The sequence below is a fragment of the Streptomyces sp. NPDC037083 genome (genome assembly GCF_055606485.1).
Genome location: NZ_JBVJSQ010000005.1, coordinates 1 through 115,343, shown reverse-complemented (window position 1 = coordinate 115,343; position 115,343 = coordinate 1). Strand labels below are relative to the sequence as shown.

Here is a 115,343-nt window from a genome sequence, read left to right as displayed (position 1 = left end):
CGCCGAGGCGCACGGGATCCGGGTCCGTGCCCGGCGCGACTTGAAGGACCTGCGCGGCGGCGCACTCGGGGAGCTGCGCGACGTGCGGCGGCGCACCGCCGCCCTGCTCGTCGAACCGAAGAAGGAGCACGCCGAGCGGTTGGCCGCGGCGGAGCGCGAGGCCGCCGAGCGTGCCGCCGCCCTCGACGCGCAGCACGCCCGTGCGATGGCCCGTGCCGAGGAGGCCCTGGCCGAGGCGGAGCGGGAGGTCGCCGAGGCCCAGGAGTCGTCCCGCCGGCGTGAGGAGGAGGCCCAGGCGGTGGCCGCCCAGGTCATCGCCGAGGCCCACCTCCGGGAGGAGCGCGTGGCCCGGGAGACGGAGCGGGTGCTGCGTGAACACGGCGAATGCTGGGACGAGGTGCACGCGCACATGGACCAGGTCCAGGAGAGCCTGAAGGCCCTCACGGGGAGCCCGGCGGAGTGAACGTCCGCCCGGCCCCCCGCCGCGCGGTGGAACGGTGGAGAGGCCGTCAGTTCTCCCTGCGCGCCGCCCCCGCCAGGATCCAGCCCTCCACCGCCTCGTACTCGCGGCGCTGGTCCTGCGCCTTCTGGTGGCCCGAGAGGACCGTGCCCAGCCAGCCGAAGGCGAAGCCGAGGGGAACGGTGACGATGCCGGTGGTGGTGAAGGGGAACCAGTTGAAGTCCGCCTCGGGGAACGCCGCGAGGGCGGAGCCCGAGACGAGGTTCGTGCCCGGCATCAGCACCAGGACGGACACCGTGCCGCCGATGAGCGTGGCGAGGAGACCGGTCCGGGTGTAGCGGCGCCAGAAGAGGCTGTAGACCAGGGCGGGGGCGAGCGCCGAGGCGCCGAGGCAGAAGGAGAGGGTGACCAGGGGCTGGAGGCTGCGGTGCTGGACCTGGGCGGCCAGCAGGATCGTCGGGGCGCCCACGGCCAGGGCGGACAGCCGGGCCAGGAGCATCTCGCGGCGCGGGGTCATCTGCGGGTCGCGGGCGGCGAAGACGTCGTGGGCCAGGGAGTTGGCGCAGGCCAGGATCATGCCGGCCACGGAGGCGAGCACGGTGAGGAAGATCGCCGTCGTGACCGTCGTGAAGAGGAGGGTCTCGGCGGCGGAGACGTCGGCGCCGAAGGCGGCCCGGGAGCCCAGCAGGTAGGCGGTGTTGCCCCGCGGGTCGGCCTGTGCGATCAGCGCGCGTCCCAGGAACGCCGTCGCGCCGAAGCCGACGACCGTGATGATCAGCACGAACAGGGCGACGCCCGACACCGCCCAGGACATCGAGCGGCGCACCTGGCGGGCGCTGGAGGCGGTGTACATGCGCATGGTGATGTGCGGCAGGCAGGCGCCGCCGAGCACGACCGACAGCTGGGTGGTGATCATGTCGAGGCGGGGGTAGGGGCCGTCGGCGAACTCCAGGCCCGAGCGCAGGAAGGCGTCGCCGACCCCGCTGCCCTCGGCCGCCGCGTCGAAGAGGGCGCCGGGATTCCAGTCGAAGCGGTGGAGGACGATCAGGGAGATCGCGGCGCCGGAGCCGAGCAGGGTGACGATCTTCAGCATCTGGATGAGGGCGGTGCCCTTCATGCCGCCGATCGCCGCGTAGCTGATCATCAGCACGCCCATGCAGACGACGCAGCCCGTCTTCACCGAGTCGCCGGAGAACCCGAGGATGAAGGCGATGAGCTGGCCGGTGCCGGCGAGCTGCACGAGCATCATCGGCAGCAGTGCGGCCAGGGTGACCGCGCAGGCCGTGATGCGCACCGCGCGCCCCGGCATCCGGCGGGCCAGCACGTCGCCCATGGTGAACCTGCCCGCGTTGCGCAGGGGTTCGGCCAGCAGGAACATCAGCAGCATCAGGGAGAGCGCGGTGCTGAGGGCGAGGACGACGCCGTCGTAGCCGCACAGGGCGATCACGCCGCCGGTGCCCAGGACGGTGGCCGCGGAGATGTAGTCGCCCGCTATGGCGAGGCCGTTGCGCAGCGGGGAGAGGGAGCGGTAGCCGGTGTAGAACTCGCCGAGGTCGTCGCGGTCGGGGCCGGTCATCACGCACAGCAGCAGCGTGATGGTGGCGACGGCGGTGAACGCCACGAGCGACATGGTCTGCGCGTCGTCGCTGAACTCGGTCATCGTCCGGCTCCCTTGGGGCGGGTCTCCCGGGCGTCCCGCCGGGCGTCGATCTCGGAGAGTCTGCGGATGCGCTCGGCGAGCGGGTCCACGTGGCGGCGGGCGGTGTGCTCGTACAGGACGATCGCCAGCCCCGTGACGGGCAGCTGGATCAGGGCGAGCAGCAGTCCGGCGGGCAGCCCGGGGGCGAGCGTGCCGGTCATCAGGGACGGCGCGAACGCCGACAGGACGAGGAAGACGACGAAGTAGCCGAGCGCGGTGAGCGTGGCCACCCGGCGTTGACGGCGGTAGGCGCCGCGCAGGAGGCGCAGGTCGCTGTGGTGCCCCGCCGGGGCGTGGTGGGAGTTGGGTCGTCGATGCGGCTCGGGCGGTGGGGGCGGCGGCTGCCAGGGGTAGGTGGGGTCGGGGCGTGACGGGTGGTGGTACATCCCGCTCCTTGCATGGCTCGGGTCCGTGGCGGCGGACCGCAGGGAGGTGGGGGGCGAGGGACGCACGCTACTCGGGAGTACGGCGGCTGCGAAGCCTTTTCACCAAACTGGCTGGTCGGTATGCGCTTACTACCCAAAACGTTGCCTGACCTGGGGTGTTACCCGCGTTAACACCACCTTGTGCGGATCCCGTGGACGGTCCGGCGGAGGAACGGGCGGAAGCGGACGGCCTTCGGCGGCGGCCCGGGCCCCCCGGGAGGCGGACCGGTGGCGAGGGCCGCCTGCGTCATCGGTCGCCGGCGTCGCCCGGTCGGTCGCCGGTGTCGCCCAGGACCGGGAACCGTCTCGGCGCCACGCACAGCAGCACCAGGAAGGCGAGCGCCGCCGCGCACGCGGCGCCCAGATAGACGGCGTGCACGGCGCTCGCGATGGCGTGCCGGGTGGCATCCGGCGCGGCGCCGGCGTCGAGAGCGCGGGTGACGGACTCCAGGTCGCCCGCGCCGCCCAGGCGGGCCGCCAGCACCCCGTTGGCCACCGCCCCGAAGACGGCCGCGCCGACCGTCTGGCCCGTCTGCCGGCAGAACAGCACGGACGCCGTCGTCGTCCCCCGTTCCGACCAGCCGACCGTCGACTGCACGCCGACGATGAGCGGAAGCTGGAAGAGGCCCAGCGCGGCGCCGAGCAGCAGCATCAGCGCGGTCGGCTGCCAGGCCCGGCCCGGATACGGCAGCAGCGGGAACGCGAGCAGGATCAGCGTGGCCGCCCCGACGCCCAGCAGCGCGGTGTCGCGGAAGCCGATGCGCCGGTACACGTGCTGGCTGAGGGCGGCGGAGAGGGGCCAGCTCAGGGTCCACACCGACAGGACGAACCCGGCGGTCACCGGCCCGAGGCCCAGCACCGACTGGGCGTACGTCGGCAGGAACACCGTCGGGGCCACCATCAGCAGGCCCAGCGCGCCCAGGGCGAGGTTGACCGCGGCGATCGTCCGGCGCCGCCACACCCAGCCGGGGATGATCGGCTCCGCGGCGCGGCGTTCGACGACCACGACGAGACCGGCCAGCGCCGCCCCTGCGCCGAACAGGGCCAGCGACGGCGCCGACAGCCACGGCCAGGCCACCCCGCCCTGCACCAGCGCGGTCAGCAGCACCCCGCCGCACGCGAACACCGCCAGCGCGCCCGCCCAGTCGACACGCGCGCGTGGCCGCCGTTCCCGCCCGGACTGCCTGTGCGGTTCGTGCAGATGACGGACGATCAGCCACAACGCCACCGCCCCGACGGGCAGGTTGACCAGGAAGATCCAGCGCCAGTCGGCGTAGGCGGCCAGCAGCCCGCCCAGACCGGGCCCCGCGACCGCCGAGAGCGCCCACACCGTGGACAGCTTCGACTGGATCCTCGGACGCTCCTTCAGCGGGTACAGGTCGGCGGCGAGGGTCTGCACGGTGCCCTGCAGCGCCCCGCCGCCCAGGCCCTGCACGACGCGGAACGCGATCAGCGCGCCCATGTTCCAGGCCAGCGCGCACAGCAGCGAGCCGAGCAGGAACAGGGCCGCCCCCACGACCAGCACCGGCTTACGGCCGAAGGTGTCGGAGAGCTTGCCGTAGACCGGCAGGGTGACCGTCACGGCGAGCAGATAGCCGGAGAAGAGCCAGGAGAAGACGGAGAACCCGCCCAGGTCGCCGACGATCTGCGGGACGGCCGTGGAGACGACGGTGGAGTCGAGCGCGGCCAGCGCCATGGAGAGCATGAGCGCGGCGACCACCGCTCCGCGCCGGTGCGCCCGCGCCGGCCGGGCGGCCTCGCGCGCCGCGGGTCTCGTGTCCCCCACCGGATGCCCCCTGCTTCCCCGTGTCCCCGTGCCCCTTGCACCTATCTGCCGGAGGTCAGCTTCCCACTTGACCCTCACGCGACGGGAGGGCACAGCCTGGATGGGCCGCAGGGTGGAGACGACCCCGAGCGCCTCTCCACCCGGCGGTGGACTGCCCCTAGGGGTACCTCCGTACTACGGCTGGGGGAGGGTTCGTACCGGCGGAGGAGGAGACGGGCCCCACCCGCTCCTTAACCTGGCTTTACGCCGTCGACGGGGGTGGACGGGGACCGGCAGGGGGGGCGGTCGACCCCCCTGCCGCGGGGTGGGGTTAACCCCCCGGGAAGACGGGCCCGAGCACCAGCGCGCCGGACCCCCTCCCGCCGACAGACTCTTCGACGCAGCGCTTCACCGCCGGGCAGCACCGAGCACCGTCGCCCGAGGCGCCGCGCAACCGTTCATGACAGACGACATAGGAGATTCACCGTGACTTCGGCTGTGACCATTCCCAGGCACGGGGGCACTGGAGGGCGTACGGCCGTTGCCGCGCGGGCGCGGCAGGTCGTCAAGGCGTACGGGTCCGGGGAGACCCGCGTCGTCGCCCTCGACCACGTCGACGTGGACATCGCCCGCGGTCAGTTCACCGCGATCATGGGCCCCTCGGGGTCCGGCAAGTCCACCCTGATGCACTGCCTCGCCGGTCTCGACACCGTCTCGTCCGGGCAGATCTACCTGGACGAGACCGAGATCACCGGACTGAAGGACAAGAAGCTCACCAAGCTGCGCCGGGACCGGATCGGCTTCATATTCCAGGCGTTCAACCTGCTGCCCACGCTGAACGCGCTCGAGAACATCACGCTGCCGATGGACATCGCCGGCCGCAAGCCCGACAAGGCGTGGCTGAGCCAGGTCGTGGAGACCGTCGGGCTCGCCGACCGCCTCAAGCACCGTCCCACCCAGCTCTCCGGCGGTCAGCAGCAGCGCGTGGCCGTGGCCCGCGCCCTGGCCGCCCGGCCGGAGATCATCTTCGGTGACGAGCCGACCGGAAACCTCGACTCGCGCGCCGGCGCCGAGGTCCTGGGCTTCCTGCGCCGCTCGGTGGACGAGCTGGGCCAGACCATCGTGATGGTCACGCACGACCCGGTGGCCGCCTCCTACGCGGACCGGGTGCTCTACCTCGCCGACGGCCGGATCGTCGACGAGATGTTCAAGCCGACCGCCGAGACCGTCCTGGACCGCATGAAGGACTTCGACGCGCGGGGGCGTACGTCATGACCGTCATGAAGACCTCCCTGCGCAACTTCTTCGCGCACAAGGGACGCATGGCCCTGTCGGCCGTGGCGGTCCTGCTGTCGGTGGCGTTCGTCTGCGGGACGCTCGTGTTCACCGACACGATGAACACCACCTTCGACAAGCTCTTCGCCGCCACCTCCTCCGACGTGACGGTGAGCGCGAAGGGCGCCTCGGACACCGGTGAGACGACCGCCGGCAACGGCAAGCCGCCGGTCATGGCGGCCTCCGTGCTCGACGGCGTACGCAAGGCGCAGGGCGTGAAGTCGGCGGAGGGGGCGGTGTTCTCCAGCGCGGTGACCGTCGTCGACGCCGACAAGGACAGCCTGTCGCCGTCCAGCGGCGCGCCGACCGTCGTCGGCAGCTGGAACGGCAACGAATCCCGCACCATGAAGATCACCGAAGGTGCGGCGCCGAAGGGCTCCGGCCAGGTCATGGTCGACGAGGACACCGCCGACAAGCACCACCTCGAGCTCGGCGACGAGATCGCCGTGATCAGCGCGGTCGGCACGCACGCCGCGAAGATCTCCGGCATCGCCGCCTTCCAGGTCACCAATCCCGGCGCGGCGATCTTCTACCTGGACACCGCGACCGCCCAGAAGGCCCTGGTCGGCGAGTCGAACGTCTACACGAACGTCAACGTCACGGCCGCGGCCGGGGTGAGCGACGCACAGCTGAAGAAGAACGTCACGGCCGCGATCGGCGCCGGCTACAAGGTGCAGACCGCCAAGGAGACCGCCGACGCCAACCGCGAGGACGTGGGCGACTTCCTGAACGTGATGAAGTACGCGATGCTCGGCTTCGCCGGGATCGCCTTCCTCGTCGGCATCTTCCTGATCATCAACACCTTCTCGATGCTGGTCGCGCAGCGCACCCGTGAGATCGGCCTGATGCGGGCGATCGGCTCCAGCCGCAAGCAGGTCAACCGCTCGGTGCTCGTCGAGGCCCTGCTGCTGGGCGTGGTCGGCTCGGTCCTCGGGGTCGGCGCGGGCGTCGGCATCGCCGTCGGCCTGATGAAGCTCATGGGCATGACCGGCATGAACCTGTCCACGGACGACCTGACGGTCGCCTGGACGACCCCGGTGATCGGGATGGTCCTCGGCATCGTCGTCACGGTGCTGGCGGCCTACCTCCCGGCCCGCCGCGCCGGCAAGGTCTCCCCGATGGCCGCGCTGCGCGACGCGGGCGCCCCGGCCGACGCCAAGGCCGGCGCCGTGCGGGCCGTCATCGGTCTGCTGCTCACCGGCACCGGCGGCGCGGGCCTCTACCTCGCCTCCGCCGCCGACAAGGCCGCCGAGGGCTCCCTGTGGCTCGGCCTGGGCGTGGTGTTCAGCCTGATCGGGTTCGTGGTGATCGGCCCGCTCCTCGCGGGAGCGGTCGTCCGGGTGCTCGGCGCGATCCTGCTCAGGGCGTTCGGCCCGGTCGGACGGATGGCGGAGCGCAACGCGCTGCGCAACCCGCGCCGCACGGGCGCCACCGGCGCGGCCCTGATGATCGGCCTCGCGCTGGTCGCCTGTCTGTCGGTGGTCGGCTCCTCCATGGTCGCCTCCGCCACCGAGGAACTCGACAAGAGCGTCGGCACGGACTTCATCATCCAGAGCGACAGCGGTCAGCTCGTGACCCCGCAGGCCGTGCAGGCCATCAAGGCGACGCCGGGCCTGAAGCGGGTCACCGAGTACAGGACCGCCGAGGCGGACTACACCACCCCCGACGGCAAGACGCTCAAGAACACGGACATCACGGCGGCGGACCCGACGTACGCGTCCGACCTGCGCAGGACGACCGTCGCCGGAAAGCTCGCCGACGCCTACCTGCCGGATTCGATGTCCGTGCACGAGAAGTTCGCCGAGGCCCACGGCATCCACGTCGGCTCGAAGATCAAGGTCGCCTTCAAGGACGGCGCCACGGCCCGTCTGACGGTCCGCGCGATCACCAGCAGCGACGACGTCGTCGACCAGGGCGCCAAGTACATCTCCACCGCCACGCTCGCCAAGTACGTGCCGGCCGACAGGATGCCGCTCGACCAGCTGGTCTTCGCCACCGCGAAGGACGGGCAGCAGGACACGGCCTACACGGCCCTGAAGACGGCGCTGCACGGCTACCCGCAGTACACGGTGCGCGACCAGACCGACTACAAGCAGCAGCTGAAGGACCAGATCGGGCAGCTGCTCAACCTGATCTACGGCCTGCTCGCCCTCGCGATCATCGTCGCGGTCCTGGGCGTGGTGAACACCCTGGCCCTGTCGGTGGTGGAGCGCACCAGGGAGATCGGCCTGATGCGGGCGATCGGCCTCTCCCGCCGTCAGCTGCGCCGCATGATCCGCATGGAGTCGGTCGTCATCGCCCTCTTCGGCGCCCTCCTCGGCCTCGGCCTGGGCATGGGCTGGGGCGCCACCGCCCAGCAGCTCCTCGCCCTGCAGGGCCTGAACGTCCTCGAGATCCCCTGGCCGACGATCATCGGGGTGTTCATCGGCTCCGCGTTCGTGGGCCTGTTCGCGGCACTGATCCCGGCGTTCCGCGCGGGCCGCATGAACGTCCTGAACGCCATCGCGACGGACTAGGGCCGCCTGAACCAGCCCGGCGCCGAGAAGAACGGGGGTCTTCTCGGTGCCGGGCTCCTTCGCGTCCCGCGGCCCGCCCCGGCCCACGGGGCGCAGGGGTTTCCACAGCCCCCGGCGAACGTCGGCGCCCCGTCGTACCCTGGACACCCCCCGGCCCGTGACACGCGTCGGGCCCTTCGCGTTGCCCACCCCGGACCCGGTACGCCCGTAACCCGAGAACACGGGACGTACCCGGCCCCTCGGACGGAAAGCCCTCCATGAGCCTGCACGGTCTGCTCGACGCCGTCGTCAAGGACGCCGCCCTCGCGGAAGCCATCCCCGCGGCCGCTGACGGCAACCGCATGCACGTCGACCTGGTCGGCCCCCCGGCGGCCCGCCCCTTCGCGATCGCCGCCCTGGCCCGCGAGACCACCTGCACGGTCCTCGCCGTCACGGCCACCGGCCGCGAGGCCGAGGACCTGGCCGCTGCCCTGCGCTCGCTGCTCCCGCCCGACCGCGTCGTGGAGTACCCCTCCTGGGAGACGCTGCCGCACGAGCGCCTCAGCCCCCGCAGCGACACGGTGGGCCGCCGCCTCGCCGTCCTGCGCCGGCTGGTCCACCCGCGCCCCGACGACCCGGAGACCGGCCCGGTCTCGGTGGTCGTCGCGCCCATCCGGTCGGTGCTCCAGCCGCAGGTCAAGGGCCTCGGCGACCTGGAACCGGTGGCCCTGCGCTCCGGACAGACGGCCGACCTGAACGAGACCGTCGAAGCGCTCGCCGCGGCCGCCTACGCGCGCGTGGAGCTCGTCGAGAAGCGCGGCGAGTTCGCCGTGCGGGGCGGCATCCTCGACGTGTTCCCGCCCACCGAGGAACACCCCCTGCGCGTCGAGTTCTGGGGCGACGACGTCGAGGAGATCCGTTACTTCAAGGTCGCCGACCAGCGCTCCCTCGAAGTCGCCGAGCACGGCCTGTGGGCCCCGCCGTGCCGTGAACTCCTGCTGACGGACGACGTGCGCACACGCGCCCGTGACCTGGCCGAACAGCACCCCGAGCTGGGCGAGCTGCTCGGAAAGATCGCCGAGGGCATCGCCGTCGAGGGCATGGAGTCGCTGGCCCCGGTGCTCGTCGACGACATGGAACTGCTCATCGACGTCCTGCCCAAGGGCGCGATGACCGTCGTCTGCGACCCGGAGCGGGTACGCACGCGTGCCGCCGACCTCGTGGCGACCTCGCAGGAGTTCCTGCAGGCGTCCTGGGCCGCCACGGCCGGCGGCGGGGACGCCCCCATCGACGTCGACGCCGCCTCCCTGTGGTCCATCGCCGACGTCCGCGACCACGCGCGCGAGCTGGACATGATGTGGTGGTCGGTGTCGCCGTTCGCGGCCGACCTGGAGCTGGAGGCGGACACCCTCCAGCTCGGCATGCGCGCCCCCGAGACCTACCGCGGCGACACCGCCAAGGCCCTCGCCGACACCAAGGGCTGGCTGGCCGACGGCTGGCGCGTCGTCTTCGTCACCGAGGCGCACGGCCCCGCCGCCCGCACCGTCGAGGTGCTCGGCGGCGAGGGCGTCGCGGCCCGCCTCGACGCCGACCTGACCGAGCTCGGCCCGTCCGTCGTGCACGTGTCCTGCGGCTCGATCGACTACGGCTTCGTCGACCACGCGCTGCGCCTCGCCGTCCTCACCGAGACCGACCTGTCCGGCCAGAAGGCGGCCGGCAAGGACGGCGCGCGCATGCCCGCGCGCCGCAGGAAGACCATCGACCCGCTCACCCTGGAGGCGGGCGACTACATCGTCCACGAGCAGCACGGCGTGGGCCGCTACATCGAGATGGTGCAGCGCACCGTCCAGGGCGCCACCCGCGAGTACCTCGTCGTGGAGTACGCGCCCGCCAAGCGCGGCCAGCCCGGCGACCGCCTCTACATCCCGACCGACCAGCTCGAGCAGATCACCAAGTACGTCGGCGGCGAGGCCCCCACCCTGCACCGGCTCGGCGGCGCGGACTGGACGAAGACCAAGGCGCGCGCGAAGAAGGCCGTCAAGGAGATCGCCGCCGACCTGATCAAGCTGTACAGCGCGCGGATGGCGGCCCCCGGCCACGCCTTCGGCACGGACACCCCCTGGCAGCGCGAGCTGGAGGACGCCTTCCCCTACGCGGAGACGCCCGACCAGCTCACCACCATCGCCGAGGTCAAGGACGACATGGAGAAGACGGTCCCCATGGACCGTCTGATCTGCGGAGACGTGGGCTACGGCAAGACGGAGATCGCCGTGCGGGCCGCCTTCAAGGCCGTCCAGGACGGCAAGCAGGTCGCCGTCCTCGTGCCGACGACGCTGCTGGTGCAGCAGCACTTCGGCACGTTCGGCGAGCGGTACGCGCAGTTCCCGGTGAACGTCAGAGCCCTCTCCCGCTTCCAGACCGACACGGAGGCCAAGGCCACCCTGGAGGGCCTGCGCGAGGGCTCCGTGGACGTCGTCATCGGCACCCACCGCCTGTTCTCCTCCGAGACGAAGTTCAAGGACCTCGGCCTGGTCATCGTCGACGAGGAGCAGCGCTTCGGCGTGGAGCACAAGGAGCAGCTGAAGAAGCTCCGCGCCAACGTCGACGTCCTGACGATGTCGGCGACCCCGATCCCCAGGACCCTGGAGATGGCGGTGACCGGCATCCGCGAGATGTCGACGATCACCACCCCGCCGGAGGAGCGCCACCCGGTGCTCACCTTCGTCGGCCCCTACGAGCAGAAGCAGATCGGCGCCGCCATCCGCCGCGAACTGCTGCGCGAGGGCCAGGTCTTCTACATCCACAACCGGGTCGAGTCGATCGACCGCGCGGCCGCCCGGCTGCGCGAGATCGTGCCCGAGGCGCGCATCGCCACCGCCCACGGCCAGATGTCGGAGTCGGCGCTGGAACAGGTCGTCGTCGACTTCTGGGAGAAGAAGTTCGACGTGCTCGTCTCGACGACGATCGTCGAGTCCGGCATCGACATCTCCAACGCCAACACGCTGATCGTGGAGCGGGGAGACACCTTCGGCCTGTCCCAGCTGCACCAGCTGCGCGGCCGGGTGGGCCGGGGCAGGGAACGCGGCTACGCGTACTTCCTCTACCCGCCGGAGAAGCCCCTCACCGAGACCGCCCACGAGCGTCTCGCCACGATCGCCCAGCACACGGAGATGGGCGCGGGCATGTACGTGGCGATGAAGGACCTGGAGATCCGCGGCGCGGGCAACCTGCTCGGCGGTGAGCAGTCCGGGCACATCGCGGGCGTCGGCTTCGACCTGTACGTGCGGATGGTCGGCGAGGCCGTCGCGGACTACCGGCGCCAGCTGGAGACCGGCGGGATCGAGGAGGAGCCGCCGCTCGAGGTCAAGATCGAGCTGCCGGTCGACGCGCACGTCCCGCACGACTACGCGCCCGGCGAGCGGCTGCGCCTGCAGGCCTACCGGTCCATCGCCTCCGCCAACTCCGAGGACGACGTCAAGGCCGTCCGCGAGGAACTCGTCGACCGCTACGGCAAGTTGCCCGAGCCGGTGGAGAACCTGCTGCTGGTGGCCGGGCTGCGGATGCTGGCCCGTGCGTGCGGCGTCGGTGAGATCGTGCTGCAGGGCGCCAACATCCGTTTCGCGCCGGTGGAGTTGAGGGAGTCGCAGGAGCTGCGGCTGAAGCGGCTGTACCCGGGGTCGGTCATCAAGCCGGCCGCGCACCAGGTCCTCGTGCCCCGCCCGAAGACGGCGAAGGTCGGCGGCAAGCCGCTGGTCGGCCGCGAACTCCTGGGCTGGGTGGGCGAGTTCCTGGCGTCGGTGCTGGGGTCGTGACGGCGGCGGAGCCGTCCAGGGAGCGTCGGCTCCGCGGACGGCTCCGCACGGGCCGTCCCGGCTGGGTCTCGGCAGGGCCCGGGTTACGGCTGTTCGGGCCGGTCCTCGTCCATGCCGAGCCGCTCGTGCAGCCTGCGCTGCCCGGAGTCGACCTGTGACTCGTGCGTGCCGCCCGTCTTCTCGTTGGCCGCCCCTTCGGCGGTGTCGGACGTGTTCCTGGCCTTGTCCTGGGCCGCCCTGTTGCTCTTGAACCTGTCGAAGATGCCCATCCAGAGCTCCTTCCGGGGGAGGACTCTCCACAGGTGATATTCCCGAGATGCGACGGATGCTCACTTTGGGTGCTGATGGCCTGGACCTCCAGGCCGCCTCCGCGCGCCCCCTCGCTACCGTGTGTGCGAGTGCCCGGCAGGGGAATCCGCCCTGTGCGGGGTGGCAGCGGGCAGGCAAGGGGAGGGGCGCGTGAGGCGTCTGAGGGGCGGGACGGCGGCTGCCGTCGTGCTGATGTGTGCCGTGACGGTGTCCGGGTGCACCGAGCAGATCCCGGGTTCCGGTTCCGGCGCCGCTTCCGGACCGGGTGAGGCCGGCGCGGGGGCGGGCGGTGGAGCGGCGCTCGCGGCGGCACAGGCGCTGCCCGTGAAGGGGCGCGCTCCCAAGACCGGCTACGACCGGGAGAAGTTCGGCTCCGCCTGGGCGGACACGGACTCCAACTCCTGCGACACCCGGGACGACATCCTCAAGCGCGACCTGGAGGAGGTGAAGTTCACCGGCGGCGCCTGCAAGGTCTCCTACGGAGTGCTGGAGTCGGACCCGTACTCCGGTAAGCACGTGACCTACCGGCGGGGCAGCAGCAAGGTCGACATCGACCATGTCGTCGCCCTGTCCGACGCCTGGCAGAAGGGCGCCAAGTACTGGGACGCCGGCAAGCGCATAGCCCTCGCCAACGACCCGCTCAACCTGCTGGCCGTGGACGCGAGCACCAACCGCTCCAAGGGCGACGGCGACACGGCGACCTGGCTGCCGCCCAACAAGGCCTACCGGTGCACCTACGTCGCGGCGCAGGTCGCGGTGAAGAAGAAGTACGAGCTGTGGGTCAGCGCGGCGGAGAAGTCCGCGATGGAGAAGGTCCTGACCGCCTGCCCCGGCCAGAAACTGCCCACCGGCGGCAACCCGACGAAGGCGCCGGAGCGCTTCCACGCGGGGTGAGCGCCGACGGCCCGGCCGGGCCGGGCCGCCCGTGCCGCGCCCGGCCCGGCCGAGCCTTTCGCGCCCGGCCCGGCGGAGCCTTTCGCGCCCGCGTCGGGAAAGTCGTTTTCCGCGCGCCGGGTGGCCCGCCTACGGTGACCTTCATGGAACTGCAGGTGTTCAGCCTCGCCGACCGCCCCGACATGCTGGGCCCCGTCCAGGACATGCCCGACACCTGGCCCGAGTTCGTGACGCAGGACCCGGTCGGCAACGCGCACTACGGCCGGATCCCCGTCGAGTTCCCCGAGTACGTGCTGTTCGCGCAGGACGAGCGGGGCGAGGTCGTCGCCCATGCCTACAGCGTGCCCTTCGCCCTGCACGCGGACGGCCGGGGCGAGTTGCCCGCCCGGGGCTGGGACCAGGTGCTCGTGTGGGCGTTCGCCGACCGGCGGCGCGCGGCGCGGGCCGACACGGTGAGCGCGATCTCGATCGTCGTCGCCCCGCACGCCCAGGGCCTCGGGCTGTCCGGGCGGATGCTCGCGGCGATGCGGGACCGCGCGCGGGCCAACGGCTTCACCGAGGTCGTCGCCCCGGTCCGGCCGAGCGCCAAGCACCTCGAACCGCACACCCCGATCGAGGAGTACGCGCACCGGGTGCGCGAGGACGGGCTGCCCCACGACCCGTGGCTGCGGGTGCACGCCCGAGCGGGCGCGACCGTCGAGCGCGTCGCACCGGCGTCGATGACGGTCGCGGCCTCACTGGCGGAGTGGCGACGCTGGACCGGGCTGCCCTTCGACACACGCGGCGATGTCGAGGTGCCCGGCGCGCTGGTGCCGGTGCGGTGCGAACCGGAGCGGGACCACGCGGTGTACGTCGAGCCCAACGTGTGGATGCGGCACGGCCTCTGAGACACCCCGCGCCCGCGATCCCCGACGCTCACGATCCATCGACGTCCACGATCCCCGACGTCCACGGCGTCGGCGACCGACCACGGCGTCGGCCAAGGCCCACGGCGTCGGCTGCGGCGGCTACCGTCCGTACGGATACCCCTGCTGATAGGGGTTCGCCTGCGCCGTCCCGTACGCCGGAGCCGACTGCTGGGCCTTCTTGTCGAACATCGCGAACAGCAGCAGCACCGTCGCCGTCACCAGCGTCACGAGGACGGTGACGCCGAGGAAGGCGTCCCCGTCGTCGTTGTCCGAGACCGTTGCCCAGGTCACGATCACGCACTCGTACAGCGAGAACGAGGCGAAGGCCGTCCAGTCGGAGGCCAGCCCGCGGCGGATCGCCGCGTAGAGGAAGGGCACCCACACCAGGAAGCCCAGTGAGCCCCACACCAGGACGGTCCAGGCGAGCCGCTGGAACCAGCCGCCCTCCAGCCGTCTCTCCTCGCCCGTCGCCGTCGTCGACATCGTCATATCGCCCCCCAAGTCACCAGGGGGCAAGGGTAGGGCACGGACGGGTGAGGGACTGAAGGTGTCCGGACGTCGCTTCTTTACCGTGACATAGGCGAATCTTGTCGCTCCGCGGAATCCGCGTTTTCCGATCACAGGAACGCCACGGGGTACCGTGCGAACCGTTTTGCGGCGCCGGACGTCGAGACGAAACCGTATCGTCGTGCCGAAGCGCCGATCGCAGGACTTCAGCGAGACACAGCCGCACGTGCCGACGGCGCCGTGCGCACACTTGAACGATGGGGTGGGGGATGGCCGAGCACCGGCAGTCCAGGAAGCGCAGATACATCACGTGGGGCGTGGCCGGCGCGGCCGTCCTCGCGGGGGCGGGGATAGCGGCCCAGACCTCGATGGCGGCCACCGTCTGGCCCGCCCAGAAGACGTACACCGGCCGCGCCTTCGACGCCTGCACCGCGCCCTCGCTGGCCGCGATGAAGGCCTGGAAGACCGACGGCTACTACGGCGGCGCCGCCGTCTACGTGGGCGGGAAGAACCGGGGCTGCGCGCAGCCCAACCTCACCGCGTCCTGGGTGAAGTCGGTCAACTCGCTCGGCTGGAAGCTCATCCCGATCTACGTCGGCGCGCAGCCGCCCTGCCAGACGGGCTCCAGCCCCGAGAAGATCACCGCCGCCACCGCCACCTCCCTCGGGGCGACCGACGCCGCGGACGCCGTCGCCAAGGCGTCCGCGCTCGGCATGAAGGCCGGCAGCCCGGTCTACCTCGACATGGAGGCGTACGACATCACGAACAAGTCGTGCAACGACGCCGTGCTGGCCTACGTCCGCTCCTTCACCAAGACGCTGCGCGCCAAGACCTACCGGGCCGGCTACTACGGTTTCAGCAGCTCCAGCGCCAAGGCGATCGCCACCGCGACGAACAAGACGGACCTGCCGGGCAACCTCTGGTACGCGCTGTGGGACAAGAAGGACACCACGACCACGGACTGGCCGTGGGGCGCCACCCAGTTCACCGACCACAGCCGCGGCCACCAGTACCTGGTCAACAGCAAGGAGACCCGCGGCGGTTACACGATCACCGTGGACCGCGACTCCTGGGACGCCCCGGTCGCCCTGGTCGGCTGAGACCGGCCCGGACGCCCGGGGCTGAGCGCTCGCACCGACGAGCGGGCGGCGGGCGGGCGCGGCGGTGCCCGAAGTCCTGGTGAATCATTGGTCGAATGGGTTGGCCCCAGGCGCACCACTGCCTAACATCGATCACCGCAAGACTTTGTGCACCGTCGCACAATCTCCTCGGGAGGTTTCCTTGCACCGCCGTCGCACCGCGTTTGTGCTGTCCGCCGCGATCGTGGCGGCCCCTCTCCTGACCGCCTGCGGGAACGACGCGCATCCCGGCGCGGCGGCCGTCGTCGGCGGGCAGCGGATCACCGTCGCCCAGTTGGAGAGCCGGGTGAACGAGGTGCGCGCGGCCCAGCGCGCCGCCGTCCCCGACGACGCGCAGTACGCGCAGGCCGTCGCCCAGACCGGCACACTGACCCGCGACACGCTGCACGGCATGGTCCTCGACCGGGTCCTGCACCGGGCCGCCGAGGACGCGGGCATCACCGTCACCCCCCATGAGGTGCAGGAGATGCGGGCCGGACTCGAGCAGCAGGCGGGCGGCGCGCAGGGGCTCCGGACGGCGTGGCTGCAGCAGTACGGCATCCCGCCGCAGCGCCTCGACGAGAACCTCCGCCTCCAGCTCGAAGCCCAGAAGCTCGCCACCGAGCTCGGCACGGACACCAGCCAGCCCGCGTTCTGGAACGCCCTGTCCAAGGCGTCCAAGACCCTCGGCGTCGACCTCAACCCGCGCTACGGCAGCTGGGACGCCAGGAAGGTCGCCCGCGTCGACGCGAAGACCCCCTGGGTGCGCGAGATCACGACGACCCCGCCCCAGCAGACGACGTGACCCCCCGCGCCTGACGGCGAACCACGCGCCCGTAGGGGCCTGTGGACGCCCCGCGGGGCTGTCGGCGGGGTGGGTTACGTTCGGAGGGTGAACGCAACCAGCTCCTCCGCCGCCGACGCCCCGGGCCGCGTCGTCCTGCTCACCACCAGCCACCGCGTCGCCCCCGGCCTGCTGTCCTGGCCCGCCTGGCAGGCCCTGCACGCGGCGGACCGGGTGCTGTGCGCGGACGGCGCCCATCCGCAGCTGCCCTACCTGCGGGACGCGGGGCTCACGGTCGAGGAGACCTCCCCGACCGCCGAGGACCTGGTCGCCGCCTGCGTCGGCGGTCGCACGGTCGTGGTCGTGGCGACCGGCGAGGGCGAACCGGCCCTCACCGACGGACTGGCCCGCCTCGCGGGCTCCGGCCGCGTGGCGATGCCCGAACTGGAGCTCCTGCCTGCCTCCTACGACCTCCCCGGGGCCCGCCTGCTCGACCTCGTCCAGGTGATGGACCGCATCCGCGCCGAGTGCCCGTGGTCCTCCCGCCAGACCCACAAGGGCCTGGCGAAGTACGCCGTGGAGGAGTCGTACGAACTGGTCGAGGCGATCGAGGACGGCGACCGCGACGAGCTCCGCGAGGAACTGGGCGACGTCCTGCTCCAGGTCGTCTTCCACGCCCGCATCGCCGAGGAGGACGAGGAGGCGCCGTTCTCCGTCGACGACGTCGCGGGCACGATCGTCGCCAAGCTCATCCATCGTCACCCCCATGTCTTCGGCGACGCCACGGCCACGACCCCGGAGGAGGTCAAGGCGCACTGGCTGCGCACGAAGGCGGCCGAGAAGCGGCGCGAGTCCGTGACGGACGGCGTCCCCCTCCACCAGCCCGGCCTGGCCCTCGCGGCGAAGCTGGCGGCCAGGGCCCGTACCGCGGGACTGGAGGTGCCGTTGCCGGCGGCCGAGGGCATCGGCTACGAACTGCTGGCCCTCGCCGCCCGCGCCGAATCCGAGGGCGTGGACCCGGAGGCGGCGCTGCGGGCCGCGGCCCGCGTGTACAGGGACGCGATCCGGGCGACCGAAGGGGTGGCGGGTTAGTACGGTTGCTTCCTGAGCTGGCTGCGGGGCGCGGGGGGCTTGCATGGACCGGGAAGACGAGCTGGACGAGCTGGCCGCCAGAGGCGCGGAGACGCTGGAGGCGGGGCTGCGGTCACAACGGCGGCACTATGTCCGGTCGTCCTTCGAGCGCTGGTTCCGCGTGTACGGGGGCACGCCGCTGGACCGGATCCTCACGGCCCCCGTGCACGGCATGTCCTCGCACTACAAGGTCGGCTATTTCGGCGTGTACTTCCGTGCGGTGCTCACCGACGCCGCCGCCGAAGAGGCGACAGCCGAGCTGCGCAGGCTGATCGACCACTACGCGGAGCCCGAAGCGCCCGACGCGCCGACCGGGCCTGCCTCGCCGACCGGGGGCGCCGGGGACGCCGGGGCAGCCGGCACCGGCGACCGCCGGCCGTCCGCTCCCACCTCCGCCGGCGCCCAGCAGTCGTCGGTGGTCCCGTCCTCACCCGTCGGGCAGCCTTCGCCCCCGGTCCCGTCCTCGCCGGGCGGGCAGCAGTCGTCGGTGGTCCCGTCCTCACCCGTCGGGCAGCCTTCGCCCCCGGTCCCGTCCTCGCCGGGCGGGCAGCAGTCGTCGGTGGTCTCGTCCTCGCCGGGCGGGCAGCCCTCGCCCCCGGTCCCGTCCTCCTTCGACGCCCAGCCGGCGCGGGTGGGTCCGTCCTCCGTCGGCGTTCAGCCGTCGCCCGCGGTGTCGTCCCCGTCCTCCGACGCGCGGCCGTCGTCGCCGGTGGTTCCGCCCCCTCCCGGCGACGACGTCCGTTTCAACGGGGGGAGTTACTTCGCCCCGGTCGTGGGGGTCCAGAACAACACCACCTACACCGTCGTGCCGCCGGGCGCCTTCATGCCACCCGACCCCGACAGCTGGCCCACCCTGGAGGAGGCCGACCCGATCGCGCTCGGGGTGCGTCCGCCGCGGCGGCTGCCGAACCTGCCCCGCCTGACGGCCTACGTCCGCCGGGACGTCGACCACGCCCTGACCGGCTGGAGCGACGAGGACGGGCTGCTGGTGATCACCGGCGGCCCGCTGTCGGGCAAGTCGAGGACGGCCTGGGAGACCATGCGCCGCCACACGCCCTCCGGCGCCCGGGTGTACGCGCCCGGCTCCGGCACGGACCTGCGCGGCCTGCCCGGGCTGTTACGCGGCCGGACCGGCTCCTATGTCCTCTGGCTGGACGACCTGAACGCCCACCTCGGCGAACACGGCCTGGAGCCGGGGCTGTTGGCCCAGCTGACCGCGCTGGGCGTGCCGGTGCTGGGCACGATGGGCGACAGCGTGTACGACGGGCACCTGTCCGCCGACGGCCCGGCGCACCGGCTGCTGGTCTCGGCCAGGACCGAGCGGCTGGCCACCGGATGGAGCGAGGCCGAAGAGCGGCGGCTGGCCGAGGAGTCGGACGATCCGCGGCTCGCCGAGGCCCTCCTGTGGCGCGGCGACACCGGCCTCACCCAGTATCTGGCCGTCGCCCCGCTGCTTTTCGCGATGTGGCGGCGGGCCGACACGTCCCTGAGCCCGATCCTCCTCGGCTCCGTCCTCATACGTGCGGCGGTCGACCTGGTGCGGTGCGGCGTCACGGGCGACATTCCGCAGGAGGTGCTGGCCCGGGTCTGCCTGTCCTACGGAAGAGTTCACGGCCGGGGGTTCCAGGACGAGGGGTCCTTCGCCGAGGCGTTGGACTGGGCGGCCACACAGCGGCACGGGGTGACCGGGATGCTGGTGCGCGGCGAGGACCGCCAGGTGGGGGAGAGCGTGCGGACCTGGCGGCCGTACGGCTCCCTCGTGGCGGACGTGCTGCGGGACTCGAAGGCCCCGCGGGTGCCCCACGCCGTCTGGCGCTGCGCGCTGGAGGGCGCCGCGTACGACGCCTCGGTGCGCGAAGCCGTCCGCCGCGCCGCACACGCCGCCTTCGCCCCGGAGGCGGACAAGGGCGACCCGGAGGCCCTGTACATGCTCAGCCTGATCAGTACGGACGAAGCCGCCCGGCTCGTATGGCTGCGCAAGGCCGTGGACGCGGGGAAGACGGAACTGTCGGGACAGGTGGGCGAACGCCTCCTCGGACAGGGCGAGCCCGAGGAGGCGCTGCCCTATCTGCGGGCGGCGGCCGGGCAGGAGCCGGGCGGGCACGGGACGCGGCTGGTCGGCGAGGCGTACCTGGCCCTGGCCGAGCAGTGGCTGCGCAGAGCCGCGGAGGAGAAGGAGGACGCACAGGCGGCGCGGTGGCTCGACGAGATCGCCCGGCTGCGCGAGAACGCCGAGGCCCCCCGGCACGGACAGGGCGTCGGAACGCTGTGACGCGGGTGCGCGCGAGGCGCTCGCCCGGAACCCCGCTACCGTCGAGGCGTGACCAACCAGCCCCACCCCCCGGCCGACGTCCCGCCCGCTCCCGCCCTCTTCACCTGGGAGTTCGCCACCGACCCGTACCCCGCCTACGCGTGGCTGCGCGAGCACGCCCCCGTGCACCGCACCGAGCTGCCCAGCGGTGTGGAGGCCTGGCTGGTCACCCGTTACGCCGACGCGAAACAGGCCCTGGCCGACCAGCGGCTGTCCAAGAACCCCGCGCACCACGACGAGCCCGCCCACGCCAAGGGCAAGACGGGCATTCCCGGTGAGCGCAAGGCCGAGTTGATGACGCATCTGCTCAACATCGACCCGCCGGACCACACCCGGCTGCGACGGCTCGTCAGCAAGGCGTTCACTCCTCGCCGGGTCGCCGAGTTCGCGCCCCGGGTGCAGGAGCTGACCGACCATCTCATCGACCGGTTCGCCGGCCGGGGCGAGGCCGACCTCATCCACGACTTCGCCTTCCCCCTCCCCATCTACGCCATCTGCGACCTCCTGGGCGTCCCCCGCGAGGACCAGGACGACTTCCGGGACTGGGCGGGGATGATGATCCGGCACGGCGGGGGGCCGCGCGGCGGGGTCGCCCGGTCGGTGAAGAAGATGCGCGGCTATCTGCTGGAGCTCATCCACCGCAAACGCGCGGAGCTCCCCGCCGAACCGGCCCCCGGCGAGGACCTCATCTCCGGCCTCATCCGCGCCTCCGACCACGGCGAGCACCTCACCGAGAACGAGGCCGCCGCCATGGCCTTCATCCTCCTGTTCGCCGGCTTCGAGACGACGGTCAACCTCATCGGAAACGGCATGTACGCCCTCCTCACCCACCCCGAGCAGCGCGCCCGCCTCCAGCGGTCCCTCACCGAGGACGACGGCGACCGTTCCCTCCTCGAGACCGGCGTCGAGGAACTCCTGCGCTACGACGGCCCCGTGGAGCTCGCCACCTGGCGGTTCGCCACCGAGCCGCTCAGGATCGGCGGCCAGGACATCGCTCCCGGCGACCCCGTCCTCGTCGTCCTGGCGGCAGCCGACCGCGACCCGGCGCGCTTCACGGACCCCGACGTCCTCGACCTCTCCCGCCGGGACAACCAGCACCTCGGCTACGGCCACGGCATCCACTACTGTCTGGGCGCCCCGCTGGCCCGCCTGGAGGGCCAGACCGCGCTGGCCGCCCTTCTCACCCGACTGCCCGACCTGCGACTGGCCGTGGAGCCGGAGGAGTTGAGGTGGCGCGGCGGACTCATCATGCGCGGACTGCGCACGTTGCCGGTCGAGTTCACTCCGGTGCGTTCCGGCCAATGAACCGTGGGGCATCTGGCCGAATCTGGCCGGATGTCAGCCGTAGTGTGACCATTCGGCGGAGCAAAGGTGACCGGTCCTCAACTCTGTGATCTTCACGTGATCTGCGCGGCATGAACTTGTGACAAGTGATCGTCTGCCGATACGTTCACTCGTCAGCGCGACGCGTCAGTCTCACTCGCCGCGCCGGTACTGCTGTCCAGCGAAAGGCCCCCGCATGCTCTCCGGGAACGGTCGTCACCGTCGCCCCCGCCAGGCCCCGGCTCTCCTCGTCGCGGCCGGAGTGACCGGCTCCGCCATCGCCATCCCGCTGCTCGCCGCCTCCGGCGCGAGCGCCGCCGACGGCACGGTGTGGGACAAGGTGGCGCAGTGCGAGACCGGCGGCTCGTGGAGTGCCGACAACGACGACGGCGAGTACGGCGGCCTCAGCCTCACCCAGAAGGACTGGGAGGCGTACGGGGGACTCGACTACGCGGCCAGTCCCGACCTGGCCAGCCGCAACCAGCAGATCGCGGTGGCGCAGAAGGTGCTCGCCGCCAAGGGCGTCGGCGCGTGGGGCACCTGCGGGCTGACCTCCGGGCTCACCAAGGACAACGGCATGCTGGACGTGGACACGGGCGTGGCCGACGACTCCTCCGACTCGTCCTCCTCCGGATTGTCCGATCTGTCCAGGGGGTTGTCCGGGTCCTCGGGCTCATCGGACGACGACGGTTCGACCGGTTCGGCCGGTTCAGCTGGCTCCGCCGACTCGTCCGACTCGTCCGCGGATTCCTCCAGTTCGCCCACCGAGTCCCCTTCGTCCTCTTCGTCACCTTCCTCCCCTGCCGTGGGTGACTCCACTGGTTCCGGCGGGAAGGGCGGTTCCGGCGCCAAGGGCGACGCGCAGGCGCCGGACAGCTCGCCCACGGGGACCCCGGAAGCGGACGACTCGGACAAGTCGGTCCAGGACGCGGGCTCTTGGAGTCTCGTCGACACCGGTTCGCTCGGCTCGGGCCGGCATCGCGGGGCCACCGCCGACGAGCCCGCGACCAAGAGCGCCGGCACGTCGGCGAACGGCGCCTCCACGGCCTCCGCCGGGCGGCACGCCGCGACCGCCTACGTCGTCCGGGAGGGCGACTCTCTCGTCTCCATCGCCGACTCCCTTGACCTCGACGGCGGATGGCGCGCCCTCTATGCCGAGAACAAGGACCTCATCGGGAGCGACCCGAGCGACATCGTTCCCGGTCAGACCCTCGACACAGGGGTCCAATAGGGCGCAAAGCCCTGTAAATACAGCGGGAGTTCGCGTCACACTTCGCGCCGAATGTCCGGTTTGGTGAAAGTGTGGGATGAGTCTCAGAAGCCCTGATCGTCTTTGAAATTCGCCCGATCACGTGTCTACGGTCGAGGCCGCTCGGCAATCCGAGCCCCGGCCGTCGCAACGCCGAATCCTGCCAGCGGCAGCCCGGGAACAGTCGTCGCGTCAAGCGCCGTAGGCAGGAGCGGGGGACCCAAGGTAAGCGCCGGGACCGGCTGTTCAGGCTGGATCCGGCTTGGGGTGAAGTCACCCCTCCGCGGAGCACTGCTCCCGCGGAGGAGTGGCCGGGCAACTCACACGGCCCGAACCCGACAGCTCACCTCGCAGGCGTCGGTGAGGGGATCCACCATGCTGTTTTCCGGTAAGGGCAAGCACCGCCGTCCGTCCAAGGCCACCCGCGCCGCCGCTCTGGCCGGCGTCACCGGCGTCGCCATCGCCGCCCCGCTGATGGCGGCCGGCAACGCCTCCGCCGCCACCGCCTCCGAGTGGGACGCGGTCGCCCAGTGCGAGTCCGGCGGCAACTGGTCCATCAACACCGGCAACGGCTACTACGGCGGCCTGCAGTTCTCCGCCTCCACCTGGGCCGCGTACGGCGGCACCCAGTACGCCGCGCAGGCCAACCAGGCCTCCAAGGCCCAGCAGATAGCCATCGGCGAGAAGGTCCTCGCGGGTCAGGGCAAGGGCGCCTGGCCGGTCTGCGGCACGGGCCTGTCCGGCGCCGCGTACAACGGCGCCGGCGCCGAGTCCTCCGGCTCGTCGGACAGCGGCAGCACCACCCGCTCGACCGAGGAGCAGAAGTCCTCCCGTTCCGCCGACCGTCCGGCCGCCACCAAGAAGTCCTCCAAGACGGTCACCACGCCGACCGGCAAGAAGGTCAAGAAGGGCGACGGCGAGTACAAGGTCGTCAAGGGCGACACCCTCAGCTCCATCGCCGAGAAGCACAAGGTCAAGGGCGGCTGGGAGAAGCTGTTCGAGCTGAACAAGGACATCGTCGAGGACGCCAACCTCATCTACCCGGGTCAGCAGCTTCACCTGAAGTGACACCCGGTTCCCTCGGCGGACCACAGCGCCCTCACGGCCAGGTCGGCACACTGAAGACCGCGTGAGGGTCACCCCCGTCCCCACGGGCTCCCCGCTCCGGTGCGTGTTCCCCCGTACGCACCGGAGCGGGGTTTCTCTTTGCCCGTTCGCCGCCTCCCGGCAACCTTTGCCGACCACCCCCTTTGTTCCGGGCGTGAACAATAGGTACGGTCTGTCTGTCCACGGGACGGTCGGTCGGCTGCCGACGGCCCGGAGGCGGTTAGGCTCTAGTCGCAAGGCTCACCCAAGGCCGACATGGCCCGCGAGCCCCGCACAACCAGCGTCACATCCCAAGAAGGAGATGCTCGTGCCGTCCATCGACGTCGTCGTAGCCCGGGAAATCCTGGACTCCCGAGGCAACCCCACGGTCGAGGTCGAGGTCGGCCTCGACGACGGCAGCACGGGTCGTGCCGCCGTTCCGTCCGGCGCGTCCACCGGCGCCTTCGAGGCCATCGAGCTCCGCGACGGTGACCCGAACCGCTACCAGGGCAAGGGCGTCGAGAAGGCCGTCCTCGCCGTCATCGAGCAGATCGGCCCGGAGCTGGTCGGCTACGACGCCACCGAGCAGCGGCTGATCGACCAGGCCATGTTCGACCTGGACGCCACCGACAACAAGGGCTCGCTCGGCGCCAACGCCATCCTCGGCGTCTCCCTGGCCGTCGCCCACGCCGCCTCCGAGGCCAGCGACCTCCCGCTGTTCCGCTACCTGGGCGGCCCCAACGCGCACCTGCTGCCGGTGCCGATGATGAACATCCTGAACGGCGGCTCGCACGCCGACTCCAACGTGGACATCCAGGAGTTCATGATCGCCCCGATCGGCGCGGAGTCCTTCTCCGAGGCCCTGCGCTGGGGCACCGAGGTCTACCACACCCTGAAGAAGGTCCTGAAGTCCAAGGGCCTGGCCACCGGCCTCGGCGACGAGGGCGGCTTCGCCCCGAACCTCGGCTCCAACCGCGAGGCCCTCGACCTCATCCTCGAGGCCATCAAGGAAGCCGGTTACACGCCGGGCGAGCAGATCGCGCTCGCGCTCGACGTCGCCGCGTCCGAGTTCTACAAGGACGGCTCGTACGAGTTCGAGGGCAAGTCCCGCTCGGCCGCCGAGATGACCGAGTACTACGAGGAGCTCGTGGCGGCCTACCCGCTCGTCTCCATCGAGGACCCGCTGTTCGAGGACGACTGGGCCGGCTGGAAGATTCTCACCGACAAGCTCGGCGACAAGGTGCAGATCGTCGGCGACGACCTGTTCGTCACCAACCCGGAGCGCCTGGCCCGCGGCATCGAGGAGGGCGCGGCCAACGCCCTGCTCGTCAAGGTGAACCAGATCGGCTCGCTCACCGAGACGCTGGACGCCGTCGAGCTCGCCCAGCGCAGCGGCTTCAAGTGCATGATGTCGCACCGCTCCGGCGAGACCGAGGACGTCACCATCGCCGACCTCGCCGTCGCCACCAACTGCGGCCAGATCAAGACCGGCGCCCCGGCCCGCTCCGAGCGCGTCGCGAAGTACAACCAGCTGCTGCGCATCGAGGAGATCCTCGACGACGCCGCGGTGTACGCCGGCCGCAGCGCGTTCCCGCGGTTCCGTTCCGCGAACCAGTAGGCACGGCAAGGGCTGACCCGAACCGGGTCAAGCCTTAGCCAGTCGCACGTACGTCCTCGTACCCGGTCCCGTACCGTGTGCGGGGACGTACGCACGTGTGATGGGGAGGCGGAGCACATGGCCGTGAAGGACCGGGACCGGTTCTCCACCGCGACCAGGATCAAGCTGCTCGGCGAGCAGACCGCGGCCCGGGTCTACCGCTCCCAGACCAAGCGCCAGGCCCGCCGTTCCCGGCTCACCGGCCGCGCCGCGCTGCTGGCGCTCGTCCTGTGCACGCTGATCGTGGCCCTGGCCTACCCGATGCGCCAGTACGTCTCCCAGCGCGCCGAGATCGCCGATCTGGAGCGTGAGAAGCGGCAGGCCAGCGAGCGCGTCGAGCAGCTGCGCGACCTCAAGGCACGCTGGCAGGACGACGCCTACGCCGAGCAGCAGATCCGGCAGCGGCTGCACTACGTGCTGCCGGGGGAGACCGGGTACGTCGTCGTCGACCCGGACGCGGCCCGGCAGTCCCGCGCCGACCTCGGGGCGGCCGACCGCCCCTGGTACTCGAACGTCTGGGACGGGGTCGACACGTCGGACGCCTCCGACCAGTGAACCGACCGATAGAAAGACAGGCATGGAAACAGCCCCGCCGACCACCCCGCGCACCGAGCCCACCGACGCGGACGTCGAGGCCTTCAAGCAGCAGCTCGGACGCCCGCCGCGCGGACTGCGCGCGATCGCGCACCGCTGCCCGTGCGGACAGCCGGACGTCGTCGAGACGGCCCCGCGCCTGCCCGACGGCACGCCGTTCCCGACCCTGTACTACCTGACGTGCCCGAAGGCCAACTCGGCGATCGGCACGCTGGAGGCGAACGGCGTGATGAAGGAGATGACGGAGCGGCTGCAGGCCGATCCGGAGCTCGCCGCCTCCTACCGCGCCGCGCACGAGGACTACGTCCGGCGCCGGGACGAGATCGAGGAGCTGAAGAACTTCCCCAGCGCGGGCGGCATGCCGGACCGCGTGAAGTGCCTGCACGTCCTCGTGGCGCACTCCCTGGCCGCCGGTCCGGGCGTGAACCCGCTCGGCGACGAGGCGCTGGCGATGCTCCCGGAGTGGTGGCGCAAGGGCACCTGCGTGACGCCCGCCGCCGACCCCACGGCGGAGGACGCCCGATGACCCGCGTCGCCGCCGTGGACTGCGGCACGAACTCCATCCGGCTCCTCGTCGCCGACGCCGACCCCGTGACCGGCGCACTCGTCGACCTGGAGCGCCGGATGACGATCGTCCGGCTCGGGCAGGGCGTCGACCGCACCGGCCGGCTCGCCCCCGAGGCGCTGGAGCGGACCTTCGCCGCCTGCCGCGAGTACGCGGCCGTCATCAAGGAGCACGGTGCGGAGCGGCTGCGCTTCGTCGCCACCTCCGCCTCCCGGGACGCCGAGAACCGGGACGAGTTCGTACGCGGCGTGCTGGACATCCTGGGCGTCGAGCCCGAGGTCATCACCGGCGAGCAGGAGGCCGAGTTCTCCTTCACGGGAGCCACCCGCGAGCTGGCCGGCCGCACGGACCTGACCAAGCCGTACCTGGTGGTCGACATCGGGGGCGGCTCGACCGAGTTCGTCGTCGGCGACGACCGGGTGCGCGCCGCTCGCTCCGTCGACGTGGGCTGCGTGCGGATGACCGAACGGCACCTGGTCGTGGACGGGGCGGTCACCGACCCGCCCTCCGAGCGGCAGATCGCGGCGATGCGCGCCGACATCGAGGCCGCTCTCGACCTCGCCGAGCGGACGGTCCCGCTGCGCGAGGCGCACACCCTGGTCGGCCTGGCCGGCTCGGTCACGACCGTGTCGGCGATCGCGCAGCGCCTCCCCGAGTACGACTCGGCCGCCATCCACCACTCGCGCGTCTCGTACGACCGGGTCCGCGAGATCACCGAGCGGCTGCTGCGCTCCACCCACGCCGAGCGCGCGGCGATCGGCGCGATGCACCCGGGGCGGGTGGACGTGATCGGGGCGGGCGCGCTCGTCCTGCTGGCGATCATGGAGCGGATCGGTGCGCAGGAGGTCGTCGTGAGCGAGCACGACATCCTCGACGGCATCGCGTGGTCGGTCGCGTAGCGGCTGCCCGACCGTTCCGGCGACCCGCTGTTTGCACTCTGCTGAGCAGGCAGGATGCCCGGATGAGCACACCCGAGGGGCCCTTCGTGGCCCCTCGGACGCGTTCTCGGGACACCCCGTCGGAAAAGTTCGTGAAGTTCTTCACAAGGAATTCGGCCCTGTCGGAGGACGAAGGTGGCCCGGTTGACCCTTCCGGGGGCTGAACGGCCGTGTGAACGTGTTCAAAACAGGCGGGCGCGGACGTTTCGAGAGAGGCTCGGGAGGGTGTGCCACGGGGCCCTCACGGAGGCCTCTCCGGCCCGGAGAGGCAGCTCACGCGGCATTGACAACGCCACGCCCTACACGCTGGTTCCCGTCTCGCGCCATGACGTGGATCACGCGGGCCGCGGAGGATAGCACACACCCTCGGCAAGCTTGTGAAGGGGCGCACGAGCGACCCCCCTCGAGCGGGTGGATACTCGATGGCATGAGCACCACGGAGCGTCCCAGGATCCTCGTAGTAGGCGGTGGGTACGTAGGCCTGTACGCAGCTCGGCGCATCCTCAAGAAGATGCGCTACGGCGAGGCGACCGTCACGGTCGTCGACCCCCGGTCGTACATGACCTACCAGCCCTTCCTCCCCGAAACCGCCGCCGGCAACATCTCCCCGCGCCACGTCGTCGTCCCGCTGCGACGCGTGCTGCCCAAGGCGGAGGTTCTCACCGGCCGGGTCACCACCATCGACCAGGACCGCAAGGTCGCCACGATCGCCCCGCTGGTGGGCGAGGCGTACGAGCTGCCCTTCGACTACCTGGTGATCGCGCTCGGCGCGGTCTCCCGTACCTTCCCGATCCCCGGCCTCGCCGAGCAGGGCATCGGCATGAAGGGCGTCGAGGAGGCCATCGGCCTGCGCAACCACGTCCTCGAGCAGCTCGACAAGGCCGACTCCACCACCGACGAGGAGATCCGCCGCAAGGCGCTCACCTTCGTCTTCATCGGCGGCGGCTTCGCCGGCGCGGAGACCATCGGTGAGGTCGAGGACCTGGCCCGCGACGCGGCCAAGTACTACAAGACCGTCTCCCGCGAGGACATGCGCTTCATCCTCGTCGACGCCGCGGACAAGATCCTGCCCGAGGTCGGCCCCAAGCTCGGCCAGTACGGCAAGGAGCACCTGGAGAGCCGGGGCGTGGAGATCTACCTCTCCACCTCCATGGACTCCTGCGTCGACGGTCACGTCGTCCTGAAGAACGGGCTGGAGGTCGACTCCAGCACGATCGTGTGGACGGCCGGCGTCAAGCCCAACCCGGTTCTCGGCCGCTACGGCCTCCCGCTCGGCCCGCGCGGTCACGTCGACACCGCGGCCACGCTCCAGGTCCAGGGCACCGACTACATCTGGGCCGCCGGCGACAACGCCCAGGTCCCCGACGTCGCGGCCCGCAAGGCCGGCGTCGAGAACGCCTGGTGCCCGCCGAACGCGCAGCACGCGCTGCGTCAGGCGAAGGTCCTCGGCGACAACGTGATCTCCGGCATGCGGGGCTTCCCGCAGAAGGAGTACGCGCACTCCAACAAGGGTGCGGTGGCGGGCCTCGGCCTCCACAAGGGCGTCGCGATGATCGTCATGGGCAAGATGAAGATCAAGCTCAAGGGCCGTCTCGCCTGGTACATGCACCGTGGCTACCACGGCATGGCGATGCCGACCTGGAACCGCAAGATCCGCGTCTTCGCCGACTGGACCCTCGGCATGTTCCTCAAGCGCGAGGTCGTGGCGCTGGGCGCGCTGGAGTCCCCGCGCGAGGAGTTCTACGAGGCCGCGAAGCCGGCGCCGGTCGCCCCGAAGCCGGCCGCCGAGAAGACCGAGAACGAGAAGGCCAAGGCCTCCTGACCTCCGGTCACCCGACCTGCGGCCGCACGGCCCGAGGTCACTGAAACACCCCCGAAGGGGCCGTCCGCCATCCGTGGTGCGGACGGCCCCTTCGGCGTCCCCCGCCCGGGCCGCGGCCTCACCGGCCCCGACGGGTGCCGTGGGCAGGTATTTTGCCCAGCCGTGACGGCCCCGCGGGACTGGACTCCGTGCCCCTTCGTGTTTACGTGGTGACAGGGCATTCCGGGATCACCGTCACGGAGGTGTGCATCATGGCTGACGCCGCGCCGCGGCTCCATGAACTCGTCGAACAGTTGCTGGGAGCCCCGCTCCCGGTGCGTGTCCGGACGTGGGACGGTTCGCAGGCGGGCCCGCCCGACGCGCCGGCCCTCGTCGTGCGCAACCGAAGGGCCCTGCGCCGTCTCCTCTTCAAGCCCGGCGAACTGGGCCTGGCCCGCGCCTGGGTGGCCGGCGACCTGGACGTCGAGGGTGACCTGTACATCGCGCTCGACCTGCTCTCCGGGCTGTTCTGGGAGCGGGGCGAGGACGCCCGCACGCTCGCCCAGGCCCTGCGCGACCCCGAGTTCCGCACGGCCGTCCGCGGCCTGCTGAGACTCGCCGGCCCGCCCCTGCCGCCCGCCCCGCCGCGCGAGGAGATCCGCCGGACCGGACACCTGCACACCCGGCGCACCGACAGACGCGCCATCAGCCACCACTACGACGTCGGCAACGACTTCTACGAACTCGTCCTCGGCCCGTCCATGGTGTACTCCTGCGCCTACTGGGAGTCCGCGGACGGCACCCTGGAGCTCGCCCAGCGCGACAAGCTCGAACTCGTCTGCCGCAAACTCGATCTGACGCCCGGTCAGCGGCTGCTGGACGTCGGCTGCGGCTGGGGCTCGCTGGCCGTCCACGCCGCCCGCGAGCACGGCGCGCACGTCGTCGGGATCACCCTCTCCCAGGAGCAGGCGGCCTACGCCCGTAAGCGGGTCGCCGACGCCGGCCTCACCGACAAGGTCGAGATCCGCGTCCAGGACTACCGGGACGTCGCCGACGGCCCGTTCGACGCGATCTCCTCCATCGGCATGGCCGAACACGTCGGCTCCGGGAGGTACCTGGAGTACGCGCACGCCCTGTTCCTGCTTCTGGAGCCGGGGGGCCGGCTGCTCAACCACCAGATCGCGCGCCGCCCGCAGCGCGACGAGTCCACATACGACGTGGACGCGTTCATCGACGCCTATGTCTTCCCGGACGGCGAACTCGCCCCCGTGGGCACCACGGTCGGCCATCTCGAACGCGCCGGCTTCGAGGTCCGCGACGTGGAGTCGATCCGCGAGCACTACGGCCTCACCCTGCGCCGCTGGGTGGCCCGCCTGGAGGACGGCTGGGACCGGGCCGTCCGGCTGACCAGCCCCGGCCGCGCCCGGGTCTGGCGGCTCTACATGGCCGCCTCCGCCGTCGCCTTCGAACGCAACCGCATCGGCGTCAACCAGGTCCTGGCCGTGCGGACGTCCGGGTCGGGCGACTCCGGGATGCCGTTGCGCGCCCGCACCTGGAACTGAAACGGCACGAGCGAGGGGCCCGGCGCCGTCCCCACGGCGCCGGGCCCCTCGCTCGTGCTCTCTCCCCGCCGCTACTCCGACTTGATCGCCGCCAGCATGTTCAGGCGCGAGGCCCGACGGGCCGGCCACAGCGCCGCCAGGATGCCCACCCCGGCGGCCAGCACCAGGAAGACGGCCATCCGGGCCCACGGCAGGACCAGTTCGTACGTCGGCATGCTGGTGCCGAGCAGTTCGCCGGCCGCCCAGCCGAAGAACACGCCCAGGCCGATGCCCAGCACCCCGCCGAAGAGCGAGATCACCAGCGACTCCAGCCGGACCATCCGCTTGACCGAGCGCCGGTCCAGGCCGATGGCCCGCAGCATGCCGATCTCCTGGGACCGCTCGAAGACGGACATCGCGAGGGTGTTGATGACGCCGAGGACGGCGACGATCACGGCCATCGCGAGCAGCCCGTAGAGCATGTTCAGCATCAGCGTGAACATCTTCGCGACCTCGTTGGAGAGGTCCTCCTTGCTCTGGACCTTGATGGCCGGGTTGGAGCCGAGGGCCTTCTCCAGCCGGTCCTTCATGCCGTCCGAGGCCCCGCCCGACGTCTTGACCAGGACCTGCATGTCCGTCGGGTCCGTCAGATGCGGGGTGAGAGCGGCGTTGTCCAGCAGGATGCCCTCGATCAGCTCGTTGCCCTGGTAGACCCCGGCGACCGTCAGCCGCTGCTTCCCGCCGTCCTCGTAGTGCACCGTGAAGACCGAACCGGCCTTCCAGCCGTGGGACTCGGCGGTCGCGTCGTCGACGACGACCTGCCCGCCGGCCACCTTGAACGCGCCGTCCTGGACCGTGAGGTCGGTCAGCTCGCCGAAGGCCGAGCCGGTGACGCCGGTGAGGTACTCGGTCGTGCCGTCGATCCGGCCGGGCGCGTTGCGCATCGGGCTGGTGGCGGTCACGCCGTCGGCGGACTTCAGCTTCTCGTCGATGCCGGCGGCGAGCCCGTTGCCGTTCGCCATCGACACGACGTAGTCGGCCCTGATCGCGGAGGAGGCCATCTTGTCGATGGACTTCTGCAGGCTGCCCGCCATCACCGTCATGCCGGTGACCAGGGTCAGCCCGATCATCAGCGCGGACGCCGTGGCCGCCGTGCGGCGGGGGTTGCGCACCGAGTTCTGGCGGGCCAGCTTGCCGGACACCCCGAAGATCCGCAGGGCCGGAGCGGCGGCCGCGACCAGCGGGCGGGACAGCAGCGGGGTCAGGATGAAGACGCCGATGATGAGCAGGACCGCGCCGATGCCCATGGGGGCCTGGCCGTCGGAGCCGCTCATCGTCGTCGCGGCCAGGACCACGGCGACGCCCGCCGCCGAGAACAGCGCGCCCAGCGTGTTGCGCAGCACCAGCGACTTGGTGGACGCGGTGGCGTGCACGCTGCTCATCGCGGCGACCGGCGGGATCTTCGCGGCCCGGCGCCCGGGCAGCCAGGCCGCCAGCATGGTGATGACGACGCCGACGAGGAGGGCCGCGCCGACCGTGCCGGGCGAGACGACGAGCGGCCCGTCCGGCACGGTCGCGCCGAGCGCCCCCAGCAGCGAGCGCAGGCCGGCCCCGATGCCGATGCCGGCGACCAGGCCCGTCACCCCGGCGACCGTTCCGACCACGAACGCCTCGATCAGCACCGATCGCGTGACCTGCCGGCGCGAGGCGCCCACGGCCCGCAGCAGTGCGAGCTCCTTGGTGCGCTGGGCGACCAGCATGGTGAAGGTGTTGGCGATGATGAAGGTGCCGACGAACAGCGCGATGCCGGCGAAGACCAGCAGGCCCTGCTTCAGCCCGCTCATCGAGGCGGAGATCGCCTCGGCCTGGTCGGCGGCGAGCTGCTCGCCGGTGGTGGTCTCGACCTGGTCCTTCGGCAGGGCGGCGTCCAGCGCGGACTTCAGGGCGCCCTGCGAGGTGCCGGCGGCCGCCTTCACGTCGATCTCGTCGTAGGCGCCGGCCTTGCCGAAGAGCTTCTGCGCGGTGGCCGTGTCGAACAGGGCGAGGCTGCCGCCCGCGGCGACGTTGCCGTCGTCGGTGGTGAAGACGCCGGTGACCTTCGGGGTGAGGACCGGCCCGTCGACGGAGATCCGGACGGTGTCGCCGACCTTGTACCCGGCCCGCTCGGCGGTCCTGGAGTCGATGACGACCTCGTCCTCGCCCTTCGGGGCGTGCCCGCCGACGAGCGGGTACCGGGCGTCCTCGGCACCCCAGTAGTTGCCGCCCTGCGACTGGAAGCCGCCGCCGACGAGCTTGCCGTCCTTGTCGGCGATGGCGGTGAAGCCGGTGACGACGCCGACGGCGGACGCGGCGCCCGGAACCTTCGCGCTGCGCTCCAGCAGGGCCTGGGTCAGCTCGGGCGTCTTGACGATGCGGTCGCCGACGTCCGGCTGGGACTCGGCGGTGACGGCGACGTCGACCTGGTCGAAGCCCTTGGCGGAACTCTTCTGCAGCGCGTCGGAGAGGGTGTTGGTGAAGACCAGGGTCCCCGACACGAAGGCCACGCCGAGCATCACGGCGAGCACGGTCATCAGGAGCCGGGCCTTGTGCGCGAGCACGTTGCGCAAGGCGGTACGGAACATGGGTGTTGTCTTCTCAGTCCTGCTCGTCGGCGAGCGGTCGGTCCCGGTCGGGGATCAGCTGGTGCGGCCCTTGGTGTCGAAGCGCTTCATGCGGTCGAGCACCGATTCGGCCGTCGGCCCGTACACCTCGTCGACGATCCGTCCGTCCGCGAGGAAGATCACCCGGTCCGCGTAGGCGGCGGCCACCGGGTCGTGGGTCACCATCACCACCGTCTGCCCCAGCTCCCGCACCGAGTTGCGCAGGAAGCCCAGCACCTCGGCGCCCGAGCGCGAGTCGAGGTTGCCGGTCGGCTCGTCGCCGAAGATGATGTCCGGCCGCGAGGCCAGGGCGCGGGCGACGGCGACCCGCTGCTGCTGACCGCCGGAGAGCTGCGAGGGCCGGTGGCTGAGCCGGTCGGCGAGCCCCACCATCCGGATGACCTTGTCCAGCCACTCCTTGTCCGGCTTGCGGCCCGCGATGTCCATCGGGAGGGTGATGTTCTCGAGCGCCGTCAGCGTCGGCAGCAGGTTGAACGCCTGGAAGATGAAGCCGATCTTGTCCCGGCGCAACCTGGTGAGCTGCTTGTCCTTCAGCGAGCCGAGCTCGGTGTCGCCGATGCGCACGGAGCCGGACGAGAAGTTGTCCAAGCCCGCCACGCAGTGCATCAGCGTGGACTTGCCGGAGCCGGAGGGCCCCATGATCGCGGTGAACTCGGCCTGCCGGAAGTCGACCGAGACCCGGTCCAGGGCGACCACCTGGGTCTCGCCCTGTCCGTAGATCTTCGACAGGTCCGTGGCACGGGCGGCCGCTGTGGTGGTCCGGTCGGCGAGGGGGCTGGTGGTCACGGAGTGGTGCTCCTGTCGGGACGGCGATGGGTTCCTCGGGGACGTGAACCATCGTCCCGGCCGTCCGCCGCCCTGTAGTCAGCCGCTGTTCCGGTTCTGAAGGCAGACTCGGGACGGACCAGGAGCCGCCGTGTCATACCTGGGGATGACCCGCGCCCCTGAGACACGGTTCGTCAAGAACCGGTGGAGCAACCTCGTTCGGACGGTGAAATTCCGTCATTCCGCATACACAAGCGGTTGCCACGCGCCACGCTACTGGCAAGTGCGGATGGCCTGTTCCAGGTGCTGATGCACCCTCAGACGTCAATAAAATAAGACAACATCGGGTCTGGCCGTCCGCTGATCGGGGGACGGATCCCGATAGGGTCGGAAGCTCAAGCGGAGCCCTAGGCCTGCCCAGATGGTGGAATGCAGACACGGCGAGCTTAAACCTCGCTGCCCCTTCGTGGGCGTGCCGGTTCAAGTCCGGCTCTGGGCACTTCCGACGTCTCGGCGATCGCTGCATCCTCCATTGAGGCAATGGCCGTCGCGCCGTCCGTCCTTCCCCGTCCGTCCCGACCGTTGACACCGGTCGAACGCGGGCGCAGACTCGCGTCAGGCAGTAGTGAAGAAAACTTCACCCTGCGAACACACTGTCTGAAGGGAACGCCCGATGCGCACCACTGTCGGCATCGTCGGCGCCGGCCCCGCCGGCCTCCTCCTCGCCCGCCTGCTCCACGACGCCGGCATCGACTCCGTCGTGCTGGAGAGCCGCGACCGGGCCTACGTCGAGCACCGCCAGCGCGCCGGGATCCTGGAGCAGGGCACGGTGGACGTACTGCGCGCGGCCGGCGCCGGGGAGCGCATGGACCGCGAGGGACTGCGCCACGACGGCATAGAGCTGCGGTACGCGAAGCGGCGGCACCGCGTCGACTTCCCCGCCCTCACCGGCGGCCGGTCGGTGATGGTCTACGCCCAGACCGAGGTGTGCAAGGACCTCATCGCCCTCCAGCTCGAGGAGGGCGGCCCGCTGCTGTTCGAGGCGGAGGCGCTGGCCGTCGAGGGGGTCGCCACCGACCGTCCGCGCGTCCGCTTCCGGCACGGGGGCGTCGAGGACGTCCTGGAGTGCGACTACGTCGTGGGCTGCGACGGCTCCTGGGGGGTCGCCCGCAAGGCCGTCCCCGCGGAGCGGACCCGTGTCTTCGAACGGACGTACCCCTTCGGCTGGCTCGGCATCCTCGCCGACGTGCCGCCCTCGCACGACGAGCTCGTCTACGCCCGCCACGACCGCGGCTTCGCCCTGCTCTCGATGCGCTCGCCGTCCGTCTCCCGGCTCTACCTCCAGGTGCCCGCGGGCACCGACGCCGAGAGCTGGGGCGACGAGGAGATCTGGGACGAGCTGGAGCGCAGGTTCGAGACGGACGACGACTGGGAGCTGCGGCGCGGTCCGATCACCCAGAAGTCGGTCACGCCCATGCGCTCGTTCGTGCAGGAGCCCATGCGGTACGGCCGCCTCTTCCTCGCCGGGGACGCGGCCCACATCGTGCCGCCGACCGGGGCGAAGGGTCTCAACCTCGCGGTCGGGGACGTCGTCACCTTCGCGCGGGCGCTCGCGCACCAGCGGGAGACGGGATCCTCCCGCCTCCTGGACGCCTACTCCGAGACCTGTCTGCGGCGCGTGTGGCAGGCGGAGCGGTTCTCGTACGACATGACGACGCTGCTGCATCCGGCGCCCGACGCCACCCCGTTCGAGGACCGCCTCCAGCTCGCCCGGCTGGAGCGGATCACCTCCTCGCGGGCCGCCGAGACCGACCTCGCCGAGGCGTACACCGGCTTCCTGTTCGATTGATCGAACAGCGGGTTCGTCCGGTCTCCGTGGGGTACCGGCCATGTCGCGGCTTGGTCATGATCAGGCCCCTTCCGTGGCGGGAATCGCTACGCCGCGTAGCGTGTTGCGCAGCAGGAAGAGGGAAAGATCCTCCCCAAGCACTAGGGTCAATCCTTTGCCTACCTATTACCCTTGAGCCAAGGCCGCGCAGTGTGGCCATGGAGGAGTGCAATGAGGAGCAGAAACCCGGTCTTCTCGCGACGGGGGTTCAGCCGCGACAACGGCTACGCGGGCTTCAACGCCGCGCCGCAGGCCGGGGGACCCGCAGTCGGCACGCAGCAGGGCAACCCGTACGCCCAGCAGGCCGGCAACCCGTACGCGCAGAACCCCTACGCGCAGAACCCTTACGCCCAGCAGGACCTGCAGCACGGCGCCCCGCCGCAGGCCCCGGCCGCCACCGGCCGGATGACCATGGACGACGTCGTCGCGCGCACCGCGACCACGCTCGGCGCCGTGGTCGTCACGGCGATCCTGTCGTGGCTGCTGCTGCCGGTCGACGAGGCCAACATCGGCAAGTCGTACGGCATCGCCGTCGGCGCCGGCCTGGTCGCCATGGTGCTGGCCCTGGTCCAGTCGTTCAAGCGCCGCCCCGTTCCCGCGCTGATCCTGTCGTACGCCGCCCTCGAGGGCGTCTTCCTCGGCGTGATCTCCAGCGCGGTGTCCACGTACATCGCGGACGGCGTGGTCGCCCAGGCCGTGCTCGGCACCATGGCGGTCTTCGCCGGCGTGCTCGTGGCCTACAAGGCCGGCTGGATCCGCGTCAACCGCCGCTTCTACGGCTTCGTGATGGCCGCCGCGCTCGGCTTCGTGCTGCTGATGGTCGTGAACCTGCTGTTCACGGTCTTCGGCGGCGGTGACGGCCTCGGCTTCCGCAGCGGCGCCCTCGGCGTCGTCTTCGGTGTCATCGGCGTCATCCTCGGCGCCTGCTTCCTCGCCCTGGACTTCAAGCAGGTCGAGGACGGCGTGGCCTACGGCGCCCCGCGCGAGGAGGCCTGGCTCGCCGCCTTCGGCCTCACGATGACGCTCGTGTGGATCTACATGGAGTTCCTGCGACTCCTGTCGATCCTGAACAGCGACTGAGGCGACTGAGCGACTGCACGGCTGAGCGACTGCGCGACGGGCTTCCGGCACGGCGTGGCAGACAGTGGGAAGGGCCCCGGGATCGTGATCCCGGGGCCCTTCCCATGGCCGTGGTGCGGTGTCGTCGCGTGCGCGCTAGAGCAGTTTGCGCGCGGCCCTCCTCAGGTCGTACTCGTGGATGATCGCCTTGGCGTGGCCGTACGCGAGGTTGTGCTCGGCGCGCAGCCAGCTGACCTTCTCCTCGAAGCGGAGAGCGGGGCCTTCGTCGACGGTGCGCAGCCAGTCGGAGACCTCACGACCGGTGCAATGGGGGATGCGGGCCAGTATGTTGCGGTGGGTCTCCTCGGAGAGGACATGGGACATCGGCGCCTCCGGTAGCAAAGGGGATGTAAGCCGGTCCTTCAGGTCACCGTGCCTGAGTGTTCGCCCGTTGGCAACAGTCCCGGTGCGACGCGTAGTCTCGCGGCGTGGTGGATACGACGTCTCTGACCCGTGCGGTGGATCACTTCGCCGATCGTCTGCGTGCCGCTCCGCAGAGCCGGCTCCAAAGAGGCGCGGCCGCGGAGGCGCTGGCGCTGGCCAGGGAGTTGGCCCGGCGGGCGCAGCTCGTCGAGGACCCCGGCGCACCGCCCCGGGAGATGCCCGACGCCGGCATGTTCGCCGCCGCCGACCAAATCACCGTCGCCGTGCACGACTTGGCCCTCGTACTCACGGACGAGGGCCAAGTCGCGGAAGCGGTGGAACTGGTGGCGCAGGCGCAGAAGCGGGCCGGCGTGTGACCGTCACAGGCTCGCTATGACCCGGTCCGCCAGGATGTAGACGTTGTCCGCGCCGCACTGGAACGTCAGCGTGTACGCGCCCGAGATGCCCGAGCCGCCCAGCAGGAACGGGGTCTCGCCCGCGGTGAGGGCCGTGGCGAGGCGTTCGGCGGTCTCGCGGTGGCCCGGCGTCATGCACAGCGTGGTGCCGTCGGCGAAGACGTAGACGTCGAGGGTGCCGAGCGGCCCCGGGCGCACGTCGGTCAGTTCGGTCTGGGACGCGGCGAGTTCCTCGAGGGTGGCCACCGTGCGCTCGTGGTCGTTCACGACGGGTGACTGGACCGGCACGAAGTCGGGGTGCGAGGGGTGGCGGCGGCGGGCGGCGGCCAGCTCCGGGGACTCCCCGGCGAACTCGTCGGCGTCCGCGGTCGGCTCGGACACCGGCTCCAGGCCCACGAAGTCGGCCTGGCGCGGCAGGAACAGCTCGCTGTCCGGCAGACCGAGCAGGGAGGGGGTGTCGGAGGCGTCACGCGCCTCCTGGGCGGCCCAGAACGCGCGCGCCTCGGCAAGCTCCCGCTCCCGCTCCTCCGCGAGCGCCTCGGCGACCGCGGCGCGTATCTCAGCCGCGTCGGCCGTGGTGCGGGCGGCCGGAACGAAGCCGCGCAGGTGCGCGGCCGCGCTCTCGGAGCTGTCGGCGTTCCTGGCGAGCTCGGTGTGCAGGGCGGCGACCTGCCGGCGCAGCTTCATGAGGGTGCGCAGGACTGCGACGCCCACGGCGCCCGTGGCGGCCGTGGTGACCAACAAGGCGATCGGCATGGCGCTCACTGACGTACTCCCGGTTCAAAGTCGACCCCCGACTTCCTACATCAGCTTGAAGGGTGGACTATCCAGCTGTCAGTGCGTAACGTCACGAAACGGACAGGACTTTGGGCCCGGGGTCCGGTGCCGAATGGCGCTGAGCTGCGTAAATCCCTCCGGGGAGGGAGATAGGTCACATCCTGGGGGAGATTGGATCACAAAACGGCCCGGAGTCCAGGGGCATTCCGGACTCCGGGCCGAACGGTCACGGCAGGTGCCGAAGCGGTTACGCACAGGCCCTGTTCGGGACCCGTGCCCGTTCGGTCAGCTCAGGCGCTCGATGACCATCGCCATGCCCTGGCCGCCGCCGACGCACATGGTCTCCAGACCGAACTGCTTGTCGTGGAACTGCAGGGAGTTGATGAGCGTGCCGGTGATCCGGGCGCCCGTCATGCCGAAGGGGTGGCCGACGGCGATGGCGCCGCCGTTGACGTTCAGCTTGTCCAGGTCGATGCCGAGGTCGCGGTAGGAGGGGATCACCTGGGCGGCGAACGCCTCGTTGATCTCGACCAGGTCGATGTCGCCGATGGTGAGACCGGCCCTGCGCAGCGCCTGCTTGCTCGCCTCGACCGGGCCGAGGCCCATGATCTCGGGGGACAGGCCCGAGACGCCGGTCGACACGATCCGGGCGAGCGGGGTGAGACCGAGCTCGCGGGCCTTGGTGTCGCTCATGACGACGACCGCCGCGGCGCCGTCGTTCAGCGGGCAGCAGTTGGCGGCGGTGACCATGCCGTCGGGGCGGAAGGCCGGCTTCAGCCCCTGGACGCCCTCCAGCGTGACGCCGGCGCGCGGACCGTCGTCCTTGCTGACGACCGTGCCGTCGGGAAGCGTCACCGGGGTGATCTCGCGCTCCCAGAAGCCGTTCTTGATGGCTTCCTCGGCGAGGTTCTGCGAGCGGACGCCGAACTCGTCCATGTCCTGACGGGTCACGCCCTTGATGCGTGCGAGGTTCTCGGCGGTCTGGCCCATCGCGATGTAGGCGTCCGGCACGAGGCCGTCCTCGCGCGGGTCGTGCCAGGTCGTGCCCTCCTGCTCCGCGACGGCCGCGGTGCGGGCCTCGGCCTCGGCGAAGAGCGGGTTGTGCGTGTCCGGCAGGCTGTCGGAGTTGCCCTTGGCGAACCGGGAGACCGTCTCGACGCCGGCCGAGATGAAGACGTCGCCCTCGCCGGCCTTGATGGCGTGCAGGGCCATGCGGCTCGTCTGGAGCGACGAGGAACAGTAACGGGTGATCGTGCAGCCGGGGAGGTGGTCCATCCCCATCTGCACGGCCACGATGCGGCCCAGGTTGTTGCCCTGCTCGCCGCCGGGCAGGCCGCAGCCGAGCATCAGGTCGTCGATGTCCCTCGGGTCCAGCTCGGGGACCTTGGCGAGGGCCGCCTGGATGATCGTGGCGGTGAGGTCGTCCGGGCGCAGGTCCTTCAGGGAGCCCTTGAAAGCGCGGCCGATGGGCGAGCGGGCGGTCGAGACGATGACGGCTTCGGGCATCACGGCTCCATTGGCGAGTTTCGTACGGGGGGACGGCTGCTTGGGAAGTTACCCGTACGTATGGCCTGGGTCACGGGGATGGCGGTGTGACCCTGACCGCAATTTACTAAGCGCTTGCTTGGCCCGGTGCGGCTCAGGGCGAGGGGGCGGCGGGCGCCCGCTCCGGTTCCGTCACCCGGCGGCGCCGACGCCTCTTCAGCAGCGCCCACGGCCCCCGCGGCCCCGTCGGCATCGCCGCGGCCACCTCGGTGCCCGCCTCCGACGCCGCCTCCGCGGCCGCCCGGGCCACCGGCAGGAAGCCCTCGCGGCGGGAGACGTCCGGGCGTTCCTCCTCGGCCGGCCACAGGCCGAGGGCCGCGCAGACCGTGGGCAGGACGGCCATCGCCGCCGTCGCGTAGCCCTCCGCCGAGGGGTGGTAGTGGTCGGGCCCGAACAGCTCGCGCGGGTTGGCCTCGAACTCGGGGCCCAGCAGGTCGCCCAGGGACACCGTGCGCCCGCCCTGCTCGACGGTGCCGATCGTCTGGGCCGCCGCCAGCTGGCGCGAGGCCCGGCGTGCCAGCCAGCGCAGCGGCTGCTGGACCGGCTCGATCGTGCCGAGGTCGGGGCAGGTGCCGACGACGACCTCCGCGCCGGCCGTGCGCAGCCGCCGCACCGCCGAGGACAGATGACGCACCGAGCGGGTGGGCGGCATGCGGTGGGTCACGTCGTTCGCGCCGATCATGATCACGCAGATGTCGGGCACCCGATCGGAGTCCTGCAGCACCAGCGCGACCTGCCGGTCGAGGTCGTCGGACTGGGCGCCGGGAAGCGCCACGTTGCGCAGTTCCACGGGCCGCTCCGCGACCGCGGCCAGACCGGAGGCGAGTAACGCGCCCGGAGTCTGACCGGAGCGGTGGACGCCCTGGCCCGCCGCCGTGGAGTCGCCCAGCATCGTCAGGCGCAACGGTTCCTTGCCGGGCCCGGGGGCGTCGTAGGCGGTGCCGTAGCGGCCGTCCGCCTGGGGGACGTGCGGATGCGTCCCGTTGTTCACCTGGCGCCGGGCCAGATGCACCTCCGCCAGCACCAGTCCGGCCACCGCCGCCCCGGCCAGTCCGATGCCGCCGCCGCCGTAGGCCGCGCCGGCCGCGATGCGCCGGGCCACTCTCGCCCTCGACATGCTCGTCATGCTTCGACGCCACCTCCTCGTGTCCGTACACCCACTCCTTGCCCCGTACGGACCGCCGCCCAATCTCGACGAGGAGTGAACCTCCGGAGCGCTGCCGCGAGCCGCGGGCCTGCCCGTACCCTGGCGGAACCACTACGACCACAGTTTTTGCAAGCAACCGGAGACAACGGTGCAATTCCACGACTCGATGATCAGCCTCGTCGGCAACACCCCGCTGGTGAAGCTCAACAGCGTGACCAAGGGCATCCAGGCGACCGTCCTGGCCAAGGTGGAGTACTTCAACCCGGGCGGCTCCGTGAAGGACCGCATCGCCCTGCGCATGATCGAGGCCGCCGAGCAGAGCGGGGCGCTGAAGCCGGGCGGCACGATCGTCGAGCCGACCAGCGGCAACACGGGCGTCGGGCTGGCCATCGTGGCGCAGCAGAAGGGGTACAAGTGCATCTTCGTGTGCCCCGACAAGGTGAGCACCGACAAGATCAACGTGCTGCGGGCGTACGGCGCCGAGGTGGTCGTCTGCCCGACCGCCGTGGACCCCGAGCACCCGGACTCCTACTACAACGTCTCCGACCGGCTGGTGCGGGAGACACCGGGCGCGTGGAAGCCGGACCAGTACTCCAATCCGAACAACCCGCTCTCGCACTATCACTCCACCGGCCCCGAGCTGTGGGAGCAGACGGAGGGGAGGATCACCCACTTCGTCGCGGGCGTCGGCACCGGCGGCACCATCTCCGGCACCGGCCGGTACCTGAAGGACGCCAGCGACGGCCGGGTGCAGGTCGTCGGCGCCGACCCCGAGGGGTCGGTGTACTCCGGCGGGTCCGGGCGGCCGTACCTCGTCGAGGGCGTCGGTGAGGACTTCTGGCCGACCGCCTACGACCGCACCGTCGCCGACGAGATCGTCGCCGTGTCCGACAAGGACTCCTTCCAAATGACCCGCCGGCTGGCCAAGGAGGAGGGCCTGCTGGTGGGCGGCTCCTGCGGGATGGCCGTGGTGGCCGCGCTGCGGGTCGCCGAGCGGCTCGGCCCGGACGACGTGGTCGTCGTGCTCCTGCCCGACAGCGGCCGCGGTTACCTCTCCAAGATCTTCAACGACGAGTGGATGGCCGACTACGGCTTCCTCGAGGACGAGGGACCCAGCGCCCGCGTCGCCGACGTCCTCAGCGACAAGGCGCACGGCGCCATCCCCTCCCTCGTCCACATGCACCCGGACGAGACCGTCGGCCAGGCCATCGAGGTGCTGCGCGAGTACGGCGTCTCGCAGATGCCGATCGTGAAGCCCGGCGCCGGTCACCCGGACGTCATGGCCGCCGAGGTCGTCGGGTCGGTCGTGGAGCGGGAGCTGCTGGACGCCCTGTTCACCCAGCGGGCCTCCCTCGACGACCCGCTGGAGAAGCACATGTCGGCCCCGCTGCCGCAGGTCGGCTCCGGCGAGCCGGTCGGCGACCTGATGTCCGTGCTCGGCACCGCCGACGCGGCGATCGTCCTCGTCGAGGGCAAGCCCACCGGCGTCGTCAGCCGTCAGGACCTGCTGGCCTTCCTGGCCAAGGGCGGGAAGTGACGTCCTGGGGGCGAGGGCCGCGATCTCCGGGAAACGTCCGGTGAACGGCCCGTTCGGGCGCTGAACTTCCGTTTGCCTGCCGAAGGGTGGACTTCGCGGAAGTGGTACGAGCGCGTCACGTCCGCGCAGCACACGCTTAACACGCGTCCGGCATATTTGTGGATGTCGGAAGGGCGGGAGCGGCTCCCCGCCCCACCGGCACCAAAACGGCGTCACGGACCTCCGGAGCGGCTCCCGGACCTCCACCGACGCCATGGACGCGCAGACCCGGCCTGACCCGGCACGCGTCCCTCGCGGGGACCGCCGTCGTCCCGCCCCCCGGTATCGGGGGTGCGGCGGTCCCCGCGAAAGCTTTTCCACGGCGCCCGCCGCCCCCTGCGCCCACGTGTCCGGACAGGGCGGGCGCGGCCGGTCACTTCTCCCAGTCGCGGTCCTGCGCGGAGCGCCGTCGGCCGACGAAGAGATCGGGGTTGCTGCGGGCGGCCTGGACCACGTTGACGCCGACGATTCCCACCCACGACGCGATCAGGCCCGGCAGGTGCGCGACGCCCGCGCCGATCGCGGACAGCGGGACCGCCAGCACCAGCGAGACGATGCCGAAACCGAAGCGCTCGCCCCAGGAGTCCGTCGCCCTCGGCGAACGGGCGTCCCGGGCGGCCGCCATCTGCTGCTCGGCGAACTGCCGCCGCACCCGGCGCTCCACCGCGCCGTCGATGCGCCGGTCGACCTTCTCCAGGAACGAGTCCACCAGCGCGGACTCGTACTCCTCGCCCAGCTCCCTGCGGGTCTGCAGGGTGGCGTCGAGTTCCTTCTTCAGGTCCGTGTCGCGCGCTTCCATGGTGGACTCCCATCCCGTCATGAACACCCACCGTAGGCAGCCGCCACCGCGCCCGCACTGGGGTTAGCCCCCGTCTCCGGGGTCGGGTCCGTCGGGGAGGGGGCTTCGGTCCGCGTCCGGGCGCGCGGGGCCGCTTCGGGGGCTCGGCCGGGGGCGGTTCGCGGGCTGGGTCGGGGTGCTTCGGGGGTGCGCCGGGCCGCTCCGGGGGTTCCGGCCGGATCACCAGGGGGCGCCGGGGCGCACCTGTGGTCACCAGTGGTCACGAGTCGTCCCTTGCCTGGCTGTATAGGGTCATGCAGAGTTTTTGACGGGTGAATACCACGTCGCTCGACGCGGGACGGGCCGACCGGCCGCTCACGGAGGTCGGGTGCGCGGCGGCCGGCCGCTGGACCTGTTCACGGACATCTGGAGGGGGAGCGGGGCATGAGCGCGGAGACGAAGATCGGTGAGGGTGGGACGGGTCCGGCGGTGGCGGACAGTCCCGCCGCCCGGCTGCAGGCGCTCTTCGAGGGGCACCGGCTGACGCCGACCCAGCGGCGCATCGCGCACAGCATGGTGCGGCGCGCCGCCGACGTGCCGTTCCTGTCCAGCGTGGAGCTGGCCGAGCTCTCGGGCGTCAGCCAGCCGTCGGTGACCCGCTTCGCGGTCGCCCTCGGCTTCGACGGCTATCCCGCCCTGCGCAGGCATCTGCGCGAGGTGGCGCCCGCCGAACAGTCGGCCGGCTCGGCCTCGTACAACGAGTACCAGCAGGCCGTCGAGGCCGAGATCGAGAACCTGAGGCACCTCGCCGAGCTGCTCGCCGATCCCCGGCCGGTGCGGCGGGCGGGCCGGCTGCTGGCGGCCTCGCGTCCGCTGCCCGTCCTCGGACTGCGGGCCGCCGCCTCCCAGGCGTACGGCTTCGCGTACTTCGCCGCCAAGGTCCATCCGGACGTACGGCTGCTGAACGAGGGCGGCACGATGATCCACGACCGCATCGACGCCGCCGTCCGGGCGGGCGCCTCCGCCCTGCTCTGCTTCGCGCTGCCCCGGCACCCGCGCGAGGTCGTCGACACCCTCGCCTATGCCAGGGAGGCCGGGCTGAGCGTGGTGACGGTCGCCGACTCCGCGTTCGCGCCGGTCGCCAAGGTCTCCGACCTGCTGCTGCCGGCCGCCGTCGGCACCGGGCTCGCCTTCGACACGGCGTGCGCGCCGATGCTGCTCGGGCGGGTGCTGCTGGAGGCGATGTGCGACGACCTGCCCGACGCGCAGGCCCGGCTGGAGGAGTTCGACGCGCGGGCGGCGGCCCGGGGGCTGTTCGTGGAGTAGCCCCGGGCGAGCAGATCCGGGCGAGCAGATCCGGTCGAGCAGATCCGGTCGAGCAGATCCGGTCGAGTAGTCCCGACCGAGTACGCCTGTCACCCGTCGCCCGTCACCCGTCGCCCGTCGCCCGTCACCCGTCACCGGTCGGGCGTACCTCGTTCCCGTCATCTCGGCGGTGCGGAAACCGGTCCGGCTTTTTGCGCCGGACTCTCAGACTCGTCTCACGTTCGCTCACTAGTCTGACCGGCCACGAGACTGTGCCTGAGTGACGAGGAGGCGGACGTGGCACGCGGAGGGCAGGGGCTGGCTCGGGTGGCCGTCGTAGTACGGGCCGGGGCCGCGCCGTTGTGGTGGTGCGGGGTGTTCGCGGCGGGGGTCGGCGTCCTGGTGCCGGGCCTGACGGGACGGCGGATCGGGGTCCTGGCCGGGGCCGCGCTGTTCATCGTGGCCGCGGCGGCGGTGGCGCTGCGCGGCCGGCGCCGGTTCACCGAGCTCGGCCGGGGCGCCGCCCGGGCAGGCAAGCACGACGTGCTCCAGGACCGGTCGGTGACCGTGCGCGCCTGGCGGCGCGGCCACCGCTGGTGGCTGCTGCTCGCCTTCCTGGCCGCGCTGGGCGCTTCCTTCGCGGCGCCCGCGGCCGGCGGCATGCTGCTCGCCGGCTGCGGGGCCGGGCTGCGGTGGAAGGCCGCCTGGCTCGGGCGACGCGAGCGGGACGACGACGCGCTGCTGTGGGTGCGCGTCGACTGGCTTGACCGGCGCGGCGGACGCCCGGCCGGCAAGGCCGTCAAGGCGTACCGCAGCACCGGCATCGCAGCGGGCGACGCGGCCCCGGGCGGAGCCCGCCGCCGCACCGCGGCGCTGGTCTAGGGCCGGGCTAGACCTCCAGGTCCTCCTCGATCTTCTTCAGCTGGTGGCGGGCCATCGCCAGGTTGGCCCGCTTGGCGTCCAGGACCAGGTACATGAACAGTCCGTTGCCGCCGCGGCCGCTGATCAGCCGGATCAGGTGGTACTGGTCGTTCAGCGTGATCAGGATGTCCTCGATCTGCCCCTTGAGCCCGAGGTGTTCCATGGTGCGCATCTTGGCGCGCACCACGTCGGTATTGCCGGCGGCGGCGACGTTCAGGTCGAACGTCTTGCTGCCGCCCATCGTGCCCAGCGCCATGCCGCTGGTGTAGTCGACGAGTGCGACGCCGGTCGCGCCCTCGATGGAGGCGAGGCATTCCTTCAGGGTGGTTTCGGTGTTGGCCATGACGTGTGCTCCTCGGTTCCTGTCAGCTTTCCGTGGTGGTGCGCGCGTTGGCAGTGGCTGGGCCGCGCGCCGTTCTGGTCCGTACGGTCGGGGGTTTGGCGGGCGTCCGCACCGGCGGCTTCGCGGGGAGCTTCGGCAGCGCCTCGGCGGGGGCGGCCGGCGTCTGCCGGGCCGCCGCCTCCCACGCGTCCACGAGCTCCCCGACGCGGGCTCCCGCCCGGCGGCCCTCCAGGTGCAGACGGCCGACGTTGACGCGGTCCTGCGCGAGCAGCGTCAGCACGGCGGACTCGCCGGCCGCGTACGTCGCGACGTAGCCGTAGCGGCCGCGCACGAGCAGCTCGCGGAAGTCGCCCTGGCCGGTGGTGTCCGCCATCCGCACCGCGACGCCGAGGGCGGCGGCGGTCAGCGCGGCCACCACCTCCGGCTCCACGCCGGGCGTGTCGTGGGCGAGCACGAGACCGTCCACGCCGGCCGCGAGCGCGCCGGTCAGCTGGGGCACACGGGCCCGCAGCCGCCGGAGTTCGTCGAGTATCTCGGGCGCCGAGGCCATCAGCTCGCTCCTCTCGGCACGCGGTCGCTGCCGTTCAAAGGGCCTCCAGCGCATCCCTGAGCCTCTTCAGCAGGGTGATGTCGGGGTCGTTGACGCGGGGCAGGGAGATGCCCGGCGGGGGATCGGCGGCCGCCGCGGCGCCCTTGGCGAGCGCGTGGCGGGGCGGGAGCGCGGGAGCGGCCGCGGTCTGGGTGCGGGGGGCGCGCGGTGGCGGGAAGAGAGCCGTCAGCAGACCCGCGGCCGCCAGCCGCCGGACGTCGACCAGCGTGTGGAAGGCCTGCCGGCCCAGCTCGCGGGCGATGTCCGGCGCGGTGCGCACGCCGTCGGCCAGGGCCAGCACCGCGTTCTGCCGGGCGGTCGGCGCCGGCCCGGCGACGGTGTCGGACCGGCGCAGCGGCGCGCCGTCGGACAGCGGGTCCGGCCACAGCCGGTGCAGCAGTTCGCGCCGGCGCAGCGTCTCGCGCTCGACGGCGTCGACCGGGACCGGTCTGAGGGAGCCGAGCCAGTGTCCGGCGCCGTAGCGGAAGTGGCCCGGGGTGCTGCTGGGAGCGAGCGCGAAGTACGCGGCGTCGTACACCGCCTCCAGGTGGCACAGCTCCAGCGCGCCGCGCGGGACCCGCCCGGCGTCGAGCAGCAGACGGGCGGCGCCGTACTCCTCGTCGGCCCGGTCCACCGCGTCCTGCCAGACGGCGGGGGCGAGGGTGCCGTGGGCCAGGAGGAGTACGTCGAGGCCCGGGGCGAGAGGACTCTCGGCGTGCACCACGCGGCCCTCGGCGAGGTAGAGCGACCCGCGCTCGCGCTCCAGGACGCCCGTCGCCCGTTCGGCCGCGAGCCGGGTCAGCATCGGCGACAGTCCGCCGCCGCGCTCCCGGGCCCCGGACTTCTCCCGCACGGGCAGCCGGGGCGGCGGGGTCGTCCCCTGCGGGGGCGTTCTCACCGCGGTCACCCCAGCACCAGCCGTCCGGCCATTTCGCCCAGCCGGATCCGGGCCAGCGCCAGGTTGCCGTCCGGCCGGGACAGCCACACGTGCAGGAACACGCTGCTGTCGAAGGACGTCGGCACGAAGCGGAGCACGTGGTAGCTGTCCCGGTTGCTGATGATCAGATCCTCGACCGGGGGATCGGCGGGGGCTCCCGCGCCCGGCACGTCCGTGCCCTCGGGCCCGTCGAAGCCTTCGTAGCCGTCGGGCGTGAACGCCCGCTGTTCGGCCGTGAGCCGGGCGACCTCGGCGGCCTCGGCCGCGGCCGCCTCGTGGTCGCCGCCGGGGAACTCCCCGACCGCGCCCAGGGCGAGCCCGCTCGTCCAGTCGACCAGCGCGGCGCCCCGGGCGCCGGGCAGCCGCATGGCCTCCAGTAGACACTCGTCGATTCCGGGCACCGTTGGCTCCCCTCCCGCCTGCGGTTCGGCTGAGTGATGAAGAAGCTACGCAACGTATGCGCGGGGGGTGAGTCTTCTGGCATTTTCCAGCGGAACATGCGGCCGGTGACTAAGGTGGGTCGACTGACCTCGTTCCGGGGTGTCTTGGCGCCTCGTGCGTCCCATCAACACCGTGGCCACCGGTGCGCGTCAACGGCGCGCGTGTCCTGGCGGGGTGGTGAGCGCGATGGCGCGCGCCCCCGACCGTCTCGCTCGGCCTTCTCCCCCTGCCCTTCTCTCTCCCGCCCTCCTTGCCCCCGCCCTTTTCTCCCGTCTCGGGCGGCGGGTCGTCGCGCCCGCGTATTGACTAGCTCTATTCAGCGAGTCAGGATGTGAATAACAACAGCAAAATCCGCCGGGATCACCCATCCGCAAGGAGGCCGACCATGTCAGGACCCCGCCCCGTACGAGCGCCGCGCGGTACGGAACTGAGCGCCCTGGGATGGCAGCAGGAAGCCGCCCTGCGGATGCTGCAGAACAACCTCGACCCCGAGGTCGCCGAACACCCCGACAAGCTCGTCGTCTACGGCGGCACCGGCAAGGCGGCCCGCGACTGGCGCTCCTTCGACGCGATGGTCCGCACGCTCAGGACGCTGAAGCAGGACGAGACCATGCTCGTCCAGTCCGGCCGCCCGGTCGGCGTCATGCAGACGCACGAGTGGGCCCCGCGCGTCCTCATCGCCAACTCCAACCTCGTCGGCGACTGGGCCAACTGGGAGGAGTTCCGCCGGCTGGAACAGCTGGGCCTGACCATGTACGGCCAGATGACCGCCGGATCCTGGATCTACATCGGCACCCAGGGCATCCTCCAGGGCACCTACGAGACCTTCGCCGCCGTCGCCGCGAAGAAGTTCGGCGGCACCCTCGCCGGGACCATCACCCTCACGGCCGGCCTCGGCGGCATGGGCGGCGCCCAGCCGCTCGCCGTGACGATGAACGACGGCGTCGCGATCTGTGTCGACTGCGACCCGCGCGCCATCGAGCGCCGCATCGAGCACCGCTACCTGGACGTCAGGGCCGACAGCCTCGACCACGCCCTCCAGCTCGCCGTCGAGGCCCGTGACCAGCGCAAGCCGCTCTCCATCGGCGTCCTCGGCAACGCCGCCGAGCTCGTCCCGCAGCTGCTCGCGATGGACGCGCCCATCGACATCGTCACCGACCAGACCTCGGCCCACGACCCGCTGGCCTACCTGCCGACCGGGATCGCCTTCGAGGACATGGCCGACGCCGCCGCGAAGGACCCGGCCGGCTTCACCGCCCGGGCCCGCGAGTCCATGGCGAAGCACGTCGAGGCGATGGTCGGATTCCTGGACGCCGGCGCCGAGGTCTTCGACTACGGCAACTCCATCCGCGGCGAGGCCCAACTCGCCGGATACGACCGGGCGTTCGCCTTCCCCGGCTTCGTGCCCGCCTACATCCGCCCGCTGTTCTGCGAGGGCAAGGGCCCCTTCCGCTGGGCGGCCCTGTCCGGCGACCCGGCCGACATCGCCAAGACCGACAAGGCCATCCTCGACCTCTTCCCGGAGAACGAGTCCCTCGCGCGCTGGATCAAGCTGGCCGGCGAGCGCGTCCACTTCCAGGGCCTGCCCGCCCGCATCTGCTGGCTCGGCTACGGCGAGCGCGACAAGGCCGGCGAGCGCTTCAACGACATGGTCGCGAGCGGCGAGCTGGCGGCCCCGCTGGCCATCGGGCGCGACCACCTCGACTGCGGTTCCGTCGCCTCCCCGTACCGCGAGACCGAGGCCATGCTCGACGGCTCCGACGCGATCGCCGACTGGCCGCTGCTCAACGCCATGGTGAACGTCGCCTCGGGCGCCTCCTGGGTCTCCCTCCACCACGGCGGCGGCGTCGGCATGGGCCGCTCCATCCACGCGGGCCAGGTCTCGGTGGCGGACGGCACGAAACTGGCCGGCGAGAAGATCCGCCGCGTGCTGACCAACGACCCCGGCATGGGCGTCATCCGGCACGTGGACGCGGGGTACGACATCGCGGAGACGGTCGCCGACGAGCGGGGCGTGCGGGTGCCGATGCGCGAGGGTGACGACGCGTGACCCTTCCGGGAGACGAGCGGAGCGGCAACGGGCCGGCGGGAACCGGGGCCTCCCCGGCGGGCGCGGGGCCGGCCGCGTCCGGCGGTTCCGCCCCGCGCAACGACAGCCCCCGGCCCGGGGCGGCCGTACGCCCGGGCGGCGGCTCCTTCCACGAGATGTGGCGGGAGCTGCGGCCCCTCGGGCGGCACCCCGACTCCGGCGGCTACCGCCGCTACGCCTGGACCGCCGCCGACGCCGAATGCCGTGCCTGGTTCCAGGAGCAGGCCCGGGCCCGCGGCTTGGGCTACGAGGTCGACCGGAACGGCAACCAGTGGGCCTGGCTCGGGGATCCCACCGCCGGGGACGCCGTCGTCACGGGGTCGCACCTCGACTCCGTGCCCGACGGGGGCGCCTTCGACGGGCCCCTGGGCGTCGTCTCCTCCTTCGCCGCGCTCGACGAACTCCGCGCGCGCGGCGTGACGTTCGCCAAGCCCCTCGCCCTCGTCAACTTCGGGGACGAGGAGGGCGCCCGGTTCGGGCTCGCCTGCGTCGGCTCGCGGCTCGCCGCCGGGCAGCTCACCGTCGAGCAGGCGCACCGGCTCACCGACGGCGAGGGCATCACCCTCCCGCGGGCCATGGAGGCCGCCGGACACGACCCCGACGCCATCGGGGCCGACCCCGAGCGGCTCGGCCGTATCGGCGCCTTCGTCGAACTGCACGTCGAGCAGGGCCGGGCGCTGGACCTGTCCGGCGACCGCGTCGGCATCGCCAGCGCCATCTGGCCGCACGGACGCTGGCGGTTCGACTTCCGGGGCGAGGCCAACCACGCCGGCACCACCCGGCTCGTGGACCGGCACGACCCGATGCTGTCGTACGCCGAGACGGTCCTCGCCGCCCGCCGCGAGGCCGAACTCGCGGGCGCCGTCGCCACCTTCGGCAAGATCTCCGTCGAGCCGAACGGCGTCAACGCCATCCCCTCCCTGGTGCGCGGCTGGCTCGACTCCCGCGCCGCCGACCAGGCCACCCTCGACCAGGTGGTGGGCGGCGTCGAGAAGGCCGCCCGCGACTACGCCGCCGCCCACGGCGTCGACCTGGACGTCGTCCGGGAGTCGTTCACGCCCGTCGTCGAGTTCGACCACGCCCTGCGCGACGAACTCGCCCGCATCCTGGGCAGGGACACGGCCCAGGACCCCGGCCTCAAGGTGCCCGTCCTGGGCACGGGGGCCGGACACGACGCCGGAATCCTCTCCGGGAGCATCCCGACCGCCATGCTGTTCGTGCGCAACCCCACGGGCGTCTCGCACTCCCCGGCCGAGTTCGCCGCCGAGGACGACTGCGTGGCCGGGGTGCTCGCACTCGCCGACGTACTGGAAGGGCTGGCCTGCAGGTGACGCACACGCGGACGTACTGGCTGGAGCACGCCTGGCTCGACACCCACGTCGAGCCGGGAGTCGCCGTCGACGTCGCGGACGGCCGGATCACCGCCGTCCGCACGGACACGCCGGCCCCGCCCCCCGGCGCCGAGATCCTGCGCGGGCTGACGCTCCCCGGGCTGGCGAACGCCCACTCGCACGCCTTCCACCGGGCCCTGCGCGGCACCGTCCAGGTCGGCTCCGGCACCTTCTGGACCTGGCGCGAGGTCATGTACGCGGTCGCCGACCGGCTGACCCCGGAGACCTATCACCAGCTGGCCCGCGCCGTGTACGCCGAGATGGCGCTGGCCGGCATCACGGCGGTCGGCGAGTTCCACTACCTGCACCACGCCCCCGGCGGCACCCCCTACGCCGACCCCAACGCCATGGGCGAGGCCCTGATCGCGGCCGCCGCCGACGCCGGCATCCGCATCACCCTCCTCGACACCGCGTACCTCTCCTCCGGCTTCGGACAGCCCCCCAACACCCACCAGCTGCGGTTCTCCGACGGCAACGCGCAGGCCTGGGCCGAACGCTGTTCAGTTCTCAAAGAACGGGATCACGCGCGGATCGGAGCGGCCGTCCACTCCGTACGGGCCGTGCCCGCCGACCAGTTGGAAGCCGTGGCGCGATGGGCCGAGGAGCGACGGGCCCCGCTCCATGTGCACCTGTCCGAGCAGAGCGCCGAGAACGACGCCTGCCGGGAGGTCCACGGGTGCACCCCGACGCAGCTCCTCGCCCTGCACGGGGTGCTCGGGCCGCGCACCACCGGCGTCCACAACACCCACCTGACCGCCGAGGACGTCTCCCTCATCGGCGGCAGCGGCACCGGCACCTGCATGTGCCCCACCACCGAACGCGACCTCGCCGACGGCATCGGACCGGCGGTCGCCCTGCAGAACGAGGGCTCCCCGCTCTGTCTCGGCTCCGACAGCCACGCCGTCATCGACCTGCTGGAAGAGGCGCGTGCCATGGAACTCGACGAGCGCCTGCGCACCCGCACCCGCGGCCACTGGACCGCGGCCGCGCTGCTGCGCGCCGCGTCCGCCGACGGTCACGCGGCCCTCGGATGGCAGGAGGCGGGAACGATCGAGGCGGGCGCCCTCGCCGACCTCACCACCATCGCGCTCGACTCGGTCAGGACGGCGGGGCCGCCGCCCCGGCTCGGCGCCGAGACGGCCGTATTCGCCGCGACCGCGGCGGACGTGCGGCACACGATCGTGGGCGGGCGTCATGTCGTACGCGACGGGGCGCACGCGCTCGTACCGGACGTGCCGCAGGCCCTCGCGCGGGCCGTCGAAGCCCTGCACGGCTGACCACCGCCCCCTGCCCGGCCACCCACGAGGACACCATGAGCAGCACCGTCATCACCCACATCGCCACGCTGGTCACCAACGATCCCTCCCTCGGCGACGAGTCCCCCCTCGGCCTGATCCGGGACGCGGCCGTCGTCATCGACGGCGACCGCGTCGCGTGGACCGGTGAGTCAAGCAAAGCACCCGCCACTGACAACCGGGTCGACGCCGGCGGCCGGTCGCTGCTCCCGGGCTTCGTCGACTCCCACTCCCACCTGCTCTTCGCGGGCGACCGCACGGAGGAGTTCAACGCCCGGATGTCGGGCCGCGGTTACACGGCCGGCGGCATCCGCACCACGGTGGCGGCCACCCGGGCGGCGAGCGACGAGGAACTGGAGGCGAACCTCACCCGTTACCTGAGCGAGGCCCTGAGCCAGGGCACCACCACCTTCGAGACCAAGTCCGGCTACGGCCTGACGGTCGCCGACGAGGCACGCGCCGTGCGCCTCGCCGCCGCCCACACCGACGAGGTCACCTACCTCGGCGCCCACATCGTCTCCCCCGACTACGCCGACGACCCCGCCGCGTACGTGGCGCTGGTCACCGGCGAGATGCTCGACGCCTGCGCCCCGCACGCCCGCTGGATCGACGTGTTCTGCGAGAAGGGCGCCTTCGACGGCGACCAAGCCCGCGCGATCCTCACCGCCGGCCGGGCGAAGGGACTGCACCCCCGCATCCACGCCAACCAGCTGTCGTACGGCCCCGGCGTCCAGCTGGCGGTCGAGCTGGACGCGGCCAGCGCCGACCACTGCACCCACCTCACGGACGCGGACGTGGACGCGCTCGCGGGCGGCGCCACGGTCGCCACGCTGCTTCCCGGCGCCGAGTTCTCCACCCGCGCCGAGTGGCCGAACGCCCGACGGCTGCTGGACGCGGGCGTCACCGTCGCCCTCTCCACGGACTGCAACCCCGGCTCCTCCTTCACGTCGTCCGTGCCGTTCTGCATCGCGCTCGCGGTGCGGGACATGGGGATGACCCCGGACGAGGCGGTGTGGTCGGCCACGGCGGGCGGCGCGGCGGCCCTGCGCCGCACGGACGTGGGCCGCGTGACGCCCGGCGCGTACGCCGACCTGACCCTCCTGGACGCTCCGAGCCACGTCCACCTGGCCTACCGGCCGGGCGTGCCGCTGGTGTCGGGGGTGTGGCGCAGGGGCGTACGCGTGGTCTGAGGGCCCGGGTCGGCGGGGCTCTCGGCGGCGGTCCGCCCCCGGTCCGCCGCCGACCTGCCCCACGCGGTGCCGGCGAGCACGAGCACCGCGCCCACGAGGCCCGGCCACCCCGGCCGGTCCCCGGCGAGCGCGATGCCCACCGCCGCCGCCCACACCGGCTCGGTGCCCAGCAGCAGACTGACCCGGGACGGCGACGTACGGCGGACCGCCCACATCTGCACGAAGAACGCGAACAACGTGCAGAACACGGAGAGATGAACCAGACCGGCCCAGTCGCCGGCGCCGAAGTCCGCGGCGGCGGCCCAGGGCGAGGCTCCCGTCCCGGGCACGGCGGCCAGCACAGCGAACACGACGACCGCGCCGCCCAGCTGGACGGTCGTCAGCGACAGCGCGTCCGCCCCGCGCACCGACTCCATCCGCGCCATGGCCAGCACGTGCACGGTACGGGCGACGGCCGCTCCCAGCATCAGCACATCGCCCCCGGACGGAGCGGTGAACCCGGCGCCCTGTGTCAGCAGCGCCACGCCGAGCACGGACAGACCCGCCGCCGCCATGAACGAGCCCGGCAGCCGCACGCCCCGCACCCGGCTCTCCGCGAGCGGCGTGAACACCATGGTCAGGCTGATGATCAGCCCGGCGTTGGTCGCGGAGGTGTGGACAACGCCGTAGGTCTCCAGCAGGAAGATCCCGGCGAGGACCAGCCCCAGCATCCCCGCCCCGCGCCACTGGACCCCGCTGAGCGCGCGCAGTCGTCGCCGTCCCACGACCGCCAGCACGGGCAGCACCACGGCGAACCGCAGCACCAGCACGGCCGGCACGGTGTCCGCCGTGGTGACGCCCTTCGCCGCGAGATAGCTCGACCCCCACACGACGGCGACCAGCAGAACGGGAAGATCGGCGAGTCCGCCGAGGCGGGCGGGGACGGCGGGGGAGGCGGGCATGGGGCTCCTCATGCGCAGATGACGGGGCCGTCCCAGCGGCTCTGCTGGTCAGAGGGCTGGGTCAGCGTAGTCGTCGGGCGGGATCCCGCCGGCGGGTTTCCACGATGAGGACAGCGGGCGCTTCGGGGCCCTTCGGGGGTGCGGCGTCGGCGTTCAGCACAGTGGGCGGGCAGACGTCCGCGCCCGGACGATCGAGGGGGTCGATCGTCCGGGCGCGGACGGCGGCGGTCGCCGGCGGGAGGGCACGCGAGCGGGCGGGACCGGGCCCCGCCCCTGTGCCCCGGGCTGCTACTCCTCGACCGTCAGTGCCTTGCGCAGTCGCACCAGCGTGCGCGACAGCAGCCGCGACACGTGCATCTGCGAGATGCCGAGTTCCTCGCCGATCTCCGACTGCGTCAGACCGGCGACGAAGCGCAGGGAGAGGATCTGCCGGTCGCGGGGCGCGAGCTCGGCGATCAGCGGCTTCAGCGACTCGATGTACTCGATGCCCTCGAGGCCGTGGTCCTCGTAGCCGATGCGGTCGGCGAGGGCGCCTTCCGCGTCGTCGTCCTCCGGCTGCGCGTCCAGCGACGACGCCGTGTAGGCGTTCGAGGCGGCCATGCCCTCGACGACCTCGTCCTTGGAGAGGCCGAGACGCTCGGCCAGCTCCGCGACGGTGGGCGCCCGGTCGAGCTTCTGGGCCAGCTCGTCGCCGGCCTTGGCCAGGTCGAGCCGGAGCTCCTGCAGCCGGCGCGGGACCCGCACCGACCAGGACGTGTCGCGGAAGAAGCGCTTGATCTCGCCGATGATGGTTGGCATCGCGAAGGTCGGGAACTCGACTCCGCGCGAGAGCTCGAAGCGGTCGATCGCCTTGATCAGGCCGATGGTGCCGACCTGGATGATGTCCTCCATCGGCTCGCTGCGGGAGCGGAACCGGGAGGCTGCGAACTTGACCAGCGCGAGGTTCAGTTCGACGAGGGTGTTGCGGACGTACGAGTATTCGTGCGTGCCCTCCTCGAGCGACTCCAGTCGCGCGAACAGGGTCTTGGACAGGGCCCGTGCGTCGACGGCCGCGACCTCGTCGTACGGGGGGATCTCCGGGAGTCCGGCGAGGACGTCGGTGGGGTCGACGTTCTGCACCGCGTCCCGCGCGATGGGTTCCAGACTTTTCAGTTCCGGAGGGGGTGTCGACGTGGCTCCGCGGGTATGCGGTGCGTCGAGCCGGGGTGACATGAGTCCTCCATCGTTCTCGGCGTAGGCCGCCGAAGCCAGTGAGCGCACTTCGGTGTGCGGCGCCTCCAAAGCCGGCCGTGTCGGTTGCGTGCTTCTACTAGCCCTACCCGCTTTACTTGAACGATCGCAAGTGCATTTTGTACGTCTATGTCCGTTTGTGTGCGATTGTTCGGGTGTTGAGGTGCGGGTCGAAGGCGTAGGGTTCGAGGGCGTCAGAAAGCAGTTCGCGACCCCAGGAGAAGAGACGGCATGGACCGCGGGACGGTCGGCAGCGCACAGTCGGGCCGGCTTCTGGTCGAGGTGCGGGAAGAGGGCTCCAGTGCCGTCGTGACCCCGGCGGGTGAGTTGGATCACCACACCGCCGATTTGTTGCGTGAGCCACTCGAAGCCTGCCTTGACGGAGGCCGCAATCGTTTGGTGGTGGATTGCACCCGCCTGGAGTTCTGCGACTCCACGGGACTCAACGTGCTGCTCGGCGCCCGCCTGAAGGCGGAGGCGGCCGGTGGCGGAGTCCATCTGGCGGGGATGCTTCCCGTGGTGGCGCGGGTCTTCGAGATCACCGGGGCGGACGCCGTGTTCACCGTGCACGACACGGTCGAGGCGGCCCTGGCCGACGAGCGCGACGGACGCGAAGGGCGCGACGAGGACGGCTGAGTTCCGCCGTCCGCTCGGAGTCGACGCGACACGGGCGAGAACGGGGGGTGTCCCGCCGGTTCCGCCGGGCAGGAGACATCCTGAACCCGAACATGTCGGCGGCGACGTCGAAGCAAACGCCGTCCGGCTACGTACAGACTCCAGAGATCCGACTGTTGAAATTGTGAACCGGTGAATCGGGGAATCGGTGAGGTGAAGCGCTGATGAGCACCACCCGGCCTTACTCGCCGGGCGACCGCGGCCCGGAGCCCAGTGGAGCTTCCGGGGCGTCCGACGGGGGCGCTCAGGGCGCTGGGACGTCCGACGGAGGCGCGCCTGCCGTGGCGTCCGGGTCGCCGGGCGGCCCTCAGGTACGTCGGCTGAGCTTCGAGGGCGCCAGCGGCGTCGTCCCGCTCGCCCGCGACTTCGCCCGCCAGGCGCTGTACGCGTGGGGCTGGCTGCCCGCCGCCACCGCCGACCAGCGGGCCGCCGCGGAGGACGTGCTGCTCGTCGTCTCCGAGTTGGTCACCAACGCGTGCCTGCACGCCGAGGGGCCGGACCGGATGGTCCTCGGCTGCGACAACAAGGTGATCCGCGTCGAGGTCTCCGACCGCGGCACGGGCCAGCCGGCACCCCGCACCCCGCACCGCGCGGGCCGCCCCGGCGGACACGGCATGTTCATCGTCCAGCGTCTCTGCCTCGACTGGGGCGTCGTACGCACCCAGGGCGTCGCCGGCAAGACGGTCTGGGCGGAACTGGGCGCCCCGGCCTGACCCCCGGGCATCGGCCTGGGCCCCCGGGCATCGGCCCGCCCCGGGCTTCGGCTCCCCGGGTATCGGCCTGACCCCTCGGGGCTTCGGCCGGCCCTCGGGTGTCGGCCTGCCCCCCGGGCGTCGGCTGCTCCCGGGGCTTCGGCCGGGCTCTGATCGGGTTCGGGCCCGATCCCGCGCCCGGGCGCTCGCCCTGCCCTCGACGACGCGCCGACGGGGCGGCCGGCCCCGGTGCGGCGCGCCGGACCCGGCCCCTGCTGCAGACCCGACGCGACGACGTCCGGCATCGCCTGGCCGACGGCGTGAGGCCGCTGTGCGCGGCGCGTCCGCAGGCGCGTGGGGGAGTTCCGGTGGCGGTCGCGGTCGCCGGTCGCCGGGGGAGTCGCCGGTCGTTCGTTGCCCGTGACGCCGAGCGGTGGTGTCGTTGCGTGGCGGCAATGGTCGTCGGTGGCGTGAAGTCGCTGTGCCGATGGGTCCGGGGGCGGCCGGCGGCTGTCCGCCGTCGGTTGGCGGGGCGTGGCGCCGGTGGTCCGTCGGGGCGGGCGGCGGAGTCGGCGTGGCACGCGTCCCGGGCGGCTTTCGACGTCCTCGGAGCCCTCCTACGCCGTGCGCCGGATCGCCACAACTCCGGCCCGTACCTTCTCTTCCCTCCTCATCGCCCCGGGCGTACCTTGACGGCTCAATCTGATGCCTCGTCAGTAAGGCGGGGCGGTGGGAGTGAGGGGACGGGACCGTGTCGAACCGGAAGCGAACCGCCGTGCTCGCGACTGCCGCGGCCCTGGCCGGCTCGGCGGTGCTGACGGCCGCCCCGGCGGCCGTGGCCGAGGTCGTGAACGTCAACTACGGCTGCAAGACGCCCATCGGCGACAAGAGCGCCGTCTCGCCGATCGACATCAAGGGCGTCAAGAGCGGCAGCGGCTACAAGATCACGATGTCCTGGCAGAAGGGCGTCTCCTCCAGCCCCGTCGAACTCGGGGCGGGCTCCATGAAGCCGAGCGCCACCATCGAGCTGGGCGGCGCCGACAGCGGCGCCCTGACGGTCACCGGGCCGGCCAACCAGGCCGCGATCCCCGAGAACACGCCCATCAAGATCAACGACCTGAGCGGCACCTACACCCCGAAGAAGACCGGAAAGGTCACCTTCACGGCCGGCGTGCTGACCATCAAGGCGCTCGGCACGACCACCACGTGCACGCCCGCCGGCAACCCCGGGCCCTCCCTCACCCTCGACGTGACCGCGGCGGGCGGCGGCACGTCCGGCGGCGGCACGACGGGCGGTTCGACCGGCGGCACCGCCGGCGACGGCGGCTCCGGCGGCGGACTCCCGCAGACCGGCCCCCAGGACTCCGCGATCGCCCTCGGCACCCTCGGCGGCACCGTCCTGCTCGCGGGCGCGGCGGGCGCCCTGTGGCTGACCAGGCGCAACCAGCCGGCCCGCGCCCGCCGCTGACCGCACCGCACCCGTACGAGCGCTGGAGCCGCCGATGCCGTACGCCACCGCCCGCGTCCTGCTGCTGTCCCTGCCGCTGCTGCTCGCCGCCGTGCCGGCCGCCGGCCCGGGCGGCTGGTCGGCGTCCCCCGCCGGCCCGGGACGGCCGTCGTTCTACGCCGAGGGCACGCCCGGGGCGGCGCTGCGGGACACGGTCGCCGTGACCAACCCTGGCGCCCGGCCGCTCTCCGTACGGCTGCGCGCCACCGCTCCCGGTCTGCGCGCCACCGCTCCCGGCCTGCGCGTCGCCTTCGCCGAGGCCGCCCTCGACATCCCCGCCCGCACCCGCGCCGAGGTGCCGTTCACGGTGACGGTCCCGGCGGACGCGAGCCCCGGCGACCGCGCCGGCGAGATCGTCGTACGGGACACCGCCGGGCGGGAGAGTCACGTCCGGCTGCTGATCCGGGTCGGCGGTCCCGAACTGGCCGCGCTGACCGTCGAGCACGTGGCCGTGCGCGGCGACCGCATCACCTACGAGCTGGTCAACCGCGGCACCACGGAACTCGTCCCACGGCTCGCCGTGCACGCCGACGGCGTCCTGGGCGCCGTCCTGGACCGCGCCCCGCGCACCCTGCCCGTGCGGCTGCCACCGGGCCGCCGCCTCACGCTCCACGAACCCTGGTCCGACCGCCCCGCCCTGGACGCCGTCACCGTGCGCCTGACGGTCACCGCCCCCGGCGCGGCGCAGGCCACCGGGCGGGCGTCGGCGCGGTTCGTGCCCCGGGGCGCGGCGGCGGCCACGGCGGCCGGTGCGCTCTCGCTGACGGCGACCGCCGTCCTCGTACGACGACGCCGGCGCCGCCCGGCCGCCGCGGAAGCCGAGCCGAGGGGAGCGCTGACGTGAGAGGCACGCTGCGGATCACGGCGACGGCGACGGCGCCGGTCCTGCTCCTGCTGCTGCTCCTGGTCCCGTCGGCGGGCCGGGCCGCCGCAGCCGACAAGCCGGTGGTCGAACTCTCCACGGCGCAGGCGGGCGCGGGCGGCTCGATCACCGTCACCGGCAGCGGCTGGCGGCCGCGCACGCTGCTGATGCTGCTGGTCTGCGGCCGGGCCACGCCGGCCCGGGGCGTGATCGGCGGCACCAACTCCTGTGCCAACGCCGACGGACGGGCCGTCACCACCGACGCCGACGGCCGCTTCAGCCGGGGGCTGCCGGTGGCCGAGCCGCCGGCGCCCTGCCCCTGCGTGGTCCACGTGGCCACCGCGACCGGCGCGAAGGCGCAGGCCGACGCGGTGTTGCAGGTGGCCGGGCATCCGGTCGAACCGCTTCCCGCGCGGACGGGGGGCGGACGTCTGTCCGTGCTCACCGACACCAGGCTCGACGGCTCCGGCGGCCTGCTGACCTGGTTCGGGGCGCCGCCCGCCCGGACCCTGGTGTTCACCGTCGGCAACGTCGGCACCGCGGCCGTCGAGAACCCGGTGTTCCAGGTCGGCACCGCCCACGGGGTGTTCGCCCCGCAGTGGGACGAGCGGCAGTGGCGCGGCACGATCCGCCCCGGTGGGAAGGCCCGTGTCGAACTGCCCGTCGAACTCGCGGCCGGCGCCCACGGCGACTACACCGTCTCCCTGAAGTACGGCGGGAAGGTGCTCGCCGAGCAGCCCTGGGGGGTGGGCCGCCCCTGGGGCGTGACCCTGTTCTGGGTCCTGCTCTGTCTGGTGGCGCCGGCGGCGGTGTTCCGCATCGGGCTGGCGGTGGTGGACCGGGTGCGCCCGCGCCACCCGGGCCGCGGGCCCGGCCGTGCCCCACGACGCGGGCGTGGCACGGCCGTCCGGGCTCCGGAGCCCGCCCCCACCGCGAACACGACCCTGCCGTGGTTCACCCCGGACACCGGTCTTCCGGGCCCGGCGGGCCGGCTCGTGACACCGCACGAAGCCGGCCCCACGAGCCCTCCGAGTCCCCCACCCCCCTCAAGCCCCCCACCCTCCTCAAGTCCCCCACCCTCCTCAAGCCCCCAGGCCCGCCAGGCCCGCCAGGCCTCCCAAGGCGCCCCGAGTCCGACGACTCCCTCCACCACCACCCCCACCACTCCCACGACTCCGGCAGGAAGGGATCCACGTGAGTGAGAGAGCCATGCCACCCGACCGTCCCCCCGCGCGCAGGCGCGCCACGGCCGCGGCCGCCGCCGTCATGCTCACCGGCGCGGCCGTCCTGCTCGGCGTGACCGCAGGGCAGGCGCAGGCCGCCGAGGTCTCCTACGCCACCAAGTGCGTCCCGCCCTCGGGCATCGGCCTGCCCGACGTCAACGGCACCACCAAGGTCGAGATCACCGCCCCGGCCACGGCGAAGGTCGGCGACACCGTCGACGTCGTCTGGAAGTTCACGCAGGCCGCGTCGAAGAACCCCGACATCATCGACCTGCCCGCGAACTCGGTGCAGCCGTCCGGCACCCTGAAGGCGGCCGGCGCGCAGACCGCCGACATCGCGATGCAGGGGCCGCGCGAGAACCCGGCCATCCCCAAGGGCGGCGCGATGACGCTGTCCGACATGAAGGGCACGCTGAAGCTGACGGCGGCGGGGCAGGTGACGCTGACGCCGGACGCGTACGTGGTCAACGCGCTGTCGACGGACACCAAGTGCGCGCCGACCGAGGCCGTCCAGCCCGCGGCGACCATCATGGTGACGGCCGGGGGAGAGAGTTCGGGCTCGGGTTCGTCGAGCGGCAGCCCCTCCCAGAGCGGGTCGTCGACTCCCACCGCGTCGGGCACGCCCAGCGGTTCCGGGTCGCCGTCGTCGTCCGCCACGCCCACCCCGACCTCGTCCGCGACCGGCGGCGGTCGGACCGACTTCACCGGCAAGGTCGTCGACATCCCCTACACCTGCGCCTCGCCCATCGGGCAGAAGAAGGCGACCTCACCGATCCAGATCAACGCCAGGAAGAACGGCGGGAGTTACGACCTCACCGTGCAGTTCAAGAAGTCGGTGATGGACAGCCCGATCGACATCCCGGCCGGCAAGGTGAAGCCGACCATGCAGGTCGTTCTCGGCGGCTCGGACTCGGGCTCGGTGAAGGTGGAGGGCCCGCTGAACTCCGCGGCGATCCCGCAGAACTCCCCGATCGAGATCCCCGACCTGAAGGGCACGTACAAGCCCGGCGCGACCGGCGAGTCCACGCTCTCTCCCGGCGTCCTGGTGATCGAGGCCATGGGTACGACCACCACGTGCACCCCGGACAGCACGGCGGTCTCGCTGACCCTGGACACCGAGGAACAGGCCGGCGGCGCGTCGGGCGCCGGCGGTTCGTCGTCGTCCTCCGGTGGCAGCGCGTCCAGCGGCGGTCTCGCGGAGACGGGTTCCGGCGACCACGGCGCCCTGAAGGCGCTGGGCCTGGTGGCGGGCACCGCGGTCCTGCTGGGCGCGGCGGTGTTCACGTTCCTGCCGGGACGGCGACGGATGCGGTGAGGCGCGGCGACCTCAGATCTTGCTCAGAACCGCGCAGATCGTTTGCTTTCAAGATCACTTCTGGAATAACTTCCCCGAAGTTCGCGCAAGCAAGCGAGCAATTGCACTGCCCGCGAGGCAAAGATGCAGTTGAAAGATTGACCATTGCGTTCGATGTCTCGCGAAGGAAAGAGGAGCAAATGATCTGGGGGAAGAAGGTGGCGGGCGGGGCGCTCGCCGCCGTCCTCATCGCGACGGGAACCGGTCTGGCGACGGCGGCGCCGGCCGAAGCGGCGGGGGCCAAGTACAAGTGCAAGGCCGAGGTGCACCTCGACCTCGGCCGGCCGAAGGCGACGTCCTCGTGCAAGAAGTCCGCCTCCGGCAAGAAGGTGACCAAGCACCGCGTCAAGCTGGTGTGCGACGTGGTCCGCGGCCGCGGCACCCCGCACGAGATCCCGTGGATCCTGTTCGGGCCGTGGGTGAAGCCGGGGCAGAAGTCGACCGTGATGTGCGGGTTCAGCAGCTTCACCCGGTCCTGGTCGGTCGAGACCAAGTCCTGAGGCCGGGCCTCACGGTTCCCTGAGGCCGTACGCGAAGGGCCGCCACACCGTGCAGGTGTGGCGGCCCTTCGCACAAGGCGGCGACGGGGACGTCAGTGGACGTCGCCCATCAGCGACTTCACCTTCCGGCGGTACATCCACACCGCGACGCCCGCGAGGGCGGCGAGGGCGGCCTCGCCCAGGACGGCGGGCGTGCCGCCGAGGTCGACGCCCGCGATGGCCGGGTTGGACAGCAGGCTGGTGACGGAGTCGCCCGCGGTGACCGCGAGGAACCACACGCCCATCATCTGGCTGGCGTACTTGGCCGGCGCCATCTTCGTGGTCACCGACAGTCCGACCGGCGACAGGCACAGCTCGCCCACGGTCTGGATGAAGTAGATGCCCACCAGCCACATCGGGCTCACCGCGGTGCCGTTCGCCGACATCGCCAGCGGAATCAGGAAGAAGAAGAACGACACACCGATGAGGACCAGCGCCATCGCGAACTTCACGATGGTGCTCGGCTCCTTGCCGCTCCGGTTCAGCCACAGCCACACCCACGCGAAGACCGGGGCCAGCGCCATGATGAACAGCGGGTTCAGCGACTGGTACCAGGACGACGGGAAGTCGAAGCCGAGCAGCGAGCCCGCGGCCTTGCCCTCGCCGAAGGCCTGGACCGTGGACGCGCCCTGGTCGTAGATCATCCAGAACACGGCGGCGGCGACGAAGAACCAGATGTAGCCGGTCATCTTCGACTGCTCGGTGGCCGAGAGCTCCTTGTCGCGCTTGATGCGCAGCAGCACGCCCGCCGGGATCACCAGACCGATGACCGTGAGCGGGATCATCGCCCAGTTCAGCGTGAAGTGACCGGTGGCGCCGACGACGCCGTAGAAGACGGTCGCGGCGATCAGCCAGAGCAGGCCCTTGCGCAGCCAGGCCGCGCGCTCCTCGGCCGCCAGCGGCTTGGGGACGACGCTGCTGCGCGGGCTCAGGTTGCGCGTGCCGAGCAGGAACGAGACGAGCCCGATCGCCATGCCGACGGCGGCCATGCCGAAGCCGAGGTGCCAGTTGACCTCCTGGCCGACGGTGCCGATGACCAGCGGGGCGAAGAAGGCGCCCGCGTTGATGCCCATGTAGAAGATGGTGAAGCCGCCGTCGCGGCGCGGGTCCTCCGGGCCGTCGTAGAGGTGGCCCACCATGGTGGAGATGTTGGCCTTGAGCAGACCGGAGCCGGCCGCGACCAGCGCCAGACCCGCGAAGAACGGCGCCTGGCCGCCGGGCAGCGCCAGCACGAGGTGACCGGCCATGATCGTCACGGCTGCGATGGTCACGGTCTTGCGCGGGCCCCAGACGCGGTCGCCGAGCCAGCCGCCCGGCATCGCGAGCAGGTACACCATCGCCGAGTAGACGGAGACGATCACCGTGGTGGTGGCCACGTCCATCGCCAGACCGCCGCCCATGCTCCCCTTGCCGGCGCCGGGGCCGCCGGAGAGCAGGTAGACGGTGAGCAGGGCCTTCATGCCGTAGTAGGAGAATCGCTCCCACATCTCGGTCATGAAGAGAGTGGCCAGTCCGCGGGGGTGGCCGAAGAAGGTCTTCTCGGGGCCGGGGGTGCCCGGGCGGACCGAATCCTTCGTCAGGCTGGACGCCATGTCGTTCCTTGCTGCTCGGGACGCGCTGCACTTCGGCGGTGCGCGCCCGGTGGGGGGCGGCCGGCACCGGCGGACCGCGTCGTCCACCCCTACGCCCGGAGGGAGTCCGCTCCGGGTCTCGAAGCGGTGGACGGCGATCACCGGGATCCACGCCCCCTCGCTTCGGGGGCCCGGCCACAGGTCGTTCCTTTCGAGGGCCGGCGCGAACCGGCCCGCACACAAAAGAGACCCCCGGCGTCAAGTCGACCGCCAAAGGTCCCTGTGTACTACAGGCGTTCTTTCACCATACGGCAGCACAATGCCGGATATGGAAGGACTTGAGACGCGGATCACAGGTGATCATGGAACCGTGGCGGCATTCCGAAGGTCTGCACCATCCTGTCATCCACCGACCGCAGGTCCGTACCAAGATCGACGACGTGCGGGCCCGTCCGGCACACCCCCTGTCCGGCATGTCCCTGGGTAAGAAACAGCGTGGGCGATCACACTTCGGCCCCTGCCCGGCGCGGACTACCATCAGCTCATGACCCGTGTACTGCTCGCCGAGGACGACGCGTCCATCTCGGAGCCGCTGGCCCGCGCCCTGCGCCGGGAAGGCTACGAGGTCGAGGTGCGCGAGGACGGCCCCACCGCGCTCGACGCCGGCATACAGGGCGGCGTCGACCTGGTCGTGCTGGACCTCGGTCTGCCCGGCATGGACGGCCTGGAGGTGGCCCGCCGGCTGCGCTCCGAGGGTCACGCCATTCCGATCCTCATCCTCACCGCGCGCGCCGACGAGGTGGACACCGTCGTCGGTCTGGACGCGGGCGCCGACGACTACGTCACCAAGCCGTTCCGGCTGGCCGAGCTGCTCGCCCGGGTCCGGGCCCTGCTGCGGCGCGGCGCCACGGAACCGCAGCAGCCGCCCGCCACCCACGGCGTGCGCATCGACGTCGAGTCGCACCGCGCCTGGATGGGCGACGAGGAACTCCAGCTCACCGCCAAGGAGTTCGACCTGCTGCGGGTCCTCGTGCGCGACGCGGGCCGGGTCGTCACCCGCGACCAGCTGATGCGCGAGGTCTGGGACACCACCTGGTGGTCGTCGACCAAGACCCTCGACATGCACATCTCCTGGCTGCGAAAGAAACTCGGCGACGACGCGGCCAACCCCCGCTACATCGCCACGGTGCGGGGTGTGGGCTTCCGCTTCGAGAAGAGTTGACCCCCTCCACTTCCGGCACATCCGGCCGGCTCTAGCAGGTTGCCGAGGACATGCGTCGCCGTCTGATCCAGTCCACCCTCGCCGTCGTGCTCGTCGTCATCGCCGTGTTCGGGGTGTCCCTCGTCATCGTCGAGACCCGCACGATCAGCAACAGCGCCCAGGAACGGGTGGACTCCGAGGCGCTGCGACTGGCCAGCATCGTCGACAGCCGGCTGGTGGGCTCGGAGGACATCACCGCCGACATACTGCGCGACCAGGTCACGCAGGACCGGTACGCCGAAATCAGGATCCCCGGCCGGACGGTCATCCAGGTCGGCGCCAAGCCCGAGGGCGACGTCATCAAAGCGACGGCCCAGGGCGAGGAGGGCGAGACCGTCCTCGTCCAGGAGCCGCGCTCCACGGTGACCCGGGAGGTCGGCCGTACCCTGCTGATCATCGCGCTGGTGGCGCTGCTCGCGGTGATCGCCGCGGTGCTGCTCGCCATCCGCCAGGCCAATCGCCTCGCCTCGCCCCTCACCGACCTCGCGGAGACCGCGGAACGCCTCGGTTCGGGCGATCCGAGGCCCCGTCACAAGCGGTACGCCGTCCCCGAACTGGACCGGGTGGCCGACGTCCTCGACTCCTCCGCGGAACGCATCGCCCGCATGCTCACCGCCGAACGCCGACTGGCCGCGGACGCCTCCCACCAGCTGCGCACCCCCCTGACCGCCCTGTCGATGCGCCTGGAGGAGATCACCCTCACCGACGACCCGGACACGGTGAAGGAGGAGGCGACGATCGCGCTGACGCAGGTGGAGCGGCTGACGGACGTCGTGGAACGCCTGCTGACCAATGCCAGGGACCCGCGCACCGGCTCGGCGGTCACCTTCGACCTCGACGAGGTCATCCAGCAGCAGCTCGCCGAGTGGCGGCCCGCCTACCGGGGCGTGGGCCGCGCCATCGTCAGCTCCGGCAAGCGTCATCTGCGCGCGGTGGGCACACCCGGCGCGGTCGCCCAGGTGCTGGCCGCCCTGATCGAGAACTCGCTCATGCACGGCGGCGGCACGGTCGCGCTGCGCACCCGTGTCACCGGCAACCAGGCCGTGGTCGAGGTCACGGACGAGGGCCCCGGCGTCCCCGCCGACCTGGGAGCCCGCATCTTCGAGCGGACGATCAGCGGCCGCAACTCCACGGGCATCGGTCTGGCCGTGGCCCGCGACCTGGCGGAGGCCGACGGCGGCCGTCTGGAGATGCTCCAGGCCCAGCCCCCGGTCTTCGGCCTGTTCCTGTCCCGCACGGCGCCGCAGAAGCGCGTGACGGAGGACGACGAGCCGACGGTCCGGTAGGGCCGCGCGGGCCCTGGCAGGCCCCGGCCGTTCCCCGGGGAGGGTCAGCCGACCCGTTCCCTGCTCTTCGGCTCCGGCCGACGGGCCTGCTCGGCCACCGTCAGGAACGACTCCGGACCGGCCACGGCCTGCTGCGCCGGCAGGGCCTTGAAGACCCACGTGCGGTACGACCAGAACCGGAACAGCGTCGCGATCCCGATGCCGACGAACTTGAACACGTTGTTCTGCAGCGGGCTGTCCCAGCCGAAGCCGTACGTCGCCACGAACAGCAGCCCGTTCTCGATCACCAGGCCCACCGCGCTGAACAGCAGGAACAGCGTCAGTTCCTTCGTTCGGCCGCTCTTGTCGCGGTCACGGTAGGTGAAATAGCGGAACCCGACGTAGTTGAAGACGATCGACACGACGGTCGCGAGCACGCTGGCCCGCACCACCTGCAGATCGGTGAGATGACGGACGAGGTTGAACACGCCGAGGTTGACCAGCAGCCCCGCGCCGCCCACGGCTCCGAACTTGGCCAGCTCGCGGACGAGCCTCTTCAGCCCCGAGGAACCATGCGCCATGGTCGTACAGGCCCCCGTCCGGGTTCGGTTTCGTCAACCCAGCCATGCTAACCACCACTCTTGTCGGTTTCCTGTGGTCCGGCTCACGGGTCGCCGACCAGCGGGGAAGATGCGCGGAAACAGCGGGTATGAGGCAGTCAAGGAGCCGGTAAGAGGCGCGGGATCCGGCCGCGCCCGCGTGGCCGATACTCTGGGGTGGTGACGTTCCCGGTAGTCGGCATGGTCGGCGGGGGCCAGCTCGCTCGTATGACACACGAGGCGGGCATCCCGCTCGGCATCAGGTTCAAGCTCCTCAGTGACACCCCACAGGATTCCGCGGCGCAGGTCGTGAGCGATGTCGTCATCGGCGACTATCGCGACCTCGACACGCTGCGCGAGTTCGCGCGCGGGTGCGATGTGATCACCTTCGATCACGAACACGTACCCACCGAGCACCTCCGGGCGCTGGAAGCGGACGGCATCCCCGTCCGCCCCGGCCCGGACGCGCTGGTGCACGCCCAGGACAAGGGGGTGATGCGCGCCAGGCTCGACGCGATCGGCGTTCCGTGCCCACGGCACCGGATCGTGTCGGATCCGGCCGACGTGGCCGCGTTCGCCGAAGAGGGCGACGGCTTCCCCGTCGTCCTGAAGACCGTCCGCGGCGGCTACGACGGCAAGGGCGTGTGGGTCGTCGACTCCGCCGAGGAGGCCGAGGACCCCTTCCGGGCCGGCGTCCCCGTCCTGGCGGAGGAGAAGGTCGACTACGTCCGCGAACTCGCCGCCAACGTCGTGCGCTCCCCGCACGGCCAGGCGGTCGCCTACCCGGTCGTGGAGTCGCAGCAGGTCGGCGGCGTCTGCGACACGGTGATAGCGCCGGCCCCCGGACTGGACGAGTCCCTCGCGCTGCAGGCCGAGGAGATGGCCCTCAACATCGCCAAGGAACTGGACGTCGTCGGCCACCTCGCCGTCGAGCTGTTCCAGACCCGCGACGGCCGCATCCTCGTCAACGAACTGGCGATGCGCCCGCACAACTCGGGCCACTGGTCGATGGACGGCGCGATCACCTCGCAGTTCGCCAACCACGTCCGCGCCGTCCTGGACCTCCCGCTCGGCGACCCGCGCCCGCGCGCCCGCTGGACGGTCATGGTCAACGTCCTCGGCGGGGACTACCCGGACATGTACTCCGCGTACCTGCACTGCATGGCCCGCGACCCCCAGCTGAAGATCCACATGTACGGCAAGGACGTGAAGCCCGGCCGCAAGGTCGGCCATGTCAACACCTACGGCGAGGACCTGGACGACGTCCTCGAGCGCGCACGTCACGCAGCCGGTTACCTGAGAGGCACGATCACAGAATGAGCCCTGTCGTAGGCATCGTCATGGGGTCGGACTCCGACTGGCCCGTCATGGAGGCCGCCGCCCAGGCCCTCGACGAGTTCGAGATCGACTACGAGGTCGACGTCGTCTCCGCGCACCGCATGCCGCGCGAGATGATCGCGTACGGCGAGCAGGCGGCCGAGCGCGGGCTCAAGGCGATCATCGCGGGCGCCGGCGGCGCGGCCCACCTGCCCGGCATGCTCGCCTCCGTGACCCCGCTGCCGGTGATCGGCGTGCCCGTGCCGCTGAAGTACCTGGACGGCATGGACAGCCTGCTGTCCATCGTGCAGATGCCGGCCGGCGTCCCCGTCGCGACGGTCTCCGTCGGCGGTGCGCGCAACGCCGGTCTGCTCGCCGCCCGCATCCTCGCCGCCCACGACGAGGACCTGATGGCCCGGATGCGCGAGTTCCAGCAGGAGCTGAACGACCAGGCCACCGAGAAGGGCAAGCGGCTGCGCGCCAAGGTCGAGGGCTCGAACGGCTTCGGCTTCGGGAAGTGACGGCGAAGTGACGGAGCCGACCTCACTGGACGCGGCCCGCGAACTCCTGCGCGAGTTCCCGGTCGCCGACGGTCACAACGACCTGCCCTGGGCGCTGCGCGAGCAGGTCCGCTACGACCTCGACGCCCGCGACATCGCCGGGGACCAGCACGCCCACCTGCACACCGACATCCCCCGGCTGCGCGCGGGCGGCGTCGGCGCGCAGTACTGGTCCGTGTTCGTGCGCGCCGACCTGCCCGACGCGGTCCCGGCGACGCTGGAGCAGATCGACTGCGTGCGGCGGCTCATCGCCCGCCACCCGCGCGACCTGCGCGCCGCGCTGACCGCCGCGGACATGGAGGCGGCGCGCGCGGAGGGCCGTATCGCCTCGCTCATGGGCGCGGAGGGCGGCCACTCCATCGCCAACTCCCTCGGCGTCCTGCGCGGCCTGTACGCGCTCGGCGTGCGGTACATGACGCTCACCCACAACGACAACGTCGACTGGGCGGACTCCGCGACCGACGAGCCCAGGGCCGGCGGACTCACCGCGTTCGGCCGCGCGGTCGTGCGGGAGATGAACCGCGAGGGCATGCTGGTCGACCTCTCGCACGTGGCGGCGACGACGATGCGCGACGCGCTCGACGCCACGGCCGCGCCGGTGATCTTCTCCCACTCCTCCGCGCGGGCGGTGTGCGACCACCCGCGCAACGTCCCGGACGACGTCCTGGAGCGCCTGCCCGCCAACGGCGGCATGGCGATGGTGACGTTCGTGCCGAAGTTCGTCCTCCAGGCGGCGGTCGACTGGACGGCGGCGGCCGACGACAACATGCGTGCCCACGGTTTCCACCACCTGGCCACCACCCCGGAGGCGATGAAGGTCCACCGGGCCTTCGAGGAGACCAACCCGCGTCCGGTCGCCACCGTCGCCACGGTCGCCGACCACCTCGACCACATGCGCGAGGTCGCCGGCGTCGACTGCCTCGGCATCGGCGGCGACTACGACGGCACGGCCTTCACCCCCGACGGCCTCGACGACGTCTCCGGCTACCCCAACCTGATCGCGGAGCTCCTGGACCGGGGCTGGTCGAGGGCCGATCTCGCCAAACTGACCTGGCAGAACGCGGTGCGCGTGCTGGGCGCGGCGCAGGACGTGGCCCGCGATCTGCAGGCGACGCGCGCGCCGTCCAGCGCGACGATCGAGTCGCTGGACGGCTGAGTACGGCCGCCGGGGGCGGGCGGGGCGGCCGGTGCGGCCGACCGCCCCGCCCGTACCCCCGAACGCCCCGTCCACCAGGAAGCCCCTCGCCCGCCGTGCGACGGTGACCGTACTGCTGATCGACGTACGGAGACCGTCATGGCCGACCTCCAGGACGAACTGCACTCCCTCCCCGAGGCCGGCGAGCTCGACGACAAGGCGCGGACAGTCCCCTTCGCCCAGCACCCGCCGACGGCCATGGAAAGCCTTCCGGAGCCGGAGAGCAGCTCGCTGGACCGCGCCCGGGCCCTCCTCGCCGCGCACCCCGTCGCGGACGGCCACAGCGGGCTGCCCCGGGCGCTGCGGCGCCTGCCCTGGTACGAGCTCCAGCTCGGCGAGAGCGCCGTCGACACGCATGTGCGCCGGATGCGCGAGGGCCATGTGGGCGCACTGCTGTGGTCGCTGCAGCTGCCCGAGGACCTCGGCGCCGACCGGGCCGTCGGCGCCACCCTGGAGCAGCTGGACCTCGCCCGGTCGGTGATCGCCGCGCACCCCGAGGGGCTGCGGCTGGCCCGCAGCGCGGGACAGGTCATCGACGCCCGCCACTGCGGGCGGGTGGCCGTCGTCCTGGGCCCGGCCACGGCCGCCGCGCTGGACGACTCCCTGGCCGTCCTGCGCGTGCTGCACTCGCTCGGGCTGCGCGTCCTCGCCCTCCTCGGGACCTCATGGGCCGGCGAGGCGGGTCTGACGCGGTTCGGCGAGGAGGTGGTGCGCGAGATGAACCGGCTCGGTGTGCTCGCCGACCTCTCCGGCGCGTCCGACGCCACGATCGGCCGTACCCTCGCGCTGTCCAGGACGCCCGTCCTGTGCACCCGCTCCGCCGCCCGCGCGTTGCGCCCCCACCCCGACAACCTGTCCGACGGACTGCTCGCCGAGCTGGGTGCGGCCAAGGGGCTGTGCCTGGTGCCGCTGACGGCCGAGCAGACCGGCCCGGACGTGCGCGAGGTCGCCGACCATCTCGACCACGTCCGCGCGCTCGCCGGCCCCGCCTGCGTCGGCCTGTCCGGCGCCTACGACTCCGGCGCCGCCGGGGAGCAGGGTCTCACCGACCCCGACCGCTTTCCGCACCTGATCGCCGAACTGCTCGGCCGCGGCTGGCCGGAGTCCGACATCGCCCTGCTGACCTGGGGCAACATGCAGCGCGTCCTGCGCACGGCCGACTTCGCGGCCCGCGCGGCCACGGAACGCCGCACACAGTCGACGGCCCGCATCACAGAACTGGACCCCCCAGACCGCTGAGCCGCCAGACGGCTGAGCCCCCAGACCGCTGAGCCGCCAGACGGCTGACCCCCCAGACCGCTGACCCCCCAGACCGCTGCGCCGCCAGACGGCTGAGCCGCCAGACGGCTGAGACGACCGCCCCGGCCGCGCGCGGGGGCCGGACTCGGCCCCCGGTCAGGCGCCGCCCCCGGGTCGGGCGTCGGCGTTGAGGTCGGACTTCGGTGCGGGTCAGGGGGTGGGCTGGTCGATGCGGCACAGGCAGAACGGGTGGCCCGCCGGGTCGGCGTACACCTGGAAGTCCTTCTTCTCCCGGTCCTCCAGGTCCAGCGGGCGCGCGCCCAGCTCCAGCACCCGCTCGTGGGCGGCGTCCATCTCCTCCCAGGTGGCGCCGCCGTCGAGGTCGAGGTGGAACTGCTGCGGGTTGCGGTCGGCGCGCGGCCACTCCGGCGGGGTGTAGCCCTCCACCTGCTGGAAGGCGATCCGGGGCCCGCCGGGGACGTGCAGGACGTACCAGTCGTCCTCCCCGTCCTCGGCCTCGGGCGTGCCGCCCAGGAGCGCCGCGTAGAAGCCGGCGAGCGCGCGCGGATCGGGACAGTCGAGCACGACGGAGCGGAAACGGGCGACGGGCGGCATGGAACCCTCCTGATCAGAACGGTGCGGACGTGGCAGCACGTGGATCACGTCTCGGCCGCCGGGTGGAGCTCAGCAGCGGCAGAGGCAGAACGGGTGCCCAGCGGGGTCTGCGTACACACGCCAGCCGCGTGAGCGGTCCTCCGCGTCCAGCGGCTTCGCACCCAGCGCGAGCACGCCCCGCTCGGCCGCGTCCAGGTCGTCGACCGTCAGGTCCAGATGGAACTGCTGGGACTGTTCGGGCGCGGGCCACGCGGGCGGGACGAACCCGGGGGCGGCCTGGAAGGACAGCGTCCGACCGCCGGGCGTCCTGACGTCCACCCAGTCCCCGTCGCCCTCGACGGTGCCGCCCAGCACCTCGGCGTAGAAACCGGCCAGCGCACGCGGGTCGGGACAGTCCAGGACGACGGCGCCCAGCTCGGCGAGAGCCATGACTTTCCTCCTCGGAGTCGGTGATCCCTGCTTCTCGGTCGCCTGCTTCTCTGTTACTGGTAGAAGCCGGTAACCGGTAACGGTTACTGCATGCTCCCGCATTGGCGGTAACGTCGCAAGCATGAGTGACAGATCGGCCGCCCCCGGCGAGCTCGCCCTGGTCGAGTCCCTGGTCAACACGCTGGACGTCGAGTCGGGCGCCGACGCGCTGGACACGCAGGAGGGCCGGGCGCGGTTCGGGCTGGCCGACGACGAGGTGGAGCAGGCCCGCGAGCTGCGGGAGTCCCTGCGGGCCGCCCTGTTGGCCCACGCGGGTCACGCGCCGCACCGCGCGGTGACCCCGCTGGGCGAGCTGCTGGCGTCCGCGCCCCTGGTGGTGACGGTCGACGAGCACGACGGCTCGGCCGGTCTCGCTCCCACGGCGCCCGCCGCCGGCGGGGCACCGCTGCTCTCCCGCACGGCCGCCGCCGTGGCGCAGGCGCTCGTCGCCGGCACCTGGAGCCGGCTGAAGGCCTGCGAGGCCGTGACGTGCCACTGGGCGTACTACGACCGCAGCCCGGCCGGCCGGGGCCGCTGGTGCTCGATGCAGGTGTGCGGGGCGCGCGCCAAGATGCGCCGGTACCGGGCGAAGTAGTTCACCGGCACCGGCACAGGCCGGTGGTGCAGAATGCAGGAAGACGCCGGTTCGGCCGACTGAGCCTCGGCCGAACCGGCGTCGTCCGTCGCCGCGGCTAGGCGGTCGGGCGGCCCATGCCCCGGTAGGTCCACCCGGCCTTGCGCCACAGCTGCGGGTCCAGCGCGTTGCGTCCGTCGAGGATCAGCCGGGTCGTCGCGACCTCGCCGAGCGCCGCCGGGTCCAGCTCGCGGAACTCCCGCCACTCGGTCAGGTGCAGGACGGCGTCGGCGCCCCGTACGGCATCGAGCGCCGAGTCGGCGTAGCCGAGGGTCGGGAAGAGCCGGCGGGCGTTGTCCATGCCCTTCGGGTCGTACACCGTGACCTGGCCGCCCTGCAGGTGGATCTGCCCGGCCACGTTGAGCGCGGGCGAGTCCCGGACGTCGTCCGAGTCGGGCTTGAAGGTGGCGCCGAGCACGGCGATCCGCCGGCCCAGGAACGATCCGCCGCCCAGCTCCTGCCGCGCCAGCTCGACCATCCGCCCGCGCTGACGCATGTTGATGGAGTCGATCTCGCGCAGGAAGGTGAGCGCCTGGTCGGCCCCCAGCTCGCCCGCGCGGGCCATGAAGGCGCGGATGTCCTTGGGCAGACAGCCGCCCCCGAACCCGATCCCCGCCCGCAGGAACTTCTTGCCGATCCGGTCGTCGTACCCGATGGCCTCGGCGAGCTTGGCGACGTCGCCGTCGGCGGCCTCGCACACCTCCGCCATCGCGTTGATGAAGGAGATCTTGGTGGCGAGGAAGGAGTTGGCGGAGGTCTTCACCAGCTCGGCCGTGGGGAAGTCGGTCACGACGAACGGGGAGCCCTCCCCGACCGGCGTCTCGTACACCTGCCGCAGCAGCGCCTCGGCCCGCTCGCTGCGCACCCCGACGACGATCCGGTCCGGGTGCAGCGTGTCCTGCACCGCGAAGCCCTCCCGCAGGAACTCCGGGTTCCAGGCCAGCTCGGCGTCCTCGCCGGCGGGCGCGAGCTCGGCGATCATGCGCGCCAGCCGGTCGGCCGAGCCCACGGGCACGGTCGACTTGCCGACCACGAGGGCGGGCCGCGTCAGATGCGGGGCGAGGGACGCGACGGCGGACTCCACGTACGACATGTCGCAGGCGTACTCGCCGTGCTTCTGCGGGGTGTTGACGCAGACGAAGTGGACGTCGCCGAAGGCCCCCACCTCGGCCCAGTCCTGGGTGAACCGCAACCGCCCGCTGGACCCCTCGAACCCGGCGACGTGCCGGCGCAGCAGTTCCTCCAGTCCCGGCTCGTACATGGGCGTCTCGCCGCGCTCGAGCATCTCGATCTTCTCTCGCACGACGTCGAGAGCCAGCACCTCGAAGCCCAGCTCGGCCATGGCCGCGGCGTGCGTGGCGCCGAGATAGCCGGTGCCGATCACGGTGATCTTGAGGGCCATGGGTGCTCCAGGTGGGGGATGTCGTCGCTGCGCGCCCGAGCATAGTCGGGGCATGTCGGCGCTCTTGACCGGGCAGATCACCGATGAGATCCACCCTGTCGCCAAGCTCACGTATCACTCGGTCGGGCGGACCTTTAAAATTTGAGTTACTTAACGGTAATTAGCGTCGGTAACCGCAGCGTCTCTGGAGTGTGAGGACACCTTGGCCGGATCGGCTGACTTCGACCTGTACCGCCCGTCCGAGGAGCACGACATGCTCCGCGACGCCATCCGCTCCCTGTCCGAGGCGAAGATCGCGCCGTACGCGGCCGTGGTGGACGAGGAGGCCCGCTTCCCGCAGGAGGCGCTGGACGCGCTGGTGGCGAGCGACCTGCACGCGGTGCACGTGCCCGAGGAGTACGGCGGCGCGGGCGCGGACGCCCTGGCGACGGTCATCGTCATCGAGGAGGTGGCCCGCGTCTGCGTGTCCTCCTCCCTGATTCCCGCGGTGAACAAGCTGGGCTCCCTCCCGGTGATCCTCTCCGGCTCCGAGGACCTGAAGAAGAAGTACCTGTCGCCGCTGGCCAAGGGCGACGCGATGTTCTCGTACGCCCTCTCCGAGCCGGACGCCGGCTCGGACGCGGCCGGTATGAAGACCAAGGCGGTCCGCGACGGCGACCACTGGATCCTCAACGGCGTCAAGCGCTGGATCACCAACGCCGGCGTGAGCGAGTACTACACGGTCATGGCCGTCACGGACCCGACGAAGCGCAGCAAGGGCATCTCCGCGTTCGTCGTCGAGAAGTCCGACCCGGGAGTCTCCTTCGGCGCCCCGGAGAAGAAGCTGGGCATCAAGGGCTCGCCGACCCGCGAGGTCTACTTCGACAACGTCCGCATCCCGGCCGACCGCATGATCGGCGAGGAGGGCACGGGCTTCGCGACCGCGATGAAGACCCTGGACCACACCCGCATCACGATCGCCGCGCAGGCCCTCGGCGTCGCCCAGGGCGCCTTCGACTACGCCAAGGGCTACGTCCAGGAGCGCAAGCAGTTCGGCAAGCCGATCGCCGACTTCCAGGGCATCCAGTTCATGCTCGCCGACATGGCCATGAAGATCGAGGCGGCCCGCCAGCTGACGTACGCGGCGGCGGCCAAGTCCGAGCGCCTGGACTCCGACCTCACCTTCCAGGGCGCGGCGGCCAAGTGCTTCGCCTCGGACGTGGCGATGGAGGTCACCACGGACGCGGTCCAGCTCCTGGGCGGCTACGGCTACACCCGCGACTACCCGGTCGAGCGGATGATGCGCGACGCGAAGATCACGCAGATCTACGAAGGCACGAACCAGGTCCAGCGCATCGTCATGGCGAGGAACCTCCCCTAGCAGGACGCGCACAGGTCAGCGACTGTCTCGGTGACACCGCCCGGCTGCCTCGGCGGCCGCCACGGGCGACCGGGCAGCCGCTGACCGGACCCTGTGTCTCTCCCGCCCGCCCTCCGTCCGTCTCCCGGCCGGAGGGCGGCTGCGTGTGGTGGCCCCTCCGCCTCCGGTCCACGATGGGAAGACGGGGAGACAGGGAGACGGGGGCGGAGGAGGTGCGTGATGCCGCGTGACGACGGGCTGACCCTGCGCCTGCGACGCGTGCTGCCCGCCGCGCCGTCGGCCGTGTTCCGGGCCCTGACCGATCCGGCGGAGCTGGCCCGCTGGTGGGGCCCCGACGGGTTCACGATCCCGGACGTGCGCAGCGACCTGAGAGCCGGCGGCGCCTACCGCATCGCGATGCGGCCCCCCGACGGCCCGCCGTTCCACCTGGCGGGGGAGTTCCTCGCCGTGGAGCCCCCGCGGCTGCTGCGCTACACCTTCCGGTGGGAGGAGCCCGACCCCGAGGACGGGGAGACGGTGGTCACGCTGACGCTGCGCGACCTGGCGGGCCCCTCGACCGAGCTGGCCCTCACCCAGGAGGGCTTCGCCACCGAGCGGCGGCGCTCCCTGCACGAGGAGGGCTGGAGCCAGGGGTTCGGCAAGCTCGAGGCGCTGTTCGCGCCGCCCTGAGCACGGACGGCGGGCCCGGACGGCAGCCTGGACGGCGGGTTCAGTCCTCGAGACCCTCGGCCACCCGGCGCTCCCGCAGCTCCCTGATCGCCCGGCGCCGGGCCAGCCGGTGCGTGCGCCGGATCTGGGCCTCCTGGTAGCGGCGCTCGTCGCGCTCGGTCTCCGGGAGGACCGGCGGGACGACGCGGGGCTTGCCGTCGGCGTCGACGGCGGCGAAGACCAGGTAGGCCGAGCCCACCTGGGTGGCCGGGGCGGACTCGTTCCAGCGCTCGGCCAGCACCCGCACGCCGACCTCCATCGAGGTCCGGCCGGTCCAGTTGACCTGGGCCTTCACATGGACGAGGTCGCCCACGCGGACCGGCTCCAGGAACGCCATCTCGTCCATGGACGCGGTGACGGCGGGACCGCCGGAGTGCCGCCCGGCCACGGCGCCCGCCGCGTCGTCGACGAGCTTCATGATCACGCCGCCGTGCACCGTCCCCAGCAGGTTGGTGTCGGCGTGGGTCATGATGTGGCTGAGGGTGGTGCGGGACGCCGACGTGGGCTTGCCCGGGATGTCCGGGGTGCTGCCCGAGTCCGCCGCGGTGACCTGGTCTGTCATGTCCTCCACCTTATGGCCGAGGCGGACAACCCGGGACTTTGTGTCAGCTTGGCAACAGCGCGGCCCTGATTCTCCGACGACCCTTGTACGGCACACGGCCCTGCCCTGCACACTGGTCCGCATGAACGATTGGCCCGAGGGATGGTCCGACAGCGACCGCGGCAACCGGTACGGAAGCGGCAGCGCGAGCGCACAGCCGGAGAGCGCGCGTGTCATGCGGCAGGTCCGCCGCGGCCGGGCCGCCCCTTCGCAGGGCGCCGCCGTCCCGCCCCAGCCGTCGTACGTCAACGGCCAGGGATACGGGGACTACACCAACGCCCGGCAGACCGGGTACGACAGCGGCTACAGCTCGGGGCAGGTCTACGGCGGCGGGGGCGACTCCGGCGGTCCCGGCGGCCATGACGCCCGTGCCCCGCGCCCCGCGCCGGACTGGCGCCGCCGCATCAAGTGGACGGCGATCTCCGTCGTCACCGTGGTGGTCGTGACGGCCGTCGGCACGTACTTCTGGGCCGACGGCAAGCTCAACCGCGAGGTCGACCTGTCGAAGGTCATCGACCGGCCCGAGGCGGGCGAGGGCACGAACTACCTGATCGTCGGCTCCGACAGCCGTGAGGGCATGTCCGCCGAGGAGAAGAAGGAACTGCACACCGGTTCCGCCGAGGGCAAGCGCACGGACTCGATGATGATCCTGCACACCGGGTCCAACGGCGACACGCTGATCTCGCTGCCGCGCGACTCCGACGTGGAGATCCCCTCGTTCGTGGGCTCCGAGTCCGGCAAGACGTACAAGGGCACCGGGCGGCACGTGAAGCTGAACGCGGCGTACGCCGAGGACGGGCCGGAGCTGCTGGTGCGCACGGTCGAGTTCAACACCGGTCTGCGCATCGACCACTACGTGGAGATCGGCTTCGCCGGCTTCGCGAACATCGTCGACTCGGTCGGCGGCGTCGAGATCGACATCCCGCAGGACATCAAGGACACCAAGTCCGGCGCCGACTTCAAGAAGGGCAAGCAGACCCTGAACGGCGAGGAGGCCCTCGCGTTCGTCCGCACCCGGTACGCGCTCGCCGGCTCCGACCTGGACCGCACGAAGAACCAGCAGAAGTTCCTCGCGGCCCTGGCCAACCAGGTGGCCACGCCGGGCACGATCCTGAACCCGTTCAAGCTCTACCCGACCATGGGCGCCGGTCTGGACTCGCTGATCGTCGACCAGGACATGGGTCTGTACGACCTGGGGTCCATGTTCTTCGCGATGAAGGGCGTCAACAGCGGCGACGGCAAGTCGATGAACATGCCGATCTCCGGCTCCACCGGCGGCAACCTCGTCTGGGACAAGGCGAAGGTGAAGACGCTGGTCGAGCAGTTGAAGAACGACGAGAAGGTCACCGTCTCCGGCAACTGACTGCTGCCGGGGACACAGTCAGGGGCGCCCACGGGGGGGCGCCCCTGAACCCGTTCCGGCGACGGTCACATCGTGGCGCCCGCCATCGTGCGGCACATCTCGGCGCAGCGACGACAGGAGTCCGCGCAGCGCATCATCTGGGGATCGTCCGGCATGGCCATACACGCCTCGGCGCACATGTCGCAGGCCCGCGCGCACATCGCGCACATCTCGGCCGCCATGGGCGAGCGCCGCATCATCATGTCGGCGCACATGCGGGTCATCTCCGAGCAGTCCATCAGCGCGCGCATGATCTGCATCTGGGCCTGGCCGCCCATCTGCAGGCAGGAGCTCATGGTCTCCTCGCACATGCTGTGGCAGGACATGCACGCCTCGACGCAGTCCTGCATCTGCTTGCTCATCGTGGGCATGGTTCCGTGCTGGGTCATGGCTCCTCCTGTGGGTGCGGGGGCCCGGCGGGCCCCGGAGTCCGCCCTTCCGTCGTACGCCCCTCAGCCGTCCGGCGCCATCGGGACGAGCACAACCGTTTCGCACGGTTCGCACCAGAAACCTACGAGAGGTTCCTGGGAACACCTACGAGAGCTCCTGGGAACACCCGACCTCGTCGCCGCGGACGACCCCGAACTCGCCCTGCTCCGCATCCGCCGCACGCACCTTGCGCACCTGCCGGAAGTCCGTGCCCGCGATCACCTTCAGGGTCGGCCCGAGTCCCGGGACGGCGCGCAGTTCGCTGCCCGGCAGGGCCGCCGCCAGGGACTTCGCGGAGCGGTCCCAGCGCGGGTCGTATGCGACGACCGTGCGTCCCACGGCGGGGCCCGCCGCGCTGACAGGCTGCCGCGTCGTGCGGAAGCCCACCGCCGCCAGCGCCGCGTCCACCCGCCGTCCCAGGCCCGGTGTGCGGGTGCCGTTCTCGACCTGGACCCGGATCTGCCCGGGGGCCACCGGCACCCGCACGATCCGGCTGGCGACCGCCCGGGCGGCCCCCGCGAGGGGCTTGTCGTCGCGCAGGGACCGGAACAGGCGCTGGGACCTCACCGGGTCCCATTGCAGCGTCGAGCCGATGCCCTTCACCACGTATCCCATGCGGCCGATGGGGACGGTGGCGAACTCCGAGGAGGCGGGGGAGAAGGTGCGCATCGCCCTGCCCAGGTCGAGCAGCTCGTCGGCGCCGAAGCCCCGGTCCGCCCGTACCGAGCCGAGCACCGCCCGGGTCACGTCCCGGAACCTCAGCGGGTTCAGCAGGACCCCGGAGGAGGTGGCCCGGTCCATCAGGGCCGCCATGAAGCGTTGCTGGCGCTTCATCCTGCCCAGGTCGGAGGAGGCGTCCGCGTGCCGTGAGCGCACGTACTGCAGCGCAGCGCCGCCCTCGAGCGTGTGCCGCCCGGGCGCCAGGTCCAGGCCCGTGTACGTGTCCTTCAGGGGCTCCGCCGTGCAGATCTGCACCCCGCCCAGGACGTCCACCGTCTTCATGAAGCTGGTGAAGTCGACCTCCAGGTAGTGGTCGATCTTCACGTGTGTCATGTTCTCGACCGTGCGCACGGTGAGCTGCGGTCCGCCCTCCGCGTACGCCGCGTTGATCCTGAGCGGGTGGCCGCGGTGCTCCTTGCCGGTCACCTGGTCGGTGTGCGGGGGCGTCAGCGCGTACGAGTCGCGCGGGAGGCTGACCACGCTGGCCCGTTCCCGGTCCTCCGAGATGTGCACGATCATGATCGTGTCGGTGCAGTGGCAGGGGGCCCCGCCCAGGCGGTACCGGAGGCGCTCGGCCGGTGTGATCCGGTCGCGGCCGTCGGTGCCGACCAGCAGGACGTTCATGCCGTGACCGGCCCGCGGACGGTTCTTCATGTCCTTGAAGGGGTCGACCCGGGCGATGCCCGCGTCCAGGCTGCTGATCACCGAGTGACCGATCCCGGCGGCGGCGAGACACACCACGGACAGCGTGGTCACCGCCCGTACGGCCCACCGGGGGCGTCTGCGTCGGACGGGGGGACGCGGCACACGGGGCTGCCCGTGGGGGCGGCGCGGGAACCGGGACGGCGTGGTGGGCATACGGGGCACCTCCGGGCGGCGGCCGTAGGGCGGTGGTAGCCGTTGGAACGGTAGGCCCATACGATCTGCCGACCGGGGCAGCGCACCCGGCGGGGCGGGCCGTGTCCCCCGTTCGCGGTAACGTGAGCCCCCTATGAACGCCAAGCCCGACGTGCAGCTCCCCGCAGTGTCCGTCATCATGCCCGTCCTCAACGAGGAGCGGCATCTGCGCGGAGCCGTCCAAGCGATCCTCGCGCAGGAGTACGCCGGCGAGATGGAGGTCGTGATCGCCATCGGTCCGTCCACGGACCGTACGGACGAGATCGCGGCCCAGCTCGTAGCCGAAGACCCGCGCGTGCACACGGTCCCCAACCCCACCGGGCGCACGCCCGCCGCGCTCAACGCCGCGATCAAGGCCTCCCGCCATCCGATCGTCGTCCGCGTCGACGGGCACGGCATGCTCTCGCCGAACTACATCGCCACCGCCGTGCGGCTCCTGGAGGAGACCGGCGCGCAGAACGTCGGCGGCATCATGCACGCCGAGGGCGAGAACGACTGGGAGCACGCGGTCGCCGCGGCCATGACCTCGAAGATCGGGGTCGGCAACGCCGCCTTCCACACGGGGGGACAGGCCGGCCCGGCGGAGACCGTGTACCTCGGGGTCTTCCGGCGCGAGGCGCTGGAGCAACAGGGCGGCTACAACGAGGAGTTCATCCGCGCCCAGGACTGGGAGCTGAACTTCCGGATCCGGGAGGCCGGCGGGCTGATCTGGTTCTCGCCCGAGCTGAAGGTGTCCTACCGGCCCCGCCCCAGCGTCAGGGCGCTCGCCAAGCAGTACAAGGACTACGGCCGTTGGCGGCACGTCGTCGCCCGCTACCACGAGGGCTCCATCAACCTGCGCTATCTCGCCCCGCCGACCGCGGTGTGCGCGATCGCGGCCGGGATCGTGGTGGGCGCGACACTGACCCCGCTGGGCTTCGTGATCCCCGGCGGCTACCTCGCCGCGATAGCCGTCGGCTCGCTGCCGGCCGGCCGGGGGCTCCCGGCGAAGGCCCGGCTGCAGATCCCCGTCGCCCTCGCCACCATGCACATGTCCTGGGGCCTCGGCTTCCTGACCAGTCCGAAGGCGCTGGCCAGGAAGGTCATCGCGTCGCGGCGGCCCGCGGTCCTCAGCGACTCGCACTGAGCACCGCAAGACGTCCACCGGACCCGGACTACCAGGTGTAGTCCGGGTCCACGTGCATGCACTGCGTGGTGTCGGACGCGTTGATCGCGCCGGCCGTGTCGGGCGTCCTGTCGTTCCTCGCCGGCGCCTTGTACGTCGTCCCCGACCGCCAGTCGGCGCCCACGACGAGCGTGACCCCTGAGACCTCGGTGGACTTCTTCACCTGGCTCGCCGGGACGCCCAGCGCCTTGGCGACCGCCAGGGCGTCGCCCTGCAGGTCGGCGCTCGGGTAGTTGACCACCGTCCTGGCCACGGCCGTGGCCGCCGAGGTGTCGGCGACCGCCCTGGCGAAGCCCTTGCCGGTCAGCGCCTGCGTCACCTCCTTCGCCCGCCCGCGGACCGCCGCCTGGGTGTCCGTGGACGTGCCGTTGTGGACCTGCACCGCGATCTGGCCGTTCGCGGCCGCCGGGTCCGCGGGCGCCGTCGGCGAGGGGCTGGCGGTGGCCTTCTTCGCGTCCTTGCCGTCCAGGGCGACGTCCTCGCGCACCAGACGGAACAACTGCTTGGCGTCGTCCGTCGGCACCACCCGGCTGCCCTGGTAGCGGTTGGGCATCGTCGTCATCGTGATGCGCTCGGTGGGCACCTTCTGCAGCTCGCCCGCCAGGTCGTACATCTTGGTGATGGTGTCCAGGCCGTCGTCCACGGTGATCGCCTTGGTGGCCGCCTCGGCGAGCTTGCGCAGCTTGTTGGGGTTGGTCAGCTTGGCGTTGGCGCGCAGCTCGCGGACCATCGAGTTCATGTACTGGTGCTGTGCCTTGGCGCGGGCCAGGTCGGTGTCGTCCTCGAAGCCGTAGCGGGTGCGCAGCCACTGCAGGGCCTGCTCGCCCTTGACGGAGTGGGTGCCCCGCGTCAGCTTCAGTCCGGAGCCCTTGCCGGTGCTGGTGTGCGAGTACACGTTGGCGTCCACGCAGACCGGGACGCCGCCTATCGCGTCCGCCATCGAGACGACACCCGCGAAGTCGATCATCATGAAGTGGTCGATGTGGATGTCGGTGAGCTTCTCCCAGGTGGCCACCGTGCAGCCCGGTCCGCCCCGGCTGAGCGACGCGTTCGTCATCTCGCCGTAGAGCGCCGGGTACGTCTTCCCGTCGTCCGGGTCGATGCACTTGGGGATGTCCAGCAGGGTGTCGCGGGGCATGCTCACGACCGACATGTTGCTGCGGTCCGCCGAGACGTGCAGCAGCATCTGGACGTCCGCGAGCGGAGGGCCGCCGAAGTCGTACTTGGCGCCGCCGAGCTTCTGGTTCGCCGCGGTGTCACGGGCGTCCGAGCCGATCAGCAGGATGTTCAGCGCCGTCTGACCCTCGGCGTTGGCCTTGGTGTCGGCCGCCCGGTCCTTGGCGTCACCGATGTTCAGGTCGTCGTGCTTGATGTTCGAGTTGAGGTGCTCGTAGTAGAGGTATCCGGCCCCCGCGCCGCCGAGTATGACCACCGCCAGCACGCTCGCCGACCAGCGCAACGCGCGTCGACGTCGGCGTTTGCGGTCCGTCCCCCGGGCGTCCCGGCGCCCGCCGCCGCGTCTGCCGTCGGTGTCGGACGCGTTCTGCCCCTGCTCGTCCTGCCCGGCCGATGACGTCGTGTCCTCGACCGAGGGAACGTCCCCCCGCACCCCGCTGGTCCCCGCCATTCCCCTGCCCCTCCCCGCCGTGCGCCTGACACGGGCCCGTCCCGCGTCCAGTCAGACGCACGACGGGCCCGAAGGGTTACCTACTTGGCGCACTGGACCTTGTCCGCCGTGGACTTCTGGACCGTGTCCGGCACCTTCGTCGGCGCTGTGAGCGAGACGCCGGCGCCCTTGAAGTCCTTGCCCAGCGTCAACGTCATCGTCGGCAGACCCTGGGAGTTCTCGACGCTCTTGCCCGGCTTCAGCGCGGTGCCGGGCAGCCCCATGACGGCGGCCAGCTTGCGGGCCTGCGCGGCCTGGTCGGGCGCGTACTCGAGCGTCGTACGGGCCAGTTGCGCGGGCGCGTTGCCGGCGTTCTCGGATTTCGTCACGCCCTCATCATTCTGCAGCCAGTTAAGAGTCTCCTGTGCGCTGCCGGGGGGAGCCCCGCCGTTCATGACCTGCACCCGCACCTCGGAGGCGGCGGACTGGGCGCCCTTGAGGCGGGCCGCCGCGGCCGCGGCCGCAGCGTCCTTCGAGGCCGCCGCCTTCTCCTTCACCTCGGTGAAGGAGACGTCGTCCCTGATCATCTGGAAGACCGTGGGCGCCGACGTCTTGTCGAGGACGACCGTGGCCTTGACCTTCTCGGCCGGGTTGTCGATGACCGGCACGGTGGTGAAGGTCAGGTTCTTGATGTTGAGCTTGCCCAGCTCCAGGCCCAGGTCCTTCAGCTTGTTGATGCTGTCGAGCTGGGAGTCGACGGTCAGCGCCTTCGTGCCCGCCTCCGCCAGTTTGATCATCTTGGTGGGGCTGGTGAGCGTGTCGTTCGACTTCAGCTTGCGCATCAGGGCGCTGAGGAACTGCTGCTGGATCTGGATCCGGCTCAGGTCGCCGCCGAAGCCGACCGAGTGCCGGGTGCGCACGAAGGCCAGCGCCTGCTCGCCCTCGATGAGGTGGGTGCCCTTCGACAGCTTCAGATGCGAGTCGTCGTCGTCGATGTCCTTGGCCAGACACACCTCCACCCCGCCCACCGCGGTGGTCAGCGTCTTCACCGCGTTGAAGTCGGCGACCATGAAGTTGTCCGCCTGGATCCCGGTCAGCTCGGTGACCGTGCGCACGGTGCAGCTCGGCGTGCGCTCGTCCTGCCCGAGACTGGTGTTGAAGCGGACGTTGTCCGTGCCCTTGATGACCTTGGTGGAACCGTCCTCCTGCTGGGTCTGGCAGTCCGGGACGTCGACGATCAGGTCGCGCGGGATGCTGAGCGCCGTCGCGTTCGTGCGGTCCTTGGAGACGTGCAGCAGGATCGTGGTGTCCGCGTGGCCCACGCTGTTGGCGTCGCCGTAGCCCTCGTTGCCCGAGCCGGTGCGCTTGTCGGTGCCGATCACCAGCAGGTTGATCGCCTTGTCCTTGCTGAAGCCACCGGTGCTCGCGCCGTCGTCGGAGACCGACGTGATGTTGTCGTTGAGGTGCTCGAGATAGAGGTAGGCCGCACCGGCCGTGGCCACCACCACGAAGGCCATGATCCCGCCGGTCCACACCAGGACCTTCTTCGCCTTCGACTTCTGCTTCACCGGCCGGCGTCCGCGCCGGCTCACCGGTTCCTCCGCGGGTACGCCCCGCCGCCGACGCGGACCGGGCACGTCCGCGCCCGCCGCCTTCTCGGGCGACGACGGTGACGGCGACGGCGACTGCCGGTCCCGCTCCGCGGCACGCCCGCGCGCCGAACCCGCCTGACCGCCGCCGGTCCTGCCGGAGGCGGATCTACGAGGTCCGGGCACCGGCGATTGCGGTGCGGAAGGACTCAGTCGCAGTTCGTATTCGCCAGTGTCCGGATTGAGTACCCACTGGTCTGCGGGGTCGATGTTGTCCGCCCGCCCACGGCCTTGCGCGTCCACGGTTGTCCGAATCCTCCGTCGGGGCCACGCGGCGCCTTTCCCCCTCAAAGGCGCTCGGGTCTCGGTCACACGGTGCGCGACCCCAGGAAGGACCTCGCGGCCAGGTGCACCGGATCGCTCACACTATCCGCCCAGTTCAGCGTCGAGCGACGGCCGTGACAAATTCCACGCCCCTACAACCGGGCAATTCGCCCTATTTCTTTGAACTACTGTTCGCGGGAACGGGTCTGCTTGGCAAGCGCTTTACCCGCAGCCCTCCTCGGCGGCCGTGTTGCCGCGGAAAGTGGGAGCGGGCGGGCTGGGCGAATCCGCCTCATAAGCCGCCCCGTTCGCCCGGCCGGACCGATCCGCGGACCGGGCCGCCCCCGGGCCGCCCGGCCTCGAGGAGGGAGACCGCGTGGGAATCTCCCTGGAGACCACCACCGGCGTGTCCGTCCGCAGTCGCTGGAAGAGTCTCTCCGCCTCGGGCTCCACGAGTTGGTCACGATTGGTGTCGTGGACGTACGACTCCCGCGGAACTGTCAGGAATTGCACATGTTCGGTGGGAATGTCCCGCAGGCCGCGCACGAGTTCGTACAGCCCGCGCAGACTCGCCAGGTCCGGGTCGGTGGTGAGGGCGGACGTGGCCGCGTCCAGCACCGGATACAGCTTCACCGGGTTCAGCAGGACGTCATTGCTCTGCACCTTGTTGACCAGCGCCCCGAGGAACCGCTGCTGCCGTTCCATCCGCTCGGTGTCGCTCCCGTCCCCGAGGGACTTGCGGGCCCGCACGTAACCGAGTGCCTGCTCTCCGTCGAGCGTGACCTTTCCGGCGGGCAGGCGCAGCTTGGCGGCCTTGTCGCTGATCGGCTCCTTCAGGCAGACCTCCACGCCGTCCACGGCGTCGACCATGTTCTTGAACCCGCTGAAGTCGACGACGACGTGGTGATCGATCCGCACCCCGGTCAGCTTCTCCACCGTGCGGATGGTGCAGGCCGAACCACCGTTCTGGAAGGCGTAGTTGAACATCGCGAACATCGGCTCGGTACGCGACCCGTCCGGCCGTCGGCACCCCGGCACGTGCACCATCAGGTCACGCGGCAGGGAGACGGCGGTGGCGCTGCGCCGCCCCGCGGCCAGATGCAACAGGATCGTCGTGTCGGACCGCTCGGTCCCGGAGTCCCGCCCGTACTTCTCGTTGCCGTCCCCCGACCGTGAGTCCGATCCGATCAGCAGGACGTTCTGCGCGTCCTTCACCAACGAGGTGGGCCGCTCCTTCGCATACCGCTGGAGCTCCGCCGCCGCGGCGTCGTCGGGCGTGATGTTCCCGTCGAGCTTCGCGTACAGGGCCCACCCGGCCACCCCGACCCCCAGGGCGGCGACGGCCACGGCCCCCGCCCCGTAGCGCACCCACCGCCGCCGACGCCGTCGCACGAGCCCCCGCCCGTCGGCGGACGCCCCGACCCCCGGCCCGAGTGGCCCATCGCCCCGACCCGCGGAGTACGTCACGTCCGATCCACCCCTCCCGCTTCCGGTCCAGCCTCGGCCGCACGAGCGCGTAGAGCTGCTCCTACGACGATGGCGCGAACCGGGGCCCGGGGGTGCCTGGGGATAGACCGAACAGGTGAGGGGGCGAGCGGGGCGGCACCCTTGCCGGCGAGGGTGCCTCGATCCAGCCCGCCCGGCGTTTGAGGCGGAGGCCCGTTCACGGCCGAAGTGGGGCCTGGGGGCAGGGCAGAAGCGGGGCCTGGGGGTGGCAGCCCCCAGGGGCTGGTGGTGGCGGCCCTCGGCGTGGGCCCGCGCCGACGCCGGGTGCCCGTGCGGGGCTGGTGGTGGCGGCCCTCGGGGTGGGCCCGCGCCGATGCCGGGTGCCCGACCGGGGCCGGGGCTGGCGGCCCCAGCGTGGGCCCGCAGCGACGCCGGGTGCTCGTTGTCACCGCCCGCAGCGACGCCGGGTGCCCGCCGTCATCGCCCGCACAGCCCCCTATCGAGCCGTCGCGGACACCCGCTCACTCTCGATCCGCTGGGCCACGGCACCCTCGTCCAGGTTCCGGCACAGCACCACGGACCCCCCGCTCGCCAGCGGCGCGAACAGGCCGGCGCTCAGCCCCTCCCATGTGTCGTACGGCAGGCCCGACAGCAGCCGGGACCCGGGTCCCGTCAGCCCCAGCCCGGACGCGTCCGCCCGCGCCCGCTCCACGATCTCGGCGCCGGTGTACTCGGCCCCGGCCACGATCAGCGCGGGCTCGTCGGGGTCGACGGGGACGTACGGCACGAAGCGGTCCCCGAAGCTCGGCACGTTCACGGCGTAGTCGTCGTACCCCTCCGGGGGGCCCGGCACGAACCGTCGCCCGAGCGGAGCAAGCGACAACGCGTACCGCTCGCCCCGGCACGCCAGCCCCTGCTCGAAGTGCCCGGGCCCGGCCACGACGAAGTCCGCCCGTGACGGGTCGCCGGCCACGTCCGCGACGACACCGGTGGAGGAGCACGCCAGCAGCCACACCGCCGTCTGCCAGTGCGCGGGCAGCAGCAGCGCGACGCGGTCGCCGGGCTCGGCGGACAGCCCGTCCTGGAGGAGGTTCGCGGTCTTGGCCACCCAGTTGGCGAAGGTGGCCACGGACAATTCGACCCGCTCGCCCGTGGCGTCGTCGTAGAAGGTCACCAGGGGGCGTGCGGCATCCGCGGCCAGCGCGGAACGCAGCAGGTCGGCAGGGGTGCGATCGGTGGCAGTCACCCGCAGAAGCGTACGCGCCGCCCACCCGTTCCCACCGGCCGACGGACCTTTGCGGAGCCACCGGTTCGGCGGAACGCAGACCGACAGCCCGTCAACTCCCCGATGGACAGAAATGTATGACCATGTCCAGGATCGGTGGCATGCGTGGATTGCTTGCTACCTCGATCGGTGTCACCTGCGCGGCGGCTCTCGCCCTCCCGCTGACGCCGCCCGCCGACGCGGCGACGGTGCGACCGGCACCGGCCGCGGCGGCGGCGTCCGCCGGGACGGCCAGGGCCACGAGCCCCGACACCCGGACCACTCCAACCCGCCCCGGCCTTCGCGGCCTTCCCGACCTCCCGGGCAGCACCCAGTCGCTGCCCCTCACCCCTCTCACCGACCACCGCGTTCTCGGCGGCGCCGTCCAGGGCCTGCTCCGCCGTGAGGTGGGCCACTTCTCCCTCCTCGGCGTCATCTGGGACGACCCGTCCGCCGAACTCCACGGCCGAGTCCAGGTCCGCACCCGCCCGGCCGGCGCCGACGCCTGGTCCGGCTGGCAGGACGTCGAGACCCACAACGCCGACCACGGCGCCGACCCCGACACCACCGAGAGCGCCTCGGACCGGGTCCGCGGCGCGACGGCCCCGCTCTGGGTCGGTGACTCCGACGGCGTCGAGGTCCGCGTCCGCGCGGAGACCGAACGCCGCACGGAGGACACGGGCCGCGGCGCCCGTACCCTCTCCACCACCGCCCCACTCCCCTCCGGCCTGCGGGTGGAACTGGTCGACCCGGGGGAGGCCGCCCCCGAGCAGGTCTCGGCGGGCCCCCGGCACAGCCGGGCGCTGCTCCCCAGGACCGGCCCCGCCGACGCAGCGAAGGCCCCGGCCGCGACGATCGCGAAGACGACCGGGACGAACGCCGAGGCGATCGGAACGAACGCCGGGACGATCGGAACGAACGCCGGGACGACCGAAGCGGCGGGAACGTCCGCGGTAGCCGGAACGGCCGAGGCTCCGGCCGGGGTCACGGAGGCCTCCGCCGCCAACGCCCCGCTCGCCGCGCCCGGCGCCACGGAGATCCCCGCCCTGGACCGCCCGGCCACCGAACGCGAGCTCTTCGCCCTGCGCGCCGACGAGTTGACGCAGGCACAGCGGGCCAAGCCGTACATCGGCCCGCGTCCGAGCATCGTCACGCGCCGCGGCTGGGGCGCCGACGAGAGCCTGCGGGAGAGCGGCTTCCGGTACACGACGACGGTCAAGGCCGCCTTCGTGCACCACACGGCGTCGGGCAACAGCTACACCTGCTCGCAGGCCCCGTCCGTCATCCGCGGTATCTACCGCTATCACGTCAAGAGCATGGGCTGGCGCGACATCGGCTACAACTTCCTCGTCGACAAGTGCGGAAAGATCTACGAGGGCCGTGCCGGGGGCGTCGCCAAGGCGATTCTCGGCGCCCACACCCTCGGGTTCAACACCAACAGCATGGGGATCGCCGTCATCGGCACGTACAGCAGCACCAAGCCCAACTCCGCCACGGTCAACGCCATCGCCGGTCTGACGGCGTGGAAGCTCGGCCTCTTCGGGGCGAACCCGAAGGGCAAGACATACCTGAGGTCCGGGGGTGGCAACCTCTACGCGAAGGGAAAGAACGTACGACTGAACGTGATCTCGGGCCACCGGGACGGGTTCGCCACGGAGTGCCCGGGCAAACAGCTCTACGGCAAGCTCGGCTCCGCCCGCACGACCGCTGCGCGCTACCAGGGGCGCTGAGACGGGCGGTCACGTTCGGCAGGTCCGGGGCCCGGGGGGCCCCGGAGGCCGTCCATCCCCCGAACGGCCGGAGCACGCATCCAGATGGGGGCACATTCAGCAGCCGTCGGGGGGACAGTCTCCTGAGACTGGGACGGAACGCCAACGGCCTGGAAGTCGCCACACAAGGGTCTGCATACACTGGCCGGCCGAATGACAGTTCGGCCGGTCCCGGCAGGAAGCAGAGACGAAGGTGACAGAAGCGATCCTCCTGGTCGGCGGCAAGGGCACCCGGCTGCGCCCACTCACGGTGCACACGCCCAAACCCATGGTCAGGGCGGCGGGGGTGCCGTTCCTCACACACCAGCTGGCGCGGGCGAGAGCGGCGGGCGTGGACCACATCGTCCTCGCGACGAGCTACCTGGCCGAGGTGTTCGAACCGTACTTCGGCGACGGCTCGGCCCTGGGCCTGCACATCGAGTACGTGACCGAGGACGAACCCCTCGGCACGGGCGGCGCGATCCGCAACGTGGCGTCCCGTCTCAACTCGGCCCCGGACGACCCGGTGCTGGTGTTCAACGGCGACATCCTCACCGGCCTGGACATCGCACGCCTGGTGGCCACCCACGAGACGACGGGAGCGGACGTCTCCCTCCACCTCACCAAGGTGACGGACCCGAGGGCCTACGGCCTGGTCCCCACGGACGAGACGGGCAGGGTCCTGGCGTTCCTCGAGAAGCCCCAGACCCCCGAGGAGATCGTCACCGACCAGATCAACGCGGGCGCGTACGTCTTCCGCCGCTCGCTCATCGACACGATCCCGCGGGGCCGCCCTGTCTCGGTGGAACGCGAGACGTTTCCCGGTCTCCTGTCGGCCGGAGCCCACCTCCAGGGCATGGTCGACTCGACGTACTGGCTGGACCTGGGCACCCCGGCGGCGTTCGTCCGCGGCTCGGCGGACCTGGTCCTCGGCAGAGCTCCCTCTCCCGCGGTCCCCGGCCGCTGCGGCGACCGCCTGATCCTCCCGACGGCGCAGGTCGCGGCCGACGCGAAGCTGACGGGCGGCACGGTGGTGGGGGAGGGCGCGTTCGTCGCGGAGGGCGCGAGGGTCTTCGGCTCGACGATCCTCCCCGGCGCGGTCATCGAACCCGGCGCCGTCATCACCGACTCCCTCATCGGCGCCCGGGCCCGCGTCGGCGAGCGCTCCGTCCTCACCGGCACGGTGGTCGGCGACGGCGCGATCGTCGGCCCCGACAACGAACTCCGCGAGGGCGCGAGGGTGTGGTGCGACGCGAGGATCCCGGCGGGCGCGGTCCGCTTCTCGTCGGACCAGTAGACGGTCAGGAACTGGAGCTGCAACTGGGCAGTGGCCGGAGCCGGAGCAGCAGGAACCGGACCCGGACCCGGCTCCGGAGCTCTGGCAGAGCCGGTCGGGGCAGGGGCGGCGGGGGGCGAAACCCCTCGCACACCTCTCGCCCCGGCTCTCCCGGCCGGAGCACCTCACAGCTTCCCGATGTCCCCCCGAGGCATGCGCGGCGCCCGCCGGGGCGGCACCCGTCCGCTCAGCAGGATCAACCGAGTCGCCCGATGCCGCTGCCCCTCCTGCCCGTCCTCCCGTCCCGCATACGGCTCCAACAACTCCAGCATCACCGAGTCGTCGGCCTCCCGGTCACCGGCCAACGCCCATCCCACGATCCCCGGCAGATGCAGATCGCCCACGGTCACCGCGTCCGCCGCGCCATGACTGCGCTGCACGGTCTCCGCCGACGTCCAGGGTCCGATCCCGGGCACCAGCTCCAGCCGGGTCCGAGCCTCGGCCGGGGGCATCCTCATCGCCTCCTCCAAGCGCCTCGCCACCCGGACCGCCCGCAGAATCGTCGACGCCCGCTTGTTGTCGACTCCCGCCCGGTGCCACTCCCACGACGGGATCAACGCCCATGTCCGAGGCGCCGGCATCACCCACAGCCGTCCGCCCGCCGCGGGTCCCGGCGCCGGCTCGCCGAACTTGCGCACCAGCAGCCGCCACGCCCGATAGGCCTCGTCGGCGGTGACCTTCTGTTCCAGCACCGACGGAATCAACGACTCCAGCACCAGCCCGGTCCGCGTCAGCCTGAGCCCCGGCCGCCGGTGCCGGGCCATCGCCACCACCCGGTGCCGAGGCACGAACGCCTCCGGAGTGTCCGCGGCCCCGAGCATCTCCGGCAACTGCTCCAGCAGCCACTCGGCGCCCGGTCCCCATGCCTCGCCCTGCACCACTCCGTCCCATGCGGTGACGCGCAGGGTGCCCGGCCCGGCCGGCGTCAGGCTGGCCCGCCACACGGACCCGTCCGGCATCGCCCGGAACGTCGGATCGCCCGGCCCTCGCCGCAGCGGCCCCAGCACGAGCCCCAGGTCGAGCGGCCACTTCGGCGCCCAGGTGCGCACCCGCCCGGCCACCGACGCCTGCCGCGGCACGCCGGCGGGCACACCGACATGCCCACCGCGCACGGTCGTGCGGGTGGGCCGAGGAGAGAACCGTCCTGCCACGTTCGACGTCCCGGGCTATACGAAAAAGGGCTGCTACGAGAGTAGGCGCACCCACACGTACATCACCCCACCACGCCCCTACTCCTGTCCCACTCGCCCTCAGGCCCACCGGCAGCCCCGCCGCCACGGGCATCCCGCCCTCACCCGCCCGAAGCCGCGGCCTCACCGCACCTCGACGAAGTCCTCCACCTCTCGCTCCGCCCGTGTCCGAGGCTCCTCGGCCGCATGTCCGACCGCCACCGCTCCCATGGGATCCCATTCCTCCGGCAGCGCGAGCACCTCCCGGACCACGTCCCGGCAGAACATCGTCGACGACACCCACGCGGACCCCAGCCGCTCCCCGGCCAGCGCGACCAGGAAGTTCTGCACGCCTGCCCCCGCCGCGACCACGAACATCTCCCGCTCGGCCGCGTCCCGCCGCTCGTCCCCGTACGTGTGCGACCCGTCCATCACGAGGCACGGAACCACCAGGTACGGCGCGTTGCGCAGCACGTCCCCGCGCCGCACCCGCTTGGCGATGGACTCCTCGGACTTCCCGTCCTCGCGCAGGTCCGCGATCCACGCGTCCCGCATCGCGTCCAGCAGCCGGGTCCGCGCCTCCTGCGACTCCAGCAGCACGAACCGCCAAGGCGTCGTGTGATGCGGCGCCGGCGCGGTGACGGCCGCCGCCACCGCCCGCCGTACCGCCCCGGGGTCGACCGGTTCGTCGGTGAAGGACCGCACGGTCCGCCGCTGCGTGACCGCCAGCCGCACCGCCTCCGACGTCCCGAGCCGGAACATGTCGTCCCGCGCGCCCCGCACGAGCGCCCGAGCCCCCTCCTCGGCGCCCTCGCCCGTGACCAGGTGCCCCAGCCCCCGCACCACGGCCACGGGCAGCCCGGCGGCCTTTCCCTTCACGAGGTCCCCGGCGGCGGCCAGCTCGTCCGCCGTCGCGACGACGGTCGCGCTCAGCGGATTGCCGTACGCGTCCGTGCCCCCGCGCAGATCGTCCAGCACCCGCACCCCGGCGGCCCCGATCGCCACGTCCGTGAGCCCCGCGCGCCAGGGACGCCCGAAGGTGTCGGTGACGACGACCCCGACGTCGACGCCGAGTGCGTCCCGCAGCCCCTCCCGTATCGCCCGCGCCGACGCGTCCGGGTCCTCGGGCAGCAACAACACGGTCCCCGCAGGGGTGTTGGACGCGTCGACCCCGGCTGCGGCCATGATCAGACCCTGCCGGTTCTCGACGATCCGCAGCGTCCCGCGCCGGGCCACCACCCGTACCGTCTCGGCGTCGATCGCGGCCTCACGGTCGTCCGCCCGGACGATACGCCCCTCCGCCTTGGACACGATCTTCGACGTGACCAGCAGGACGTCCCCGTCGGCGAGTCCCGGCCCGGCGGCGGAGATCAGCTTGGCGAGGTCGTCGCCCGCCCGCACCTCGGGCAGCCCGGTCACGGCCCAGACCCGGTAGCCGCTCTCGCTGGACCCGCTCACGCGCCCCGCACCTCCTCCGCCAGCTTCAACGCCTCCCGCGCCATCTGCGCGGTCGCGTCGAGGTCGTTCATCATCAGCGGCACGGCCCGGCAGCGGATCCCGGCGGCCTCCACCCGCTCCACCGCGCCCGAGTCCACGGTGTCGACGAGCCAGCCGTCGAGCAGCCCCGAACCGTAGTGCTCGGCCACCGCCGCGGCCGTCGACTCCACGCCGACCGCCGCGAGCACCTTGTCGGCCATGCCGCGCACGGGCGCGTCCCCGACGATGGGGGACAGGCCCACCACCGGCACCCCGGCCTCGGCGATCGCCTCGCGGATACCGGGCACCGCGAGGATCGTGCCGACGGAGACGACCGGGTTGGACGGCGGGAAGAGCACCACGTCCGCCTCCGCGATCGCCTCCAGCACTCCCGGCGCCGGCTTCGCCTGCTCCGCGCCGACGGGCACGACTGCCTCCGCCGGCACCGACGCCCGCAGCCGCACCCAGTACTCCTGGAAGTGCACGGCCTTGCGCTCACCGTCGACCTCGACGGCCACATGCGTCTCGACCCGATCGTCCGTCATGGGGATCAGCCGCACGCCCGGCTTCCACCGGTCGCACAGCGCCTCGGTCACCGCGCTCAGCGGATAACCGGCGCCGATCATCTGCGTCCGCACGATGTGCGTGGCGAAGTCCCGGTCGCCCAGCCCGAACCAGCCGGGCCCGGCGCCGTACGCCGCGAGCTCCTCCTTCAGGTGGAAGGTCTCCTCGGCCCGCCCCCAGCCCTGTTCCTCGTTGATGCCGCCGCCGAGCGTGTACATCACCGTGTCGAGGTCCGGGCAGACCTTCAGCCCGAAGAGGTGGATGTCGTCGCCGGTGTTGCCGATGACCGTGATGTCCGCGTCCGGCACGGCCTGCTTCAGACCGCGCAGGAACCGGGCACCGCCGATGCCGCCTGCCAGAACCACAATGCGCATGGAGGCAAGTCTTGCAGGCGGCCGCGACAGCGCGACGGGCGGTTGTGGACAACCGCCCGCCTGTGGATATCCCGCCCGCCCACCCGAGCGAACCGCATCCGCCCGCCCGGGCGGACCACCTCCGCCCATCCCGGTGGACCGCGTCCGCCTGTTCGCGTGAGCGGGCCCGCCTGCGCCCACGCGCGCGTGCAGACCGCCTCCGCCTCCCACCCGTGCGCTCGGCCCGCCTCCGCCTCCCACCCGTGCGCGCGGCCCGCCTCCGTCCCTACGCGCCGAACGGCCCTCCACGCCTACGCGCCGAACGGCCCTCCGCCTACGCGCTGACGGCGTCGGCGTCCGCCTGTCCGGGTGTCTCCACGGCCGTGCACGCCATCGGGGTGCTGCCGGTCGCACCGAGGTGTGCGTCGGGGTGCATCGGCATGTCCGTCAGTCCCGGGAAGTAGATGTGCAGGCTCACCGCCGGCTCCAGCGCGTCGTTGACGACGTCGTGCACGTACCCCGGCGCGAACACCCTCTGCGCCCCGGAACCGAGCACCCGCCGGCCGCGTTCGGTGCGCTCGGTCAGCTCCCCCTCGAGCACGGTGAGCACACCGCAGGAGCGGCCGTGGTCGTGCGGCCCGCTGCCCTGGCCGGGCACCCAGGACAGCAGCCACACCTCGTAGCCGGGGCCGGTGCGCAGCCGGTGGTACCAGCGGGACGTCGCGTCGTACCGCACCAGGTGCTCCCACTGGGCGCGGTCGGCGGCGACGGAGCGGGCCAGGCCGACGAACTCGGCGACGGTGGCCGGGTGCTCGCGCGGTGCCTGCAGGAGGTGGGGGACTTCGAGGATGTCTCCGGCGATCTGGAGGTCGCTGTCGCTGTTCATGGGTGCGGTGGTTCCTCGGCGGGAGAGGCGGAAGGAGTGGGGGACCGGCTGGGTGTCGCGGACCGTCCGCCCGGATCACGGGCGAAACAGGGGCGCCCTGGTGTGGGCCGGAGGGAAACAGCAGCCGAGTCGCGGTGGACTCAACGGGTACAGCCGGAGCGCGTTGGGCTCAACAGCTGGAACGACGACAACAGCTACAGCGAGCGCGGGCAGCACCGTGGGACCCGGCGGAGCCGGTCGAGGTGAGTGCCAAGTTCGCGAGCATGCCCACTAGGACACCGGTTCACACCCGGACTGTCAACTCGACACCCGGTATGTGGGACGCGCTTCACCTCATCCGGTTCATCTCGGAGGTGAAAGGTTTGTGCAGGGGGTGACCGGGACACATGGCGCACAAGCCGGGCGCGCGAGCCCGTGGCGATCCCGTGATCCGACTGTGATCCGGTTCGCTTCCGCACGCGCGCCGCAACGGGAGCGGACCTCCGGGCGTCCTCCCTCGTGCAAGCGCTGTGCGGGGCCGTGGCCCTCCGGGGCTCCATCTGCGTGTCGAGGTTTATGGCGATTTGAACACTAAACGCATGGCCTTGGTTCCGCAGAGTGAATAAGGGGCCCAATAGCAGATCTCGGCTTGACTCGCCCGGAGCAGCACACTTGTAATTTCACTCGTGTCGTTCAGCCGAAATCGGTAACGGCCACGTCACGGGGACGCGAAAGACAGAGCGAGGGGCGCACATGACCGAGCTGGTGCAGCAACTGCTGGTCGACGTCGACGACGCGGACGAGGAACTCGGCTGGCAGGAGCGCGCGCTGTGCGCCCAGACCGATCCCGAGTCCTTCTTCCCCGAGAAGGGCGGCTCCACCCGCGAGGCCAAGAAGGTCTGCCTCGCCTGCGAGGTCCGCTCCGAATGTCTTGAGTACGCCCTCGCCAACGACGAGAGATTCGGCATCTGGGGCGGCCTGTCGGAGCGGGAACGCCGCAGGCTGAAGAAGGCGGCGGTCTGAGGACCGTCCGGGCCCGGCGGGCGCGACGGCGGGCGTCAGGACGGCACGACACCTCGATAGCACCGCGCGGCGCCTCGACAGCGCGGCACGACATTTCGACAGCACGGCACAAGGGTCCGAACGGCCCGTCGCAGGTGGGTTGTCCCCAGGCGGCGGGCCGTCGTCCTGCCCAGCCGATAGTGTGGGCGCTCGTCCGAGACACCCCGCCGCCCCCATGCGGCGCAGGCGTCCACCGCAGTCCAGCGAACCGGGGCCCGTACCTCGATGTCCGTGCACAGCCACACGGCAGCCCACCAAGGCAGCGCTGCCACACCTGAGTTCCCGCGTCATGTCGTGACCGCGGTGATCGTCTCCCACGACGGCGCCCGCTGGCTGCCCGACGCGCTCGCCGGGCTGCGCGGCCAGGAGCGCCCCGTCCAGTCCGTCATGGCCGCCGACACCGGCAGCTCGGACGACTCCGCGCGGCTGCTCACCGACGCCCTCGGCGACGACCGTGTCCTGCACCTCGCCCGCCGCACCGGCTTCGGCCAGGCCGTCGAGGAGGCCAACCGCACGGCCCCCGTCCTGACCCCCGAGGAACTGCCGTACCTCAAGCGCCCCAGCGGCTGGGACCCCGTCACGCGCACGTGGCGCGACGACGCCTACGACCTGCCGGAGCTCCCGCACGGAGAGCCCGTCCAGTGGCTGTGGCTGCTGCACGACGACTGCGCCCCCGAGCCGGCCGCGCTGGCCGAACTGCTGCGCGTGGTGGACAACGAGCTCGAGCTGGGCCGTGACGACGTGGCCGTCGTCGGCCCCAAGCTCCGCGGCTGGTACGACCGCCGCCAGCTCCTCGAGGTCGGTGTCACCATCGCCCACTCCGGCCGCCGCTGGACCGGTCTGGACCGCCGCGAACAGGACCAGGGCCAGCACGACCACGTCCGGTCCGTGCTGTCCGTGTCCACCGCCGGCATGCTGATCCGCCGCGACGTCTTCGAGCGGCTCGGCGGCTTCGACCGCCGGCTCCCCCTGATGCGGGACGACGTCGACCTGTGCTGGCGTGCGCACGCCGCCGGCCACCGCGTCCTCATCGCCCCCGAGTCCGTCGTACGGCACGCCGAGGCCGCCTCCCGCGAACGCCGCACCGTCGACTGCGCGGGCCGCACCACCGCCTCCCCGCACAAGGTCGACAAGGCCGGCGCCGTCTACACCCTCCTCGTCAACAGCCGTACGGCGCTGCTGCCGTGGATCCTGGTGCGCCTGGTGCTCGGCACACTGCTGCGGACCGTCGCCTACCTCGTCGGCAAGGTCCCCGGACAGGCCCTCGACGAAATCCGCGGCCTGCTGAGCACCCTGCTGCGCCCCGAGCGGATCATCGCCGGGCGACGCAGGCGCGGAAAGCCGGCGGTCGACAAGGACGAACTGCGCCCCCTGTTCCCGCCGCCCGGCGCGACCGTACGGGCCACCGTCGAGCAGGCGGCCGGTGACTTCTTCGGCTCCTCCGACCCCGACGCCGTCTCCGGAGCGGGCCGACACGGCGGCGCCGTCGAGTCCGGACCCGGCGGCGACGACGCCGACTTCCTGGACATCGAGCAGTTCGCCCGCCTCAAGCGCATCGCCCGCAAACCGGGCCCGGTGCTCTTCCTGATCCTCCTGCTCGTCTCCCTCGTCGCCTGCCGCAACCTCGTCGGCGGCGGCGCCCTCGCGGGGGGCGCCCTGCTGCCCGCCCCGGCCGACGCCTCCGAGCTGTGGTCGCGCTACGCCGACGCCTGGCATCCGGTCGGCGTGGGCGGCGCCCCCGCCGCCCCGCCCTACCTCGCGGTCATCGCGACCCTGGCCACCCTGCTGCTCGGCTCCACCGGCCTCGCCCTCACCCTGCTGCTCGTCTGCTCGGTCCCGCTGGCCGGTCTCACCGCCTACTTCGCCTCCCGGCCGCTGGTCGAGTCGCGCCTCCTGCGCGCGTGGGCGGCCGTCGTCTACGCCTTCCTGCCCGCCGCGACCGGCGCCCTCGCGGGCGGCCGCGTCGGCACCGCCGTCCTGGCCGTCCTGCTGCCGCTCATCGCCCGCGCGGGCGTGGCCGCGAGCGGTCTGACGCAGCGCTCCGGCGGCCGCGGCAGCTGGCGCGCCACCTGGGCGTACACCCTGCTGCTGACGATCACCACCGCGTTCACGCCGATCGTCTGGCCCATCGCCCTCGTCCTCGGCCTCGCGGTCCTGGCCGTGCGCCGCCGCGACATCACCGCCTACGGCCTGCGCTTCCTGGCCCAGCTGGGCACCCCCCTGCTGATCCTCGCGCCCTGGTCGCTGTCCCTGCTGCCGTTCGGCTTCTTCACCCAGGCCGGCCTCGACTACGGCCCGTCGGCCGCCACCGCGCTGGACCTGCTCGGCGCCAGCCCCGGCGGCCCCGGCACCGTCGACGGCCTGATGCTCATCGGCATCGTGCTGGCCGCGCTGGCCGGCCTGCTGCGCTCCGAACGCCACTTCGGCGTCTGGGCGGCCTGGGCCGTCGCCCTGGTGGGCCTCGTCTTCGCGGTCCTGTCCAACAACTCCACCTGGGCCGGCCCCGCCACCCTCGTCTACGGCATCGCGCTCCTCGCCGCCGCCGTCATCGGCGCCGACGGGGCACGCACGCGTGTCGCCGAACAGAGCTTCGGCTGGCGCCAGCCGGTCGCCGCGCTCATCGCCTTCGCCTCGGCAGCGGGCCCGCTGCTCGTCGCCGCCGGCTGGATGATCGGCGGCGCCGACGGCCCGCTGGAGCGCCGCGACCCCGTCCAGGTGCCCGCGTTCGTCGCCGAGGAGGCCGGCGACCGGGACCAGGCCCGCACCCTCGTCCTCGACAGCGACTCCACCGCCCACGTCGGCTACATGCTGGTCCGCGGATCCGGCGCCCGCCTCGGCGACGCCGAACTCAGCGCCGCCAACGGCGAGAACGCGCAACTCGACAAGGTCGTCGCCAACCTCGTCGCCGGCTCCGGCGCCGACCAGGCGGACCAGCTCGGCAAGTTCGCCGTGGGCTACGTCCTCGTCCACAAGGGCGCGCCCCGCGAGACCACCCGCGTCCTGGACGCCACGCCCGGCCTGAAGCGGCTCAGCCAGCAGGACGGCAGCGCCCTGTGGCGGGTCGACCAGGAAGTGTCCCGCGCGGCCGTCGTCGCCGGCTCCGGCAAGGGCACGGCGACCCCCGTCGCCGCGGGCCCCGTCGACATCCACACCACCGTCCCCGGCGGCTCCGGCGAACGCGTCCTGCGCCTGGCCGACGCCGCCGACGACGGCTGGACGGCGACCCTCGACGGCAAGCCCCTCACCCCCACCACCGTCGACGGCTGGGCCCAGGGCTTCGAACTCCCCGCCTCCGGCGGAAAGCTGGACGTCACCTACGACGACCCGTTCACCCACACCGCCTGGCTGTGGGCGCAGGGCCTGCTCGCCGTCGTCCTCGTCGTGCTGGCCCTGCCAGGCCGCCGCCGCGACGTCGACGACGACCTCCCCGAGGAGGAGCCGGTGCCCGCCCAGGCCGCCGACGGGGAGGGCCGCCGCGCGCGCCGTCTGCGCGCCCAGGCCGAAGCCGAGGCGGACGCCGAGACCCAGGAGAGCGGCCAGGACGAGGAGTTCCCCGCCCCCGCGCAGGAGCAGCCCCCCGCCGCGGTCCCGCAGCAGCAGTCCTACGGCGACTGGGACCGGCCGACCTACGCCGGCGCCGAGTACGGCGGCTACCCGAACGAGCAGTACCAGGGAGCCCAGCAGCACCAGCAGGGCGGCTACGACCAGCAGTCCTACGACCCCTACCAGGCCGGCCAGTACGACCCGTACGCCTACGACGGCCAGGCGCAGCAGGGGGCGTACGACCAGACCTACCAGCAGCAGGGCTACGACCCGTCGGCCTACGGCCAGGGCGGATACGACCCCGCCTACGACCCGGACGGGCGCCCCCACGGCACCGGCAACGAGCGTCCCGACGGGAGCCAGCAGTGAACCGCACGACCCTGTCCCTGATCGCCGGCACGACGGCGCTCGCCGCCGTCACCGGCTTCGCGACGCTCAGCGGTCCGGACGCCTCGGGCCCGGAGACCGCCAAGGCGGCCGCCGAACTGCCCGTGGAGCGCACGAGCCTGCTGTGCCCCTCGCCCAGCGCCTCCGACCTCGCCGAGACGGCGTACACGTCCTTCACGCCCGTCACCAAGGGCACCCACGGCGACGGCAGGGCCGAACTCGCCCCCGCCACCGAGGAGTCGGCGGACACGGCGGGAGGCAAGGCGAGCGGCAAGACGGGGGACAAGACAGGCGGCAAGGCGGGTGACAAGGCGAGCGGGAAGAAGGCGGTCACGAAGCCCGTCCTCAGCCCCAAGGCGCCCGGCACGCCGGCCGTCGGCGCCACCACGGGCGGCGACGCGCCCGCGCTCCTGGGCACCGCCGAGGGCAGGTTCGCGCCCGGCTGGACCGTCCAGCAGACCACCGAGGTCGCCGCCGGCGGCGGCCGCGGACTGCAGGGCCTCACCTGCACCGCCCCCGACACGGAGTTCTGGTTCCCGGGCGCCAGCACGGCCCCCGACCGCACGGACTACGTCCACCTCACCAACCCCGACGACTCCGCCGCCGTGGTCGACATCGAGCTCTACGGCAAGGACGGCGCCCTCGCGACCACGGTGGGGGAGGACATCACGGTCCCCGGCCGCACCAGCGAGCCGATCCTGCTGTCCACGCTCACCGGCGAGAAGCAGGAGGACCTCACCGTCCACGTCAACGTCCGCAGCGGCCGCCTGGGCGCCGCCGTGCAGGCCCTGGACGACAAGCTCGGCGGCGACTGGCTGCCCGCGGCCACCGACCCGGCGGCCACCCAGGTCATCCCGGGCATCCCCAAGGACGCCACGGCCGTCCGACTCGTCGCCTACGCCCCGGGCGACGCGGACGCCGACCTCAAGGTGCAACTCGCCTCCCCCTCGGGTCTGATCAGCCCCGCCGGGCACGAGACGATCCACGTCAAGGCGGGCATGACGACCTCGGTCGACCTGGGTGACGTCACCCGCGGGGAGGCCGGCTCCCTGCTGCTGACCCCGACGGACCAGTCGGCGCCCGTCGTCGCCGCCGTACGGGTCCTGCGCGGCAAGGGCGCCGACCAGGAGTCGGCGTTCATCCCCGCCACCGCGCCCGTCGGCACGCGCGCGTCCGCCGTCGGCAACAGCGCCAAGGGCACCACCCTCTCCCTGACCGCGCCCAAGGGTGCCGCGAAGGTCAAGGTCACCGCGTCCCCGGGCAGCGGCGGCGGCACGGCCGTCTCCCGGACATACACGGTCAAGGCCGGCACCACCCAGGACGTCGAACTCCCCGTCCCCACCGGCCTGAAGGGCAGCTACGCCCTGACCGTGGAACCCCTCACGGCCACTCCCGTCTACGCCTCGCGCACCCTGACGTCCACTCAGGAGGGCGTCCCGGGCTTCACGATCCAGACCCTGCCGGACGACCGGGGGACGGTGGCGGTGCCGCAGGCCGACGAGGACGTCGCGGTGCTGCAGAAGTAACCCGAAAGGGCCGTCGAGGTCCCCCGAAAGAGGGGCGTGAGGGAGGCGGGGCTCAGTCCTCGCCGTAGCGCGGGTCCACCGTCTCCGGGGTCAGCCCCAGCACCTCCGCGACCTGCTCCACGACCACCTCGTGCACCAATGCGGCCCGCTCGTCGCGCCCCTTGGTGCGGATCTCGACGGGCCGCCGGTACACGACGACCCGGGCCCGCCGTCCCTCGCGCGCGGGGATCGTCCCGCCCAGGGGGACCGCCTCGTCGTTCCACGGCTCGGAGGCCGCGTCCAGCCGCGGCACCTCGAGCACCATGAAGTCGATGTCGGCGAGCTGCGGCCACCGCCGCTCCAGCCGTTCCACGGAGTCCTGCACGAGATCCGCGAACACGTCGGCTCGGCTGGCGGCCAACGGCACCTGCGGCGGCGCGATCGGCCCCCGCATGCCCCGGCCGTGGCGATCACGACGACGGGGGCCTGGGCCTGCGGCGGGGGGCGGTACGGGGCTGTCCATCACTACTGAAGCGTAATCCCCGTCCCGCCCCGCCGCCCGGCCCCCACACGCCTTCCCGGCCACCGACGGCCCTCGCTCACCGCGTGTCGCAGGATGACCATTCCAGCCAAGGTTGGGCTCGATTCCGTATCTCTACGAGACCGGCGAACTCATGGCAATTGATGCCGTTTGTGCCGAGTGATGACCGTGGCTCGATGGCTTCTTCCGCTGAAGGTCTGGTGTTCGCGCAGGTCAGCGGGGTATGACTGGAGTGGCCCGAGGGGCGTTTCACAACACGACACGGTGGAGTGACCTGGTGGAGAGTCGTCGCGGCCCGCTCAAGAGTGCGGTACCGTCCAACGTCGTGAGCCCTGTACGTCGCTGTTCGCGCACCGCCTGCGGCCGACCCGCCGTCGCGACGCTGACGTACGTCTACGCCGACTCGACCGCGGTCCTCGGCCCGCTCGCCACCTACGCCGAGCCCCACTGCTACGACCTGTGCGCCGAGCACTCCGAGCGCCTCACCGCCCCGCGCGGCTGGGAAGTCGTCCGGCTCCTCGACGGTTCGGCGCCCGCCCGCCCGAGCGGGGATGACCTGGAAGCGCTTGCCAACGCCGTCCGCGAGGCGGCCCGCCCGCAGGAACGTGCGGCCGGGGCCGGCGGCGGCGGACGTGGGGCGGATCCGATGGAGGTCGCGCGCCGCGGCCACCTGCGCGTTCTGCGCTCACCGGACAACTGAGCCGGTTCCCGCCCCCGGCTCTCCCGTCCGGCGTTCACTCGTCGGCTCACTCGCAGCCGCACGCGATGTTCCGTCCGTCACGGCGATCGGGAAATCCCTTTCCGGTCACGTGCCCGCTCGGACACGCGAGTTCCGCACCCGGCCCGCGAACCGTCCGCGGCCGCCGACCGGTTCGCCGCCTCACCGCACCTGCGCCCGCCGCCCTCCCCCCACTCCGCAACTCACCGTCGTCAGCGTCGCCTTGACGAGCGCCCCCGGACCCGGCCGCCGTCCCGCACGCGCGCGTGCCCGACGCGAGGGTCCCGGCGCCCCTGCCGCCCGACCCGATGGCGCGCCGACCTCTGCGGTTCCGCTCGGCGGCCCCACAGCGAACCGGGAACCGACCCGGGTAGTTTGTGGTGACCTACAGAACTTCAGGAAGGTTGGCCGTGGCTGCTGATCTGTCACAGATCGTGAAGGCGTACGACGTACGCGGGGTGGTCCCGGACCAGTGGGACGAGTCACTGGCCGCACTCTTCGGGGCGGCCTTCGCCCGGGTCACCGGCGCCGAGGCGATCGTCGTCGGCCACGACATGCGCCCCTCCTCGCCGGGCCTCAGCGGCGCCTTCGCACGCGGCGCGGCGGCACTCGGCGTCCACGTCACCCAGATCGGCCTGTGCTCGACGGACCAGCTGTACTACGCCTCCGGCGCGCTGGACCTGCCCGGAGCGATGTTCACCGCCTCGCACAACCCGGCCCGGTACAACGGCATCAAGCTGTGCCGCGCGGGAGCGGCCCCGGTAGGCCAGGACACCGGCCTGACGGAGATCCGCGAACTGGTCGAGCGATGGACACGGACGGGCGCACCCGACGCCGCCCCCGAGCCGGGAACGATCTCGCGGACCGACACGTTGAACGACTACGCGGCGCACCTGCGCGCACTCGTCGACCTGACCTCCATCCGCCCCCTGAAGGTCGTGGTCGACGCGGGCAACGGCATGGGCGGGCACACCGTCCCCACGGTCTTCGAGGGCCTCCCCCTGACCGTCGTCCCCCTGTACTTCGAACTGGACGGCACCTTCCCCAACCACGAGGCCAACCCGCTGGACCCGGCGAACCTCGTGGACCTCCAGAAGCGGGTCCGCGAAGAGGGCGCCGACCTCGGCCTCGCCTTCGACGGCGACGCCGACCGCTGCTTCGTCGTCGACGAGCGCGGCGAGCCGGTGTCCCCGTCCGCGATCACCGCCCTGGTGGCCGTCCGCGAACTCGCGCGCAACGGCGGCAACGGCACGGTCATCCACAACCTGATCACCTCCTGGAGCGTCCCGGAGGTCGTGCGGGAGAACGGCGGCACCGCCGTCCGCACCCGCGTCGGCCACTCCTTCATCAAGGCGGAGATGGCCCGCTCCGGCGCGATCTTCGGAGGCGAGCACTCCGCGCACTACTACTTCAAGGACTTCTGGAACGCCGACACCGGCATGCTCGCCGCCCTCCACGTCCTGGCGGCCCTGGGCGGTCAGCAGGGCCCCCTGTCGGGCCTCGTCGCGGAGTACGACCGCTACACCGGCTCCGGTGAGATCAACTCCACGGTCGCCGACCAGGCCGACCGCATCGCCGCGATCAAGGCGGCCTACGGCGACCGCGAGGACGTCACCCTGGACGAACTCGACGGCCTCACCGTCTCGTCCGCCGACTGGTGGTTCAACGTCCGCCCCTCCAACACCGAACCCCTCCTGCGTCTCAACGCGGAAGCCCGAGACGAACCGACGATGATCAAGATCCGCGACGAGGCGCTAGCGATCATCCGAGCCTGAACGCCCCGAGCAGCCCCGCAGGGCAAGCCCCGAGGAGCGTGAAGGCGCAGGCGCGCCGGGGTGTGCGGCGGGGGCGCGGCCCGCGACGCCCCACCCCGACGCGACCCCGACGCGCCGACCGCCGGCCCCCGCCCCGCCCGACCCCACGGCGTCCCTCCCAACCCCCCGCGCCCCACCCCCACCAGCGGTACCCTGACCAGGCACAACCGCACACCCCACGACAACCCGCTCCGCACACCCCGGACGCACACCGGCCCACCCCGAAGGGACACCCCATGCCGCTCGAAGCCGGCCTCCTGGAGATCCTCGCCTGCCCCGCCTGCCACGCCCCCCTCAAGGAGCAGGACGCCGAGCTGATCTGCACGGGTCAGGACTGCGGCCTGGCGTACCCCGTCCGCGACGGCATCCCCGTCCTCCTCGTCGACGAGGCCCGCCACCCCGCGTAGCCGCGCAGCCGCCCCCGGCATCGGCCCCGGGCCCCCGGCCCCACCCGCCCGATGCCAGCACCACCGTCAGGCACCACCCCACCCGGGCGACCACGCACCGCAGGGAGCAGCAGGAACGGCCCCCCCCAGGCCCCCGCCCCACCCCGCAGCCTCCCCGCACGCGCCCCACCCCCGGCCCCGCACACCGACGACGCCCCCGGGGCGATCGGAGACTGCCGCCATGCTCGACGACTCGCTGCTCGACACGCCGGAAGCCCTCGCCGAGGCCGACCACCGAGCACTCCTGCGCGGCGCGGCCGAAGCCGGCGCCCGCGTCCGCACCGCCGCCCGGCACGCCGCCGAGGCCGGCGTCCACGACCTCAAACCGGACGGCCGCCCCCGCGCGATCCTCATCGCGGGCCCCGGCGCCGCCGCCGTCTGCGTCGCCGACCTCCTCGGCACCCTCGCCGGCGCCGCCTGCCCCGTCATCCGCCTGGCGCCCACCGGCGTCGCCCCCGCCGCGGGCGCCCTGCGCTGGGAACTCCCCGGCTGGGCCGGCTCCGTCGACCTCCTCCTCATCGCCACCCCCGACGGCAGCGAACCCGGCCTCTCCCTCCTCGCCGAGCAGGCCTACCGCCGCGGCTGCTCCGTCGCCGCCGTCGCCCCCGCCCGCTCCCCGCTCACCGAAGCGGCCGACGCTGCCCACGGCCTGTTCGTCCCCCTGGCGACCGCCCCCTACGAACAGGACGAGCAGCCCCCCGTCGCCGCCTCCGCCCCCGGCGTCCTGTGGGCCCTGCTGACCCCCTTCCTCGCCCTCCTGGACCGCGTCGCCCTGCTCTCCGCCCCGCCCGAGGCGATCGAGAAGGTCGCCGACCGGCTCGACCAGGTCGCCGAACGCTGCGGCCCCGCCGTCGCCACCTACAGCAACCCGGCGAAGACCCTGGCCGGCGAACTCGCCGACGCCCTCCCCGTGATCTGGACCGAAGGCACCTCCGCCGGCCCCGCCGGCCGCCGTTTCGCCGCCGCCCTCGCCGAACTCGCAGGCCGCCCCGCCCTCGTCGCCGAACTCCCCGAGGCCCTCGCCGAACACAGCGCCCTCCTCGCCGGCCCCCTGGCCGCCGGCGCCGACCCGGACGACTTCTTCCGCGACCGCGTCGAGGAAGCCCCCGCCCTGCACGCGCGCGTGGTGCTGCTGCGCGACCGTCCCATCGGCGGCCTCACCGCCGCCCCGGCCGCCCGCGAGCTGGCCCTCGGCCACGACACGCCGATCAGCGAACTCGAGCCCGAAGAGGGCGACGAACTCGTCACCCTCGCCGAACTGATCGCCACCACGGACTTCGCCGCCGTCTACCTGGCGCTCGCCTCAGGGACCTGATCCGACCACCGACCGCCCGCCGACCGAGGCCGAGCGCCCGACGACCGACACCAGGGCAGGCAGAGAGAACCGCATGGACCGCCTCGACAACACCGTCCGCCCCTACGCCTGGGGTTCCCCCACCGCGATCCCGCACCTGCTCGGCACCCCGCCCACCGGCGAGCCGCAGGCCGAGATGTGGATGGGCGCCCACCCCGGAGCCCCCTCACGCACCGGCCGCGGCACCCTCGTCGAGGTGATCGACGCCGACCCGCGACGCGAACTCGGCGAACGCACCGTCGCCAGGTTCGGACCCCGCCTGCCCTTCCTCCTCAAACTCCTCGCCGCCGGCGCCCCCCTCTCCCTCCAGGTCCACCCCGACCTGGCACAGGCCGAACAGGGTTACGAGGACGAAGAGCGCCGCGGCGTCCCCGCCGACGCCCCGCACCGCAACTACAAGGACGCCAACCACAAGCCCGAACTCATCTGCGCCCTCACCGAGTTCGACGGCCTCTGCGGCTTCCGCGCCCCGGCCCACGCCGCCGACCTCCTCGACGGCCTCGGCGTCGACTCGCTCAAGCCGTACGTCGACCTCCTGCACGCCCGCCCGGAGGACGCCGCCCTGCGCGAGGTCCTCACCGCGATCCTCACCGCCGACCGCGAGGAGACCGCCCACACCGTCGCCGAGGCCGCGGCCGCCTGCGACCGCCTCGGCGGCGACTACGCCCCCTACGCCGGCATCGCCCACCACTACCCCGGCGACCCCGGCGTCATCGCCGCCATGCTGCTGAACCACATCCGACTCCAGCCCGGCGAAGCGCTGTTCCTCGGCGCCGGCATCCCCCACGCCTACCTCAGCGGCCTCGGCGTCGAGATCATGGCCAACTCCGACAACGTCCTGCGCTGCGGCCTGACCCCCAAACACGTCGACGTCCCCGAACTCCTGCGCGTCGTCCGCTTCGAACCCGGCGACCCCGCAGTCCTGCGCCCCGAGGCCTCACCCGACGGCGAAGAGGTCTACGAGACCCCCATCGACGAGTTCCGCCTGTCCCGCTACGTCCTCCCGGAGGGCGGCGCCGCCCACGACCTCACCAGCGACACCCCGCAGATCCTGCTCTGCACGGCGGGCACGGTCCGCGCGGGCGAACACGAACTCACCCCCGGCCAATCGGTGTTCGTCCCCGCCTCCGACAAGGCCGAGGCGTCCGGCGCCGGCACGCTCTTCCGGGCCACGGTGATTGTCTGACCACGCTTGTGGATACCTGAAACGCCGTCGCCGGAACGGGCTGCAAGAATGACCCACCGGCAAAGTACGGGCAAAGCCCTGCACGGCGAACCGGTCGTACGAAGGCGAAGGGACAACGCGAACACATGAGCGCGTCAGGCGGCACCAGGGCGATCGTGGCGGCACTCGGCGCCAATCTCGCGATCGCGGCATCTAAGTTCGTGGCGTTCGCGTTCAGCGGCTCGTCGTCCATGCTCGCCGAGGGCGTGCACTCCCTCGCCGACTCCGGAAACCAGGCCCTGCTCCTCATCGGCGGCAAGAAGGCCCAGCGCGACGCGACCCCGCAACACCCCTTCGGCTACGGCCGTGAGCGCTACATCTACGCCTTCCTCGTCTCCATCGTCCTGTTCTCGGTCGGCGGCATGTTCGCCATCTACGAGGGCTACGAGAAGATCAAGCACCCGCACGAGCTGGAGCACTGGTACTGGCCGGTCGGCGTCCTCGTCTTCGCGATCATCGCCGAGGGCTACTCCTTCCGCACCGCCATCAAGGAGTCCAACGAACTGCGCGGCAAGCTCTCCTGGTCGCAGTTCATCCGCCGCGCCAAGGCCCCCGAGCTGCCCGTCGTCCTCCTCGAGGACTTCGGCGCGCTGATCGGTCTCGTCCTCGCCCTCGGCGGCGTCGGCCTGGCCATCCTCACCGGCGACGGCATCTGGGACGGCATCGGCACCGTCTGCATCGGCATCCTCCTCGTCCTCATCGCCCTCGTCCTCGCCTCCGAGACCAAGTCCCTGCTCCTCGGCGAGGCCGCCGGCGTGGAAGAGGTCAAGAAGATCGAGACGGCCATCGTCGACGGCGACACCGTCACCGGCGTCATCCACATGCGCACCCTCCACCTCGGCCCCGAGGAACTCCTCGTCGCCGCCAAGATCGCCGTCGAGCACGACGACACGGCCGCCCAGGTCGCCACCGCCATCAACGCCGCCGAGGCCCGCATCCGCGCCGCCGTCCCGATCGCCCGCGTGATCTACCTCGAGCCCGACATCTACAGCGAGGCCGAGGCCGCCAAGGGCCCGGACCGCGAGGCCACCCCGGGCGGCCCCTCCCAGCACCCGGCCGAGCACTGAGGCCACTGAGGCCCACACCCCCCGGCCCACCCGACAGGACCCGCCGCACACCGACGACGGGTCCTGCCGCCGTTCCGTGCCCTCCACGATCGGCGCGATCCGATCGGACGCGGACTGGGGCCGCCCGCGCCCGCGGTGTAGCTTGGAACGGAGCCAGACGTCGCTGCTGATGGCGGTCGGGCGGTCCCGGTGTGGGCCGACCGAGGGAGAGAGGGCCTCCGACGGACTGCGCTGCGCGCACGCGGGCATGCCTGTGTCCTCCTTGGGGCACCCCTGTGTCCGCCGCCGCGCAGACCAGCCGTATCCACTCTCTCGAACCAACCCCCGAGGAGCAGCTCACCATGACGACTGTCGACAACCGACAGGACTTCAAGGTCGCCGACCTCTCCCTGGCCGATTTCGGCCGCAAGGAGATCACTCTCGCCGAGCACGAGATGCCGGGCCTGATGGCGATCCGCAGGGAGTACGCCGAAGCGCAGCCGCTGGCCGGCGCGCGGGTCACCGGCTCCCTGCACATGACGGTGCAGACGGCCGTGCTGATCGAGACGCTGGTCGCGCTGGGCGCCCGTGTCCGCTGGGCGTCCTGCAACATCTTCTCCACCCAGGACCACGCGGCCGCCGCCATCGCCGTCGGCCCGAACGGCACCGTCGACAACCCCCAGGGCGTCCCCGTCTTCGCTTGGAAGGGCGAGACGCTGGAGGAGTACTGGTGGTGCACCGAGCAGGCGCTGACCTGGCCGGACAGCCCCACCGGCGGCCCGAACATGATCCTGGACGACGGCGGTGACGCCACCCTCCTCGTCCACAAGGGCGTCGAGTACGAGAAGGACGGCAAGGTCCCCTCGGTCGACACCGCCGAGAACGACGAGCACCGCGTCATCCTCGAACTCCTCAACCGCACCATCACCGACGGCTCGCAGAAGTGGACCCAGCTCGCCTCGGAGATCCGCGGCGTGACCGAGGAGACCACGACCGGCGTGCACCGTCTGTACGAGATGCAGCGCGACGGCGTCCTGCTGTTCCCGGCGATCAACGTCAACGACGCCGTCACCAAGTCGAAGTTCGACAACAAGTACGGCTGCCGCCACTCCCTGATCGACGGCATCAACCGGGCCACCGACGTCCTGATCGGCGGCAAGACCGCCGTCGTGTGCGGCTACGGCGACGTGGGCAAGGGCTGCGCGGAGTCGCTGCGCGGCCAGGGCGCCCGCGTGATCGTCACCGAGATCGACCCGATCTGCGCACTGCAGGCGGCGATGGACGGCTACCAGGTCACGACCCTCGACGAGGTCGTCGACAAGGCGGACATCTTCATCACCACGACCGGCAACAAGGACATCATCATGGCCTCGGACATGGCCAGGATGAAGCACCAGGCCATCGTCGGGAACATCGGTCACTTCGACAACGAGATCGACATGCTCGGCCTCGCGAAGATCCCCGGCATCGTCAAGGACGAGGTCAAGCCGCAGGTCCACACCTGGAAGTTCCCCGACGGCAAGGTCATCATCGTGCTGTCCGAGGGCCGCCTGCTGAACCTGGGCAACGCCACCGGCCACCCCTCGTTCGTGATGTCGAACTCGTTCGCCGACCAGACCCTGGCCCAGATCGAGCTCTTCACCAAGCCCGACGAGTACCCGACCGGCGTCTACACGCTGCCCAAGCACCTCGACGAGAAGGTCGCCCGCCTCCACCTCGACGCGCTCGGCGTCAAGCTGACCACGCTGCGCCCCGAGCAGGCCGCCTACATCGGCGTCGAGGTCGACGGCCCCTACAAGTCGGACCACTACCGCTACTGAGTCCGCAGCCCACCCGCTGAGGAGCACGTCCGTCCACTGACGCGCCGCCCCTCAGCAGCAGGCAGGTCCTCCGAGGCAGGCCCCCGCACCCCCGTGCCGGGGGCCTGCCCCTTCGGCCCACGGCCGGAACCGGCCGCCATCCCACCCGCCGAGACGACGGAACGGACGGGACCGGACCGGATCAGATCGGACCAGCCGGCCCGTCACACCCCAGGACCCCGATGCCCCGCGGCCGCTATTCGCTCCACGATCCGCACGATCACACCCCCTTCGCCCACGAGCACTTCCAGTGCGCCCCCGGGCCCGCCGGCTGGCGATACGTCTCCCAGCTGACCACCCCCACCGGCGATCACACCGGTTCCGTCGACCTCACCCTCGACGATCTCGGCCGCCCCCTCCGCCTCGAACTCCACGCGAGCAGCTGGCAGGTACGCGGCGCAGCCCTGGACGGCGTCACCTGGGTCCGCACCGACCCCACCGGCGCCGAGGCCACGGAAGGCAACGTCCCCGCCCATTCCTTCACCGGCACATCCCCCGCCTTCCTCATCGCGACCACCCGGCTCCTACGCCTGACCCCCTCCTCTTCGGCAACCCGCGTCCGCCTCGTCGCCTTCACGGATCCGGTCCTCGCCCCCCGCACCGTGGACCAGTCCTGGGCCTTGCGGAAAAGAGAAGCACACGCCACTGACAACGGCCCCCTGACCGTGGACGAATACCAGGTCACAGCCCTGGACACCGGCGAACAGCACACCGTCCACATCGCCGGAGACGTCGTCCTCGCGGCCCCCGGCATCGAGCTGGAGGACCTCGAGACACCCCCGTCGACGTTCGACCGACCCGCCCCCGGCCAGGCCTAAGCCGGCGGCACGAACCCCGTGGCAGCCCCCTCGGACCGATCACCGGCCTCTTGCCCACCAGCGGACCCGGACGAGGCCGTCGGCGCGGCCGGCGCAGGGGGCCCGGACGAAGCCGACGGTCCGGAGGCCGCGGCCGGTCCATGGGACGCCGGCTGTCCGGAGGGCGCCGGCTGTCCGTACGGCGACGGCGGTTCGTAGGCCGTCGTCGGCGCATACGGCGCCGGCGGTCGGTACGAGCCCTGCGGGCCGTAGGGTCCAGCCGCCAGGCCCCCAGTCCCGCTTCCTCCGTCACCCGCCGCCCGTCCGACCCCCGGGCCGCCGCCTGCGAAGACCCGCCGCGCCTCCCGGACCTGCCGCTCCTGCACCACCGCCGCCAGGAACGCGGCCGGCGGCACTCCCTGCGGAACCGGAGCCCCCGTACACGCCGCCAGATCACCGGCCAGCCGTTCCGCCATCGCCCAGCCGACCTGCGGATCCAGCTGATTCATCCGCCCCAGGTACTGCCGGACCGCCAACCACAGCCCGTCCGGCACCCCGGAAAGATCGAGCCCCTGAAACCGTCCCGCCAGCCAAGGCGGAGGCGGCGGCACGAAACCGGACCGCACCGCGGGAACCCGCTCGCGCACCACCAACGTCCCGGCGAAGACATCACCGAGCCGTCGCCCCCGGGCCGACACCAGCGAGGCGATACAGGCCACCACCCCGATCGTCAGCAGAATCTCGACCACACCTATCGCCCCCCGCACCAGCGCATGCCGGAACCGGATCGGCCCACCGTCGTCCCGCACCACCCGCAGCCCGCACGCCGACTTGCCCAGCGACCTTCCGTGACTGAGCGTCTCCACCGCGATCGGACCACCCACCAGCACCAGCAGGAACGTGGCGATCGACAGCGCGACCTGCGCCGCCTCGTCCAAGGACGCCGTCGCCGCCAACACGGCAATGCTCACCACGAGGTAGACCACGACCGCCACGAGCAGATCCAGCAGCGTGGCCAAAGCCCGGCTGGGCAGCCTGGCAGGCCGCAGCTCCAACGCCACCGCCTCACCCGTCACCAGCTCACTCACGCGTGTCGTCCCTTCCCTGGCCTGCCCCGAGAACGGCCAGTCTGCCAAGCTGAGGGCACATCGCGCCGCAGTAGGACAAGCTGACATCCACCACCGGCCGCTGACGAACAGCCGAGGAGCAGGCACACCGATGGACCTGGACGTCTTCGTCTCCGCCCACCGAGCCGAGTGGGACCGCCTCGACGCCCTGGTACGCCGCCAGCGCCACCTCAACGGCGCCGAGACAGACGAACTCGTCACCCTCTACCAGCGCACCGCCACCCATCTCTCCCTGATCCAGTCCAGCGCCCCCGACCCGCAGCTCACCGGCCGCCTCACCCAACTCGTGGCACGCGCGCGCAGTGCGGTGACAGGCACACGCCGCGCCTCCTGGCGCGACGTGACGAGGTTCCTGACGCAGGGCTTCCCGGCCGCGGTCTACAGGTCACGGCACTGGTGGGTACCGACCGCGTTGCTCTCCACGACCGTCGCCGCTCTCCTGGGGTGGTGGATCGGAACACACCCGGCAGTCCAGTCCTCGATAGCCGCTCCCGACGAACTGCGTGAGCTCACCCGGCCCGGCGGCCTCTACGAGACGTACTACTCGAGCCACCAGGCAGCGGCGTTCGCCGCCCAGGTGTGGACGAACAACGCGCAGGCCGCCGCGATGTGCCTGGTCCTGGGCGTCTTCCTGGGCCTGCCGGTCCTCTGGATCCTCTTCCAGAACATGCTCAATCTCGGCATTGGCGCCGGCCTGATGTCCTCGGCAGGCAGACTCGACACGTTCCTCGGGCTCGTCCTTCCCCACGGCCTGCTCGAGCTGACGGCCGTCTTCGTCGCCGCGGGCACCGGACTCCGCCTGGGCTGGACCGTCATCGACCCGGGCCCCCGCTCCCGCCGCACCGCCCTGGCCGAAGAGGGCCGAGCCGCTGTGGGCATGGCGATCGGCCTCGCCCTGGTGCTCTTCGTCTCCGGTGCCATCGAAGGCTTCGTCACCCCCTCGGGCCTGCCCACTTGGGCCCGCATCACCGTCGGCATCACCGCCGAACTGGCCTTCCTCGCCTACATCTACGTCCTCGGCGGCAGGGCCGCCCGGGCAGGGGACACAGGGGACGTCGAAGCGGCCGAACGCAGCGCCACGGTGCCCACCGCCGCCTGATGTGCGATCGGCCCCGATCAACTGCTAGTCTCCTCTTCGCCCCGCAAAAGCCGTTGACACGGAGCGCGTGGGGAGGTAGATTCGAACAGTTGCCTGGAACTGGACGCAGTCCGGTCGGCAGCGGTTAGGATCTAGTCGGCCTCTCGAATCACAGATTCCATCGAGGCCCCCCGATAAGTCGGAAAGTGAATGGCCGGTCAAACCGGCCGGAGACTTCTGATAAAGTCGGAACCGCCGGAAAGGGAACCGCAGAAAAAGCGGGAACCTGGAAAGCACCGAGGAAATCGGATCGGAAAAGGATCTGATAGAGTCGGAAACGCAAGACCGAAGGGAAGCGCCCGGAGGAAAGCCCGAAGAAGTTCGGGTGAGTACAAAGGAAGCGTCCGTTCCTTGAGAACTCAACAGCG

97 protein-coding genes, 1 tRNA gene and 1 riboswitch (1 of these 99 running past the window's edge) are annotated in these 115,343 nt (G+C 72.0%); of the genes, 62 read left to right on the top strand and 36 right to left on the bottom strand.

Annotated features, from left to right (window positions below):
* Positions 1-463, top strand: the 3' portion of a protein-coding gene (locus ACZ7DE_RS15275; protein ID WP_470761278.1) for a DivIVA domain-containing protein. It extends 422 nt beyond the left edge of the window; 463 of the gene's 885 nt are visible here — the last part of the coding sequence; the start codon falls outside the window, past its left edge; it ends in the stop codon at positions 461-463.
* A gap of 46 nt (positions 464-509) precedes the next feature.
* Here the strand turns inward: ACZ7DE_RS15275 and ACZ7DE_RS15270 are convergent, their stop codons facing one another.
* The 3 genes from ACZ7DE_RS15270 to ACZ7DE_RS15260 all read right to left on the bottom strand — a co-directional run bounded on the left by ACZ7DE_RS15270 (position 510) and on the right by ACZ7DE_RS15260 (position 4,370).
* Positions 510-2,120 carry a sodium/solute symporter gene (locus ACZ7DE_RS15270; protein ID WP_470761276.1) on the bottom strand — a complete coding sequence of 537 codons (1,611 nt, stop codon included), beginning with the start codon at positions 2,118-2,120 and terminating at the stop codon, positions 510-512.
* Complete coding sequence (locus ACZ7DE_RS15265; protein WP_470761274.1) at positions 2,117-2,545, bottom strand: DUF485 domain-containing protein; 429 nt, start codon at positions 2,543-2,545, stop codon at positions 2,117-2,119. The genes ACZ7DE_RS15270 and ACZ7DE_RS15265 overlap by 4 nt, the downstream gene beginning before the upstream one ends.
* A 286-nt stretch (positions 2,546-2,831) precedes the next feature.
* Entirely contained in the window at positions 2,832-4,370 is a 1,539-nt protein-coding gene (locus ACZ7DE_RS15260; RefSeq protein ID WP_470761273.1) for an MFS transporter, read from the bottom strand.
* 465 nt (positions 4,371-4,835) lie between these two features.
* On the opposite strand from ACZ7DE_RS15260, the gene ACZ7DE_RS15255 reads away from it, so the two are divergent.
* From ACZ7DE_RS15255 to mfd, 3 genes are all read left to right on the top strand, one after another.
* Positions 4,836-5,624, top strand: a complete 789-nt coding sequence (locus ACZ7DE_RS15255; RefSeq protein WP_470761272.1) for an ABC transporter ATP-binding protein — start codon at positions 4,836-4,838, stop codon at positions 5,622-5,624.
* Positions 5,621-8,200 (top strand): ABC transporter permease, encoded by a 2,580-nt coding sequence (locus ACZ7DE_RS15250; protein ID WP_470761271.1) that lies wholly within the window; start codon positions 5,621-5,623, stop codon positions 8,198-8,200. Before ACZ7DE_RS15255 ends, ACZ7DE_RS15250 begins: the two co-directional genes overlap by 4 nt.
* Positions 8,201-8,457: 257 nt before the next feature.
* Entirely contained in the window at positions 8,458-11,991 is a 3,534-nt protein-coding gene (mfd, locus tag ACZ7DE_RS15245; protein ID WP_470761270.1) for a transcription-repair coupling factor, read from the top strand.
* 83 nt (positions 11,992-12,074) lie between these two features.
* Here mfd and ACZ7DE_RS15240 read toward each other — a convergent pair whose 3' ends face one another.
* Positions 12,075-12,260, bottom strand: coding sequence for an antitoxin (locus ACZ7DE_RS15240; protein WP_470761269.1), 186 nt, complete (start codon positions 12,258-12,260; stop codon positions 12,075-12,077).
* 190 nt (positions 12,261-12,450) lie between these two features.
* On the opposite strand from ACZ7DE_RS15240, the gene ACZ7DE_RS15235 reads away from it, so the two are divergent.
* Positions 12,451-13,194, top strand: coding sequence for an HNH endonuclease family protein (locus ACZ7DE_RS15235; RefSeq protein WP_470761268.1), 744 nt, complete (start codon positions 12,451-12,453; stop codon positions 13,192-13,194).
* 143 nt (positions 13,195-13,337) lie between these two features.
* Positions 13,338-14,081: an N-acetyltransferase gene (locus ACZ7DE_RS15230; RefSeq protein WP_470761267.1), complete on the top strand. Its 744-nt coding sequence runs from the start codon at positions 13,338-13,340 to the stop codon at positions 14,079-14,081.
* 120 nt (positions 14,082-14,201) lie between these two features.
* Here ACZ7DE_RS15230 and ACZ7DE_RS15225 read toward each other — a convergent pair whose 3' ends face one another.
* Positions 14,202-14,591, bottom strand: a complete 390-nt coding sequence (locus ACZ7DE_RS15225) for a hypothetical protein (RefSeq protein ID WP_470761265.1) — start codon at positions 14,589-14,591, stop codon at positions 14,202-14,204.
* Positions 14,592-14,878: 287 nt separating this feature from the next.
* On the opposite strand from ACZ7DE_RS15225, the gene ACZ7DE_RS15220 reads away from it, so the two are divergent.
* From ACZ7DE_RS15220 to ACZ7DE_RS15160, 13 genes are all read left to right on the top strand, one after another.
* Positions 14,879-15,709, top strand: a complete 831-nt coding sequence (locus ACZ7DE_RS15220; protein WP_470762017.1) for a glycoside hydrolase domain-containing protein — start codon at positions 14,879-14,881, stop codon at positions 15,707-15,709.
* A gap of 181 nt (positions 15,710-15,890) precedes the next feature.
* Complete coding sequence (locus ACZ7DE_RS15215; RefSeq protein ID WP_470761263.1) at positions 15,891-16,532, top strand: SurA N-terminal domain-containing protein; 642 nt, start codon at positions 15,891-15,893, stop codon at positions 16,530-16,532.
* An 87-nt stretch (positions 16,533-16,619) separates the two neighbouring features.
* Positions 16,620-17,603, top strand: coding sequence for a nucleoside triphosphate pyrophosphohydrolase (locus ACZ7DE_RS15210; RefSeq protein ID WP_470761261.1), 984 nt, complete (start codon positions 16,620-16,622; stop codon positions 17,601-17,603).
* A 43-nt stretch (positions 17,604-17,646) separates the two neighbouring features.
* Entirely contained in the window at positions 17,647-19,914 is a 2,268-nt protein-coding gene (locus ACZ7DE_RS15205) for a hypothetical protein (RefSeq protein ID WP_470761259.1), read from the top strand.
* Positions 19,915-19,962: 48 nt separating this feature from the next.
* Positions 19,963-21,258, top strand: a complete 1,296-nt coding sequence (locus ACZ7DE_RS15200) for a cytochrome P450 family protein (RefSeq protein WP_470761257.1) — start codon at positions 19,963-19,965, stop codon at positions 21,256-21,258.
* A gap of 214 nt (positions 21,259-21,472) precedes the next feature.
* Positions 21,473-22,507: a transglycosylase family protein gene (locus ACZ7DE_RS15195; protein WP_470761255.1), complete on the top strand. Its 1,035-nt coding sequence runs from the start codon at positions 21,473-21,475 to the stop codon at positions 22,505-22,507.
* A gap of 205 nt (positions 22,508-22,712) precedes the next feature.
* Positions 22,713-22,897, top strand: a riboswitch (cyclic di-AMP (ydaO/yuaA leader).
* A gap of 3 nt (positions 22,898-22,900) precedes the next feature.
* Positions 22,901-23,593: a transglycosylase family protein gene (locus ACZ7DE_RS15190; RefSeq protein WP_470761254.1), complete on the top strand. Its 693-nt coding sequence runs from the start codon at positions 22,901-22,903 to the stop codon at positions 23,591-23,593.
* A gap of 346 nt (positions 23,594-23,939) precedes the next feature.
* Entirely contained in the window at positions 23,940-25,229 is a 1,290-nt protein-coding gene (gene eno / locus ACZ7DE_RS15185; RefSeq protein WP_470761252.1) for a phosphopyruvate hydratase, read from the top strand.
* Between the two features lie 117 nt (positions 25,230-25,346).
* Positions 25,347-25,823: an FtsB family cell division protein gene (locus ACZ7DE_RS15180; protein WP_470761250.1), complete on the top strand. Its 477-nt coding sequence runs from the start codon at positions 25,347-25,349 to the stop codon at positions 25,821-25,823.
* 22 nt (positions 25,824-25,845) lie between these two features.
* Positions 25,846-26,388 (top strand): DUF501 domain-containing protein, encoded by a 543-nt coding sequence (locus tag ACZ7DE_RS15175; protein ID WP_470761248.1) that lies wholly within the window; start codon positions 25,846-25,848, stop codon positions 26,386-26,388.
* On the top strand, positions 26,385-27,326 hold the full coding sequence (locus ACZ7DE_RS15170; protein WP_470761246.1) for a Ppx/GppA phosphatase family protein: 942 nt from the start codon (positions 26,385-26,387) through the stop codon (positions 27,324-27,326). Before ACZ7DE_RS15175 ends, ACZ7DE_RS15170 begins: the two co-directional genes overlap by 4 nt.
* 466 nt (positions 27,327-27,792) lie before the next feature.
* The gene (locus ACZ7DE_RS15165; RefSeq protein ID WP_470761244.1) at positions 27,793-29,187 is read left to right on the top strand and encodes an NAD(P)/FAD-dependent oxidoreductase; all 1,395 of its coding nucleotides are present in this window, start codon (positions 27,793-27,795) and stop codon (positions 29,185-29,187) included.
* Positions 29,188-29,438: 251 nt separating this feature from the next.
* Complete coding sequence (locus ACZ7DE_RS15160) at positions 29,439-30,728, top strand: class I SAM-dependent methyltransferase (RefSeq protein WP_470761242.1); 1,290 nt, start codon at positions 29,439-29,441, stop codon at positions 30,726-30,728.
* 71 nt (positions 30,729-30,799) lie between these two features.
* On the opposite strand, the gene ACZ7DE_RS15155 is transcribed toward ACZ7DE_RS15160, so the two are convergent.
* Entirely contained in the window at positions 30,800-33,328 is a 2,529-nt protein-coding gene (locus ACZ7DE_RS15155; RefSeq protein WP_470761240.1) for an ABC transporter permease, read from the bottom strand.
* Between the two features lie 54 nt (positions 33,329-33,382).
* Positions 33,383-34,153, bottom strand: a complete 771-nt coding sequence (locus tag ACZ7DE_RS15150) for an ABC transporter ATP-binding protein (protein WP_470761238.1) — start codon at positions 34,151-34,153, stop codon at positions 33,383-33,385.
* A gap of 394 nt (positions 34,154-34,547) precedes the next feature.
* Between ACZ7DE_RS15150 and ACZ7DE_RS15145 the strand changes: the two genes are divergently transcribed.
* From ACZ7DE_RS15145 to ACZ7DE_RS15135, 3 genes are all read left to right on the top strand, one after another.
* Positions 34,548-34,631, top strand: a tRNA-Leu gene (locus ACZ7DE_RS15145).
* Positions 34,632-34,805: 174 nt separating this feature from the next.
* The gene (locus tag ACZ7DE_RS15140) at positions 34,806-35,981 is read left to right on the top strand and encodes a 4-hydroxybenzoate 3-monooxygenase (RefSeq protein ID WP_470761236.1); all 1,176 of its coding nucleotides are present in this window, start codon (positions 34,806-34,808) and stop codon (positions 35,979-35,981) included.
* Between the two features lie 210 nt (positions 35,982-36,191).
* Positions 36,192-37,100, top strand: coding sequence for a Bax inhibitor-1/YccA family protein (locus ACZ7DE_RS15135; RefSeq protein WP_470761234.1), 909 nt, complete (start codon positions 36,192-36,194; stop codon positions 37,098-37,100).
* Between the two features lie 135 nt (positions 37,101-37,235).
* On the opposite strand, the gene ACZ7DE_RS15130 is transcribed toward ACZ7DE_RS15135, so the two are convergent.
* Positions 37,236-37,463, bottom strand: coding sequence for a DUF4287 domain-containing protein (locus ACZ7DE_RS15130; protein WP_069768564.1), 228 nt, complete (start codon positions 37,461-37,463; stop codon positions 37,236-37,238).
* A gap of 104 nt (positions 37,464-37,567) precedes the next feature.
* Between ACZ7DE_RS15130 and ACZ7DE_RS15125 the strand changes: the two genes are divergently transcribed.
* Positions 37,568-37,879 carry a hypothetical protein gene (locus ACZ7DE_RS15125; protein ID WP_470761231.1) on the top strand — a complete coding sequence of 104 codons (312 nt, stop codon included), beginning with the start codon at positions 37,568-37,570 and terminating at the stop codon, positions 37,877-37,879.
* A 3-nt stretch (positions 37,880-37,882) separates the two neighbouring features.
* On the opposite strand, the gene ACZ7DE_RS15120 is transcribed toward ACZ7DE_RS15125, so the two are convergent.
* From ACZ7DE_RS15120 to ACZ7DE_RS15110, 3 genes are all read right to left on the bottom strand, one after another.
* Positions 37,883-38,674, bottom strand: coding sequence for a hypothetical protein (locus ACZ7DE_RS15120; RefSeq protein WP_470762015.1), 792 nt, complete (start codon positions 38,672-38,674; stop codon positions 37,883-37,885).
* Between the two features lie 306 nt (positions 38,675-38,980).
* Positions 38,981-40,201 (bottom strand): acetyl-CoA C-acetyltransferase, encoded by a 1,221-nt coding sequence (locus ACZ7DE_RS15115; protein ID WP_470761229.1) that lies wholly within the window; start codon positions 40,199-40,201, stop codon positions 38,981-38,983.
* 133 nt (positions 40,202-40,334) lie between these two features.
* The gene (locus tag ACZ7DE_RS15110; protein ID WP_470761227.1) at positions 40,335-41,366 is read right to left on the bottom strand and encodes an SGNH/GDSL hydrolase family protein; all 1,032 of its coding nucleotides are present in this window, start codon (positions 41,364-41,366) and stop codon (positions 40,335-40,337) included.
* A gap of 169 nt (positions 41,367-41,535) precedes the next feature.
* On the opposite strand from ACZ7DE_RS15110, the gene ACZ7DE_RS15105 reads away from it, so the two are divergent.
* Positions 41,536-42,924 carry a cystathionine beta-synthase gene (locus tag ACZ7DE_RS15105; RefSeq protein WP_470761225.1) on the top strand — a complete coding sequence of 463 codons (1,389 nt, stop codon included), beginning with the start codon at positions 41,536-41,538 and terminating at the stop codon, positions 42,922-42,924.
* A gap of 412 nt (positions 42,925-43,336) precedes the next feature.
* On the opposite strand, the gene ACZ7DE_RS15100 is transcribed toward ACZ7DE_RS15105, so the two are convergent.
* A complete protein-coding gene (locus tag ACZ7DE_RS15100; RefSeq protein ID WP_470762013.1) occupies positions 43,337-43,762 on the bottom strand; it encodes a hypothetical protein in 426 nt (141 codons plus the stop codon).
* Positions 43,763-44,185: 423 nt separating this feature from the next.
* Here ACZ7DE_RS15100 and ACZ7DE_RS15095 point away from each other — a divergent pair, with 423 nt between their 5' ends.
* Both ACZ7DE_RS15095 and ACZ7DE_RS15090 read left to right on the top strand, forming a co-directional pair.
* Positions 44,186-45,067, top strand: coding sequence for a MurR/RpiR family transcriptional regulator (locus ACZ7DE_RS15095; RefSeq protein WP_470761223.1), 882 nt, complete (start codon positions 44,186-44,188; stop codon positions 45,065-45,067).
* Positions 45,068-45,343: 276 nt separating this feature from the next.
* Positions 45,344-45,928, top strand: a complete 585-nt coding sequence (locus ACZ7DE_RS15090; protein ID WP_470761221.1) for a hypothetical protein — start codon at positions 45,344-45,346, stop codon at positions 45,926-45,928.
* Positions 45,929-45,935: 7 nt separating this feature from the next.
* Here the strand turns inward: ACZ7DE_RS15090 and ACZ7DE_RS15085 are convergent, their stop codons facing one another.
* From ACZ7DE_RS15085 to ACZ7DE_RS15070, 4 genes are read right to left on the bottom strand one after another with little or no spacing between them, the layout of a single operon-like run.
* Positions 45,936-46,310: a roadblock/LC7 domain-containing protein gene (locus ACZ7DE_RS15085; protein WP_020128504.1), complete on the bottom strand. Its 375-nt coding sequence runs from the start codon at positions 46,308-46,310 to the stop codon at positions 45,936-45,938.
* Positions 46,311-46,332: 22 nt separating this feature from the next.
* A complete protein-coding gene (locus tag ACZ7DE_RS15080; RefSeq protein ID WP_470761219.1) occupies positions 46,333-46,860 on the bottom strand; it encodes a roadblock/LC7 domain-containing protein in 528 nt (175 codons plus the stop codon).
* 34 nt (positions 46,861-46,894) lie between these two features.
* Positions 46,895-47,806, bottom strand: a complete 912-nt coding sequence (locus tag ACZ7DE_RS15075) for a transcriptional regulator (protein WP_470761217.1) — start codon at positions 47,804-47,806, stop codon at positions 46,895-46,897.
* Positions 47,803-48,237: a hypothetical protein gene (locus tag ACZ7DE_RS15070; protein ID WP_470761215.1), complete on the bottom strand. Its 435-nt coding sequence runs from the start codon at positions 48,235-48,237 to the stop codon at positions 47,803-47,805. Before ACZ7DE_RS15070 ends, ACZ7DE_RS15075 begins: the two co-directional genes overlap by 4 nt.
* Positions 48,238-48,662: 425 nt before the next feature.
* On the opposite strand from ACZ7DE_RS15070, the gene hutU reads away from it, so the two are divergent.
* The 4 genes from hutU to hutI all read left to right on the top strand — a co-directional run bounded on the left by hutU (position 48,663) and on the right by hutI (position 54,242).
* A complete protein-coding gene (gene hutU, locus ACZ7DE_RS15065) occupies positions 48,663-50,327 on the top strand; it encodes a urocanate hydratase (RefSeq protein ID WP_470761213.1) in 1,665 nt (554 codons plus the stop codon).
* 155 nt (positions 50,328-50,482) lie between these two features.
* Complete coding sequence (locus ACZ7DE_RS15060) at positions 50,483-51,697, top strand: allantoate amidohydrolase (RefSeq protein WP_470762011.1); 1,215 nt, start codon at positions 50,483-50,485, stop codon at positions 51,695-51,697.
* Positions 51,694-53,034 (top strand): formimidoylglutamate deiminase, encoded by a 1,341-nt coding sequence (locus ACZ7DE_RS15055; protein ID WP_470761212.1) that lies wholly within the window; start codon positions 51,694-51,696, stop codon positions 53,032-53,034. Before ACZ7DE_RS15060 ends, ACZ7DE_RS15055 begins: the two co-directional genes overlap by 4 nt.
* A gap of 35 nt (positions 53,035-53,069) precedes the next feature.
* On the top strand, positions 53,070-54,242 hold the full coding sequence (gene hutI, locus ACZ7DE_RS15050; protein WP_470761210.1) for an imidazolonepropionase: 1,173 nt from the start codon (positions 53,070-53,072) through the stop codon (positions 54,240-54,242).
* On the opposite strand, the gene ACZ7DE_RS15045 is transcribed toward hutI, so the two are convergent.
* Together ACZ7DE_RS15045 and ACZ7DE_RS15040 are read right to left on the bottom strand one after the other, a co-directional pair.
* Positions 54,182-55,183, bottom strand: coding sequence for a DMT family transporter (locus tag ACZ7DE_RS15045; protein WP_470761208.1), 1,002 nt, complete (start codon positions 55,181-55,183; stop codon positions 54,182-54,184). The two genes, hutI and ACZ7DE_RS15045, sit on opposite strands and share 61 nt — an antisense overlap.
* A gap of 288 nt (positions 55,184-55,471) precedes the next feature.
* Positions 55,472-56,395: an RNA polymerase sigma factor SigF gene (locus ACZ7DE_RS15040; RefSeq protein WP_470761206.1), complete on the bottom strand. Its 924-nt coding sequence runs from the start codon at positions 56,393-56,395 to the stop codon at positions 55,472-55,474.
* 249 nt (positions 56,396-56,644) lie between these two features.
* On the opposite strand from ACZ7DE_RS15040, the gene ACZ7DE_RS15035 reads away from it, so the two are divergent.
* The 7 genes from ACZ7DE_RS15035 (at position 56,645) to ACZ7DE_RS15005 (ending at position 63,226) form a co-directional block, all read left to right on the top strand.
* On the top strand, positions 56,645-57,049 hold the full coding sequence (locus ACZ7DE_RS15035) for an STAS domain-containing protein (protein ID WP_470761204.1): 405 nt from the start codon (positions 56,645-56,647) through the stop codon (positions 57,047-57,049).
* A gap of 203 nt (positions 57,050-57,252) precedes the next feature.
* Entirely contained in the window at positions 57,253-57,801 is a 549-nt protein-coding gene (locus ACZ7DE_RS15030) for an ATP-binding protein (RefSeq protein WP_470761202.1), read from the top strand.
* A gap of 730 nt (positions 57,802-58,531) precedes the next feature.
* A complete protein-coding gene (locus tag ACZ7DE_RS15025; RefSeq protein ID WP_470761200.1) occupies positions 58,532-59,248 on the top strand; it encodes an LPXTG cell wall anchor domain-containing protein in 717 nt (238 codons plus the stop codon).
* A gap of 34 nt (positions 59,249-59,282) precedes the next feature.
* Positions 59,283-60,131 (top strand): hypothetical protein, encoded by an 849-nt coding sequence (locus ACZ7DE_RS15020; RefSeq protein WP_470761198.1) that lies wholly within the window; start codon positions 59,283-59,285, stop codon positions 60,129-60,131.
* Positions 60,128-61,351 carry a hypothetical protein gene (locus ACZ7DE_RS15015; RefSeq protein ID WP_470761196.1) on the top strand — a complete coding sequence of 408 codons (1,224 nt, stop codon included), beginning with the start codon at positions 60,128-60,130 and terminating at the stop codon, positions 61,349-61,351. The genes ACZ7DE_RS15020 and ACZ7DE_RS15015 overlap by 4 nt, the downstream gene beginning before the upstream one ends.
* A 64-nt stretch (positions 61,352-61,415) precedes the next feature.
* On the top strand, positions 61,416-62,687 hold the full coding sequence (locus ACZ7DE_RS15010; protein WP_470762010.1) for a hypothetical protein: 1,272 nt from the start codon (positions 61,416-61,418) through the stop codon (positions 62,685-62,687).
* 179 nt (positions 62,688-62,866) lie between these two features.
* A complete protein-coding gene (locus tag ACZ7DE_RS15005; RefSeq protein ID WP_470761194.1) occupies positions 62,867-63,226 on the top strand; it encodes a hypothetical protein in 360 nt (119 codons plus the stop codon).
* 92 nt (positions 63,227-63,318) lie between these two features.
* On the opposite strand, the gene ACZ7DE_RS15000 is transcribed toward ACZ7DE_RS15005, so the two are convergent.
* Entirely contained in the window at positions 63,319-64,857 is a 1,539-nt protein-coding gene (locus ACZ7DE_RS15000) for a peptide MFS transporter (RefSeq protein WP_470761193.1), read from the bottom strand.
* 523 nt (positions 64,858-65,380) lie between these two features.
* Here ACZ7DE_RS15000 and ACZ7DE_RS14995 point away from each other — a divergent pair.
* Positions 65,381-66,058: a response regulator transcription factor gene (locus ACZ7DE_RS14995; protein ID WP_470761191.1), complete on the top strand. Its 678-nt coding sequence runs from the start codon at positions 65,381-65,383 to the stop codon at positions 66,056-66,058.
* A gap of 50 nt (positions 66,059-66,108) precedes the next feature.
* Positions 66,109-67,383 (top strand): ATP-binding protein, encoded by a 1,275-nt coding sequence (locus ACZ7DE_RS14990; RefSeq protein WP_470761189.1) that lies wholly within the window; start codon positions 66,109-66,111, stop codon positions 67,381-67,383.
* 44 nt (positions 67,384-67,427) lie between these two features.
* On the opposite strand, the gene ACZ7DE_RS14985 is transcribed toward ACZ7DE_RS14990, so the two are convergent.
* Positions 67,428-67,943: a GtrA family protein gene (locus ACZ7DE_RS14985; RefSeq protein WP_470761187.1), complete on the bottom strand. Its 516-nt coding sequence runs from the start codon at positions 67,941-67,943 to the stop codon at positions 67,428-67,430.
* 198 nt (positions 67,944-68,141) lie between these two features.
* Between ACZ7DE_RS14985 and ACZ7DE_RS14980 the strand changes: the two genes are divergently transcribed.
* From ACZ7DE_RS14980 to ACZ7DE_RS14965, 4 genes are all read left to right on the top strand, one after another.
* The gene (locus ACZ7DE_RS14980) at positions 68,142-69,281 is read left to right on the top strand and encodes a 5-(carboxyamino)imidazole ribonucleotide synthase (RefSeq protein WP_470761186.1); all 1,140 of its coding nucleotides are present in this window, start codon (positions 68,142-68,144) and stop codon (positions 69,279-69,281) included.
* Between the two features lie 20 nt (positions 69,282-69,301).
* Positions 69,302-69,799, top strand: coding sequence for a 5-(carboxyamino)imidazole ribonucleotide mutase (purE, locus tag ACZ7DE_RS14975; protein ID WP_470762007.1), 498 nt, complete (start codon positions 69,302-69,304; stop codon positions 69,797-69,799).
* A gap of 7 nt (positions 69,800-69,806) precedes the next feature.
* Complete coding sequence (locus tag ACZ7DE_RS14970; protein WP_470761184.1) at positions 69,807-70,994, top strand: dipeptidase; 1,188 nt, start codon at positions 69,807-69,809, stop codon at positions 70,992-70,994.
* A 138-nt stretch (positions 70,995-71,132) separates the two neighbouring features.
* Entirely contained in the window at positions 71,133-72,272 is a 1,140-nt protein-coding gene (locus ACZ7DE_RS14965) for a dipeptidase (protein WP_470761182.1), read from the top strand.
* Between the two features lie 210 nt (positions 72,273-72,482).
* On the opposite strand, the gene ACZ7DE_RS14960 is transcribed toward ACZ7DE_RS14965, so the two are convergent.
* Both ACZ7DE_RS14960 and ACZ7DE_RS14955 read right to left on the bottom strand, forming a co-directional pair.
* On the bottom strand, positions 72,483-72,887 hold the full coding sequence (locus ACZ7DE_RS14960; RefSeq protein WP_470761180.1) for a VOC family protein: 405 nt from the start codon (positions 72,885-72,887) through the stop codon (positions 72,483-72,485).
* A 69-nt stretch (positions 72,888-72,956) separates the two neighbouring features.
* A complete protein-coding gene (locus tag ACZ7DE_RS14955) occupies positions 72,957-73,316 on the bottom strand; it encodes a VOC family protein (protein WP_470761178.1) in 360 nt (119 codons plus the stop codon).
* A gap of 121 nt (positions 73,317-73,437) precedes the next feature.
* On the opposite strand from ACZ7DE_RS14955, the gene ACZ7DE_RS14950 reads away from it, so the two are divergent.
* Complete coding sequence (locus tag ACZ7DE_RS14950) at positions 73,438-73,950, top strand: CGNR zinc finger domain-containing protein (protein ID WP_470761176.1); 513 nt, start codon at positions 73,438-73,440, stop codon at positions 73,948-73,950.
* A 97-nt stretch (positions 73,951-74,047) separates the two neighbouring features.
* Here ACZ7DE_RS14950 and ACZ7DE_RS14945 read toward each other — a convergent pair whose 3' ends face one another.
* Positions 74,048-75,391 carry a UDP-glucose dehydrogenase family protein gene (locus ACZ7DE_RS14945; RefSeq protein WP_470761175.1) on the bottom strand — a complete coding sequence of 448 codons (1,344 nt, stop codon included), beginning with the start codon at positions 75,389-75,391 and terminating at the stop codon, positions 74,048-74,050.
* Positions 75,392-75,593: 202 nt separating this feature from the next.
* Between ACZ7DE_RS14945 and ACZ7DE_RS14940 the strand changes: the two genes are divergently transcribed.
* Both ACZ7DE_RS14940 and ACZ7DE_RS14935 read left to right on the top strand, forming a co-directional pair.
* The gene (locus ACZ7DE_RS14940; RefSeq protein WP_470761173.1) at positions 75,594-76,751 is read left to right on the top strand and encodes an acyl-CoA dehydrogenase; all 1,158 of its coding nucleotides are present in this window, start codon (positions 75,594-75,596) and stop codon (positions 76,749-76,751) included.
* A gap of 219 nt (positions 76,752-76,970) precedes the next feature.
* Complete coding sequence (locus ACZ7DE_RS14935; protein ID WP_470761171.1) at positions 76,971-77,420, top strand: SRPBCC family protein; 450 nt, start codon at positions 76,971-76,973, stop codon at positions 77,418-77,420.
* A gap of 40 nt (positions 77,421-77,460) precedes the next feature.
* On the opposite strand, the gene ACZ7DE_RS14930 is transcribed toward ACZ7DE_RS14935, so the two are convergent.
* Positions 77,461-78,021, bottom strand: coding sequence for an acyl-CoA thioesterase (locus tag ACZ7DE_RS14930; protein WP_470761169.1), 561 nt, complete (start codon positions 78,019-78,021; stop codon positions 77,461-77,463).
* A gap of 121 nt (positions 78,022-78,142) precedes the next feature.
* On the opposite strand from ACZ7DE_RS14930, the gene ACZ7DE_RS14925 reads away from it, so the two are divergent.
* Positions 78,143-79,423: an LCP family protein gene (locus tag ACZ7DE_RS14925; RefSeq protein ID WP_470761167.1), complete on the top strand. Its 1,281-nt coding sequence runs from the start codon at positions 78,143-78,145 to the stop codon at positions 79,421-79,423.
* Between the two features lie 65 nt (positions 79,424-79,488).
* Here ACZ7DE_RS14925 and ACZ7DE_RS14920 read toward each other — a convergent pair whose 3' ends face one another.
* Positions 79,489-79,851, bottom strand: a complete 363-nt coding sequence (locus ACZ7DE_RS14920) for a four-helix bundle copper-binding protein (protein ID WP_470761165.1) — start codon at positions 79,849-79,851, stop codon at positions 79,489-79,491.
* 145 nt (positions 79,852-79,996) lie between these two features.
* On the bottom strand, positions 79,997-81,469 hold the full coding sequence (locus ACZ7DE_RS14915) for an LCP family protein (RefSeq protein ID WP_470761163.1): 1,473 nt from the start codon (positions 81,467-81,469) through the stop codon (positions 79,997-79,999).
* 133 nt (positions 81,470-81,602) lie between these two features.
* Between ACZ7DE_RS14915 and ACZ7DE_RS14910 the strand changes: the two genes are divergently transcribed.
* Complete coding sequence (locus tag ACZ7DE_RS14910) at positions 81,603-82,634, top strand: glycosyltransferase family 2 protein (protein ID WP_470761161.1); 1,032 nt, start codon at positions 81,603-81,605, stop codon at positions 82,632-82,634.
* Positions 82,635-82,662: 28 nt separating this feature from the next.
* Here ACZ7DE_RS14910 and ACZ7DE_RS14905 read toward each other — a convergent pair whose 3' ends face one another.
* From ACZ7DE_RS14905 to ACZ7DE_RS14890, 4 genes are all read right to left on the bottom strand, one after another.
* On the bottom strand, positions 82,663-84,300 hold the full coding sequence (locus tag ACZ7DE_RS14905) for an LCP family protein (RefSeq protein WP_470761159.1): 1,638 nt from the start codon (positions 84,298-84,300) through the stop codon (positions 82,663-82,665).
* 80 nt (positions 84,301-84,380) lie between these two features.
* The gene (locus ACZ7DE_RS14900; RefSeq protein ID WP_470761157.1) at positions 84,381-86,171 is read right to left on the bottom strand and encodes an LCP family protein; all 1,791 of its coding nucleotides are present in this window, start codon (positions 86,169-86,171) and stop codon (positions 84,381-84,383) included.
* A gap of 243 nt (positions 86,172-86,414) precedes the next feature.
* Complete coding sequence (locus tag ACZ7DE_RS14895; RefSeq protein WP_470761156.1) at positions 86,415-87,659, bottom strand: LCP family protein; 1,245 nt, start codon at positions 87,657-87,659, stop codon at positions 86,415-86,417.
* Positions 87,660-88,134: 475 nt separating this feature from the next.
* The gene (locus ACZ7DE_RS14890; RefSeq protein ID WP_470761154.1) at positions 88,135-88,884 is read right to left on the bottom strand and encodes a TIGR03089 family protein; all 750 of its coding nucleotides are present in this window, start codon (positions 88,882-88,884) and stop codon (positions 88,135-88,137) included.
* 140 nt (positions 88,885-89,024) lie between these two features.
* On the opposite strand from ACZ7DE_RS14890, the gene ACZ7DE_RS14885 reads away from it, so the two are divergent.
* Complete coding sequence (locus ACZ7DE_RS14885) at positions 89,025-90,632, top strand: peptidoglycan recognition protein family protein (protein ID WP_470761152.1); 1,608 nt, start codon at positions 89,025-89,027, stop codon at positions 90,630-90,632.
* Between the two features lie 232 nt (positions 90,633-90,864).
* Entirely contained in the window at positions 90,865-91,947 is a 1,083-nt protein-coding gene (gene manB, locus ACZ7DE_RS14880; RefSeq protein WP_470761151.1) for a mannose-1-phosphate guanylyltransferase, read from the top strand.
* A gap of 164 nt (positions 91,948-92,111) precedes the next feature.
* On the opposite strand, the gene ACZ7DE_RS14875 is transcribed toward manB, so the two are convergent.
* The 4 genes from ACZ7DE_RS14875 to ACZ7DE_RS14860 form a co-directional block, all read right to left on the bottom strand.
* Entirely contained in the window at positions 92,112-93,137 is a 1,026-nt protein-coding gene (locus tag ACZ7DE_RS14875) for a DNA-3-methyladenine glycosylase family protein (protein WP_470761149.1), read from the bottom strand.
* Positions 93,138-93,299: 162 nt separating this feature from the next.
* Positions 93,300-94,613, bottom strand: a complete 1,314-nt coding sequence (locus tag ACZ7DE_RS14870; RefSeq protein WP_470761147.1) for a coenzyme F420-0:L-glutamate ligase — start codon at positions 94,611-94,613, stop codon at positions 93,300-93,302.
* Positions 94,610-95,569, bottom strand: coding sequence for a 2-phospho-L-lactate transferase (cofD, locus tag ACZ7DE_RS14865; protein WP_470761145.1), 960 nt, complete (start codon positions 95,567-95,569; stop codon positions 94,610-94,612). The genes ACZ7DE_RS14870 and cofD overlap by 4 nt, the downstream gene beginning before the upstream one ends.
* A 313-nt stretch (positions 95,570-95,882) precedes the next feature.
* A complete protein-coding gene (locus ACZ7DE_RS14860; protein WP_470761143.1) occupies positions 95,883-96,434 on the bottom strand; it encodes a cysteine dioxygenase in 552 nt (183 codons plus the stop codon).
* A gap of 732 nt (positions 96,435-97,166) precedes the next feature.
* Between ACZ7DE_RS14860 and ACZ7DE_RS14855 the strand changes: the two genes are divergently transcribed.
* From ACZ7DE_RS14855 to ACZ7DE_RS14845, 3 genes are all read left to right on the top strand, one after another.
* A complete protein-coding gene (locus ACZ7DE_RS14855) occupies positions 97,167-97,436 on the top strand; it encodes a WhiB family transcriptional regulator (protein WP_020128551.1) in 270 nt (89 codons plus the stop codon).
* 264 nt (positions 97,437-97,700) lie between these two features.
* Positions 97,701-101,387, top strand: a complete 3,687-nt coding sequence (locus ACZ7DE_RS14850) for a glycosyltransferase family 2 protein (RefSeq protein WP_470761140.1) — start codon at positions 97,701-97,703, stop codon at positions 101,385-101,387.
* Positions 101,384-102,931: a DUF5719 family protein gene (locus ACZ7DE_RS14845; RefSeq protein WP_470761138.1), complete on the top strand. Its 1,548-nt coding sequence runs from the start codon at positions 101,384-101,386 to the stop codon at positions 102,929-102,931. Before ACZ7DE_RS14850 ends, ACZ7DE_RS14845 begins: the two co-directional genes overlap by 4 nt.
* A gap of 52 nt (positions 102,932-102,983) precedes the next feature.
* Here the strand turns inward: ACZ7DE_RS14845 and ACZ7DE_RS14840 are convergent, their stop codons facing one another.
* On the bottom strand, positions 102,984-103,433 hold the full coding sequence (locus ACZ7DE_RS14840; RefSeq protein ID WP_470762005.1) for a metallopeptidase family protein: 450 nt from the start codon (positions 103,431-103,433) through the stop codon (positions 102,984-102,986).
* Between the two features lie 295 nt (positions 103,434-103,728).
* Here ACZ7DE_RS14840 and ACZ7DE_RS14835 point away from each other — a divergent pair, with 295 nt between their 5' ends.
* The 8 genes from ACZ7DE_RS14835 (at position 103,729) to ACZ7DE_RS14800 (ending at position 112,731) form a co-directional block, all read left to right on the top strand.
* The gene (locus ACZ7DE_RS14835; protein ID WP_187826098.1) at positions 103,729-104,151 is read left to right on the top strand and encodes a DUF3499 domain-containing protein; all 423 of its coding nucleotides are present in this window, start codon (positions 103,729-103,731) and stop codon (positions 104,149-104,151) included.
* Between the two features lie 428 nt (positions 104,152-104,579).
* A complete protein-coding gene (locus ACZ7DE_RS14830; RefSeq protein WP_470761136.1) occupies positions 104,580-105,944 on the top strand; it encodes a phosphomannomutase/phosphoglucomutase in 1,365 nt (454 codons plus the stop codon).
* Between the two features lie 275 nt (positions 105,945-106,219).
* Positions 106,220-106,390 (top strand): Trm112 family protein, encoded by a 171-nt coding sequence (locus tag ACZ7DE_RS14825; protein ID WP_356247155.1) that lies wholly within the window; start codon positions 106,220-106,222, stop codon positions 106,388-106,390.
* Between the two features lie 220 nt (positions 106,391-106,610).
* Positions 106,611-107,744, top strand: a complete 1,134-nt coding sequence (locus ACZ7DE_RS14820) for an SIS domain-containing protein (protein WP_470761134.1) — start codon at positions 106,611-106,613, stop codon at positions 107,742-107,744.
* Between the two features lie 73 nt (positions 107,745-107,817).
* Entirely contained in the window at positions 107,818-108,969 is a 1,152-nt protein-coding gene (gene manA, locus ACZ7DE_RS14815; protein WP_470761132.1) for a mannose-6-phosphate isomerase, class I, read from the top strand.
* A 125-nt stretch (positions 108,970-109,094) separates the two neighbouring features.
* On the top strand, positions 109,095-110,075 hold the full coding sequence (locus ACZ7DE_RS14810) for a cation diffusion facilitator family transporter (RefSeq protein WP_470761130.1): 981 nt from the start codon (positions 109,095-109,097) through the stop codon (positions 110,073-110,075).
* A 341-nt stretch (positions 110,076-110,416) separates the two neighbouring features.
* Positions 110,417-111,874, top strand: coding sequence for an adenosylhomocysteinase (gene ahcY, locus ACZ7DE_RS14805; protein ID WP_470761128.1), 1,458 nt, complete (start codon positions 110,417-110,419; stop codon positions 111,872-111,874).
* A gap of 221 nt (positions 111,875-112,095) precedes the next feature.
* On the top strand, positions 112,096-112,731 hold the full coding sequence (locus ACZ7DE_RS14800) for a hypothetical protein (RefSeq protein ID WP_470761126.1): 636 nt from the start codon (positions 112,096-112,098) through the stop codon (positions 112,729-112,731).
* Here the strand turns inward: ACZ7DE_RS14800 and ACZ7DE_RS14795 are convergent.
* Positions 112,728-113,798 carry an RDD family protein gene (locus ACZ7DE_RS14795; protein WP_470761124.1) on the bottom strand — a complete coding sequence of 357 codons (1,071 nt, stop codon included), beginning with the start codon at positions 113,796-113,798 and terminating at the stop codon, positions 112,728-112,730. The genes ACZ7DE_RS14800 and ACZ7DE_RS14795 overlap by 4 nt on opposite strands.
* Before the next feature lie 130 nt (positions 113,799-113,928).
* Between ACZ7DE_RS14795 and ACZ7DE_RS14790 the strand changes: the two genes are divergently transcribed.
* A complete protein-coding gene (locus ACZ7DE_RS14790; protein ID WP_470761122.1) occupies positions 113,929-114,936 on the top strand; it encodes a stage II sporulation protein M in 1,008 nt (335 codons plus the stop codon).
* Positions 114,937-115,343: the final 407 nt, after the last annotated feature.

What these genes read in the sequence shown, in the direction of transcription:
- ACZ7DE_RS15270 (WP_470761276.1), bottom strand. Translation starts at nt 2,120, where the DNA reads ATGACCGAGTTCAGCGACGACGCGCAGACCATGTCGCTCGTGGCGTTC.
- ACZ7DE_RS15265 (WP_470761274.1), bottom strand. Translation starts at nt 2,545, where the DNA reads ATGTACCACCACCCGTCACGCCCCGACCCCACCTACCCCTGGCAGCCG.
- ACZ7DE_RS15250 (WP_470761271.1), top strand. Translation starts at nt 5,621, where the DNA reads ATGACCGTCATGAAGACCTCCCTGCGCAACTTCTTCGCGCACAAGGGA.
- mfd (WP_470761270.1), top strand. Translation starts at nt 8,458, where the DNA reads ATGAGCCTGCACGGTCTGCTCGACGCCGTCGTCAAGGACGCCGCCCTC.
- ACZ7DE_RS15240 (WP_470761269.1), bottom strand. Translation starts at nt 12,260, where the DNA reads ATGGGCATCTTCGACAGGTTCAAGAGCAACAGGGCGGCCCAGGACAAG.
- ACZ7DE_RS15230 (WP_470761267.1), top strand. Translation starts at nt 13,338, where the DNA reads ATGGAACTGCAGGTGTTCAGCCTCGCCGACCGCCCCGACATGCTGGGC.
- ACZ7DE_RS15225 (WP_470761265.1), bottom strand. Translation starts at nt 14,591, where the DNA reads ATGACGATGTCGACGACGGCGACGGGCGAGGAGAGACGGCTGGAGGGC.
- ACZ7DE_RS15220 (WP_470762017.1), top strand. Translation starts at nt 14,879, where the DNA reads ATGGCCGAGCACCGGCAGTCCAGGAAGCGCAGATACATCACGTGGGGC.
- ACZ7DE_RS15205 (WP_470761259.1), top strand. Translation starts at nt 17,647, where the DNA reads ATGGACCGGGAAGACGAGCTGGACGAGCTGGCCGCCAGAGGCGCGGAG.
- ACZ7DE_RS15195 (WP_470761255.1), top strand. Translation starts at nt 21,473, where the DNA reads ATGCTCTCCGGGAACGGTCGTCACCGTCGCCCCCGCCAGGCCCCGGCT.
- ACZ7DE_RS15190 (WP_470761254.1), top strand. Translation starts at nt 22,901, where the DNA reads ATGCTGTTTTCCGGTAAGGGCAAGCACCGCCGTCCGTCCAAGGCCACC.
- ACZ7DE_RS15180 (WP_470761250.1), top strand. Translation starts at nt 25,347, where the DNA reads ATGGCCGTGAAGGACCGGGACCGGTTCTCCACCGCGACCAGGATCAAG.
- ACZ7DE_RS15175 (WP_470761248.1), top strand. Translation starts at nt 25,846, where the DNA reads ATGGAAACAGCCCCGCCGACCACCCCGCGCACCGAGCCCACCGACGCG.
- ACZ7DE_RS15170 (WP_470761246.1), top strand. Translation starts at nt 26,385, where the DNA reads ATGACCCGCGTCGCCGCCGTGGACTGCGGCACGAACTCCATCCGGCTC.
- ACZ7DE_RS15165 (WP_470761244.1), top strand. Translation starts at nt 27,793, where the DNA reads ATGAGCACCACGGAGCGTCCCAGGATCCTCGTAGTAGGCGGTGGGTAC.
- ACZ7DE_RS15160 (WP_470761242.1), top strand. Translation starts at nt 29,439, where the DNA reads ATGGCTGACGCCGCGCCGCGGCTCCATGAACTCGTCGAACAGTTGCTG.
- ACZ7DE_RS15155 (WP_470761240.1), bottom strand. Translation starts at nt 33,328, where the DNA reads ATGTTCCGTACCGCCTTGCGCAACGTGCTCGCGCACAAGGCCCGGCTC.
- ACZ7DE_RS15140 (WP_470761236.1), top strand. Translation starts at nt 34,806, where the DNA reads ATGCGCACCACTGTCGGCATCGTCGGCGCCGGCCCCGCCGGCCTCCTC.
- ACZ7DE_RS15135 (WP_470761234.1), top strand. Translation starts at nt 36,192, where the DNA reads ATGAGGAGCAGAAACCCGGTCTTCTCGCGACGGGGGTTCAGCCGCGAC.
- ACZ7DE_RS15130 (WP_069768564.1), bottom strand. Translation starts at nt 37,463, where the DNA reads ATGTCCCATGTCCTCTCCGAGGAGACCCACCGCAACATACTGGCCCGC.
- ACZ7DE_RS15120 (WP_470762015.1), bottom strand. Translation starts at nt 38,674, where the DNA reads ATGCCGATCGCCTTGTTGGTCACCACGGCCGCCACGGGCGCCGTGGGC.
- ACZ7DE_RS15115 (WP_470761229.1), bottom strand. Translation starts at nt 40,201, where the DNA reads ATGCCCGAAGCCGTCATCGTCTCGACCGCCCGCTCGCCCATCGGCCGC.
- ACZ7DE_RS15110 (WP_470761227.1), bottom strand. Translation starts at nt 41,366, where the DNA reads ATGACGAGCATGTCGAGGGCGAGAGTGGCCCGGCGCATCGCGGCCGGC.
- ACZ7DE_RS15100 (WP_470762013.1), bottom strand. Translation starts at nt 43,762, where the DNA reads ATGGAAGCGCGCGACACGGACCTGAAGAAGGAACTCGACGCCACCCTG.
- ACZ7DE_RS15095 (WP_470761223.1), top strand. Translation starts at nt 44,186, where the DNA reads ATGAGCGCGGAGACGAAGATCGGTGAGGGTGGGACGGGTCCGGCGGTG.
- ACZ7DE_RS15085 (WP_020128504.1), bottom strand. Translation starts at nt 46,310, where the DNA reads ATGGCCAACACCGAAACCACCCTGAAGGAATGCCTCGCCTCCATCGAG.
- ACZ7DE_RS15080 (WP_470761219.1), bottom strand. Translation starts at nt 46,860, where the DNA reads ATGGCCTCGGCGCCCGAGATACTCGACGAACTCCGGCGGCTGCGGGCC.
- hutU (WP_470761213.1), top strand. Translation starts at nt 48,663, where the DNA reads ATGTCAGGACCCCGCCCCGTACGAGCGCCGCGCGGTACGGAACTGAGC.
- ACZ7DE_RS15060 (WP_470762011.1), top strand. Translation starts at nt 50,483, where the DNA reads ATGTGGCGGGAGCTGCGGCCCCTCGGGCGGCACCCCGACTCCGGCGGC.
- hutI (WP_470761210.1), top strand. Translation starts at nt 53,070, where the DNA reads ATGAGCAGCACCGTCATCACCCACATCGCCACGCTGGTCACCAACGAT.
- ACZ7DE_RS15045 (WP_470761208.1), bottom strand. Translation starts at nt 55,183, where the DNA reads ATGCCCGCCTCCCCCGCCGTCCCCGCCCGCCTCGGCGGACTCGCCGAT.
- ACZ7DE_RS15040 (WP_470761206.1), bottom strand. Translation starts at nt 56,395, where the DNA reads ATGTCACCCCGGCTCGACGCACCGCATACCCGCGGAGCCACGTCGACA.
- ACZ7DE_RS15035 (WP_470761204.1), top strand. Translation starts at nt 56,645, where the DNA reads ATGGACCGCGGGACGGTCGGCAGCGCACAGTCGGGCCGGCTTCTGGTC.
- ACZ7DE_RS15030 (WP_470761202.1), top strand. Translation starts at nt 57,253, where the DNA reads ATGAGCACCACCCGGCCTTACTCGCCGGGCGACCGCGGCCCGGAGCCC.
- ACZ7DE_RS15020 (WP_470761198.1), top strand. Translation starts at nt 59,283, where the DNA reads ATGCCGTACGCCACCGCCCGCGTCCTGCTGCTGTCCCTGCCGCTGCTG.
- ACZ7DE_RS15010 (WP_470762010.1), top strand. Translation starts at nt 61,416, where the DNA reads ATGCTCACCGGCGCGGCCGTCCTGCTCGGCGTGACCGCAGGGCAGGCG.
- ACZ7DE_RS15005 (WP_470761194.1), top strand. Translation starts at nt 62,867, where the DNA reads ATGATCTGGGGGAAGAAGGTGGCGGGCGGGGCGCTCGCCGCCGTCCTC.
- ACZ7DE_RS15000 (WP_470761193.1), bottom strand. Translation starts at nt 64,857, where the DNA reads ATGGCGTCCAGCCTGACGAAGGATTCGGTCCGCCCGGGCACCCCCGGC.
- ACZ7DE_RS14995 (WP_470761191.1), top strand. Translation starts at nt 65,381, where the DNA reads ATGACCCGTGTACTGCTCGCCGAGGACGACGCGTCCATCTCGGAGCCG.
- ACZ7DE_RS14990 (WP_470761189.1), top strand. Translation starts at nt 66,109, where the DNA reads ATGCGTCGCCGTCTGATCCAGTCCACCCTCGCCGTCGTGCTCGTCGTC.
- ACZ7DE_RS14985 (WP_470761187.1), bottom strand. Translation starts at nt 67,943, where the DNA reads ATGGCGCATGGTTCCTCGGGGCTGAAGAGGCTCGTCCGCGAGCTGGCC.
- purE (WP_470762007.1), top strand. Translation starts at nt 69,302, where the DNA reads ATGGGGTCGGACTCCGACTGGCCCGTCATGGAGGCCGCCGCCCAGGCC.
- ACZ7DE_RS14965 (WP_470761182.1), top strand. Translation starts at nt 71,133, where the DNA reads ATGGCCGACCTCCAGGACGAACTGCACTCCCTCCCCGAGGCCGGCGAG.
- ACZ7DE_RS14960 (WP_470761180.1), bottom strand. Translation starts at nt 72,887, where the DNA reads ATGCCGCCCGTCGCCCGTTTCCGCTCCGTCGTGCTCGACTGTCCCGAT.
- ACZ7DE_RS14955 (WP_470761178.1), bottom strand. Translation starts at nt 73,316, where the DNA reads ATGGCTCTCGCCGAGCTGGGCGCCGTCGTCCTGGACTGTCCCGACCCG.
- ACZ7DE_RS14950 (WP_470761176.1), top strand. Translation starts at nt 73,438, where the DNA reads ATGAGTGACAGATCGGCCGCCCCCGGCGAGCTCGCCCTGGTCGAGTCC.
- ACZ7DE_RS14945 (WP_470761175.1), bottom strand. Translation starts at nt 75,391, where the DNA reads ATGGCCCTCAAGATCACCGTGATCGGCACCGGCTATCTCGGCGCCACG.
- ACZ7DE_RS14935 (WP_470761171.1), top strand. Translation starts at nt 76,971, where the DNA reads ATGCCGCGTGACGACGGGCTGACCCTGCGCCTGCGACGCGTGCTGCCC.
- ACZ7DE_RS14930 (WP_470761169.1), bottom strand. Translation starts at nt 78,021, where the DNA reads ATGACAGACCAGGTCACCGCGGCGGACTCGGGCAGCACCCCGGACATC.
- ACZ7DE_RS14925 (WP_470761167.1), top strand. Translation starts at nt 78,143, where the DNA reads ATGAACGATTGGCCCGAGGGATGGTCCGACAGCGACCGCGGCAACCGG.
- ACZ7DE_RS14920 (WP_470761165.1), bottom strand. Translation starts at nt 79,851, where the DNA reads ATGACCCAGCACGGAACCATGCCCACGATGAGCAAGCAGATGCAGGAC.
- ACZ7DE_RS14915 (WP_470761163.1), bottom strand. Translation starts at nt 81,469, where the DNA reads ATGCCCACCACGCCGTCCCGGTTCCCGCGCCGCCCCCACGGGCAGCCC.
- ACZ7DE_RS14910 (WP_470761161.1), top strand. Translation starts at nt 81,603, where the DNA reads ATGAACGCCAAGCCCGACGTGCAGCTCCCCGCAGTGTCCGTCATCATG.
- ACZ7DE_RS14905 (WP_470761159.1), bottom strand. Translation starts at nt 84,300, where the DNA reads ATGGCGGGGACCAGCGGGGTGCGGGGGGACGTTCCCTCGGTCGAGGAC.
- ACZ7DE_RS14885 (WP_470761152.1), top strand. Translation starts at nt 89,025, where the DNA reads ATGCGTGGATTGCTTGCTACCTCGATCGGTGTCACCTGCGCGGCGGCT.
- cofD (WP_470761145.1), bottom strand. Translation starts at nt 95,569, where the DNA reads ATGCGCATTGTGGTTCTGGCAGGCGGCATCGGCGGTGCCCGGTTCCTG.
- ACZ7DE_RS14860 (WP_470761143.1), bottom strand. Translation starts at nt 96,434, where the DNA reads ATGAACAGCGACAGCGACCTCCAGATCGCCGGAGACATCCTCGAAGTC.
- ACZ7DE_RS14855 (WP_020128551.1), top strand. Translation starts at nt 97,167, where the DNA reads ATGACCGAGCTGGTGCAGCAACTGCTGGTCGACGTCGACGACGCGGAC.
- ACZ7DE_RS14850 (WP_470761140.1), top strand. Translation starts at nt 97,701, where the DNA reads ATGTCCGTGCACAGCCACACGGCAGCCCACCAAGGCAGCGCTGCCACA.
- ACZ7DE_RS14840 (WP_470762005.1), bottom strand. Translation starts at nt 103,433, where the DNA reads ATGGACAGCCCCGTACCGCCCCCCGCCGCAGGCCCAGGCCCCCGTCGT.
- ACZ7DE_RS14825 (WP_356247155.1), top strand. Translation starts at nt 106,220, where the DNA reads ATGCCGCTCGAAGCCGGCCTCCTGGAGATCCTCGCCTGCCCCGCCTGC.
- ACZ7DE_RS14820 (WP_470761134.1), top strand. Translation starts at nt 106,611, where the DNA reads ATGCTCGACGACTCGCTGCTCGACACGCCGGAAGCCCTCGCCGAGGCC.
- manA (WP_470761132.1), top strand. Translation starts at nt 107,818, where the DNA reads ATGGACCGCCTCGACAACACCGTCCGCCCCTACGCCTGGGGTTCCCCC.
- ACZ7DE_RS14810 (WP_470761130.1), top strand. Translation starts at nt 109,095, where the DNA reads ATGAGCGCGTCAGGCGGCACCAGGGCGATCGTGGCGGCACTCGGCGCC.
- ahcY (WP_470761128.1), top strand. Translation starts at nt 110,417, where the DNA reads ATGACGACTGTCGACAACCGACAGGACTTCAAGGTCGCCGACCTCTCC.
- ACZ7DE_RS14800 (WP_470761126.1), top strand. Translation starts at nt 112,096, where the DNA reads ATGCCCCGCGGCCGCTATTCGCTCCACGATCCGCACGATCACACCCCC.
- ACZ7DE_RS14790 (WP_470761122.1), top strand. Translation starts at nt 113,929, where the DNA reads ATGGACCTGGACGTCTTCGTCTCCGCCCACCGAGCCGAGTGGGACCGC.